The 82,104-nt window shown below is 44.1% G+C and carries 97 protein-coding genes, 1 other RNA gene and 6 pseudogenes; 34 read left to right on the top strand and 70 right to left on the bottom strand.

Features of this window, described 5'->3' with window-relative positions; genetic code table 11:
- Positions 1-429: 429 nt before the first annotated feature.
- The 4 genes from csaA to NQS30_RS20075 form a co-directional block, all read right to left on the bottom strand.
- Positions 430-762 carry a chaperone CsaA gene (gene csaA, locus NQS30_RS20090; protein WP_043021809.1) on the bottom strand — a complete coding sequence of 111 codons (333 nt, stop codon included), beginning with the start codon at positions 760-762 and terminating at the stop codon, positions 430-432.
- 68 nt (positions 763-830) lie between these two features.
- Positions 831-1,541 (bottom strand): AraC family transcriptional regulator, encoded by a 711-nt coding sequence (locus tag NQS30_RS20085; protein WP_007407997.1) that lies wholly within the window; start codon positions 1,539-1,541, stop codon positions 831-833.
- Positions 1,542-1,593: 52 nt separating this feature from the next.
- A complete protein-coding gene (locus NQS30_RS20080; protein WP_015239994.1) occupies positions 1,594-2,160 on the bottom strand; it encodes a TetR/AcrR family transcriptional regulator in 567 nt (188 codons plus the stop codon).
- Complete coding sequence (locus tag NQS30_RS20075) at positions 2,160-2,879, bottom strand: MBL fold metallo-hydrolase (protein ID WP_020955928.1); 720 nt, start codon at positions 2,877-2,879, stop codon at positions 2,160-2,162. Before NQS30_RS20075 ends, NQS30_RS20080 begins: the two co-directional genes overlap by 1 nt.
- Positions 2,880-3,104: 225 nt before the next feature.
- On the opposite strand from NQS30_RS20075, the gene NQS30_RS20070 reads away from it, so the two are divergent.
- On the top strand, positions 3,105-3,626 hold the full coding sequence (locus NQS30_RS20070; RefSeq protein WP_025284845.1) for a CcdC protein domain-containing protein: 522 nt from the start codon (positions 3,105-3,107) through the stop codon (positions 3,624-3,626).
- A gap of 29 nt (positions 3,627-3,655) precedes the next feature.
- Here NQS30_RS20070 and czrA read toward each other — a convergent pair whose 3' ends face one another.
- On the bottom strand, positions 3,656-3,988 hold the full coding sequence (gene czrA, locus NQS30_RS20065) for a Zn(II)-responsive metalloregulatory transcriptional repressor CzrA (RefSeq protein ID WP_012117736.1): 333 nt from the start codon (positions 3,986-3,988) through the stop codon (positions 3,656-3,658).
- A 191-nt stretch (positions 3,989-4,179) separates the two neighbouring features.
- Between czrA and NQS30_RS20060 the strand changes: the two genes are divergently transcribed.
- A complete protein-coding gene (locus NQS30_RS20060; RefSeq protein ID WP_003153802.1) occupies positions 4,180-4,845 on the top strand; it encodes a lysozyme family protein in 666 nt (221 codons plus the stop codon).
- 64 nt (positions 4,846-4,909) lie between these two features.
- Here the strand turns inward: NQS30_RS20060 and NQS30_RS20055 are convergent, their stop codons facing one another.
- Positions 4,910-5,446, bottom strand: a complete 537-nt coding sequence (locus NQS30_RS20055; protein WP_015239997.1) for a DUF420 domain-containing protein — start codon at positions 5,444-5,446, stop codon at positions 4,910-4,912.
- Positions 5,447-5,590: 144 nt separating this feature from the next.
- On the bottom strand, positions 5,591-6,373 hold the full coding sequence (locus NQS30_RS20050; RefSeq protein ID WP_218791225.1) for a VLRF1 family aeRF1-type release factor: 783 nt from the start codon (positions 6,371-6,373) through the stop codon (positions 5,591-5,593).
- 188 nt (positions 6,374-6,561) lie between these two features.
- Between NQS30_RS20050 and NQS30_RS20045 the strand changes: the two genes are divergently transcribed.
- Together NQS30_RS20045 and NQS30_RS20040 are read left to right on the top strand one after the other, a co-directional pair.
- On the top strand, positions 6,562-7,065 hold the full coding sequence (locus NQS30_RS20045; RefSeq protein ID WP_007611949.1) for a GNAT family protein: 504 nt from the start codon (positions 6,562-6,564) through the stop codon (positions 7,063-7,065).
- 64 nt (positions 7,066-7,129) lie between these two features.
- Positions 7,130-8,107: a S66 family peptidase gene (locus NQS30_RS20040; RefSeq protein ID WP_160223473.1), complete on the top strand. Its 978-nt coding sequence runs from the start codon at positions 7,130-7,132 to the stop codon at positions 8,105-8,107.
- Positions 8,108-8,138: 31 nt separating this feature from the next.
- Here NQS30_RS20040 and NQS30_RS20035 read toward each other — a convergent pair whose 3' ends face one another.
- From NQS30_RS20035 to gerPC, 7 genes are all read right to left on the bottom strand, one after another.
- Positions 8,139-8,531, bottom strand: coding sequence for a hypothetical protein (locus NQS30_RS20035; protein WP_032866464.1), 393 nt, complete (start codon positions 8,529-8,531; stop codon positions 8,139-8,141).
- 162 nt (positions 8,532-8,693) lie between these two features.
- A complete protein-coding gene (locus NQS30_RS20030; protein WP_007407985.1) occupies positions 8,694-9,563 on the bottom strand; it encodes a 3D domain-containing protein in 870 nt (289 codons plus the stop codon).
- A gap of 235 nt (positions 9,564-9,798) precedes the next feature.
- Entirely contained in the window at positions 9,799-11,577 is a 1,779-nt protein-coding gene (gene recQ, locus NQS30_RS20025) for a DNA helicase RecQ (RefSeq protein WP_216061662.1), read from the bottom strand.
- Between the two features lie 107 nt (positions 11,578-11,684).
- A non-coding RNA gene (gene ssrS, locus NQS30_RS20020) (6S RNA) lies at positions 11,685-11,870 on the bottom strand.
- Between the two features lie 215 nt (positions 11,871-12,085).
- Positions 12,086-12,712 (bottom strand): FMN-dependent NADH-azoreductase, encoded by a 627-nt coding sequence (locus NQS30_RS20015; RefSeq protein WP_007407983.1) that lies wholly within the window; start codon positions 12,710-12,712, stop codon positions 12,086-12,088.
- 144 nt (positions 12,713-12,856) lie between these two features.
- Entirely contained in the window at positions 12,857-13,348 is a 492-nt protein-coding gene (locus tag NQS30_RS20010; protein WP_025284851.1) for a TraR/DksA family transcriptional regulator, read from the bottom strand.
- Between the two features lie 82 nt (positions 13,349-13,430).
- The gene (gene gerPC / locus NQS30_RS20005; RefSeq protein WP_025284852.1) at positions 13,431-13,811 is read right to left on the bottom strand and encodes a spore germination protein GerPC; all 381 of its coding nucleotides are present in this window, start codon (positions 13,809-13,811) and stop codon (positions 13,431-13,433) included.
- A 92-nt stretch (positions 13,812-13,903) separates the two neighbouring features.
- Between gerPC and NQS30_RS20000 the strand changes: the two genes are divergently transcribed.
- The gene (locus NQS30_RS20000; protein WP_012117743.1) at positions 13,904-14,137 is read left to right on the top strand and encodes a hypothetical protein; all 234 of its coding nucleotides are present in this window, start codon (positions 13,904-13,906) and stop codon (positions 14,135-14,137) included.
- Here NQS30_RS20000 and NQS30_RS19995 read toward each other — a convergent pair.
- Positions 14,124-14,606, bottom strand: a complete 483-nt coding sequence (locus NQS30_RS19995; protein ID WP_025284853.1) for an Hsp20/alpha crystallin family protein — start codon at positions 14,604-14,606, stop codon at positions 14,124-14,126. The two genes, NQS30_RS20000 and NQS30_RS19995, sit on opposite strands and share 14 nt — an antisense overlap.
- 70 nt (positions 14,607-14,676) lie before the next feature.
- Here NQS30_RS19995 and NQS30_RS19990 point away from each other — a divergent pair, with 70 nt between their 5' ends.
- On the top strand, positions 14,677-14,949 hold the full coding sequence (locus NQS30_RS19990) for a hypothetical protein (RefSeq protein WP_003153786.1): 273 nt from the start codon (positions 14,677-14,679) through the stop codon (positions 14,947-14,949).
- On the top strand, positions 14,946-15,179 hold the full coding sequence (locus NQS30_RS19985) for a hypothetical protein (protein WP_003153785.1): 234 nt from the start codon (positions 14,946-14,948) through the stop codon (positions 15,177-15,179). The genes NQS30_RS19990 and NQS30_RS19985 overlap by 4 nt, the downstream gene beginning before the upstream one ends.
- A 44-nt stretch (positions 15,180-15,223) precedes the next feature.
- On the opposite strand, the gene NQS30_RS19980 is transcribed toward NQS30_RS19985, so the two are convergent.
- From NQS30_RS19980 to NQS30_RS19970, 3 genes are all read right to left on the bottom strand, one after another.
- The gene (locus NQS30_RS19980; RefSeq protein WP_003153783.1) at positions 15,224-15,568 is read right to left on the bottom strand and encodes a PH domain-containing protein; all 345 of its coding nucleotides are present in this window, start codon (positions 15,566-15,568) and stop codon (positions 15,224-15,226) included.
- Between the two features lie 293 nt (positions 15,569-15,861).
- A complete protein-coding gene (locus NQS30_RS19975; RefSeq protein WP_003153781.1) occupies positions 15,862-16,002 on the bottom strand; it encodes a DUF4025 domain-containing protein in 141 nt (46 codons plus the stop codon).
- 65 nt (positions 16,003-16,067) lie between these two features.
- Entirely contained in the window at positions 16,068-16,271 is a 204-nt protein-coding gene (locus NQS30_RS19970; RefSeq protein ID WP_007407979.1) for a DUF6501 family protein, read from the bottom strand.
- A gap of 183 nt (positions 16,272-16,454) precedes the next feature.
- Here NQS30_RS19970 and NQS30_RS19965 point away from each other — a divergent pair, with 183 nt between their 5' ends.
- The 3 genes from NQS30_RS19965 to NQS30_RS19955 all read left to right on the top strand — a co-directional run bounded on the left by NQS30_RS19965 (position 16,455) and on the right by NQS30_RS19955 (position 20,764).
- Positions 16,455-17,942, top strand: coding sequence for an aldehyde dehydrogenase family protein (locus NQS30_RS19965; protein WP_007611960.1), 1,488 nt, complete (start codon positions 16,455-16,457; stop codon positions 17,940-17,942).
- 96 nt (positions 17,943-18,038) lie between these two features.
- On the top strand, positions 18,039-19,922 hold the full coding sequence (locus NQS30_RS19960) for a terpene cyclase/mutase family protein (RefSeq protein ID WP_007407977.1): 1,884 nt from the start codon (positions 18,039-18,041) through the stop codon (positions 19,920-19,922).
- Positions 19,919-20,764, top strand: coding sequence for a superoxide dismutase (locus NQS30_RS19955; RefSeq protein ID WP_072589167.1), 846 nt, complete (start codon positions 19,919-19,921; stop codon positions 20,762-20,764). Before NQS30_RS19960 ends, NQS30_RS19955 begins: the two co-directional genes overlap by 4 nt.
- Positions 20,765-20,803: 39 nt before the next feature.
- Here the strand turns inward: NQS30_RS19955 and NQS30_RS19950 are convergent, their stop codons facing one another.
- A complete protein-coding gene (locus tag NQS30_RS19950) occupies positions 20,804-22,141 on the bottom strand; it encodes a sodium-dependent transporter (protein WP_012117747.1) in 1,338 nt (445 codons plus the stop codon).
- A 203-nt stretch (positions 22,142-22,344) separates the two neighbouring features.
- Here NQS30_RS19950 and NQS30_RS19945 point away from each other — a divergent pair, with 203 nt between their 5' ends.
- The gene (locus NQS30_RS19945; RefSeq protein ID WP_218791226.1) at positions 22,345-23,316 is read left to right on the top strand and encodes a bile acid:sodium symporter family transporter; all 972 of its coding nucleotides are present in this window, start codon (positions 22,345-22,347) and stop codon (positions 23,314-23,316) included.
- A gap of 32 nt (positions 23,317-23,348) precedes the next feature.
- Here the strand turns inward: NQS30_RS19945 and NQS30_RS19940 are convergent, their stop codons facing one another.
- From NQS30_RS19940 to cdaS, 9 genes are all read right to left on the bottom strand, one after another.
- The gene (locus NQS30_RS19940; RefSeq protein ID WP_069006941.1) at positions 23,349-24,095 is read right to left on the bottom strand and encodes an MBL fold metallo-hydrolase; all 747 of its coding nucleotides are present in this window, start codon (positions 24,093-24,095) and stop codon (positions 23,349-23,351) included.
- Between the two features lie 73 nt (positions 24,096-24,168).
- Positions 24,169-25,416: a 2-oxoglutarate dehydrogenase complex dihydrolipoyllysine-residue succinyltransferase gene (gene odhB, locus NQS30_RS19935; RefSeq protein WP_003153764.1), complete on the bottom strand. Its 1,248-nt coding sequence runs from the start codon at positions 25,414-25,416 to the stop codon at positions 24,169-24,171.
- A 15-nt stretch (positions 25,417-25,431) separates the two neighbouring features.
- Positions 25,432-28,266: a 2-oxoglutarate dehydrogenase E1 component gene (gene sucA, locus NQS30_RS19930; RefSeq protein WP_015240008.1), complete on the bottom strand. Its 2,835-nt coding sequence runs from the start codon at positions 28,264-28,266 to the stop codon at positions 25,432-25,434.
- A 227-nt stretch (positions 28,267-28,493) separates the two neighbouring features.
- A complete protein-coding gene (locus tag NQS30_RS19925) occupies positions 28,494-30,410 on the bottom strand; it encodes a vWA domain-containing protein (protein ID WP_015240009.1) in 1,917 nt (638 codons plus the stop codon).
- Between the two features lie 10 nt (positions 30,411-30,420).
- The gene (locus NQS30_RS19920) at positions 30,421-31,311 is read right to left on the bottom strand and encodes an AAA family ATPase (protein ID WP_003153758.1); all 891 of its coding nucleotides are present in this window, start codon (positions 31,309-31,311) and stop codon (positions 30,421-30,423) included.
- Positions 31,312-31,388: 77 nt separating this feature from the next.
- Positions 31,389-31,979 (bottom strand): superoxide dismutase family protein, encoded by a 591-nt coding sequence (locus tag NQS30_RS19915; protein WP_012117752.1) that lies wholly within the window; start codon positions 31,977-31,979, stop codon positions 31,389-31,391.
- 82 nt (positions 31,980-32,061) lie between these two features.
- Entirely contained in the window at positions 32,062-33,303 is a 1,242-nt protein-coding gene (locus NQS30_RS19910) for a C40 family peptidase (RefSeq protein WP_218791227.1), read from the bottom strand.
- 320 nt (positions 33,304-33,623) lie between these two features.
- Positions 33,624-34,835 (bottom strand): macrolide family glycosyltransferase, encoded by a 1,212-nt coding sequence (locus tag NQS30_RS19905; protein WP_218791228.1) that lies wholly within the window; start codon positions 34,833-34,835, stop codon positions 33,624-33,626.
- A 118-nt stretch (positions 34,836-34,953) separates the two neighbouring features.
- Entirely contained in the window at positions 34,954-35,580 is a 627-nt protein-coding gene (gene cdaS / locus NQS30_RS19900; RefSeq protein WP_007407964.1) for a sporulation-specific diadenylate cyclase CdaS, read from the bottom strand.
- A 277-nt stretch (positions 35,581-35,857) separates the two neighbouring features.
- Between cdaS and NQS30_RS19895 the strand changes: the two genes are divergently transcribed.
- Positions 35,858-37,216: an MATE family efflux transporter gene (locus NQS30_RS19895; RefSeq protein ID WP_085342083.1), complete on the top strand. Its 1,359-nt coding sequence runs from the start codon at positions 35,858-35,860 to the stop codon at positions 37,214-37,216.
- Positions 37,217-37,229: 13 nt separating this feature from the next.
- Positions 37,230-38,078: an STAS domain-containing protein gene (locus tag NQS30_RS19890; protein WP_124692993.1), complete on the top strand. Its 849-nt coding sequence runs from the start codon at positions 37,230-37,232 to the stop codon at positions 38,076-38,078.
- Positions 38,079-38,105: 27 nt separating this feature from the next.
- Here the strand turns inward: NQS30_RS19890 and bshB2 are convergent, their stop codons facing one another.
- The 4 genes from bshB2 to rarD form a co-directional block, all read right to left on the bottom strand.
- Complete coding sequence (gene bshB2 / locus NQS30_RS19885) at positions 38,106-38,771, bottom strand: bacillithiol biosynthesis deacetylase BshB2 (protein WP_007407961.1); 666 nt, start codon at positions 38,769-38,771, stop codon at positions 38,106-38,108.
- A gap of 17 nt (positions 38,772-38,788) precedes the next feature.
- Entirely contained in the window at positions 38,789-39,139 is a 351-nt protein-coding gene (locus NQS30_RS19880; protein WP_007611980.1) for a YojF family protein, read from the bottom strand.
- Positions 39,136-39,414, bottom strand: a complete 279-nt coding sequence (locus NQS30_RS19875; RefSeq protein ID WP_003153742.1) for a hypothetical protein — start codon at positions 39,412-39,414, stop codon at positions 39,136-39,138. Before NQS30_RS19875 ends, NQS30_RS19880 begins: the two co-directional genes overlap by 4 nt.
- A gap of 67 nt (positions 39,415-39,481) precedes the next feature.
- Positions 39,482-40,378, bottom strand: coding sequence for an EamA family transporter RarD (gene rarD, locus NQS30_RS19870; protein ID WP_012117756.1), 897 nt, complete (start codon positions 40,376-40,378; stop codon positions 39,482-39,484).
- 97 nt (positions 40,379-40,475) lie between these two features.
- Between rarD and NQS30_RS19865 the strand changes: the two genes are divergently transcribed.
- The gene (locus tag NQS30_RS19865; protein ID WP_012117757.1) at positions 40,476-40,940 is read left to right on the top strand and encodes a hypothetical protein; all 465 of its coding nucleotides are present in this window, start codon (positions 40,476-40,478) and stop codon (positions 40,938-40,940) included.
- A gap of 34 nt (positions 40,941-40,974) precedes the next feature.
- Here NQS30_RS19865 and NQS30_RS19860 read toward each other — a convergent pair whose 3' ends face one another.
- Positions 40,975-41,214 (bottom strand): hypothetical protein, encoded by a 240-nt coding sequence (locus NQS30_RS19860; protein WP_003153736.1) that lies wholly within the window; start codon positions 41,212-41,214, stop codon positions 40,975-40,977.
- Positions 41,215-41,416: 202 nt separating this feature from the next.
- Here NQS30_RS19860 and NQS30_RS19855 point away from each other — a divergent pair, with 202 nt between their 5' ends.
- Both NQS30_RS19855 and NQS30_RS19850 read left to right on the top strand, forming a co-directional pair.
- On the top strand, positions 41,417-41,806 hold the full coding sequence (locus NQS30_RS19855; RefSeq protein WP_015240015.1) for a tautomerase family protein: 390 nt from the start codon (positions 41,417-41,419) through the stop codon (positions 41,804-41,806).
- Between the two features lie 62 nt (positions 41,807-41,868).
- Positions 41,869-42,221: pseudogene (locus NQS30_RS19850) on the top strand (hypothetical protein).
- Positions 42,222-42,260: 39 nt separating this feature from the next.
- Here NQS30_RS19850 and yodB read toward each other — a convergent pair.
- Complete coding sequence (yodB, locus tag NQS30_RS19845) at positions 42,261-42,602, bottom strand: transcriptional regulator YodB (protein ID WP_012117759.1); 342 nt, start codon at positions 42,600-42,602, stop codon at positions 42,261-42,263.
- A 129-nt stretch (positions 42,603-42,731) separates the two neighbouring features.
- Here yodB and NQS30_RS19840 point away from each other — a divergent pair, with 129 nt between their 5' ends.
- A complete protein-coding gene (locus NQS30_RS19840) occupies positions 42,732-43,340 on the top strand; it encodes a nitroreductase family protein (RefSeq protein WP_003153727.1) in 609 nt (202 codons plus the stop codon).
- 43 nt (positions 43,341-43,383) lie between these two features.
- Here NQS30_RS19840 and NQS30_RS19835 read toward each other — a convergent pair whose 3' ends face one another.
- The gene (locus NQS30_RS19835) at positions 43,384-43,986 is read right to left on the bottom strand and encodes an alpha/beta hydrolase (protein ID WP_025284864.1); all 603 of its coding nucleotides are present in this window, start codon (positions 43,984-43,986) and stop codon (positions 43,384-43,386) included.
- Between the two features lie 2 nt (positions 43,987-43,988).
- Positions 43,989-44,912, bottom strand: a complete 924-nt coding sequence (locus NQS30_RS19830; protein ID WP_122504068.1) for a ring-cleaving dioxygenase — start codon at positions 44,910-44,912, stop codon at positions 43,989-43,991.
- A gap of 185 nt (positions 44,913-45,097) precedes the next feature.
- On the opposite strand from NQS30_RS19830, the gene NQS30_RS19825 reads away from it, so the two are divergent.
- The gene (locus tag NQS30_RS19825; RefSeq protein WP_003153716.1) at positions 45,098-45,298 is read left to right on the top strand and encodes a DUF3311 domain-containing protein; all 201 of its coding nucleotides are present in this window, start codon (positions 45,098-45,100) and stop codon (positions 45,296-45,298) included.
- Positions 45,298-46,788 carry a sodium:solute symporter family protein gene (locus NQS30_RS19820; RefSeq protein WP_012117763.1) on the top strand — a complete coding sequence of 497 codons (1,491 nt, stop codon included), beginning with the start codon at positions 45,298-45,300 and terminating at the stop codon, positions 46,786-46,788. Before NQS30_RS19825 ends, NQS30_RS19820 begins: the two co-directional genes overlap by 1 nt.
- A gap of 43 nt (positions 46,789-46,831) precedes the next feature.
- Here NQS30_RS19820 and NQS30_RS19815 read toward each other — a convergent pair whose 3' ends face one another.
- Together NQS30_RS19815 and bglA are read right to left on the bottom strand one after the other, a co-directional pair.
- Positions 46,832-48,301, bottom strand: a complete 1,470-nt coding sequence (locus NQS30_RS19815) for a glycoside hydrolase family 30 protein (RefSeq protein WP_069006939.1) — start codon at positions 48,299-48,301, stop codon at positions 46,832-46,834.
- Positions 48,302-48,448: 147 nt separating this feature from the next.
- A complete protein-coding gene (bglA, locus tag NQS30_RS19810) occupies positions 48,449-49,891 on the bottom strand; it encodes a 6-phospho-beta-glucosidase BglA (RefSeq protein ID WP_218791229.1) in 1,443 nt (480 codons plus the stop codon).
- Between the two features lie 249 nt (positions 49,892-50,140).
- On the opposite strand from bglA, the gene NQS30_RS19805 reads away from it, so the two are divergent.
- On the top strand, positions 50,141-50,866 hold the full coding sequence (locus NQS30_RS19805; protein ID WP_007407949.1) for a GntR family transcriptional regulator: 726 nt from the start codon (positions 50,141-50,143) through the stop codon (positions 50,864-50,866).
- Positions 50,867-50,925: 59 nt separating this feature from the next.
- Here the strand turns inward: NQS30_RS19805 and ctpA are convergent, their stop codons facing one another.
- Positions 50,926-52,329: a carboxy-terminal processing protease CtpA gene (ctpA, locus tag NQS30_RS19800; RefSeq protein ID WP_015240025.1), complete on the bottom strand. Its 1,404-nt coding sequence runs from the start codon at positions 52,327-52,329 to the stop codon at positions 50,926-50,928.
- A 145-nt stretch (positions 52,330-52,474) separates the two neighbouring features.
- On the opposite strand from ctpA, the gene NQS30_RS19795 reads away from it, so the two are divergent.
- Positions 52,475-53,176 carry a class I SAM-dependent methyltransferase gene (locus NQS30_RS19795; protein WP_025284870.1) on the top strand — a complete coding sequence of 234 codons (702 nt, stop codon included), beginning with the start codon at positions 52,475-52,477 and terminating at the stop codon, positions 53,174-53,176.
- Between the two features lie 92 nt (positions 53,177-53,268).
- The gene (locus NQS30_RS19790) at positions 53,269-53,520 is read left to right on the top strand and encodes a hypothetical protein (protein ID WP_007612011.1); all 252 of its coding nucleotides are present in this window, start codon (positions 53,269-53,271) and stop codon (positions 53,518-53,520) included.
- 43 nt (positions 53,521-53,563) lie between these two features.
- Here NQS30_RS19790 and NQS30_RS19785 read toward each other — a convergent pair whose 3' ends face one another.
- Both NQS30_RS19785 and deoD read right to left on the bottom strand, forming a co-directional pair.
- Entirely contained in the window at positions 53,564-54,382 is an 819-nt protein-coding gene (locus NQS30_RS19785; protein WP_007407945.1) for a M15 family metallopeptidase, read from the bottom strand.
- 83 nt (positions 54,383-54,465) lie between these two features.
- The gene (gene deoD / locus NQS30_RS19780) at positions 54,466-55,164 is read right to left on the bottom strand and encodes a purine-nucleoside phosphorylase (protein WP_003153702.1); all 699 of its coding nucleotides are present in this window, start codon (positions 55,162-55,164) and stop codon (positions 54,466-54,468) included.
- Positions 55,165-55,300: 136 nt separating this feature from the next.
- On the opposite strand from deoD, the gene NQS30_RS19775 reads away from it, so the two are divergent.
- Positions 55,301-55,426 (top strand): hypothetical protein, encoded by a 126-nt coding sequence (locus NQS30_RS19775; RefSeq protein WP_003153701.1) that lies wholly within the window; start codon positions 55,301-55,303, stop codon positions 55,424-55,426.
- 54 nt (positions 55,427-55,480) lie between these two features.
- On the opposite strand, the gene NQS30_RS19770 is transcribed toward NQS30_RS19775, so the two are convergent.
- The 3 genes from NQS30_RS19770 to NQS30_RS19760 all read right to left on the bottom strand — a co-directional run bounded on the left by NQS30_RS19770 (position 55,481) and on the right by NQS30_RS19760 (position 56,719).
- Entirely contained in the window at positions 55,481-55,801 is a 321-nt protein-coding gene (locus NQS30_RS19770) for a YodL domain-containing protein (RefSeq protein WP_012117769.1), read from the bottom strand.
- 59 nt (positions 55,802-55,860) lie between these two features.
- Positions 55,861-56,472 carry a phosphatase PAP2 family protein gene (locus tag NQS30_RS19765; RefSeq protein ID WP_025284872.1) on the bottom strand — a complete coding sequence of 204 codons (612 nt, stop codon included), beginning with the start codon at positions 56,470-56,472 and terminating at the stop codon, positions 55,861-55,863.
- Between the two features lie 73 nt (positions 56,473-56,545).
- Complete coding sequence (locus tag NQS30_RS19760) at positions 56,546-56,719, bottom strand: YozD family protein (protein ID WP_003153696.1); 174 nt, start codon at positions 56,717-56,719, stop codon at positions 56,546-56,548.
- A 117-nt stretch (positions 56,720-56,836) separates the two neighbouring features.
- Here NQS30_RS19760 and NQS30_RS19755 point away from each other — a divergent pair, with 117 nt between their 5' ends.
- Positions 56,837-56,980, top strand: coding sequence for a hypothetical protein (locus tag NQS30_RS19755; protein ID WP_012117771.1), 144 nt, complete (start codon positions 56,837-56,839; stop codon positions 56,978-56,980).
- Here the strand turns inward: NQS30_RS19755 and NQS30_RS19750 are convergent.
- The 15 genes from NQS30_RS19750 to cgeC form a co-directional block, all read right to left on the bottom strand.
- On the bottom strand, positions 56,977-57,657 hold the full coding sequence (locus NQS30_RS19750; protein WP_003153690.1) for a hypothetical protein: 681 nt from the start codon (positions 57,655-57,657) through the stop codon (positions 56,977-56,979). The genes NQS30_RS19755 and NQS30_RS19750 overlap by 4 nt on opposite strands.
- A gap of 249 nt (positions 57,658-57,906) precedes the next feature.
- A complete protein-coding gene (locus NQS30_RS19745; protein WP_012117772.1) occupies positions 57,907-58,113 on the bottom strand; it encodes a VOC family protein in 207 nt (68 codons plus the stop codon).
- A 312-nt stretch (positions 58,114-58,425) separates the two neighbouring features.
- Positions 58,426-58,650, bottom strand: a complete 225-nt coding sequence (locus tag NQS30_RS19740) for a YozE family protein (RefSeq protein ID WP_007407941.1) — start codon at positions 58,648-58,650, stop codon at positions 58,426-58,428.
- Between the two features lie 74 nt (positions 58,651-58,724).
- Positions 58,725-59,003, bottom strand: coding sequence for a YokU family protein (locus tag NQS30_RS19735; RefSeq protein WP_007407940.1), 279 nt, complete (start codon positions 59,001-59,003; stop codon positions 58,725-58,727).
- Complete coding sequence (kamA, locus tag NQS30_RS19730) at positions 59,000-60,421, bottom strand: lysine 2,3-aminomutase (protein ID WP_007612018.1); 1,422 nt, start codon at positions 60,419-60,421, stop codon at positions 59,000-59,002. The genes NQS30_RS19735 and kamA overlap by 4 nt, the downstream gene beginning before the upstream one ends.
- Positions 60,418-61,290, bottom strand: coding sequence for a putative beta-lysine N-acetyltransferase (gene ablB, locus NQS30_RS19725; protein ID WP_041482017.1), 873 nt, complete (start codon positions 61,288-61,290; stop codon positions 60,418-60,420). Before ablB ends, kamA begins: the two co-directional genes overlap by 4 nt.
- Positions 61,253-62,560 (bottom strand): peptidase, encoded by a 1,308-nt coding sequence (locus NQS30_RS19720; protein WP_095532177.1) that lies wholly within the window; start codon positions 62,558-62,560, stop codon positions 61,253-61,255. Before NQS30_RS19720 ends, ablB begins: the two co-directional genes overlap by 38 nt.
- Complete coding sequence (locus NQS30_RS19715) at positions 62,526-63,221, bottom strand: 3-oxoacid CoA-transferase subunit B (protein WP_015240034.1); 696 nt, start codon at positions 63,219-63,221, stop codon at positions 62,526-62,528. Before NQS30_RS19715 ends, NQS30_RS19720 begins: the two co-directional genes overlap by 35 nt.
- Complete coding sequence (locus NQS30_RS19710; protein WP_015240035.1) at positions 63,206-63,895, bottom strand: CoA transferase subunit A; 690 nt, start codon at positions 63,893-63,895, stop codon at positions 63,206-63,208. Before NQS30_RS19710 ends, NQS30_RS19715 begins: the two co-directional genes overlap by 16 nt.
- 6 nt (positions 63,896-63,901) lie before the next feature.
- Positions 63,902-65,233: an aspartate aminotransferase family protein gene (locus tag NQS30_RS19705; RefSeq protein WP_218791230.1), complete on the bottom strand. Its 1,332-nt coding sequence runs from the start codon at positions 65,231-65,233 to the stop codon at positions 63,902-63,904.
- A 247-nt stretch (positions 65,234-65,480) separates the two neighbouring features.
- Positions 65,481-65,927, bottom strand: coding sequence for an AraC family transcriptional regulator (locus NQS30_RS19700; protein ID WP_041482072.1), 447 nt, complete (start codon positions 65,925-65,927; stop codon positions 65,481-65,483).
- Between the two features lie 137 nt (positions 65,928-66,064).
- Positions 66,065-66,211: a YjcZ family sporulation protein gene (locus tag NQS30_RS19695; protein WP_014418145.1), complete on the bottom strand. Its 147-nt coding sequence runs from the start codon at positions 66,209-66,211 to the stop codon at positions 66,065-66,067.
- 78 nt (positions 66,212-66,289) lie between these two features.
- Positions 66,290-67,069, bottom strand: coding sequence for a GNAT family N-acetyltransferase (locus NQS30_RS19690; RefSeq protein ID WP_015240038.1), 780 nt, complete (start codon positions 67,067-67,069; stop codon positions 66,290-66,292).
- 38 nt (positions 67,070-67,107) lie between these two features.
- Positions 67,108-68,379: a glycosyltransferase family 2 protein gene (locus NQS30_RS19685; RefSeq protein WP_015240039.1), complete on the bottom strand. Its 1,272-nt coding sequence runs from the start codon at positions 68,377-68,379 to the stop codon at positions 67,108-67,110.
- Positions 68,380-68,443: 64 nt separating this feature from the next.
- A complete protein-coding gene (gene cgeC / locus NQS30_RS19680) occupies positions 68,444-68,743 on the bottom strand; it encodes a spore maturation protein CgeC (protein ID WP_007407929.1) in 300 nt (99 codons plus the stop codon).
- 210 nt (positions 68,744-68,953) lie between these two features.
- On the opposite strand from cgeC, the gene NQS30_RS19675 reads away from it, so the two are divergent.
- Together NQS30_RS19675 and NQS30_RS19670 are read left to right on the top strand one after the other, a co-directional pair.
- Complete coding sequence (locus NQS30_RS19675; RefSeq protein ID WP_012117783.1) at positions 68,954-69,385, top strand: hypothetical protein; 432 nt, start codon at positions 68,954-68,956, stop codon at positions 69,383-69,385.
- A 6-nt stretch (positions 69,386-69,391) separates the two neighbouring features.
- Complete coding sequence (locus NQS30_RS19670; protein WP_025284880.1) at positions 69,392-70,348, top strand: CgeB family protein; 957 nt, start codon at positions 69,392-69,394, stop codon at positions 70,346-70,348.
- 49 nt (positions 70,349-70,397) lie between these two features.
- Here the strand turns inward: NQS30_RS19670 and phyC are convergent, their stop codons facing one another.
- Entirely contained in the window at positions 70,398-71,549 is a 1,152-nt protein-coding gene (phyC, locus tag NQS30_RS19665; RefSeq protein ID WP_015240041.1) for a 3-phytase, read from the bottom strand.
- Positions 71,550-71,864: 315 nt separating this feature from the next.
- On the opposite strand from phyC, the gene NQS30_RS19660 reads away from it, so the two are divergent.
- Positions 71,865-72,290: an SDR family NAD(P)-dependent oxidoreductase gene (locus NQS30_RS19660; protein ID WP_003153663.1), complete on the top strand. Its 426-nt coding sequence runs from the start codon at positions 71,865-71,867 to the stop codon at positions 72,288-72,290.
- 33 nt (positions 72,291-72,323) lie between these two features.
- Here NQS30_RS19660 and sprB read toward each other — a convergent pair whose 3' ends face one another.
- Both sprB and NQS30_RS19645 read right to left on the bottom strand, forming a co-directional pair.
- A complete protein-coding gene (gene sprB, locus NQS30_RS19655) occupies positions 72,324-72,500 on the bottom strand; it encodes a recombination directionality factor SprB (protein WP_003153662.1) in 177 nt (58 codons plus the stop codon).
- Between the two features lie 367 nt (positions 72,501-72,867).
- A complete protein-coding gene (locus NQS30_RS19645) occupies positions 72,868-73,212 on the bottom strand; it encodes a DUF3221 domain-containing protein (protein ID WP_232603470.1) in 345 nt (114 codons plus the stop codon).
- A 633-nt stretch (positions 73,213-73,845) separates the two neighbouring features.
- On the opposite strand from NQS30_RS19645, the gene NQS30_RS19640 reads away from it, so the two are divergent.
- From NQS30_RS19640 to NQS30_RS19625, 4 genes and pseudogenes are all read left to right on the top strand, one after another.
- Positions 73,846-74,274 (top strand): hypothetical protein, encoded by a 429-nt coding sequence (locus NQS30_RS19640; protein ID WP_043021830.1) that lies wholly within the window; start codon positions 73,846-73,848, stop codon positions 74,272-74,274.
- 74 nt (positions 74,275-74,348) lie between these two features.
- The gene (locus NQS30_RS19635; RefSeq protein WP_043021831.1) at positions 74,349-74,870 is read left to right on the top strand and encodes a hypothetical protein; all 522 of its coding nucleotides are present in this window, start codon (positions 74,349-74,351) and stop codon (positions 74,868-74,870) included.
- Positions 74,871-75,037: 167 nt separating this feature from the next.
- Positions 75,038-75,318, top strand: a pseudogene (locus tag NQS30_RS21465) (hypothetical protein); the annotation flags it as partial.
- A gap of 197 nt (positions 75,319-75,515) precedes the next feature.
- A complete protein-coding gene (locus NQS30_RS19625) occupies positions 75,516-75,980 on the top strand; it encodes a hypothetical protein (protein ID WP_218791232.1) in 465 nt (154 codons plus the stop codon).
- 190 nt (positions 75,981-76,170) lie between these two features.
- Here the strand turns inward: NQS30_RS19625 and NQS30_RS19620 are convergent, their stop codons facing one another.
- Positions 76,171-76,449, bottom strand: a complete 279-nt coding sequence (locus tag NQS30_RS19620; protein WP_060562826.1) for a hypothetical protein — start codon at positions 76,447-76,449, stop codon at positions 76,171-76,173.
- A gap of 580 nt (positions 76,450-77,029) precedes the next feature.
- Between NQS30_RS19620 and NQS30_RS19615 the strand changes: the two genes are divergently transcribed.
- Positions 77,030-77,404, top strand: coding sequence for a YoqO family protein (locus NQS30_RS19615; protein ID WP_015240044.1), 375 nt, complete (start codon positions 77,030-77,032; stop codon positions 77,402-77,404).
- Positions 77,405-77,420: 16 nt separating this feature from the next.
- Here the strand turns inward: NQS30_RS19615 and NQS30_RS21460 are convergent.
- Together NQS30_RS21460 and NQS30_RS19610 are read right to left on the bottom strand one after the other, a co-directional pair.
- A pseudogene (locus NQS30_RS21460) lies at positions 77,421-77,499 on the bottom strand (hypothetical protein); the annotation flags it as partial.
- Positions 77,500-77,637: 138 nt separating this feature from the next.
- A pseudogene (locus tag NQS30_RS19610) lies at positions 77,638-78,093 on the bottom strand (YoqH family protein).
- A 357-nt stretch (positions 78,094-78,450) separates the two neighbouring features.
- Here NQS30_RS19610 and NQS30_RS19605 point away from each other — a divergent pair.
- Together NQS30_RS19605 and NQS30_RS19600 are read left to right on the top strand one after the other, a co-directional pair.
- Positions 78,451-79,588 (top strand): annotated as a pseudogene (locus NQS30_RS19605) (response regulator aspartate phosphatase).
- Positions 79,578-79,760, top strand: a complete 183-nt coding sequence (locus NQS30_RS19600) for a hypothetical protein (RefSeq protein ID WP_015240046.1) — start codon at positions 79,578-79,580, stop codon at positions 79,758-79,760. The pseudogene NQS30_RS19605 and the gene NQS30_RS19600 overlap by 11 nt, the downstream one beginning before the upstream one ends.
- 392 nt (positions 79,761-80,152) lie before the next feature.
- On the opposite strand, the gene NQS30_RS19595 is transcribed toward NQS30_RS19600, so the two are convergent.
- From NQS30_RS19595 to NQS30_RS19575, 5 genes and pseudogenes are all read right to left on the bottom strand, one after another.
- Positions 80,153-80,374 (bottom strand): aldehyde dehydrogenase family protein, encoded by a 222-nt coding sequence (locus NQS30_RS19595; RefSeq protein WP_157667380.1) that lies wholly within the window; start codon positions 80,372-80,374, stop codon positions 80,153-80,155.
- Positions 80,292-80,501 carry an aldehyde dehydrogenase family protein gene (locus NQS30_RS19590; RefSeq protein ID WP_124693176.1) on the bottom strand — a complete coding sequence of 70 codons (210 nt, stop codon included), beginning with the start codon at positions 80,499-80,501 and terminating at the stop codon, positions 80,292-80,294. The genes NQS30_RS19595 and NQS30_RS19590 overlap by 83 nt, the downstream gene beginning before the upstream one ends.
- A gap of 110 nt (positions 80,502-80,611) precedes the next feature.
- The gene (locus NQS30_RS19585; protein WP_015240048.1) at positions 80,612-81,037 is read right to left on the bottom strand and encodes a hypothetical protein; all 426 of its coding nucleotides are present in this window, start codon (positions 81,035-81,037) and stop codon (positions 80,612-80,614) included.
- Between the two features lie 129 nt (positions 81,038-81,166).
- A complete protein-coding gene (locus tag NQS30_RS19580) occupies positions 81,167-81,625 on the bottom strand; it encodes an SMI1/KNR4 family protein (protein ID WP_015240049.1) in 459 nt (152 codons plus the stop codon).
- 2 nt (positions 81,626-81,627) lie between these two features.
- A pseudogene (locus NQS30_RS19575) lies at positions 81,628-82,104 on the bottom strand (HNH/ENDO VII family nuclease); the annotation flags it as partial.

Raw genomic sequence — 82,104 nt, 5'->3', positions numbered from 1 at the left:
TGCTTTTCTGAGATTGATAAATTGTTCTCTAATCTGATCGTATTGTTTTGCCCGCTTTTCTGCGGCTGAAATGAACGAGGCTGCTTCAAATACTTTCATTTACGGCTCCTTTCTGCTTCTTTCCGTCTAAATTTTACCATAGGATATAAGATTAGATGAATCTCTTGCATTTGTCGAACTGCTTTATTCAAGATCATAAAATTTCAAAGAAAACCTTACACGAAGGAATCTGGGATCGGCAAAACAAAGCCAGATATAACATATATTAAAAAATCTCTTGCATTTCTACACCCGCCATGCTATATTGATATAGCGATGAGCTGAATTGTGTAAGCCGATGCACATGCCCTTGCGGCACACACGAATGTGGCGTGTGGTGTATCGCCTCAATACGCAAAAGACGTTTGCTTCTGCAAACGTCTTTTTTTATTATCCGATTTTCGTTCCATTCGGTACTGTCTGCTCTGGCGTAAGCAGGACAACGTCTCCTTTTTCCGGGATGCCGCCGAGAACGAGAACTTCTGACTTAAATCCGGCGATCCGCCGCGACGGAAAGTTGACAATAGCTGTCACCTGTCTGCCCGTCAGATCACCCGGTTCGTACCGTTTTGTAATCTGGGCGCTTGATTGTTTCATGCCGATCTCTTCGCCGAAATCTATTGTCATCTTAATGGCCGGCACCTTTGCTTCCGGAAATACTTCCGCTTTTACGACCGTTCCTATTCTGAGATCAAGCTTGATAAAATCTTCAATGACTGCCATATCAAAAACTCCTTTTTTACAATCATGTTACCAAAAAAAGAAGCAGTTTATTTAACCGATTTTCAGGATTATTTATCAGATTGAAAGGTGTTTCGGAAGACACGCGGCGTTATTCCCTTATGTCTGACAAACCATCTGGTAAAGGAAGACAAATTTTGAAAGCCGACCTCCTGACTGATGTCTGTCAGCCGGCATTTTGTTTCAATAAGCATTTGTTCCGCTTTCTTCATACGGAGCTCAGCAATATAAGCTTGCGGGCTTTTCCCCGTCTGCTTTTTAAACCAGTCGGAATAATACGCCGGGTGGTAATGTTCCATTGCGGCAAGCTCTTTAATTGTAAAAGTCTTTGAGAGATTTCGGCGGATATACGCAATTGAATCATTTGTACGGTTTTCTTGTATCTTTTCAGCAATATATTCTGCAAGCAGACTCAATGAATGAGCCGATTGCTGCTTTGTCTCTTCTGTCAGCAGAAACCGAATCGATGTCCAAAAAGGATCAAGCTTATTCAGAACGCCGGGGGCAAAGGAACCTTTGAAAAAATATGCCGGTATGTCGAGAACGAGACATTCATTTCGCTCCAAAGAACGGAACCGATGTTCATGCCCGGGCGGAATATACAACATTTGATCAGGTTTTAATCTGATTTTACGTCTTTCTGTCTCCAGGTCCAGCTGTCCTTCGAGCGGAAAGAGCATTTGACAGTATGTGTGTGCATGAGAATCAAAAATATGTGAATAGGTGCGCCGCTCACAAATGATATGTTGTAATGAATCCATTTGTCCCTCCTTTTTACATGATGCGTCTTTTTATTTAGTTTACATAATAATATTATTGTTTCCTCTCCTGCAAACCTCTTAGGAAAGCAACAACTGCAAACTTCCGGCTTTCCTTAATTGATTCGGTTAATTCAAATGCACTCTGTTTTCTCAACACGGCAAATCCGTGAAGAAGGCTCCTCAGTCCTCTCGCAGCATGAATCGCAGTGTCAGACTGTGCATATCCGTTAGCTGTCAGCTGCCTGACAACAAGCCCTACAAGCAGGCTTGACAGATTCTCAATCCGGCCATCTTTTATCTTTTGAAATGTTGCGTCATATAATCCGGGATTGGCTTCGGCGAAATTGATATAGGCATCGGCGAGAGCAAGCAAAGCCGTTTCGCCCGTCAGTCCTTCTGCAGAGGCCGCCATTTTTTCATATAACATAGTTAAACCGGAGACAGCCAGCTCTGTTTTAATTCCTTGAAGGCCATTGACAAAATTGTAAAGGGAAGGCGGTTTTACGTTTAAGGACTTTGCAACAGCCGCAAGCGTCACTTCGTTCAGCCCTTTTTCGTCAGCGATGCCTGCTGCAGCTCTCAATATCATGTCAAGGCTCATTCCGACTCTCGGTGACATTATGATCGGCCTCCCGGCAGGCTTCGTTCGGCTTCCTCAACAGCCTCAGCCATCATTTCAACGGGATTGCAGAGAACATTTCCATGTCCGGCGGCCAGACTGCTTGGTTGATGAGCGATAAGTGTTCTTGCTGTTTTTACAGCTTCTTCTTTATTCCACGTAGCAAAAGCCGGAAACGGAAATTTCCATTTCAGCTTCCCAGAAACAGCAAGGCCGCCCCGTACTTGAAAGGCATCTCCGACGATCAGCATATCATTTCTCATATCTTTAAAAGCGAGGCTTCCCGGCGTATGACCGGGAGCGGGAATGACAAGTAAAGATCCGATCCGCTCGCCGCCTTTCAGCAGGCGATCAGGTTCGGTCTGAACATTTTTCGGCACTCCCCCCTTTATCGGCGTTTGTGCTTCATGCTCAAATAATGAAGTGTCACCTTTCAGCAAGAAAGAATCCCGCTCAGAAATACAGACGGAAGCATCCGGAAATTCCGCAGCTAATGAGTCAAGCGAACCGATGTGATCCCCGTGCGCGTGGGTGAGTAATATGTCATTCAGCGGCTTCCCAAGCTGCCGCAATGCTTGTTTGATTCCTTTATGACTGTTAGGCAGTCCGGCGTCAATCAGGGTTACTCCTTCTTCTTCTTCAACCAAATAACAATTCACCGGGAAGAGCGCGGGAAAAAAAGTCAGCTGCCAAACGGTTCCGTATTGTAAGATTCTCATCAACATCCCCCTAAAAACTAATATCATTAGTTTTATTATAACTAATACCGTTAGTTTATCAAGAGTTTTCTGTTTAAATCCTGAATAAGGCGCGGGCGCTTCTCTTATGCAAAAAAAAGAAACGTGCATACTGTGATAAAAGATGCTTTCAGCCTGCGAATAAATCAGACTACTAAAACCAGCCGGATAAGCATACACTACTCAACGGAGGGGGAGTTCCACACCATGCATATCACACTTCAAAGCATCTGCCCTATCTTAATGATTGCCTTTTTTCTGTATAAAAAGGTGAAACGGTCCGTCGGCTTTCAGCCTTTGAAACCCCGCTGGCTTTATACAAGAATGATTTTGTTTTCATTGCTGGCCGCAGCTCTGGCGTTTTTCAGCATCACACACCCAGCTTTATACGGCTATCTTATATTCGGCACTTTTTGCGGCTGGCTTCTGGTCCTGTTTGCAAAACGGAACATTTCATTTGAAGAACGCCGCGGAAAAATGTATTTTCGCACTCACCTGTGGATTGAACTTATTCTATTAACGTTATTCCTATCGAGATTTTTTTATCGCGTTATTGAAATGTACCGGGTCACAGCGGACTTTACCCATCCGGAGGCATACAGCCAAACGGTCGGGGCCGATCCGCTGACCATCAGTATCTTTTATTTCATCGCAGTTTATTACAGCGGCTTCTCTTTTTATGTTTTAAAAACGAGCAGAGACCAAACCAATAACAGTCAGTACGGCTGACATCCCTGTCTAAAAAGCAGGGATGTTTTTTAATCGTGCCGCGTATGGTGAATCATTTGCTGAAGCACATCTAACACATGTTCATCCTCAGGAGAATAATAGATGGATGTTCCTTCTCTGCGTGATTTGACGAGGCGCAGATTTTTAAGAAAACGCAGCTGATGAGAAACGGTAGACTGCAGCAAATTCAGCTTTTCTGCGATATCATTTACCGCGTGCTCACCCTGTGACAGCAAATGGAGAATTCTGATTCTGGTCGGATCAGACAGCGCCTTAAAAGTCTGGGCAACCAAAAATAAAGTTTCCTCATCTAAATCGACAGCGGGGTCATTTTTGTTTCCGGATTCGTGAAATTCAGTCATATACCTCACCCTTCTTTTCTCAAGTAGCCCAATTATACCAAATGTCAATTGATGCAGATACATCCTGCGCCTGACAAAAGAACCGTTATTTTAAATTTATGTTTCAAATACGGGTTTCCGCTTGGTTTCGCGCATTCATCTGTGTCATAATGAAAAAGTCATAATGCTCCTGAAATTGAGGGTGAAACACAGTGGAGAAAAAGAAAAAAGGCTGTTTCGCTGCCGCGGGTCTTATGATGATATGTGTTTTTGTCATGGTTTCCTTCTTCCTCATTCTGTTATTTTCAAATAATGAATGGCTCAAAAGTCTTCCGTTTGATGTCAAGCCGATCGTCCTTGAACGGCTGACAGATTACAAACCGCTTGTTGAAGACGAGCTGGATGAAAAAGGACTCACCAAATATACATCGCTTGTACTCGGCATGATATATCAGGAGTCAAAAGGAAGAGGAAATGATCCCATGCAGTCTTCAGAATCTCTGGGTTTAAAGCGAAATGAGATTAAAAACCCTCAAACCAGTATCAAACAGGGAATCAAACAATTCACTCTCATGTACCAAACAGGCAAGAAAAAAGGCGTAGACTTGGATACGATTATACAAAGCTACAACATGGGAGCCGGCTATATTGATTTTGTGGCTGAACATGGAGGATCGCATACTGAGGAACTGGCAAAACAATACTCCGAGCAGCAGGTCAAAAAGAATCCGAAACTTTACACTTGCGGAGGGAACAAAGACAATTTCCGTTATCCCTACTGCTATGGTGATTACACGTACGCAGAAAAAGTAAAAGCAAAAACAAAAACCGTTGAACAATCCTTAAATGTAACAACACTTGAAACGCTTGAAGAGTAAAAGGCGCCCTGATGAGGCGCCTTTTTCAATCAATAGAAAAAAGCCGCGCAGAGCACGGCTTTTTTTAATAATACGGTGAGATCATTAAGTATACAATGACACCCGTCAGACTGACATACAGCCAGAGCGGCATCGTCCATCTCGCGATTTTTTTGTGGCGCTCCACTTGCATGCTGAATCCTCTGATCAGCGTAAACAGCGCAAGCGGCACGATAATGAAGGAAAGGCAAATATGCGTAATTAAAATAAAGAAGTAAATCCCGCGCATGATGCCGTGGCCGCCGAATAAAGTATTCTCAGCTATCGAGTGGTACACGACATAGCAGATCAAAAACAGCAAAGTCGTCGTAAACGCCGCTAAAATAAAGCGTTTGTGCGCTTGAATGTTTTTTTGCTTAATCATAAAGAGCGCTGCCAGCAAAAAGATAAACGTGAAGCTGTTAAAAATGGCATTTAACATCGGCAGAATATGAATATTGGCAATGCTGACCTGTCCCGATTTCGGCATAAAAAACAGCACCGCAATTAATCCGTTGATCAGAACGGTCAATGTCAGCACGACACCGGTATAACTTTTAGGTTTGTTTTCTGTCTGATTCATCTTATGACCTCTCTCAATTTTACTGACTATCCAAATGGTATGAGAATTCAGCTTTGATGTCAACGGTTTCGCCCGCTTCGTCAGAAATTAGACAAACTTAAGCCCTAAAAAGACCGGGTGTTTGAGACCCGGCCTTTCGTCATATTATGCTTCCTTCAACAGTTCTTCTATCACCTTATGTTCGTTTTCATTCAACAGATTTTTTGGAATGATCCGATCAATCGGTTTATTCATGTGCTGATCGAGAATATCGGCTGTTTCTTTGTCCCCTGCGATTACGAGACGCTCCCATTGGTGTGAAGCGGCCTTCTGATCAAGGTTCGAAGCCAATCGTTTATACAGCCTGTTTTGGTTTTCTTCGACGTGGGCTTTGGCGGCGTCTTCGTCCATCGATGCGGAGTTTCCGCTTACATCCTGCGGTTTCCACGATTCATTGATGACGTCGTAATGATAATGCTCCACTCCTTCAATTTTTCCGAGTACGGTTTCTATGATCTTCACTTCATTCTGCTGGGTGAGAATAAAAGCCGTGCTCGGAAATTGTTCACGAAGAATTTCTAATTGATCAAGGACAGCCGTCTCTTCCCAATAAAATCGTGTTTCAACAGGCACCTGCAATTCAATCGTCTCCCAAATACCGCCTTCTCCCGACGCAAAAAATACGAGACTTCGCGGCATCTCTTTACCAAGCCCATCGATATATTGATAGACACGTTCCATGATGCGGACGAGAGATTTTTCTTCTTCCGGATCACTGGCAGACAGATACTCTTTTAATCTCCGAAAACCGGTTTTCAAGACGATTTTCCACTCTCCCCCCTGCTGATCCGGATTTCTCATATCCGTATTTACATATAAGGAAAGCATTTTATCAGGAGATTCCGTCATTACGTACTTCAATTTGCCGATGAGTGAGTCAATTGCCATTATAGATTCCTCCTTTTTCCGCTGCTCACTGTTCCTTTCCCTATCCGCACCGCCTTAAAAACGTCAATCCACATATAAACGGCAGACTTTTCTAAAAAAGTTTTTGCAAAACCCATTTACAAACCAAGACATCATTTACTACAATGGATACTTGTGTTTAACTAAGACTTTTACGCTGTGAAAGGAGTATGATTTTGTTTACTGCAGAAGAAAGAGATCAGAAAGAGCTGGAAAAAGAGCTTCATAAACTTGAATTTCAGATTTTCAGAATGCGGGAAAATCTGATAGATGTATCAAAAGACGCGCGAGTGCTTGGTATTGATCAATCGAACAATGACGATTGGATCATTGTTTCCTCGATTGATGATGGCCAAACATGTAAGATTATGCTGACTGACTGTGAGTCAGCCTACCGGGGAAGAGGCTGTTTTTCACTGATCGCCTCTTATTATGACAATGCCATTCATATCGGGGACATTAAAGGCCCGCCGAACCACGGCTACGGCTCGATCTGCATGAAATTTTTAAAACATATCGCCAGAGAGCAGAATATCCCGAAAGTGACGGGCGACATCGCTAAGCGTGATTGGGATCATGTCGACAGACTCATTCATTTTTATGAAAAGCATCACTTTGATGTCTGGATTGACAATGATACGCAATCAGGCGGCATTAAATGGGTCGACCTGTAAAAAATAATAGAGAAACCCTCTTTTATATGGTGTAATAGATTAAACCATATAAGGAGGGTTTTTTTTGTATCCGGAAAAATTGAAAAAAGGTGACGGCATTCGTATTGTGTCTCCGGCCACAAGCATGTCCGTTATGTCAGATGAAAATATAAATGCCGCGAAGACAAAATTGGAGGAGCTGGGCTTTTGTGTCTCTTTTTCAGAGCATGCGAAAGAAATAAATGAATTTGATTCATCATCCATTGAATCGCGTGTACGGGATCTGCACGAGGCTTTCGCTGACCCTGACATCAAAGCGATTTTGACGACACTCGGCGGGTTCCAATCAAATCAGCTGCTCCGCTATCTTGATTATGAAAACATCAAGCGGCATCCGAAAATCCTTTGCGGCTATTCAGATATTACCGCTCTCGGCCATGCCATATATCAAAAAACCGGCCTTATTACATATTCCGGTCCCCATTTTTCTTCATTTGCCATGAAAAAAGGGCTGGACTATACGATTAAGTCTTTCTTGGCCTGCTGTGCTTCTGACAACCCGTATGAGGTAAAGCCTTCATCCGAGTGGAGTGATGATAAATGGTATTTGAACCAGGAGGACAGACGTTTTTATCGGAATCCGGGACCGCTCGTTATTCAACCCGGATATGAGGAAGGAACACTTATCGGAGGAAATCTATGCACGCTGAATCTTCTGCAGGGCACCGAATACTTTCCGGAGATGGAACAAGTGATTCTGTTTATAGAAGATGATCATATGTCGGACATTCATATGTTTGACCGGGATTTGCAGTCACTCATCCATGTTCCCGCTTTTTCAGCCGTGAAGGGAATTGTCATCGGACGTTTCCAGCATGCTTCAAATGTGTCTGAGGAGGCTCTGCGTGCCGTCATCCGTACAAAAGAAGAACTGTCATCCATGCCTGTTATCGCAAATGCTGATTTCGGCCATACCTCCCCTTTGATGACATTCCCGATCGGAGGAACATGCAGGATAGAAGCCGGCTCAGAAGGCGGACGGATATGGATCGATCGGCATTAATACATAAAGACGGGAAAACCGCCCCGTCTTTTTATTTTGACGCCTTATGCCGCGGCGTGCGCGGAGCGATCATAATTCCTCCGCCGGCCGCTGCCGTCACCCATACGGAAGCTCCTTCATAAAAACGGCTGATCTCTTCATTATATACGGCATGTGTCAGTTCACGTTTATCATGCGTTCCGTCTTGGTTTTTTACGTTTAAAATAAGCACAAGCTCGTGCCTGCCATTCTTCATCACGCCAGTACGTCTCACCTTTTCAATAACGGCTGGCCTTCCTCTCCCTCTGTCAAGCGCCTGAAACAGCCTGACAGCAGGCATAGACAGTCCGATAACGAGCACAATGGCGAAAGCGGTGCATATACCTGCTTGAAACACCGGTGATTCTATGAAGGCATTCCATAAACATATAAATTCCGGCTCCATTAAATTCATACATCCCTTCAGATTCCGTTTTCACATCCATTCCTTATTATATTAGAGAAACGCTTTTTCTTTTTCCGCATATAACGATTATATACAGTCAAAAAAGGGAAGAAAAAAAGAACACAAAGCATTTCGTCTTGTGTTCTTCATCTCTATATGAAACTAGTCTAATACTTTAACATTTACTGTTCTGACGCCCCAGTTGTTAGCGTCACTTTTCTTTGCAACAAATACGTCAATTTTATTTCCTTTAATTGCGCCGCCTGTATCTGCTGCTGTTGCCACTCCGTAACCTTCAACATAAACCTTAGAGCCAAGCGGAATGACACTAGGGTCTACCGCGATGACTTTTGCATCAGGGTTTTTGTTTAAGTCAACACCGGTTGCCGTTACACCGGAAATGCCGCCGTCGTTAGCAGAGTAAGCAGTTGCAGTCATTGTCAGCTGCTTTTTAGGCTCTTGTTGGTTTGTATTTGATTGAACAGGCTGCTGTTTTGCTTCGACAGCCTTCGCTTCTTGTTTAGGTTGTTGTTCTTGAACAGGTTCTTGTTTAGGCTGCTCGTTTTTGACAGCTTCTTGTTTCGGCTGTTCTGTCTCGGCAGCTGGTTTTTGTTCAGTTTGCGGCTGGCTGGCTTCTTGAGCCGGCTGTGCAGCCTGAGCCTGACCTTTCACATTTAACGTTGTGCCTGCGTAAATTATATCTGATTGCAAGTTATTCAAGCTTTTCAGATTGCCGACTGATGTTCCGAATTTCTGAGCAATTTTCCAGAGGCTGTCGCCCTGCTTCACTGTGTACTGCCCAGATGTGGTTGTTTCTACTGAAGAAATAGTCAGTTTCTCTCCTTCAATGATTAAATCAGAAGATAACTGATTCCATTCTTTTAAGTCCTTTAGGTTCACTCCGTTTTTTTGCGAGATCCCCCAGAGCGTGTCACCCTTTTGCACCGTGATTTCTTTAGCAGAAGCGTGAGCTCCAAATGCAGTTGTTGAAATTGCTGCAACTGCGACAAAGGACATAATCGTCTTCTTCATAAGTAAATCCTCCCTTGTTAGCTTTTTATTGGCGGCTAACAGGTGATATCGTAACATATGAAAATGTCAGTTCAATAACAAAACGATTTGAATTAGATTACAGTTCCTTTACATGAAACATTTCTCTCGCTTGGTAAGTCTTGCTGAAACCCTGATACAGCAAGGGTTTTCAAGCTTCTGATTTTTCCGGCGCGAATGAAAAACACAATGTGCAAATTTCTAAAAAAACTTTTTTTCACTCTGTTTCTCTTACATAATTTCGGATTTCTTCTAAAAAAACTGCTCCGTATTTCAATCTTTTTTGTTCCCCAACCCCTTTTACGGAAAGAAGATCCTGATCCGTTTTCGGAAGTTTCGCCGACATTTCTTTTAACGTCTGATCTGAGAACACGACAAATGGAGGCACACCCTGTTCAGCTGCAATTTCTTTGCGGAGACGCCGGAGAAGCTCAAATAATTCATCATTCTCGGTAACGGCGGCGGCCTGTAAGGCTTCTTTTCTCGCGACTGCGCTTTTTCCAAGCAGAACGTCCCTGCCTTTTTGGGTGACCATAAGCGTCGGAAATGTGCCGTCCGCCATTCTGATATATTCATCTGAAATAAGGAATTCGATAAAATCACTGATTTCCGCTGCGGATTGATGCTTCATAATGCCGTAAGTGGACAGGCTGCTGAAGCCGTTTTCCAGCACTTTTTTATTTTTTGACCCGCTAAGCACCTGCGCCACCATCGTTTTTCCGAAACGCTCATTCATTCTGATGATGCATGATAATACCATCTGCGCTTCTTTTGTGACGTCATGGGCGGTCCTTGTATCAGTGCAATTGCCGCAAGCTTCGCAAGCTTCTGCCTCATTCTCGCCGAAATACTTCAGAATAAACCGTTGCAGGCAATCTTCCGTATGACAGTAATCCACCATCTGTCTCAGTTTTTTGAGATCCTGCTTTTGTTTTTCTTCTCCGGCGGCCGATTGGTCTATTAAAAAACGCTGCACCATAATATCCTGCGGCGAAAACAAGAGCACACACTCGCTGTTAAGACCATCGCGCCCGGCCCGTCCGGCTTCCTGGTAATAGCTCTCCATATCTTTCGGAATCTGCGCGTGTAAAACGAATCTGATGTTGCTCTTATCGATTCCCATTCCGAAAGCGGACGTAGCTACCATCACTTGTATCTGATCGTTAAGAAACCGCTCCTGCTGGTCTTTTCTGTCATCATCCGCCAATCCGCCGTGATAACGGCCGGCATTGATGCCGCTGCGTTTTAATTTCTCATATAAACGGTCGGTTTCTTTTCTTGTCGCTGTATATATAATGCCGGCTTCGTGTTTATTTTTTTCCAGATACTGCTCGATAAACCGGTCTTTGTTTTCGCCCTTTACTACTTTAAACGTTAAATTCTCTCTGGCAAAACCGGTATATACAGTTTGTTCTTTCTTAATATGAAGCTGCTTGCATATGTCATCATGAACCTCAGGCGTAGCCGTCGCCGTTAATGCGATGATGACGGGCGGTTCTTTTAATTCATTAAAAAGGATTTCGATATTCCGGTAACTCGGCCTGAAATCATGTCCCCATTGCGATATACAGTGAGCTTCGTCAATGGCGACAAGAGGAACCGTAATATTCTGCAGGATGTGAATGAATTCAGAAGAAGTCAAACGCTCCGGTGTGATGTAAAAGAGCCGGTAAGCCCCTTGTTTCAAACCGGTCAGGCGCTCATGAATGTCACGGCTTGTCTGGGTGCTGTTAATATAAGCTGCCGCGATACCCGCTTCTTCAAGCGCGTCGACTTGATCTTTCATTAAGGAAATAAGAGGGGAAATAACGATTGTGGTTCCTTCAAACAGCAGTGCGGGAATCTGATAGCAGATTGATTTTCCGCCCCCCGTCGGCATAATGCAGACCGTGTTTTTTCTCTCCTCTGCAACTGATTGTATCGCCTGCTTTTGGCCCGCGCGAAGACTGTCGTAGCCAAAATAATGCGCCAGAAGGGATTGGGCTTTCTCCAGCATATGTTGTAAAACCTCACTTTGTCTTTGATTCTTTTATTTTATCATACTGATAAAGTACGCTGCTCAAGGGCAATTCAAAATAAAAAGCCATCTCCGCAAGGGAAATGGCTTTCGCTACGTATGCCGTACGCAAGTAAGAAAGTTTTAAACCACCACTCCTCAAAGTGGGTGTTTGCAGAAGCGTTCCTGTCGTCCTCTGCAATGGAGGCATGACATTCCGGCTTCGATATAAAACTCCCTATTACAGCTTAAAGGTTAAAACTTAATTAACAATACGAACAATGTAGCTTCTCTTATATCCTACACCATCAGTCGTATTTTGGCAAGAGGGTTAATTCTTTTACAGAAAACCTTTTTTCTTTGTAAAAAATGCTTTATTCTACATAAAAATTGTTTTTTCGACAAAATATCAATATATCAATATAAGACCAGATCGAAAGCTGCCGCCAGTTTCTTCTATAATAGAAAAAACTCTCACACCCTGTAGGGGCGCAAGAGTTAATGGAAATTAGAATTTTGCAGCCAGATCTTTCGCTTCTTGCAGTCCTTTTTCAATGATCTCTTGAGCGTTATCCGGTGCAGCATTATGGCCTTCAACGACAACAGTGTGAAGATCTTGGACACCCCAGAAACCGAGAACGGTTTTCATGAAGTTTAATGACATTTCAAGAGATGCCATCGGTCCTTCAGAATATACGCCGCCGCGTGCGTTTAAGAGCGCTACTTTTTTATCTCCCATCAGACCTTTAGGGCCTTCAGGCGTGTATGTGAAAGTAACTCCTGCACGAGACAGGTAATCAACATAAGTATGAAGCACAGCAGGCACTGTGAAGTTCCAAAGCGGGAATGCAAACACGACTTTGTCAGCTTTGACAAATTGATTTAAGTAAATGTCAGCAGTTGACGCTTGTTTTTTCTCTTCGTCTGTCATTTCAATTCCTTTTGAAGCTTTGAATGTTCCGTTAATCATATCTCTTCCGAGGTAAGGAAGGTTTTCTTTATGAAGATCAAGTTCGATCACTTCATCATTCGGATTGTTTTCTTTATAAGCAGCCAGAAACGCTTCGTATAATTTTACGGATACGCCTTCTTCAGCCGTACGGTCACTTGATTTTACAAATAATACTTGAGACATTCTAAATTCCTCCCGGTAATCTTTTAATATTTACTTACAAATAGTATGTTACTTTCTTTTTTATATAAAGTCAATGATTTTATTTCGATTTTGAGATTTTTTATGGAATAAAAAAACAGGTACATATGAATGTACCTGCTGCTATTATTGTGAATCCTGCTCGCGATCCAGGATTTCGTATGTTTGTGAGCTTTTTTGATCAACGGTTTCTTTATTTGAGAGGTCTTTCACCTGCTCGTGAAATTCCCTTTCATATGACGGAGCGTCTGTTTTCACATCCCCTTCTGTTTCTCGCTGCGCTTCGACGGTCATTCTGGCGTACGGCACGGCTTCAAGTCTTTCATAAGGAATTTCTTTTCCCGTTTTCTCGCAAATCCCGTATGTTCCTTTATCCATTCGTTCAAGCGCGGCGTTCACCTCATCTAAAAGATTCTGATCGACACCGTCCAGCGTCTGATTCGTGACCCTGTCCAAATAAATGCTTCCGTGATCAGCTAAGTGGTTATCTACTCCGTTCGACAGTTCTCCTGTGTCTTCACTCATTGAATGATTTTCTTTTGATTCTCCCTGAAGACTTTCCTTTAAATCGATTAATTTATGATAAAGGCTGTCCTGCTGTACTTTTGATAATGACATATTCATCATCTCCTTTTTCGTCTGTATTCTTCGCTGTATCTGTTAATACATACCCTCGAAAAAGGAGGCTGAAACAACGGGGTCAATGCTTTCTCCCCCTGATGGTGACATTGGGTGTCTGCTGCTTTGTCTGTCTTTTTTCTTTCGCAGCATCAGTTTGCGGGTTGTCCCGAAATTCTTCAGCGCAGGCTTGTTTGAGCCTGTGCGCCGGTGTATGGTAAGTGGCGCCGATATTCAGCATACCGCTCAGCTCTTCTATACTCAGCTTTTCAAAATCAATATTGTACTCAACCTTGTCCACTTTGACGTGCTCAATATGGACATATGTTTTTTCCCCTTCCACCGTTTGCGGCTCAAAATGACACTTATCCTGAAGCTCATCAAGCTGTTGTTCCACTTTCTTAAGCCGGTCTAATTCTTCTTCACACACTTTTTTGAAAATCTCTTTCATTATTTTTTTCAAAGAAAATCACTTCTTTCCCCGTCACTCTTGGAAAGTTCTATGCGTCCCGCATTGCGAATATATAAACATGATATACAAAAAGGAGGCGAATCATGATGTTTTTTCCATCCGTTATCAATTTTGAGTATATAAAAATGAACGGAATAAGCGGCGGAGCAACTTTTAACACCGGCTCTTCCGTTATGGTGAGAAACACAGCAGCCAATAAAAGAAATGAAGGGTACGGTGAACAAAACGGTGATTGCACCGTTGTCGTCATCCCTATCATGAGTATCGATGATTCAGATCTGATAGATGGCACAGCAAACAAGATCAGCCTTCGATAATGATCTGGCTTGCATCCCCCAGATGTTTAGCAATCGATATATATAAAATCCCGTCTTTGAATACCGCCTGCATTCCCTTCGTTCCCTGAGCGGAATGCGGAAGGTCGAGTTTTTTTTCAAAATCGCCGTATTTTCCGGTCTTCTGTTTAAAATCCTGTTCATTGAAAAAGGATTTTCTCGTGCCTTTTACGACGATATATTCTCCGTAGGACAGCAGCTGAACATCTTGTTTCCGGTAGCCGGGCAGATACAGTAAAAATTGGAGCTCATCATGGGTTTCCACAATATCTATAAGAGGAAAAGCATCCTCATTTCTTTTCATTTGCCCATCTCCCTGTTGAAAGGGAAAATGAGAATGGCCGTTTTGAAATGATTTCAGTTGTTCATCATCAAAAACGTTTTTCCAAAAGTCTCCGCCGGACATGTTTTGCGCCATTTCCATCCATTGCTTCATCTTATCGAAATCCATTTTTATCGCCTCCTGTCTAAGCATACGGTCATAACAGCCGGCATACACCTGTATTAAAGGAGGTTTGCCTGTGGTTCAACCAACTCCATATATCAATATTAATATTTTCATGTTGAAAATTAATTCCTTTGAAAATGCTTCAGCGGTGAATGTCGGACAAAATTTACTGGCGGAATGGCAGAATTCTGATAAAAAGAATCAGGGATACGGACAGAACTTCGGAGATGCAAGCGGCTTCATCGGCACGAACGGCAAAGTGGATGACCGGGATCAAATTGATTCTCCATCTACCTTTGAGTCTGCATGCGATAAAATCCCTGCCGGAAAAGGAGGCCCATTATGATGTTTTCGCCGGTTTTGGTAAATGTAGGAGGCTTTAAAGTAAATGCAGTCGACCGCGGTTCTTCCATTACGATCGGCCCGTATCAGCAAATCGATTATTTTTTATCCAATAAGATCAACTACGGATTCGGTGAAGAAAATGGTGATTTGGCGCCGATTTATATCCCCATCAGTTCTATTGCTGATCCGGATCTCATTGATTCGAACTCCGGAAAAACAAGCATTATATAATAAAAAGGCCATCCGCATGCATTCGGATGGCTTTTATGTGATATTTAACTGCATAAGTATTTTGTTAAGATGGCTTGAACCTCAGTCAAGTCCGTTTCTTTTGCAAATTCCAATTCGAAAGTTTTTCCCCTTGTCATTAATACAAGCCCGGTATCTGGATCAAACATCCCCGCTTCTTGAATGGCGAAGCTTTCAATTGTTTTATATGGAAGAAATACGCGCACTTTCTTTTTGGAGAACATTTTATTATCAAAGAAAATGACTCGTTTATTCGTAAAGCATATTTGGTCAACCCGCAGTTTATAAATCGTTTCGATCCGTTCTCCCTCAACGAGCAAAGCCTCCAGCTTTTTTGTGTCGGTTGATCTGCTGACAGAAAAAATTCCCAATGAAGAACCCCACTTTCTGCTTCTATACTATTGTTTTATTACAATCATAAAAAAATAAGTTCTTTATCCCTATATAAGAATACGACATAGACGGCATTTAAACCATTACGAACAGATTACATTTTTAGAACGTTCATCAAAAAAGCCCTTCGCGAAAGGTGCCGCTGTTATGAAGTAGTACGGTTCAGCGAAAGAAAAGGTTTCAAGAAAACGGTATTTTTTTCGAAAAGTCAGTTTTTTATTTTCGCCATAAAAAACCGCGGCTTCTCCAATGCCGCGGTTTCAACAAAACATCAACGATCCGTATCTTCAATTGTTCCTTCTTTATATGTATCTGAAATTTGTTCCATCGTCGTGTCGGTGCCTTCTTCAGGTTGCACTTGCTGGAGCTGATCTGATGTTTTATTTTGTTTGTCTTGCTCTGTTTTTTTCATTTTGCAGCCACCTTTTATATGTAGTCTTTTTTAGTATGGCTCAGGCAAAATGAATTCATTCAGCTTTAAACTTCTTCAAAATACTCTTTGTAGAAGCCTCCGACTTTGTTTGTATTGTCTACAACAAAAATGAATTCTTCTGTTTCATTTTTGACTTCATACTCTTTACCCGGCGTCAGCACATTTTTGACAATGTATTTTTTCGCATCTGTATGTACGCATTTGACCTTTTTGACGCTTTCTTTTGTCTGCCAATTATTATGAATCATTTATAAAACTCCTTTTCTTAATCGATAAGCTTATTGTAGCCGTTTTTTCTTGTGAATTGCAATAACGGTTATCAATTGATTTTACCGGGGCTGTTATTATAGAATGACTGTATGCGCTTACTTTGCGCGGACATCAAGATGCTCAAAACAGACCATAAAAAAATTTCGGGAGGTTTGTTACGAATGAGTTCTTTAACGATGCAGATCACAAAAAGGCTGGAAACATTTTTACAGGGCACGAAGAAACTTTATATTGACGGAAAATTTGTTCCGAGCGCTTCAGGATCAACATTTGTCACACCGAATCCGGCAACCGGGGAAACGCTGATGACGCTTTACGAGGCACAGTCAGAAGACATTGACAGTGCAGTGAAAGCGGCACGCAAAGCCTTTGATCACGGCGAATGGCGCACTATGCCGGCCGCTTCCAGAAGCAGGCTGATGTATAAGCTTGCCGATTTAATGGAAGAGCACAAAACGGAACTCGCGCAGCTTGAAACACTTGATAACGGAAAACCGATTAATGAAACGACGAATGGGGATATCCCGCTTGCAATTGAGCATATGCGTTATTATGCCGGATGGTCTACAAAGATAACCGGACAAACGATTCCGGTCGCCGGCTCATATTTTAATTACACCCGCCATGAGCCTGTCGGCGTCGTGGGGCAGATCATCCCTTGGAACTTCCCGCTCCTTATGGCGATGTGGAAAATGGGCGCCGCCCTTGCCACAGGCTGCACAATCGTTTTGAAACCGGCGGAACAGACACCGCTGACCGCCCTCTATTTAGCGGAATTAATAGATCAGGCGGGCTTCCCTGACGGCGTCATCAATATTGTCCCAGGGTTCGGCGAGACGGCCGGGGAAGCGCTGACCAACCATGACGATGTCGATAAACTCGCTTTTACCGGTTCTACAGAAATCGGCAAAAAAATCATGGAAAAAGCCGCAAAAAAAATTAAACGCGTGACACTGGAGCTTGGCGGAAAGTCACCTAACATCATTTTGCCTGACGCCAATTTGAAGAAAGCCATTCCCGGCGCTTTAAACGGGGTCATGTTTAATCAGGGGCAGGTATGCTGCGCAGGCTCCCGTGTCTTCATTCACAAAGACAAATATGATGAGGTCGTCAGCGAAATGGTTTCATATGCGAAATCGCTTCAGCAAGGCGCCGGCCTTCACCAAGATACACAAATCGGCCCGCTCGTCAGTCAGGAACAGCATGAGCGCGTGCTTTCATATATTGAAAAAGGAAAAGCGGAAGGAGCCAAAGCTGTCGCGGGCGGCAGCTGCCCGTTTGAAGAAGGGTATTTTGTCTCCCCGACTGTATTTGCGGATGTGGATGACAGCATGACCATCGCAAAAGAAGAAATTTTCGGCCCTGTTTTAGCCGCCATTCCGTATGATACGGTAGATGAAGTCATTGAGAGGGCGAACCGCTCGGAATACGGCCTTGCAGCCGGACTTTGGACTGAGAATGTGAAAAACGCCCATTACATTGCTGACCGTCTCCAAGCCGGCACCATTTGGGTCAACTGCTACAATGTTTTCGATGCGGCATCTCCTTTCGGCGGCTATAAGCAGTCCGGCCTCGGGCGGGAAATGGGCTCTTACGCGCTGAATAATTATACAGAAGTGAAAAGTGTCTGGATCAATCTGGAAGATTAAATCAAACAAGAAACTGCTGCCTGTCAGCAGTTTCTTTCTTTTGTCATGCCGCCTTTGACATATGAATATATATGCTTCTGAAGGAGTTGAGCGAGTGTGAGCACAATTCATGAAAACGTCAGAAGCCGCCAAAAGAAAACCATCTCCCTATTAAGAGAAACGCAAAATGCGGACGGCTCATGGTCATTTTGTTTTGAAGGACCGATTTTGACAAACGCCTTTCTGATCCTCCTCCTCACTTCTCTTGGAGACAATGATAAAGAACTGATCGCTGAGCTTGCAGAAGGCATTCGCGCTAAACAGCGCCCGGACGGAACTTTTGCCAACTATCCTGATGACCGGAAAGGAAATGTGACCGCCACTGTACAGGGCTATGCCGGCTTGCTGGCTTCCGGTTTATATAGCCGTTCTGAGGCGCATATGATTCAGGCCGAACGCTTTATCATCTCAAATGGCGGCTTGCGCAACGTACACTTTATGACAAAGTGGATGCTTGCGGCAAACGGCCTTTATCCATGGCCCGCGCTGCATCTGCCATTATCTTTCTTAGTCATTCCCCCATCCTTCCCGCTGCATTTTTACCAGTTCAGTACATACGCCCGTATTCATTTTGTACCGATGGCCGTGACGCTTAACAAAAGATTTTCGCTGAAAAATCCCAACGTTCCGTCTCTCGCACATTTAGACCGGCATATGACTAAAAATCCGTTTACATGGCTTCGTTCCGATCAGGATGAGAACAGAGACCTCTCTTCTCTTTTCGCGCACTGGAAGCGGCTTTTGCAGATTCCTGCCGCTTTTCACCAGCTCGGTCTGCGTACGGCCAAAACGTATATGCTTGACCGGATTGAAGAAGACGGCACATTATACAGCTATGCGAGCGCCACTATTTTTATGGTGTACGGCCTGCTCGCTCTCGGTGTATCGCGCCACTCCCCCGTTATCAGAAAAGCGCTTGCCGGCACGAAAGCTTTGCTCACGTCTTGCGGCGATATACCGTACCTGGAAAATTCAACGTCGACCGTTTGGGATACGGCGCTTCTCAACTATGCGCTTATGAAAAGCGGCATCTCAGATAACGATCAGATGATAACCAGCGCCGCCCGGTTTCTGCGTGAACGGCAGCAGACGAAAGTCGCTGATTGGGCCGTTCACAACCCGCATGCTGAACCGGGAGGATGGGGTTTTTCAAACATCAATACAAATAATCCCGATTGTGATGACACAGCCGCAGTGCTCAAAGCCATTCCGCGAAAACTTTATCCCGCCTCATGGGAACGCGGACTGAGCTGGCTTTTGTCCATGCAAAACAGTGACGGCGGCTTCTCTGCTTTTGAGAAAAATGTCAATCATCCGCTGGTCCGCCTGCTGCCGCTGGAATCGGCTGAGGAAGCTGCCATCGATCCCTCAACAAGCGACTTAACCGGACGGGTGCTGCACTGTTTAGGAGAAGCGGGGCTTTCTTCTGATCACCCTCAGATTGAAAAGGCCGTCCAATGGCTGATCCGCCATCAAGAAGAGGACGGATCGTGGTACGGCAGATGGGGTGTCTGCTATATTTACGGCACATGGGCAGCGCTGACAGGGATGAAGGCTTGCGGCGTGAGCCAAAACCACCCGGCCGTGAAAAAAGCGATCCGCTGGCTGAAGTCCATTCAAAACGAGGACGGAAGCTGGGGGGAATCCTGTAAAAGCGCAGAAGAGAAAACCTATGTTCCGCTTTCTTACGGGACGCTTGTACAGACGGCTTGGGCGGCCGAAGCTTTGCTGCAATACGAAAAAACTCATCATCAAGCCGTCACAAAAGGCATATCTTTTCTTATTGAAAACCGGCATTACGAAGGAGCCGCTTTCAGCTATCCGACCGGAATCGGCCTGCCGAAGCAGTTTTACATCAGGTATCACAGCTACCCGTATGTGTTTTCTTTGCTTGCGCTCAGCACTTTTATGAAAATGAGTGAAAAGGAGGAAGAAAAATGAAACGGCACGCTTATCAAACCGAGATGCTGAATTGGTGTGAAACCTTGAAGGAACAAGTTATTCAGCAAGGTCGGTTCGATCGCTTCGCGGCACAAATCGACCGGATTTTTCACACCCTTCAGGATGATGGATTAACGGAGGCGGAATGGTACGAACAGGCATCAGCACTTTACCGGGACATTACTGAACCCGAAGAGCCGGATGAGCGCAGAGCTTATGTGCCGATCGGCAAGCATGTCCTCCCTAAACTGCCTTACAGTTATTCCGCACTGGAACCGTATATTTCAAGAGAGATTATGAAACTTCACCATACAAAACACCATCAGAGCTATGTTGACGGTCTGAATAAAGCAGAACTGGAGCTCAAAAAAGCGAGACAGACGAAACAGTACGACTTAGTGGCGCATTGGGAGCGGCAATTGGCGTTTCACGGCGCGGGCCATTATTTGCACAGTATTTTCTGGTTTTCGATGAATCCAAACGGAAAAAGACGGCCGACGGGGGCGCTCTTTCAAATGATTGATGCGTCATTCGGAAGCTATTCCGCTTTTAAAGAGCAATTTTCTCAAGCGGCGAAAAAAGTCGAAGGAGTCGGCTGGGCTATCCTAGTCTGGGCGCCGCGCGCCGGGCGGCTGGAGATTTTGGCCGCTGAGAAGCATCAGCTCTACAGCCAGTGGGACGTCATTCCTTTGCTTCCGCTGGATGTGTGGGAACACGCTTATTACTTACAATATAAAAACGACCGAGCGGCTTACGTGGATCAATGGTGGAATGTCGTTGATTGGCGGGAGGCGGAGAAACGGTTCGAGCAAGCGCACCGCGTAATATGGCCGCTTTATTAAAAAAGCCCCCGTCTTGAACGGGGGCCTGCTTCTTTTGGTTTAAAAAATACCAAGGACGTGCAGAAAAACGATAATAATGGCTACAGGAGCCACATAACGAATTAATAGGAGCCAAACTGCAAACCATTTTCGTTTTATACCGGAACCGCTTTTCAGTTCGTCAAACAGCATCTGTTTCGGGATTTTCAACGGTACGAAAACGGCAATTAAAAGCGCGCCCAGCGGCATTAAGACATTGCTGACCAGAAAATCCGCAGCGTCAAAAATACTGCGGTGAAAAATAGAAACATCACTCAAGATTCCGTACGACAGCGCCGAAGGGACCCCGACAATAAATATAGCAAGTCCCCCGATCCATGCATACCGCTTCCGTTTTGCCGAATCGCCTTTTGACAAAACAGCAACTAAAATTTCAAGCATTGAAAAAGCCGATGTCAGCGTCGCAAATAAAAACAGCAGCAAAAAGGCGAGTAAAAACACGATGCCCAACGGCATTTGATTAAAGACGGTCGGCAGCACGTTAAATAAAAGCTGCGGGCCTTGATCCGGCTTGAGGCCGAATGCAAACACCGCCGGAAAAATCGCCACTCCCGCCATCACAGCAACAAGGACATTTAATACCGTCACCGATACGGCGGATTGAACAATATTTTCTTCTTTTTCTAAATATGCGCTGTATGTAACCATTACGGACACTCCGACGCTTAACGAGAAAAATGATTGTCCCATCGCATATAAAATAGTATTGGCATCCATCGCGCCAAAATCAGGCATAAAAAAGAATTTTAATCCTTTTGCTGCATCATGCAGCGTAACGGAGCGGATCATTAAGAGAATAAACAGAATAAACAGAGCCGGCATCAACACCTGGCTCACTTTTTCAATGCCGCTGCTCACCCCTTTTGCCACAACTAAAATCGTCAGCACGATAAACAGCAGCTGGCCGAAAACGGCTGCATAAGGATTTGAAATGGTATCGATAAATAACGTATCAAATCCCGAAGAAAGCGATAAGCCGCCTGTAAAGCCTTTTATAATGTAGATTAATATCCATCCCCCCACTACGCTGTAGAAGGATAATAGAATAAAACACGTAATGATTCCGAGATATCCGATCCAGTGCCACTTTTTCCCCGGCGCGAGCGCCTTATAGGATTCAACGGCGTTTTTTTGTGTTTTTCTGCCGATAATAAATTCAGCAAGCAAAAGCGGCAGTCCGATTAAAACAGTAAATAAAATAAAAATAAGCAGAAAAGCGCCGCCTCCGCTGGTTCCCGCTACGTAAGGGAACTTCCATATTGCGCCGAGCCCGATTGCAGAGCCGGCCGTAGCTAAAATAAATCCCAGCTTAGATGACCATTGATTAGCTTCTTTCACTTCAGCACTCCCAATTCATTTCAGTATAAAAATCAATTGTAAGAATATATGTCTGAATAGTCAAGAAGATGTTAGTTTACATAATAATTTTATTGAAAACTTATATTTAATATTGAATTATTCAGAACATTATTTATAATGGAATACAGAAAAGTCAGTCATATTTTCTGACTGATTGATTGAATGTAAAAGGAGCTGTGTTTATGGAATGGCTGAAAAAAATAAGCGGGTTTGCGGGCCAAACCTTTGGCTTGTGGGTTATCGTCTTTGGCGGTTTAGGATTCGCCTGCCCTGATTTGTTTTCTTGGATCAGTTCTTATATGACGATTTTCCTTGGTATTATTATGTTTGGGATGGGGCTTACTCTTCAAGCAGACGATTTTAAAGAATTAATCAGAAAGCCTTGGCATGTCGTAATCGGAGTCGCTGCCCAGTTTACGATTATGCCGCTTACGGCTTTCTGTTTATCAATCGGGCTCCGCCTCCCCGCAGAAATCGCCGCGGGCGTCATTCTGGCCGGATGCTGTCCGGGCGGTACGGCATCAAACGTCATGACGTTTTTGGCGAAAGGCAATACGGCGCTTTCTGTTGCGGTCACCACGATCTCAACATTGCTTGCTCCTATTGTAACGCCGGCACTTATTATGCTGTTTGCGAAAGAGTGGCTCCCCGTTTCTTTCGGCTCACTGTTTGTTTCCATTATGCAAGCCGTGCTTTTGCCGATCGTCCTCGGGGTGATTGTGAAGCTGTTCTTCAAAAAACAGGTCGGACAAGCCGTGCACGCGCTTCCTCTCGTGTCGGTAATCGGCATCGTAGCGATTGTATCCTCTGTCGTCAGCGTAAATCGTGAGCATTTGCTTCAATCAGGACTGCAGATTGTGTCTGTCGTCATCTTACATAACGGAATCGGATATTTGTTAGGATTCCTGACTGCAAAGCTTTTCAAAATGGATTATGCTTCACAAAAAGCGATTGCGATCGAAGTCGGAATGCAAAACTCCGGACTGGGCGCAGCGCTTGCGACAGCGCATTTCTCCCCTTTGTCAGCCGTGCCGAGCGCAATTTTCAGCATATGGCACAATCTGTCGGGGTCTGTTCTTGCCACCTACTGGTCTAAGAAAAAAGAGAAAAACAGCGCCGAAGAAGAAGAAACGGCAAAGATTCCGTTTTCATAACTGAACAAGGATAGGATAGGCTGCTGCCGCTCCTATCCTTGTTTATTCTGCAGATCACGAAACAGGCGCAAAAGCGCTTTTTTTACATCCCCCTGAAATAAACCTCCATGATAACAAATCAATTGGCGGATATCGTAATCGAGCAGCCGCTGCACAGAACGGACCGCATCATCCATATGTAACGTATAGCCGGGATTAGCAAGGTTCAGCTTTCCGTCTTCAATGACGACCGCATCACCTGTGACCATAGTTTTTTCGGCAGGCAGATAAAGACTGATATGGCCGGGTGTATGACCCGGCGTGGCTACAACGCGAATGCCTCCGCACCAAGGCAGCAGCTCGCCGTCAGTAACTGTCCGGTGAACTGGAGCCGATTCGACTGATTGAAGCGAGCGGATGAACTGTTTTGCATAAGGCTTTGCATCCTCCGGCAATGAACAAAACGTTGATTCAGCCTGCTCAAGCCGTAAAGATTTTTTAGAGCCGTCAATATACGGCGCTTCACGCTCATGTACTGTCACGCTGACATCCGGATGTAAACGGGATAATGCAGCGAGTGAGCCGATATGGTCTATGTCGTGATGCGTTACAATGATTTTTGTCAATGAATGAAGCGACATTCCATGCCGGGCAGCGGCATGTTGAAGATGGTTTGTAAAACCGGGATATCCGCAGTCTATTAATATCGTGTCATGTTCGTCTTGCAGAAGAACCGGAGTGATAGAATGCAATTCTTCATTATATTCAAATTCGATCTCAAGCGGATAACAGCTTTTCATATAAATTCTCCCCTTCTCTCAATAAAAAAAGTACACTGCTTGTAAGGGCAGTGTACTTTTTGTCTGTCTCAAATTATCCTTCCAGCAACAGCTGTTCCGGATCTTCAAGCAGGTTTTTAATGGTGACAAGGAATCCGACCGCTTCTTTACCATCTACAATTCTGTGATCGTATGATAAAGCGATGTACATCATCGGACGGTTTTCAGAGCGCTCCGCATCAATCGCTACTGGGCGCAGCTGAATTTTGTGCATACCTAAGATCCCAACCTGAGGGCTGTTTAGGATCGGTGTTGACATAAGCGATCCGAATGTACCTCCGTTTGTGATCGTGAAGGAGCCTCCTTGCAGCTCACCTAATGTTAATTTATTGTTTCGCGCTTTTTTCGCAAGTTCGCCGATCTCTCTTTCAATGCCGGCAAACGTCAGGCGGTCAGCGTCACGCACGACTGGGACGACAAGCCCTTCTTCAGCCGCGACAGCGATACCGATGTCATAGAATTTTTTCACGATCAGCTCATCGCCTTGAATTTCAGCGTTAAGGAGCGGGAATTTTTTCAATGCAGCCACGACGGCTTTTGTAAAGAACGACATGAAACCGAGTTTTACATCGTTTTGCTCAAGGAATTGGTCTTTGCGGCGTTTTCTTAGATTCATAACGGCCGTCATGTCAACTTCGTTAAATGTAGTCAGCATCGCAGAAGTCTGCTGCACTTCAACCAATCGTTTCGCGATCGTCTGTCTGCGGCGGGACATTTTTTGCACTTCGACAGGTTTGTCAAAGCTTTGCTGTGTTTTTTGAGCCTGCTGTTTCGGCTGTGCCGCAGGTTTTGAAGCCGGTTTTTCATAAGCTTCCACATCTTGTTTGCGCACGCGGCCGAGCGGGTCTCCCGTCGGAATTTGTGATAGATCAATTCCTTTTTCCCTTGCCAGCTTGCGTGCAGCCGGAGACGCTACCGTTCTGGATTTCGCTTCTGATTGTGCTTCCTGGCTGACTTCTTGTGCAGCAGGTTCAGCTTTTGCTTCCTCTTTCGTTTGTTCATTGGCTGGAGCACTTTCTGAAGGGGCGGGTGCAGAACTTTCGCCAGCGCCTTCTGTAATGGTACCGATAATTTCTCCTACTTGGACGGTATCACCCGAATCTTTCAATACCTCTTTTAGAACACCCGATTCTTCTGCTGTCAATTCAACATTTACTTTGTCCGTCTCCAGTTCAAGCAAGTACTCACCCTGTTCTACATAATCACCGGGCTGCTTTAACCATTGGGCTATCGTTCCTTCTGAGATTGATTCTGCTAATTCAGGTACCTTAATTTCCGCCATTTTTTCATTTCCCCCTTAGTTTTTGCGAGTCAAGCTATCAGATACAATGCGTTCCTGTTCTTTTTTGTGGACTGTCGGATCTCCTTCTGCGGGACTGGATCGTCTTCTTCGGCCGATGTATTGGACATTTACTCCTTTTGGCGCGATTTCCGTAAGATACGGGCTGATATAACTCCATGCCCCCATGTTCTGCGGCTCTTCCTGAACCCAAACGATCTCTTGCAGGTTCGGCAGTTTGGCGAAAAGCTCCTTCGTATCTTTTGCCGGGAACGGATACAGCTGTTCGATTCTGGCAATATGAAGCCAATCCTTATCGCCTTCCATTTTGTTGAAGTGATCGCTGATATCAATTGACACTTTTCCGCTTGATAATACGACGCGAGTCACTTTTTCGTAAGCATGGGAAAGACCGGACTGCTCATAGACAGGCTTGAATCGGCTTTCGCTCAGTTCCTGCACTTCAGATACCGTATTCGGGTTGCGCAGCAGGCTCTTCGGCGTCATGATCACAAGCGGGCGGATTTCCTCACGAAGCAGCATTTTCGCTTGTCTTCTTAAAATGTGGAAATACTGAGCTGCACTTGTCAGGTTGGCCACCGTCCAGTTGTTTTCCGCCGCCAGCTGCAGGAACCGCTCGACGCGGCCGCTGGAGTGTTCAGGGCCCTGCCCTTCGTAACCGTGAGGCAGCAGCATGACCAGTCCTGATTTTTGTCCCCATTTTGCCCGTCCTGCAGATATGAATTGATCAAAATAGACTTGAGCCGCATTAGCAAAGTCCCCGTACTGCGCCTCCCACATCACAAGCGTTTCAGGCGAATACACGTTGTATCCATATTCAAAGCCGAGAACCGATCCTTCAGAGAGCGGGCTGTTATGCACCGTAAATGAAGCAGCGCAGTCGTCTAAGTGATGGAGGGCAACAAATTCTTCTCCTGTTTCGCTGTCATGCAGCACAAGGTTTCTTTGAGCGAACGTTCCGCGCTCTGAATCCTGTCCGGTCAGTCGGATCGGCGTGCCGTCTTTCAAAATGGAAGCAAACGCAAGCGATTCAGCCAATGACCATTCAACTTTACGGTCATCATCAAACGCTTTTGCACGTCTTTCCAGGATTCTTTTCAGCTTGCCGAACACGTTAAAAGATTCCGGCCAGTTGATAAGTTCGCCGTTCAGCTTGCGGAGAACATCAAAGTCAATGGCTGTGTCAACGTCTGGAAAACCGTTGGACACCGGTTCCGGCAATTCAATTTCCCGTACGGCGTCTTCTTTTTTGGCGGGCACCTTTTTATAGGCGTCTTCAATTCGTTTTGTCACTGCCGTTTCGATGTTTTGCGCTTTTTCCTCGCTGATCAGTCCTTCACTTACGAGTTTTTCCGCAAAGATCCGCTTGACAGTCGGGTGTTTTCTGACGGCTTCATACAGCATCGGCTGTGTCGTTGACGGCTCATCCATTTCATTGTGGCCGTACCGTCTGTACCCGATTAAATCGATTAAGAAATCTTTATTGAACCGCTTCCGGTATTCAACCGCAAATTTAACGGCTGACAGGCATGCTTCCGGATCATCCGCGTTGACGTGAACGATCGGAATTTCATAGCCCTTCGCCAAATCACTGGCATATTTCGTGGATCGTGATTCATCGCTTTCAGTTGTAAAGCCGATCATATTATTGGCGATGATATGAATGGCCCCGCCGACCTGATAGCCTTTCAGAGAGCTTAAGTTCAGCGTCTCGGCGACAATGCCTTCTCCCGGAAACGCTGCGTCACCGTGAATTAAAATGGCGAGCGATTTTGTTTCGTCTTGAACCGGGTACCCCTTTTGCGTTCTTGTTTCCTGTGCCGCCCGCGTGCTTCCTTCAACAATCGGATTGATGAATTCCAAATGGCTCGGGTTATTTGCAAGCGTAATCCGCGCGCTTTTGGTTTCAGCATCCTGAAGCTGTCTGTCTGCACCGAGGTGGTATTTTACATCGCCCGTCCAGCCGTAGCTGATGCCGGTCGATCCTTCAGACGGCACAAGGTCTTTATTCGGCGCGTGCTGGAATTCTGAGAAAATAATCTCATACGGTTTGCCGAGCACATGCGCAAGCACATTTAAACGGCCTCTATGCGCCATTCCGATATTGACATTGGTTGTGCCCGCTTTCACAGACTGGGCGATAATGTCGTCAAGAACCGGCACAAGCGCGTCTAATCCCTCAATTGAAAAACGCTTCTGACCGACGAATGTCCGGTGTAAAAATTGTTCAAATCCTTCTACTTCCGTCAGTCTTTCTAAAACGGCTGACAGTTTTTCCGGTGAATTTTTCCGGAACAGTTCTCCGGATTCGACCATTTTTGTAATCCATGCGCGCTCTTCGAAATCATGCACATGGTCAAACTCGAAGGAGATGGTTCTTTTATAGGTATTGCGTAAATGCTGGATGGCTTCTAAGCCGTTTGTTATATTGGCAGGTGCGTCTTTACAGATGACAGACGCGGGTATTGCTTTCATTTCTTCTTCTGTAAGCCCGTACTCGGATAACGGAAAGAGCTCGCTCTTTTTCGGATCCTTTCTGAGCGGATTGACGGAAGCGTTCAGATGGCCATAGGTTCGAATATCTTCTGCAAGTTTAACTGCTGCTGCGATCTTTTGAATCAGATCTGCGGTGACGCGTCCCTGTTCCTTTGTACCCGATGCCTCTTTTATTTGGCTTGGCGGAGCGCCGAGTTCGTCAAACATGTCTTTCAGATCCGGATCAATGCTGTCTGGATCTTCAGCATATTGGTCGTACAGCTCCAGTGCGTAGCCGAGGTTCGGTCCGTAAAAATCTTCCCAATTCATTCTTTGTTTCATATTATTTTGAAACATTTGAATATTACCCCCAACCTAGATAATCAAGTGATCAATTCACTATCTTGAAATAACTTTTGAACGCTGTGCCCAAAATTATGTAATAAAAACGCTTCCAAGGATATTTTACCACTGATTGCGTTTGGATTCTACCTTGATTGTTCACAAAATAGTAAAAAAAACAGATCAATACCGAAAAAATTAAATCATTTTAAAATAAAAAGCGAAAAAGCATAGGAAAAAGCCTATCCTATGCTTTTATGAAGCAGTTTCTTCAAGAGCGGATACAGCACATCGGGCAGCTGATCGACATCCGGAACAAAAATACTGTACTTTCCGTACATATCCTGAATGGTTTTCATCTGTGATTCCTCTATCGCAGTATTGGACAGAAAAACATTTATGACTTCTATCCCTTTTTTTCTCGCTTCGATGACAGCCTCACTCGTATCGACGATGCCGTTTTGTTCGTATCCGAATGCTGCCGGCTCTCCGTCTGAAAACACGATTAAAAATTTTTGCGCCTCACTCCGCCGCATCAGCTGTTTCGTCATTTGTCTGATGGCGTATCCGTCTCTGTTATCTTCTTCAGGCGCAAGCTGCATGATCAGCGGACCCGCCGCCTGCAGCAGCGACTCTTCAAACGGAATGACGGTATTGAAGAAATTCGGCTGGCTCGTTTCAGTCGCTTCGTTCGTATCCTCCCAAAATCCGACGATCTGGTGCGGTACGGACACTGATTTCAAGGCTTCATGAAAAAGAACGATCCCTCTTTTTGTTTCATCCATTTTGTCGAACATGCTGGCCGAACAATCGACAAGCAATGTAAAAACGGCGTCAATGTCTGAAGACGGGTCCTGCTTTTTAAAGAAAAGGCGCGGGTTCCGCTCCGTAAAATAGCGGATCAGTTTGCGATTCAGCCGGCCTGCGTGAAGGTCGGTCCGCGGGAGCGTCTTTTTGTGCTCAAGTGTTTTTTGTATCATCTGCTTCAGGCGTTTTTGATATGATTCTATCGTTTTTGCCTGTTCTTTATAAGACTGCTCCTCTTCAGGAGACGGTTTATGAGGCGTTTGATAAACCGGGAAGGCAAATTTGTTTTCTTTTCCGTCAGCCAGCCCCGCGCCCTCATGTTCATCCTGAATGGATTCAAGCGCTTCCAGTTTGGAGTAATCCTCTCTTTTCGTCTGACGTGCGGAACCTTGAACGGAGCCGAGCGCCTGGTCACCGTCATCGCCTTCTCTGGCCGCGTCTTTCCCAAGATCTGATTTCGCGCCGTGCTCAATATCAAATTGAAGGAAACTTTTTGACGGCGCTTCGGTTTCCCGGTGCCACGTATTCATTTTCTCTTCAAGGATTTCTTCATCTCCGTCGGAAGACTCAGGGAGCGTGAGATCGTCACTTAACGAAGGCGCTTTTTTTACACTTTCGAATAAAGGCTCTTCAGCCGCTTTTTCGTAATCAAGTTCCGGCAGAAAAAAGTACGTGTTCAGCATATCTTTCTCAAGCACTTCATCAAGGCCGTCCATGAGGTCTTCCGTTATTTTTGCGATTTGTTCCGTAGAATCCGCCTCATACACCCGGATGAGCTGACGTTCAATATACGGTATCATCATATCAATATGTTCATGCATGGAAGGAATGCCTTCAAGCGGAGACTCAGCCGTCAGCTTGACAAACATCGCGCAATACAAAGCGTCGGTGAAAATGCTCCGTTCTAAATTCAATGTCAGCTGCGTCGTGAAATATTTCCTGTACATCTCCCTCCGCTTCTGAAAAACACGTTTCGTTCCCGGCCGTTCTTTTTTGATCAGCTCTTCAATTCTGATATCCTCAAGCAGCATAAACAGCTGCTTGGCAAAGCTTTGGCGGGTGAAATGCCGGTGAACGTCATTTAAAAACCCCGCAAATTCCCGAAATGAGCTGCTGCGTGTTCCGACAGCGCGCAAATAGACATCGCTTTTCAGGCCGGCTTCCATATCCCCGGCTGATCGGTCTTTCCAAAAGTGGCTCATGTAAATTTTCTTTTCAAAGGGATTGTAGTAAGACTGCACGCCGTATTCCACTTCAACTTCACTGCTTCTGGTCAGTGTTTTGGCCAGATCAGTCAGCATCATGAACAAAAACGAATCAATCGTGCTGTCATTAAATTTGATAAACTTCATTGTATATCCCTCATTCGAACAGCGTTTCTGCAATATTTCTGACAGCGGCTTTTTCCCTGTCATCGTCAAGTTTTTCTACGATGCCTCTTTCAATCGCCCGTTTCGGCGGGATGTACGCAGCCAAGTCGCACGTATCAATGAGAGCCCTGATGGACGCCGCTTCTTCTGACACTTGTCCGTTATGCGCTTGTGCGATTAAATCAGAAGACAGCGTCATAAAGCGCTCAATTAATTTCTCATCTTTTAAGACAGACTGAGAGGTCAGCACCTGCTTCAGGAGGCTTCCTTTAATATACGGAACATCAATGATGACAAAACGGTTTTTAAGGGCTTCGTTCAGCGGAACGGTGCCGACGTAGCCTTCATTAATCGCGGCGATAACACCGAATCCTTCGCTTGCCTTAATCACTTCTCCTGTAAAGGGATTTGTCATCATTTTTCTGTAATCTAGCACGCCGTTTAGAATCGGAAGGGTTTCAGGCTTTGCCATATTGATTTCGTCAATGTATAAAAAATGTCCCTCGTTCATTGCGGTTGTTACAGGTCCGGGAACGAATTCAATTGTCGCCTGTCCCTGTTCATTTTCAATCGTTTTATAGCCGACAAGCGCTTCTGCATCGAGGTCTACGGAGCAGTTGACGCTGTGCATCGGTTTATGAAAATAGTTCGAAAGCGTTTCCGCCAATTTAGTTTTCCCTGAACCCGTCGGTCCTTTTAATAAGATATTTTTTCCCATAGTCAAAGCAATGACGGCATCGAATACAATCGCTTTATCTTCGGCCTCATAGCCTGATGATCCGATTAAATCCCGGAATTCTTGGGAAACGGGATGATTTTGATAAGCCTGCAGTTTGTTTTGTATATCTTCCGGAAGTGATAGGTGCTGTAATTCTGAAGTCATAGGTGATGTTTCCTTTCCATTTGTATTCCATAACCGAGTATACTAAAAAAGCCCTTGTATACTCAATACAAAAGGGCTCATTCCCTGCGGGCGCTTTTTGTCAGGGGAGCGCAGGCGATTCTGGCTCCGGAATTTCCGCTCGGGTTTGTCAAATAATCGTCCGTATGTTCATGAATGACGAACGCGCTTCCGTCCCGGTCGAGCAGGCTGAGTCTGCTCCCTTCTTTTAATGAAGTTTGCGGCGCGTTCATAATGACATCCACTTTACCATCAGCCCCCACTTCAAGATTGGGGAGATCCCCGGCGTGATGACCCATCGGATTGTTGAAGCCGTGTTCTTTGTTCAAAGGGTTGAACGGACCGCCGGCTGATTCGAAATCAGGTGCCTGACATGTCCCTTTTTCATAAATATGAAACCCGAGAGAAGTGCCGGGCGGCAGATGCCCCGCTGATATATGAATGTCTGACCCTTCATCATCAGATTCCCTCACTTCGATATATCCGATCGTTTTTCCGTTTTGATTGATGAGTCCGGCATGCTCACGGTATGCAGATGCTTCCAATGCGCGGCTTTCCCCATGTTTTTTGGGCGGAACAGGAGCGGGTCTCCCCCCGCAGCCGCAAAGCGTAATTGATACGAGCATGAGAAAAAGCAAGAGACGATTCATGCTTCCTCCCCCTTATTTTTTTACCCATCAGTCTTGTCAAAACGTGAAAATGGTAAACAAAAAAAGCCCCGAAAGGCTTTTTTTAAAAATAACTGCGCGCTCCTAAATAAGCTTTTTTCCAATACGGATTGCTTAAGTTTGAAACTTCAACCCCGGAGGAGCTTGCGTGAATAAAATCTCCTCCGCCTAAATACATCCCCATATGAGAAGGGCCCGCTTTATATGTCGTAAAGAAGACAAAGTCGCCTGCTGACGGCTGGCTGATATGTTTCATCGTATTCCAATATCCGGCCGTGCTCAGACGGGAAACAGAGCTTACCTTATTTAAAAGGTAATAGATGTAACCGCTGCAATCGAAGCCCGCAGGCGTATTGCCTCCCCAGCGGTAAGGCACGCCGACATGTTTTTTCGCCTCGCCTATCATTCTGTCAATCTTTGACCCTGTCACCGGAGGTTCGGGAGTATTCGGCTTGTTTGGTTTTGCCGGTTTGTTATCCGGATGCCGCACAGGATCTTCTGTTTTTCCCGTTCCGTTAATCACCAGAACTTGTCCGATTTGAAGCACATCAGTTGTCAATTTATTTTTTTCTCTGATGAGCTGAGCGGTGATGCCGAACCGATTAGCAATTTTCCAGAGGGAATCGCCTGCTTTTACTTTGTAAGTGGATGGCTTCTCAGAAGGGTTTGAATGAGATGGCGGTGTTGTGCCGCTGTTTCCGTTATGTGAAGAACCTTTGATCTTTAACACTTGATTCGGATACAGCATGTCTGATGTTAATTGATTCAGCTTTTTCAGTTCGGCGATGGTGATCCCGGTTTGATTGGCGATTTTCCACAGCGAGTCACCCGGCTTCACAGTGTAAGTCCCTGATGCGCCTTTATCAGGCTTTGTCTGTCTGCCGCCTCCGTCCGTGCCGCCGGCAGACCCTTTAATTTTCAGTTTCTGGCCCGGATAGATGACATCTGAACTCAAACGGTTCAAGCTTCTCAGCTCAGAAACGCTCATTTTGTATTTTTTTGCGATCACCCATAATGAGTCTCCGTATGTAACTGTGTAGGCACCCGTGCTTCGTTTTCCCTTTTGCCCCGTTTTATGTGTGCCGCTGCCGTCGGGAATGTGCAGCCGCTGTCCTGGGTGGAGTATCGTTGATTTCAGTTTATTTTCCGCCTGCAGGGCTGAAATACTTGTATGATATTGCCGGGAAAGCTTCCAAAGAGAGTCGCCGCTTTTTACTTGAATGGTTTTTGCTTCAGCGGGATGCACGGCGAAGGTTGAAGTCATTACTGCAGATACAGCCAGTCCGGCTGCGATTTTTTTCTTCATATAACGAAAAACCTCCTATTTATCATTGCTGAAAGGGACGTTCCTTTTCTTTGGACGCCGCCTGTTATGCAGGATTCATTCAGAAGTCGACATTAATTCCGATTCATTTGGCCTTAGATCTTCACCAATGCCACACATTTTACATAAATTGAGAACATTTCACAAAAGACTTTGGAATCATTTTCATAACATGGCTTTTTTCCGCGACATTCCACCTTTCTTGTCTGTTTTTCATACAATTCTCTTTACGGCGTGAAAAATCCTCCCGAAAAACAATCAAAAAAAGCCCGCTTCCTTTAAAGGAAGCGGGTGAGGGCTGATTACAGAACCCGGGTCTCGGCAGTTTTCACGTCTTCTGCTATCAATTCCGCTGCACGCTGTGCTCCGCCGGCCGCTTTCAGGGATTCTCCGATTTCAGAAGCTTTTGTCTGATATTCAGGATTTTCGCTCAATTCTTTTATTGCTTCAGTAAGCAGTTCCGCTGTTACATCTTCTTTTTTAAACATTTTGCCCGCGCCCGTGTTTTCCACTTGGCTTCCGACGGCGAACTGATCTGCGCCCATCGGAATGACGATCATCGGGGTTTTGTAGTAAAGCCCTTCGCTCGTACTGTTCATTCCGCCGTGAGTGATAAATAAGTCCGCTCTCTTCAGGATCTCAAGCTGCGGAACATAAGGCTTGACAATGACATTCTCAGGAATTTCATCAAGCTCCGCCGGATCAAGATGTTTGCCGATTGACATGACGGCTTTTCCGTTAAAGTTTCTGACCGCTTTTAAGCATTTATTAAACAATTCCTTCTGATTGTTAAAAATCGTACCCATGGAAATAAACAGGACTTTTTCTCCTTCAAGCTGTTCAAACGGGAAATCTTGAGCCGCCGCCCTTTCGGTTATGGACGGACCGACAAAGAGATAAGAATCGCCAAACTCTTCTTCTTTCGGCTGAAACGCTCTTGAAGTAAATACGATGGTTTTTCTGCCGGCATTTGAGAAAATATCATACGGCGTTTTAATGTCTGCGCTGAATTCTTCATTGAGCCGGCTGACCGCTTCGGTATAAGCCGGATAATGAGATGATTCCTCTGATACAAGGTTTGTATTTGAAAACACTTCTTTAATAAATGCTTCATTCATTGCAAATGTCGTACAAAGTGAATATGCCGGCAGTTTCAGCTGGTTTCTCACGAGCCTTCCTGCCAGAAAATGATGATCATACAGGATGTAGTCGTAGGATTCATCTTTTACTTCCTCAAGAATACGGAGTGCGGCTTTTTTGGAAGTCTCAATCATTAATAGCAAAAACTCGGTAGCGTCCCGCTGTTCATCACCCGTTGCGTTTTTTCCGAATTCATCTTTACGGAAATCTTCATATTCACGGAATTCCGCTCCGCTTGACGCGATTTTGTTCTCATATTCCTTCACGCCGTAATATACGACATGTTCCCCTTTTGCCTTCAGTTCTTTTACGACGCCTAAAGACGGATTGATATGCCCTTCTCCCGGAAAGCCGATCATCAATACATTTGCCATCTTTCCACTCCCTATTCTTTTAAATTTTATGTATATTTAAACGATAACATCAATACAGAAAAAGGTAAAGATGTTCACCTTATTAATATTAAATGGGTACAATATTCCCATTTTCTTATTATTTCGTATGAAGCGCCCGCGGCGAAACAAGCGGATACAGTCCGCCGTCTTTAGCAAAGGACATTTTTCCCGTTTCTTCTGAAACAACGAGCACGAGTGCATCAGTCACGGCCGAAAGTCCCATTGCGGCCCTGTGGCGCGTCCCGTATTTGAGATCGACATGTTTTGTTGTGAGCGGAAGCACATTGGCTGCTGATACAACCCGGTTTTCTCTGACCAATACGGCTCCGTCGTGAAGCGGATTGCCGGGATAAAAAATACTCTCAATTAAAGCTGCACTGATCTCGGCATGCAGGCTGGTCCCTTTTTGTATCATTCCGTCCAGCGGATCTGCACGTTCAATCACAATCAGCGCTCCGTGTTTTTCTTCCGCCAGATGCTGCACGGCCCTCGCCAGCTCTGTATAGGAAGGCGTAAAATGTTCGATATATGACTGCAGGTAAAACGACGAAGCGACAGCCTGCATTTCCTGAAACGTATGTCCCAGTTCATCTAATTCGCAAAGAAGGCATTGGTCTTTTTCATCCAATGTCCGCAGTATCATTCCGGCATCCTCTGTAATTTGTTTCAAATACGTTTGAACCGCAGCGGTAAACGCGCTTTCCGTCATTTGAGTGTGGCGCATGTCACATCAGCTCCTTTCCCTTATTTTCTGCATCACGCGCATGGATATGCGCCGCTGTGTGCACCATAATCATGAAAGGAGGCGCACATCATATGGAATTCGCACGGCTGATGCAATATATCTGCACCTTTTTAGGGGTCATTTCACTTTCATTCATTTATGCCAAGATGTTTAAAAAGCCGAAACCGGACAAAAAAGAGTAGGCCGGCTTTCATTGCTTTTTATACATAAAATGTTATAATTTCTCTCGTTAAAATAAAGAAACGGGGAACCTAACTTGAGAGAAACGAACACGATCGGCCAAAAGGTCAGACAGCTGTTACATATCTTCATTCCGATTTTAATCACACAGGCGGGCCTTTCCCTGATCACCTTTTTGGATACGGTGATGTCAGGGAAAGTGAGCGCTGCCGATTTAGCCGGGGTTGCAATTGGTTCAAGCCTGTGGACGCCGGTTTATACGGGCCTGGCAGGAATATTAATGGCCGTTACGCCCGTTGTTTCGCAGCTGTTTGGAGCCGGCAGACAAAAGGAAGTGCCGTTTTCCGTCATCCAGGCCGTTTATGTAGCGGCCGTTCTCAGTGCGGCGGTTATCCTGATCGGCTTTTTCACCGTTGATATGATCTTGGGACATTTGGGCCTGGAACCTCGTGTCCGGACGATCGCCAAACACTTTTTAGGATTTTTATCCCTCGGTATTTTTCCTTTGTTTGTGTACACCGTTTTGCGCTCGTTTATTGATGCACTCGGCAAAACGCGAGTCACTATGCTTATTACGCTTTGCTCATTGCCTATTAATTTTGTTTTAAATTATGTATTTATTTTCGGGAAATTCAACATGCCGGCATTGGGAGGAGTCGGGGCGGGGCTCGCTTCCGCCCTGACTTACTGGTGTATTTGCGCCATCAGCTTTTTTATCGTCTGCAGATTTGAGCCGTTTGCCGGGTACTCTGTATTTCGGAAACTGTACCGTTTTTCTCCGTCTGAATGCAGAAAGCTTTTGAAAATCGGATTGCCTATCGGTTTTGCGGTATTTTTTGAAACGAGCATTTTTGCGGCTGTCACACTGCTTATGAGCCATTTTCAGACGGTGACGATTGCAGCCCACCAAGCGGCAATGAATTTTGCTTCCCTCTTGTATATGCTGCCGCTCAGCGTATCCATGGCCATGACCATTTTGGTCGGCTTTGAAGCAGGCGCAAATCGCTATAGGGATGCCCGCTCATACAGCTATATCGGGATCGTGATGGCGCTTAGTTTTTCTTTATGCACGGCGGCTTTCATTTTGCTGTTCAGACCGCAAATCGCCGGAATGTATACATCCGATCCGGCTGTGCTCATGTTGACACAGCACTTTTTAATCTATGCGCTGTTTTTCCAGCTTTCTGATGCCGTAGCAGCTCCGATACAAGGCGCTCTGAGAGGATATAAGGATGTCAACTATACACTCGGCGCGGCTTTTGTGTCGTATTGGATTATCGGGCTTCCGGTCGGTTACGCAGTCGGCACTTATACGGGCCTCGGGGCATTCGGCTACTGGATCGGGTTAATTGCAGGACTTGCCGCAGGAGCTGTCGGTTTATTCTTCAGACTGATGAAACTGCAAAAGCATTATGTGAAAAAAATGATTTCATAAAGGAGGAGCAGCAATGCCAAAACATAAACTGCTGTACGATTATTTAACTGAACGGGCGGAGGACATCAGTCAGACATGGTTTGATACCCTTCATGATACGGATCCTGATTCTGTTTATGCTTCTACTGACCCGGCTGTACTCACGAATCTGAAAAAACAAAATCTGGCGTTTAATTATCAGCTCAATCGGATTTTTTCTGAAGAGAAGGAAGTATATACAGCGGCATTGGAAAAGTGGGCGTTCGAAGCCGCACGGGATGAAGAACATTTAAAAACTCCCATCCATTATATTATTCGCGAGTTTATCAGAGTTCGTGATTTGTATGTCGGCCATGTCAAGCAGTTTACCAGACTTCATTCAGACACCGTGACAGAAGAAGATGCCGAAAATATATTCCATACGCTGATTAAATCTTTTGATGTGGTGATTCATATTTTCATAGAGGAAATGTATAAAAACACAAACATTCAGCTTGAAGCGCAAAAAGAATTGATCACCGAGCTGAGCTCGCCGGTAATTGTGCTTTTTGATCATGTCGGACTGCTGCCGCTGATAGGGGATATTGACACGGCAAGAGCCAAAATGATTTTAGAGAATACGCTGCACCAGTGTTCAGAGAAGCGCATCACGCAGCTGTACATTGATTTATCGGGCGTAGCCATGATTGATACGATGGTTGCCCAACAGCTTTTCACCTTAATTGAATCACTCGGAATGCTCGGCGTGAAAGCGACATTATCCGGAATCCGTCCTGAAATCGCCCAAACCGCAGTGCAGCTGGGACTGAGTTTTTCAAATTTATCAATAAGGTCTTCGCTTGCAGAAGCGATCGCTTCCGATCTGACACAAAAAAAGGGATAAGGCATTTCAGCCTTATCCCTTTTTTTATCAGTCTTTCCACGGATATGTCCAATACACTTCTTCTTCAAACCATGTCTGAAGAACCGGCTCGTTATTTTTTATTTTTTCTTCCAGCTCTCTCAGCATGCCTTCCGTTTGGGTGCGGTGCGCTTTTAAGGCATTCATTTTAATATCGGCAACCTCTTTAATATCAAGAATAACATCAGGCTTGCCGACGGCTTCCTCCCTGTTGCGGGTGATTGCCATGCAAAGCGTGCGCGGGCGGTCCTCTTTTTTCTTTCTGTAAAGCGCTCTGATAACCGCTTCGCCGCATGCATCATGATCCGGATGGACGCCGTGCTCCGGATAGAATGTGACAATCAGACTCGGTTTTACATCGTCGATAATCTCTTCCATCATATCAGCGAGCCACTCGTCATCTTCAAATTCAAGTGTTTTATCACGAAGCCCGAGCATTCTCAGGTCAGTAACGTCCATTGCTTTGCATGCGTCGATCAGCTCTTGTTTTCTTAACAGCGGCAGTGTTTCACGGTTCGCGAAAAAAGGATCTCCCATGTTCCGGCCCATTTCGCCAAGCGTTGCGCATGCATACGTAACGGGAATATCTTTTTGTCTGTGTAAAGCAATCAGCCCTGCCACTCCGTATGATTCATCATCAGGGTGAGGCAGGATGACGAGTACATGTTCTTTCATGATTTTCACCCTTTTCTTTAAACTGTAAACGGCTTTTCGCTGATTTGAAGCGAAATCGCCAATTTTCCGCCCGGCAGATGCCCTGCCATTAACAGACGGTCTTCGTCATCTACTGTATACTCAGTCAGACCTTCTGCGTAAATCCAGCCCTCTTCTGTTTTCAAACCGACGCGGTACGGGCCGTTTCCTTTGATTTTCGCCTGATGGTACGTCACTTTTGCATTGCGTATATAGGCTACAACCGTCATGTTTTTCTCATTCAGATGCGCTGAATAAGAACCGGTCGTTGTTTCCAAATGGATATATACAGGACGATCGGCATATCGCTCTAAAGAAGTTTGCACATCTTCTTTTATGATCGCTTTCATAGCTGCTCCCCTCTTTCTTCTTTTAAAAATTGCAAACGCTTCGTATGTAGTTCAACCAATTCATATTTCTCAATCGGCCGCAGCCGGGAATCTACAATTCGCTGCACCGCCAGAGCAAACTTTTCCTCGGGTGACTTCCGGAGCCTCGGATGTGTTCTTTGATCAAGCAATTCAAGATCAATTGCCTTCTCCGCTTCTTCAAGAGTTGAAGCCGGGAGAGTGCGGTTATTCCACAGTGCCTGATAGGCTTTTGCTATGTCTTTATCAGTGCCCATTGTACAGCTCCTTTACATACTCGTAATGATTATACATAATTTAAGCTATCGCTGGAAAGCGAAAGGCTTAGCGGCTTTTTATCGGCCGCTTCCATTTTATCTGTGAAAAGGTAAACAAAAGCAATGCTGCCCATATACAAATGAAGGTAAACGCTTTTTGCCCGGAAAACGGTTCATGATACACAAATACGCCGAGCATAAGGGTAATGGTCGGCGCTATATATTGCAAAATGCCGACTTGATACAGCGGCAGACGCTTTGCCCCCTCTGCAAACAGCAACAGCGGCAGGGCCGTAAATACGCCTGCGAAAAATAGGAGCGCCCATGTTCCTGCCCCCAAGGACCCGGAAGTGCTCCCGTCAGCTGTATATCCTAAATAAATAAGTGCAGCCGGGGTAATCAAAAGCGTCTCCAGCGTCAGTCCGATCGTGCTGGACATGCGGGTTCTTTTTTTACATAAGCCGTACAGGCCGAAGCTGAATGCAAGCAGCAATGCGATATAAGGAACCGCGCCATATTGAAACGCAGATATGATCACGGCCGCCCCGGCAATAGAAACGGCTGCTGTTTGCATCTTGTTAAGCTTTTCTTTTAAGAATAGGATGCCCAAAAGAACGGAAACGAGCGGATTAATGTAGTACCCGAGACTTGCTTCAAGCAAAAAGCCGTGATTGACGGCCCATATGTACACAAACCAATTAACGGAAATTAAAACGGAAGCGAAAAAAAGCGCCAGCAGGCCCCCTTCCGATTTCAAAAGACGCAGTTCACGCCATCCGGTTTTCCACTTCTTAAGCACAGTTAAAAGCACACACATGAAAACAAATGACCATAAAATCCGGTGAGCTAAAATGTCCAATGCGGGTATTTGTTCAAGAAGTTTCCAGTAGACCGGAAACAGCCCCCACATGGCGAAAGAACAAGCGGTATAAATGATTCCTTTTCTTGCGTTATTCCCTTGCACGGCCTTCCCCTTCCTTTCTGTAAACAGATTATATTATATCACGGGAAGCTTCCGGCGGGCATATACTATGTTGTCCGTTAAGAAAGGGTGAGATGCCGTGTTTGATTGGAACAAATATTTTCCCTTCCAAAATCAGTTCTCTAAAGAAACGTTTAAAAATGCTGATCCGAAAGATGTCGAGACATATGTCAACCGAGTGATGGAAAGCGTATTCGGCGCCGGTTATGCCGGACAGTTCCCTTTTCGCGATCCCATGTCCAAAAATGCCGAGCCGGTCGAAGCGGAACCGCCCAAGCCGGAAATTGACCTGTTTGAAACATCCGATCATGTTTTTGCGAAAATTCCCGCCGAACAAGAGGAACTCGACCGTATCAGGATTAAGCATACGTCACACAGCCTCGTTGTAGAGAACAGCAGTCTGGGAGAAGGAAAAAAAGAAATCGTCCTTCCGAGCCTCGTCAAACGGAAAGGAACAAAAGCAGTCTATAAAGACGGGATGATTGAAGTTATGTTTTCAAAACAGGAAGACTACAATCTATCGGAAGTGGAGATTTTAAGATAAAAAAACGGCCCGCGCAATGCAGGCCGTTTTTTCTTTAATAAAATGGCGGATAACCGCCGGCTCCCGGCCCAAAACCGCCGTATGGGACGCCTCCGTATCCGTAACCGGCGAACCCGTACGGATAGCGGGGTCTTGTGAAACCTGTGGCAATCACGCCTCCGAGAAGACCGCCTAAAAATCCGCCGAATAAAGGAGCGCCGAACAAAAAAGGACTTCTCGCCGGAAATCCGGCAGGACCGAAATTCCCGCGATACAATGCATGACGAGGGTACATGTTTTTCCTCCTTTATGTCTGCCTATTCTTAAGCGTATTCATAAAATGAGGAAATTGATTGGGCGATTGTAACAACATGTGCCTTTCTGTGATATTGCATTAATGTATAAATATTTTGGTTATAATTTGATTACATTTTGATTAACTGTTATACTTTTTTACAAGTTGCGACATGATAAAAAACCATCAGGGGGAATAAAATATGCCATTACTTCGTTTTGACGTTATTGAAGGCCGGGATGACGCAGCATTAAAAAAATTACTGGATACCGCCCATTACGCCATGGTTAAAGCTTTTGACGTCCCTGTAACGGACCGTTATCAGATCGTTCACCAGCATCGGCCTCATGAGCTTATCATTGAAGATACCGGGCTCGGTTTCAAAAGAAGCAAAGATCTTGTCATCATCAGCATTGTCAGCAAAGCGCGCACCGAACATCAAAAAGAAACGTTATATCAACTGATGGCTGATCAGCTTAAAACAGAATGCGGCATATCACCCGAGGACATCATGATTTCCATTACAGAAAACGGGAACGCCGATTGGAGCTTCGGGCTTGGTGAGGCTCAGTTTTTAACCGGGAAACTGTAAAAGGCCTCCCCGCTTGTTCTGAATGATTGCAAACTGAATAAAAGAGGGATGTATGTTGGTTAGTGAGTTATATCCTTTTTTGCGGATTTAAAGGATTAGAGACAAATCCCGTTTATAACGGCGAATATTAAAAAACATTGATATTTGCCCCTGCTGCGGGTTTGAATTCGGCTACAGCGAGGACCATGACGTAAGCTTAGGGTTTATTGTAACGCCTGATTATTTAATTGAATCGGCATTTCAGTTATACCGGAAACAGTGGATTGAGGGAGGAATGAAACTATTTTCTCCAAATGATGTCCCGGCGGAATGTAAAAATGATCATTTCCTTACATTCGATGCTCTATTAAAGCAATTAAAAGGCTTGAACCTCAATCTGAACAATTTTGATATTAATGGTTTTTATGACGAGTAAACATTGTCATTAAGAAAAGGCTGCCTTGGGCAGCCTTTGTTATTCATCACATGTGTCGTTGGCAGATCCCCCGGGCTCGCAAAAACTGTCTGCCCATTTTTGCATTTCCTGAAAAACGGCTTGCAGGGCCAAGCCTTTATCAGTCAGTTTATAAATGACTTTGACAGGTGTTTCAGGCAGCACCTGACGCTCGACGATTTCATTTTGTTCCAGCTCTTTGAGCCGCTCCGCGAGCATTTTTTGGCTGATTGTCGGTATCGTTTCGGTCATATCTTTAAATCGTTTCGGCCCGTCCATCAGTACATGGATAATGAGGCCGTTCCAGCGCTTTCCCAAAAGAGAAAAAGCGGATTCCATTTTAGGACACATTGTATATCCCACGTGAGTTCATCCCTTCATCTATGAATTGACAAGTTTTTTGTGATCCATTAAAATTAGTTTTCGAGTTACATTTAGTAAGCTTCTAACTTTTCTATTATGATAACACGTTTATCCGAAGGAGGAAACATGATGACATCCGTATTAGACGTTTTAAAAGAACGCGCATCTGTTAAAGAATACGATAAAGACGCGGTCATTACAAAAGAGGAATTAACAGAACTCCTTGAAATCACAACGCAAGCGCCTTCCGCCTGGAACCTTCAGCATTGGCATTTTCAAGTCTTTCACAGTGATGAAGCAAAAGCTGCCCTGCTTCCGGTTGCTTTTAATCAAAAACAGATTATTGATTCATCAGCAGTTATTGCCGTATTAGGCGATTTAAAAGCAAATGAAAATGGTGAAGACGTTTATGCTGAACTGGCTGAGCAAGGCAATATCACAGAAGAGATTAAACAAACGCTTTTAGGCCAGATTAACGGTGCATACCAAAATGATCAGTTTGCCCGTGATTCAGCATTTTTAAACGCTTCTTTAGCAGCGATGCAGCTGATGCTTGCCGCTAAAGCAAAAGGCTACGACACTTGCGCGATCGGCGGATTCAATAAAGAGCAATTCGTTAAGGAATTCGACGTGAGCGAGCGTTTCGTGCCCGTCATGCTGATTTCAATCGGTAAAGCCGTTAAACCGGCGCATAAAAGCAACCGGCTGCCTGTATCTAAAGTGTCAACTTGGCTGTAAGATGAAAGAAACCCTTAGTCCGCTTAAGCAGACTAAGGGTTTTTTATAGGAATCGCTCACTGTACCAGGTTCGTGCCTGCTCTGCTTCCTGCTGTGTGAGCTGATGACCGCCCTCCTGCCAAACAAGAGAAACGGATGCATGGGCATCTATCAGATACTGATAAAGCTCCTCCGATTCTTCTTTTGTACATAGAGGATCGCGTTTTCCCGCACCGATAAACACAGGCAGCCCTTCCATATCAGGCAGCTTCACTCCGCGTATCGGCACCATCGGATGATGCAGAACCGCTCCTTTCAGTACATCTTTATAATGAAACAAAAGACTTGCTGCAATATTGGCGCCGTTTGAATAGCCGGCAGCAATCACGTTTTCTCTGCTGAATCCGTACATTTGCGCCGCTTCATCAATAAAATTCTTTAATTCTTCCGTCCGTTCAATTAAATCTTTCTCGTCAAATACGCCTTCTTTCAGCCGCTTAAAAAAACGGGGCATGCCGTTTTCCGACACTGATCCTCTGACCCCGAGCAGACTTGCGTTCGGATCGATAAAACGTCCGAGCGACAGAAGATCATGTTCATTTCCTCCCGTTCCGTGCAAAAGCAGCAGAACATTTTCTGACGTCCCCTGTTCAAACACATGTTTCATCATCATTCTCCTTTCTCCATTTTGGGCAGAACAGCTGTAATCTGGCTGCGATGCTCTTCCAGCCATTCCGGAAGCTTCAGCTCTGTTCCGAGATTTTCAAAGGATTCATCCGTCATAAACCCCGGTTCATCGGTTGCCATTTCAAATAAAATGCCGCCGCTTTCTCTGAAATAGATTGAAGTAAAGTAAGACCTGTCAAGAATGTCAGATGAAGCAAGATGAGAATCAGCAAGAATATCCTTCCATTCCGCCTGCTCTTTTTCGCTAGTGCGGAAAGCGACATGATGAACCGTCCCGTAACCGCCGATACCTGCTTCTTTCGGCGCAAGGTCAACATCTATAATATGTCCGATCCGCGCCTCCGATTGCAGCCTGACAATCTGATGTTCTTCTCCTGTCTTTGAATAACCGAAGCGTTCTATGAGAAATTGAATGGTTGCTTCAGGACGGTACGAGTACAGAAGAACACCTCTCATGCCTGTGATCGCTTCTTTTTCAGTAATGCCCGCAGGAGTCCATTCACTCTGTCCGCTTCTTTCATCTTCCATTATGGCAAGCGGCAGGTCTTCTGTATCATTAAAGAGAAGGACTTGTTCAGACAGCATGATCTGTTCTTTTACAGACAAGCCGTTTTCTTCAAGCCGGCGCTTCCAAAACGCGAGTGCTCCTCTCGGCACGGAGAAATAAATTCTTCCGGCCTGCCCTTTTCCCACGGTTCCCGGGCGGCTTCCCTGAAAAGGAAAAAATGTAATGATCGTGCCCGGCTCTCCGTTTTGGTTGCCGAAATAAAAGTGATAAGTGGCCGGGTCGTCAAAATTAACGGTTTTTTTAACGAGCCGCAAACCCAGCACTTCAGTATAAAACCGAAGATTTTCAGCAGGATCTTTTGCAAATGCGGTAACATGGTGCAATCCTTGCGTATTCAATGTATTCACTCCTAAATATCTTGATTTCGAGATATTAACTATTTTAATTTAATATGAATGAAGATGCAACTAAAGTGTTTCAGTTAAAAAAGTAATAGAATTCTTTTTTTTCTGAAAAATATCTTGTGATCTTATCTGACACCTGCTATGATAAGGAGCATTATCAAGTTTCAGGAGGAAAGTAAATGGTCAGAAAAGCACTAATTTTCGTTCTCATCTTAATCCCTTTCAGCCAGCTGGCCCTGCTGTCAGTCGCTAATCGGGTTCATCCGATCATTATCGGGCTGCCTTTTTTTCATTTCTGGCTGCTTTTATGGATCGCAGTCACTCCATTATGTTCGTTTCTTATTTATAGGCTGCAGAAGAAACAAGGAGGACTGGACTGATGCCCGCAAATATAACAGCATTGATCATTACAGCCGTCATCGTTTTAACCGTTGTCTGTATCGGCTTTATAGCCGGGAGAGACAAATCATCACGCACTTCTGTTGAGGAATGGTCTGTCGGCGGCAGACGGTTCGGGGGGCTCCTCGTCTGGTTTTTAGTCGGCGCGGATCTCTATACGGCTTATACGTTTTTAGGCTTAACAAGCACAGCCTACACAGGGGGAAGCGTTGCTTTTTTTGCAATCCCGTATTCTGTTTTGGCGTATTTTATCGCTTATTTCTTTTTGCCGAAGCTGTGGAAGGTGGCAAAAATACACAAATTAACGACGCTTGCCGATTATGCCCGTGAGCGTTTTGACAGTAAACTTTTGGCCAGTCTTGTCGCCATTGTCGGCGTTCTTATGCTCATTCCTTATATTTGTCTCCAGCTGAGCGGAATTCAAGATACGCTTCAGGTGGCCGGAACGGGTGTCATTAATGTCAATATGGTCGTCATCATCTCTTTTATTCTTGTAGCGCTGTATACTTTTTTCAGCGGAATTAAAGGGCCGACGTTTACGGCGATTATTAAAGACATTCTCGTGTGGGTGATTATGCTGTTTATGGTCGTGTCACTCCCGCTGATCCATTTTCACGGCTGGACGCCGATGATTCACACTCTGGCTGAAAAAGCGCCGCAAATGCTGACGATCCCGGACTCGGGGCCGAAAGGAATTCCTTGGTTTATCACAGCTTCCATCGTATCTGCGCTGGCGCTCTTTATGTGGGCGCATGCGGCAACCGGCGTATTTACGGCAAAAAGCGCAGATGCCGTCCGCAAAAACAGCATGTTTCTGCCGCTTTATAATATTGTTTTGATTCTTGTTATTTTTCTCGGCTTTATCGCGTTTCTTGTCCTGCCGGAAGATACCAATCCGCGGCTTGCTTTATTGAAGCTGATTCAAACGTCTTACGGCGGAGTCGCGCAGGGCTTTGCTTACTCCACGATTGCCCTTGCGTCATTGATTCCCTGCTCTATCATGGCCATCGGAGCATCAAACTTATTTGCGAATAACTTATATCGGGATTTGATTCACCCGAATGTGTCACCAAGCAAGCTGACGATGATCACCCGTTCAATGGTATTTGTCGTCATCGGACTCGCGCTTTTATTCGGCATGCTGTTCCCGACTGCGCTCGTTACCCTTCAGCTTCTCGGTGTTTCCGGCATGGTTCAGATCTTTCCGGCTATCGCCGTCAGTCTGTTTTGGAAGAATCAAACGAAAGAAGCGACAATTATCGGTCTTCTCGTCGGTCTTATCGTGACATTCACGGTAAATATCACCCAATCCGCCCACGGTATATATGAAGGCTTTTGGGGTTTGACCGCTAACATGGCAGCCGTTATTATCCTTAACCCGTTTTTTGTAAAAAAAGCGGCTTCAAACGCCGTCAAAGACGGTTTATTCAATAAAGCGCCTTCTGATCAACTGAACCAAAAAGGCGCTTAACAGAAAGAAGCCGGCACGTAAATGTGCCGGTTTTTTACTTTTTTCACTTCCATTTGTAGGTAGCCACGGTTTTAGCCGGGATGACAGCTTCAAACTGCCGATTTTCTGAAACGACATGGAATTTTTGATCGGCGGATGTCTGGTTGATTATGACTGTCACAATGGATTGATCAGGATTAAGGAACGATACATTCGAGACTGTGTTTTTGGAGCCGTAATTACTTTCTATCCGCTTTGCTCCCCGGTCGATAAATTTTGAAAAGTTGCCTGTCATATGAAAGATCGGGATATTCCAATAGCGGTCAGGGTTTTTAGCATCCTGAATAAACAGCGTCGGGTCTGGGGTGCCTATCCAATGATGCGTCTTGATTTGACTGTCGAGCATCGTCACCCACGCATTGTAGCTCGACGCGCCGTTGCGGAAATACTGCGCGATCCGGTCCGCCCCTGCCGTCCCCCAGACAGACCGCTCCGTTAAGTGAATAGATTGATCAGGATATCTCTTTCCGATTTCCGACATGACGGAAAGGTCACCGTCATAATCGTGAAAAGCGATGCCGTCTGCGGCCCGGTTTCCTTTTTTATCATCTAAAATCGGCGGAATATAGTTCCACGCCCCGCTCGCATTGTGATCATAAATCCAAATTTTCGTGTCAATTACGTGTTTTTTCATTTCTTTTTTTAAGGCCAGTGCCAGTTTACGCTGCTGAGACGGCGGCATATACATGCTCGGATAGTCGATTTCCAGCAAAGGTTCATTTTGAAGGGTCATCGCATAAATCGGAATTCCCTGCTTTTCGTACGCCTCAATAAATTTGCGGAAGTAAACGGCCAGTGCGCCGATATATTTATCTTTCAGCTTTCCCCGCTTGAGGTTTTCATTCGTTTTCATCCAAGCCGGCGGACTCCACGGTGAGGCAATGATTTTTAGTTCTGGATTTATCGCCAGCGCTTCCTTGATGGTTGCTGTAATGTGTAAATCAATATCCTTTTGGATCGAGAAATGGCGGAGCTTAGGATCTGTTTGGCCTTCAGGCATATCGTCGTACGTATAAAATTCCTGTGCCGTAAAATCAGATGTCCCGATCGTTATGCGCATAACGTCCATTCCGATACCATCTTTGGGATCAACCAGTTTTTTCAGCACTTCTTTTCTTTTTGCGGGTGTCATTTTTGATAAATTATGGATTGTGGATTCTTCCAGGGACGATCCTACGCCTAACACATTTTGATAGCGGCGCGACGGATCAATATACACAGCGGCGGAGTCAGAAGCCTTCTTTTTTGTCAATGTAAGCGGTGTTTGTTCGTCTAAGGCGTATTTCACTTCTAGCGGCCCGTCATACCACGTACGGGAAGCCGGATCTTTTTCAGAACTGAACCACACCCTTACTTTGTTTTTGTCTGAAGCCTTCCGATCAGCCGCATACACTTCGGTTTCCATGCTGCTTGATATGAAAAAGAAAAACATAAGAAAAACCAGCGTTATGTGCAGACCTTTTTTAAAAAACATGAACCACCATCCCTTTCCTTATTTTTATAAGCGATTCTAATTGAAAAGCCGGACAGTCACCTCCTTCCCGCTTGAATGAATACGCTTTCAAAATTACTGATAAAAAGCCGGCTTCACACAACGGTGAAGCCTTCCCTTTTTACACCTTTAAGATACATATGAGCCGTTTGTTTCAATCACTTTTTTATACCATTCAAATGAGTCTTTCTTAAGCCGCCTCATTGAACCGTTGCCTTCATTATCCCGATCAACATAAATCATGCCGTAGCGTTTTTTCATTTCTCCGGTTGTAAATGACACGATATCAATAATTCCCCATGGTGTATAGCCCATTACATCCACACCATCATATGTGATTGCTTTTTTCAAAGCATTTATATGTGACGATAAATATTCAATTCTTGAAGTGTCATGAATTGAACCGTCCTCTTCTAATGTGTCGATGGCGCCGAATCCGTTTTCCACGATAAATAATGGAATCTGGTAGCGGTCGTATAAGCGGTTTAATGTGTACCGTAAACCGGTCGGGTCAATCGCCCAGCCCCAATCACTCGCTGTAATATAAGGATTTTCCACACCGTTTGGCAATCCTCCGTTTACGACATCCCCGGTATTATCGTTTGATACATCACTTTTTACGGTTGTAGACATATAATAGCTGAATCCGAGGTAGTCCACTCGGCCGTTTTTCAAAATCTCTTCATCACCGTCTTCAAAGTGTATCTGATAGCCTTCTCTTTCAAACTCTTTTAACGCATAGCTTGGATAATATCCGCGAACCTGCACGTCCGGGAAGAAAAAACGCTGTCTCATCGTTTCTTCAGCCAGCATCACATCGTCGGGGTGAGATGAGTACGGGTAAATCGGAACATGTGATACCATCGCGCCGATCCTGAACTCGGGATTGATGTCTCTTCCCTTCGAAACAGCCAATGCGCTTGCCAGCAGTTCGTGATGGCCGGCCTGGTACATGACTTCTTTTGCGTTTTCGTTTTCTTTGACGGCGACGCCCGAGTTCGTCCATAAAAAGATCGAATTATTCACATCCATCTTATTATTGATTTCGTTAAACGTCATCCAATACTTCACCTTATGTTTATAGCGTTCAAAACACACTTCAGCGAATTTTACAAAAAATCCGACTGTTTTTCTGTTTCTGAAACCGCCGTATTCCCTCGCCAAATGCAGCGGCATCTCAAAATGTGACAGCGTGATTACCGGTTCAATCCCATGTTTCAGCAATTCATCAAACACCCGGTCGTAAAAAGCAAATCCTTCCTCATTGGGCTCGGCTTCATCACCTTTAGGAAAAATTCTGCTCCAGCCGATGGACGTTCTTAAACATTTCAGACCCAGCTCGCTGAATAATGCGATGTCCTCTTTATAACGATGATAAAAATCGATCGCTTCATGATTCGGATAAAATTCCCGCTCTTCAATTGTATCTGTTATTTTCCGGGGCACACCATGCGCGCCTGCCGTCATGACGTCCACTACACTCGGCCCCTTGCCGCCTTTATTCCATCCCCCTTCAAATTGGTGGGCGGCCAGAGCGCCTCCCCATAAAAAATCTTTTGGCAATGTCCCCATCGTTTATATCCTCCTTTATTTGACTGCCGCTTGCATGCCGAATAAATGCACTGCAGCCGCTTCAAGCATCCGCTTCGCAAGTGCAGAAGAATTCCTGCCTTTATTTTCATATTATACGTTTACATTATAATTGTACCGGTATAATTTATCAATACATAAACAATTATAGTTAATTTACGAAATGGCTTTTAAAAACGATTATGCTATAATTCTGAAAGAAGCGGGACAATAAATGAATGAGGAATGTATATGTTAAAATACCAGCAAATCGCGATAGATATTGAAAAATACATAGAAGAACATCAGCTGCAGCAAGGGGATAAACTGCCTGTGCTGCAAACCTTAATGAGCCGGTTTAACGTGAGCAAAAGCACGATCACCAAGTCCTTAGATTTATTAGAAAAAAAGGGGATTGTGTTTCAAGTGAGGGGAAGCGGCATTTTTGTCAGACGGAATAAAAGAAAAGGGTATATCAGTCTGCTTTCTAATCAGGGATTTAAAGAATCACTTGAAGATTTTAATGTCACTTCCAAATTATTAGCGCTGGAAGTGAGAAAACCCACGCCTGAGGCTGCCCAAAATCTGAATATGCCGCCTGACGGCGACGTGTATTATGTCAAGCGAATCCGATATATTGACGGGCTGACATTGTGTATCGAAGAGTCATTTTACAACAAATCGATTATTACGTATTTGAATAAAGAGATCGTGGCAGAATCAATATTTGATTATATTAGAGAAGGTCTCGGGTTAAAGCGCGGTTTTTCAGATTTATATCTGTACGCGGGGATGTTAAATGAGGAAGAAGCGGAGTACTTAGGTCTGTTTACAGGAGCGCCTAAGCTTTGCGTTGAAACGATTTTTCATTTAACCAACGGCCAGCCGTTTGACTTCTCAAAAGTCACCTATCACTATGAGCAATCACAGTTTTTCATTCAGGCGAACAGCCACCTTTTTGAACAGGAAACGACATAAGACGGGCTTTTCGCAAACAAAAAACACCCAATGCGCGAGCGGCGCATCGGTGTTTTTTACTATTTCATATTCTTATTTAGTGTTTCAACGGCTTTTTTCATTTGTGTATCGTTGTCCGCAAGCTGTTTTTGCAGATCCGTCATCAATTTTGCCGTTGTGTCACCCGTTATAATGCCTGTTTGTTTCAGTTTCTCTTTTGCTTGGAATTGTTTAACTGCTTGTTCAAATGCTTTATCATACGTGCCGTTTACTTTCACGCTGTACCCCAGCGCTTTCAGCATTTTTTGCGCATTGGTGACGGTGGTTCCGGAATCCCCGTATTTGTATGTTTTTTTCGCATCTAAATACGGCAGGTTCGCATATTCAGGAAGCTTAACCTGATATTGCGGTTTGATGCCTTTTTTATGAATCCACTCTCCGTCCGCTGTCAGCCATTTAGCGATTGTCAGTTTAACGGTAGAACCGTCGCTGTAATCTTTTGCCGTCTGCACGGTTCCTTTTCCGAACGTTTTCTCGCCGATCAGCGGAATGCCCGATGATTCATGCAGCGCAGCCGACATGATTTCCGCGGCGCTCGCGGTGCCGTCATTGACGAGGACGACTGTCGGTTTTGTCACTTTTCGCTCTTTCGTCGCTTTCATGACTTCTTTCGTGCCGTCTTTGTATTCGACCTGCATGATATTTTTCCCTTTATCGATAAACATGTTGCTCATTTTGATGGCTTCATCCATCAGTCCGCCCGGGTTGCCCCTTAAATCGAGAATGTATCCTTTCGCTCCTTGTTTTTCGAGGCTGTCAATGGCTGAATTCAGCTCTTTTGCCGTCGATTCGGAGAAGGATGTGATTTGGATTTCGCCGATGTCTCCTTTTTTCATTTCAGAGTACACCGTTTCAACCGGAATGGTGTCACGTTTGATCGACAGGTTCAGATCGCCGACACCCGCTCTGTGCAGCACAAGCTTGACGTTTGTTCCCTTTTTGCCGCGGATTAATGCGACGGCTTCGTTTACATTAAGGCCTTTAACGCTTTTGCCGTTGACCTTCAAGATCTGGTCATTCGGTTTAACCCCCGCTTTTTCCGCGGGTGACCCTTTAATCGGCGATACGATCAGGATGCTGCCGTCCTTTTCTTCCACTTGTGCGCCGATGCCTTCAAACGAAGCGGAAATGGTTTCTTCAAAAGACTTTCCTTCCTGCGGGTCCATATAAGAAGAATATGGATCATCCAGGGAACTGATCATGCCTTTTATCGCTCCGTCTACTAATTTGCTGTCATCTGTTTTTAGATAGTAATCACTTTTAATCTGCTCGTAGGCTTTATTGAATTTCTCAAATTTGCTGTTCGTCAAAGCAGCCGAGCCTTGTCCGAAAATGGTCGTATTGCCCGTGATAAACAGCGTAAGCGCCGAGGCTGCGACCGCGGTGATCAATATAATAAAAAACAGTTTAAATTGCCGCTTCAAGAAAACACCACCTTTTTATTCTTACATTATTATCATAGACGAACGCTCATTCGTCAACTTCAAACATGAGGCGCCCTTCTTTCCCGTTTACCCAAACCTATGCTTTTCTCTCAACATATGCTGAGGAAAAAGGAGGATTCGGCCATTGAGCAAATATTTAGAAATGCTGTCCTTATTCGGAGTCGGAGGGGCTCACCCCGGCGGGCTCGCTTTTTCCAAAGCCGTTCTCACAAAAGCGGCTCCTCCTCCTGGCGAACCGATTCTTGACGCCGGCTGCGGAACGGGACAGACGGCCGCTTATCTCGGCCACCTGCTGTACCCCGTCACCTGTGTTGATAAGGATCCCCTTATGCTTGAAAAAGCAGCAAAACGATTTGCCGCTGAAGGCTTAACCATTCCGGGCTATTTGGCGGAGCTTGAGCGGCTCCCGTTTGCTGAAAATCAATTTTCCGCCGTTCTTTCCGAATCAGTTCTCACCTTTTCAAATCTTGATTCATCGCTGTCTGAAATCCTGCGGGTCCTTAAACCCGGGGGTATGCTGATCGGCATTGAAGCTGCTTTACAAAAGCCCATGCCGGAAAACGCCATCACGCAGATAAAAGACTTCTACGGTTTTACCGTATTGCAGGATGAAACGGCATGGAAACAGAGATTGCTTCAGCAAGGCTTTCAGAAAGCGGATTTCATTCCCGCTGTCTTTGAAAACAATGCGCAGGAGCCGACTACAGAAATGGATTTATCGCCCGTTATTCAGCCGGTTCACTACGATACGCTGACGGCTCATTACGAGCTTATGCAGACGTACCGTGAATATATGGGACACTGCGCTTTTGTCGCTTACAAGTAAAACGGCGATTGTCCTCCTGTTTTCGTCCAACCTTTTTACCGCACTCTATCATAAGCTGACATAGAAAGATAGGTTGGATAGGAGGAGAAAAGATGCAAAACTATTATCATCTTTGCCGGCAGCACCAGGGAAAAGTAGCAAGAATTACAGAACGAAACGGCAGAGTCCACGTCGGAAGAATCGTACGGGTGACTAACAGCAAAGTGTATATCGCCCCTGTCGGCGGCCGTCACAGAGGATACGGGTTCGGCTATTGGGGAGGCTGGGGAGGCTGGGGAGCAGCCTACGGTATCGGCCTTGGTTTAATTACCGGATTTGCGCTTGGAGGTTTACTCTTCTGGTAATAAAGAAAGCCCGCTTTCTATTTTTCAAGCGGGCTTCTTCTTATTACACTTTCTTTACTTCATTAAAATATTCTTCAAGTGTTAATTGATGGTCATGGATGGCTTTTGCCGCTTTTTTGCCTACATAGCGTAAATGCCATGGTTCATACTCATACTTTGTGACATTTTCTTTGCCTTTAGGATAGCGGATGATAAAGCCGTATTCATACGCATGGTCTTTCACCCATTTGCCGTCCGCCGTGTTTCCGAACGCTTCATTCAGCTCATATCCGTTGCTTTTGCTGGAAATGTCCATGGCAAGCCCCGTCTGGTGTTCGCTTTGCCCTGGATATGCGACGGCTTCTTTCGCCTTTTTTTCACCTTTCAGACTGACTTCATTATCGAAAATAACTTTCTGTCTGTCATAAGAGCGGTATCCTGAAACGGCAACCAGGTCATAACCTTCTTTTTTCCCGGCGCTGAATAGTTCCGCCAAAGCATCGGCGGCAGGTTTGCGGATATATCGTTTCTCGATTTTCTCAGTAAAAGAAAATTCAACTTTCGGGATCACGAGATCATTCGGTTTATAATCTCCCGGCAGCGTGTATGTCTTATTCACGAGCGCAAGTGTATTTGTCGGGTTTTGAATGGTCTCAAGCCCGTTCACTTCTTTAATATCATTAAAATATTTGCTCTCCAATACAAAATCGCTGTTTTCTGCCTTCGTTGTTTTTTTGCTTGATGTGTCATCTGATTGTTTTGTTTCAGCTGCTGTTTTTGTGTCCTTGTGGCTGTCGCCGCCTGAAATGCTGCAGCCGGTTCCCACGATTGCGGTTACGCTGAGAGCGGCAGCGAGCGAGAACCATTTAGTGGATTTCTTCATTTTACACTTACCTTTCTTTTTTTGAATCAGGGCGATGCATAAAGAAGAGGGCTGCTTTAATCAGCATAACCCTCATCTCAAGTTTACGATACAGTATGCAGCGCCAGTTTAATCATATCATGAAAAGTCGTTTGACGCTCTTCTGCCGTTGTTTCTTCTCCCGTTAATACATGATCGCTTACAGTCAGGATAGACAGCGCTTTTTTGCCGTATTTAGCGGCAAGCGTATATAAAGCAGTCGTTTCCATCTCTACGCCGAGAACGCCGTATCTGGCAAGCTTTTCGATTTGGGAGTCTTCATTGTAAAACTGATCGGCGGTGAATACGCTTCCGACCGCTACGGGAAGATTGTTTTTTTGCGCTTCCTGGTACGCTTTATGAAGCAGTTCGAAGTCTGCGCAAGGAGCATAATCTACACTGCCGAAGGCGACACGGTTCATCTGTGAATCAGTTGAAGACGTCATAGCCAAAATCACGTCACGCACCTTCACGTCATTACGGATGGCTCCGCATGAGCCGACTCTGATTAAGTTTTGAACATCATAGCTTTGAATCAGTTCATTCACATAAATAGAGATAGACGGAACACCCATGCCGGTGCCTTGGACTGATACTTTTTTACCGTTATATGTACCCGTAAATCCGTACATTCCTCTGACTTCATTATAGCATTCCACATTTTCAAGATAAGTTTCCGCAATAAATTTCGCTCGGAGCGGATCTCCCGGCAAAAGCACTGTATCCGCAATTTGGCCTTTTTCTGCGTTTATATGTACACTCATTTCCTTTTCCTCCTGCCTATTCAAACTCCCACCCATTGTACACTGAATAACGGTAAGAGACAATCATCAGCATGACTGGGGCGATCTTGGGCAGAATATGCGGGATGACAAGCCTAAAGTAAAAGGAGTGAACATAATGGGCAAAAAACAGCGCAACCGGGTGACCGGCCAGAAAAAGAACAATCACGTGCCCGTTTCAGACGTCATTGCAGCTGATGAAGCGCATGGAAAAGAGCATTCCGCCGCTAAACGGAAGCCTTAACACTGTCTTTCCCAGACAATACGGAAGCCGGCTGAAGATTCAGCCGGCCCCGTCTTACCTCGGCTGGACGAGCAGCCGGTTAATTTTGCTCCATCCCGCAGGGTTAAGCCTGTAATAGGTCTTTCCTTTTCTTCCTTCGTCTATGAGTATGACATCTCCGGTCGCTATGAATCTGGCTTGATAGTCGTTTGGGACCGTATCAGGCACATTAAAAACAGAAAATGCCCTTTCCAGTGCGTCTTGATGATTGTCAGCGGCCAGCTCTGTCCGATAGACGACCCTGTATCCCTTTTTCTCGCCGTAGCGGGGTGTTTGAAAAATCGTCACATCATAGGCGCAAATCTTTTTTTTAAACACGGGCAGCGATAACAGCATCAAGATCCCTCCCTCTTATTTCTTAATAGTATTAGCGTTTTTTCTCATTTTTCCTGTCTCTATTTTTGTCGAAACGGATGATACTTTTCGTCAAAGAGCGCAAAAAGCGAAACGAGGCAAAGTCCGAGACTGAATCCGGCAAGCACATCCGTCGGAAAATGCGCGCCCAAATAAATTCTGCTGAATCCGATCAGAATGACGAGAACCCCGGTAAAGACGGTGACGGCCCGTTTTCTTTTCGTGAAAAACGGAACATGCTTGATCAAAAAGTAAGCGATGACGGGATACATCACTGCCGAATTCATGGAGTGGCCGCTCGGAAAACTGTATGAGGTTTCATGGACGAGCGGTTCAAAAGCGGGTCTCGCTCTTTCAATCAATTCTTTTATTTTTATGTTTACAATCCGTTCAATGAGAAAGAGAAGCGGCAAAAAAACAACATCCGGCGTTTTTTTGTACATATACAGAGCCGCGCCTGTCAAAAGAAGAAGCGGCAAAAGCACCGCGGTCGTGCCGAGCTCCGTTATCCATAACATCAATTCATTCAGCCAGGCAGCCCTGATCCTGACAGCCGCTTCTATGACACGCTCATCAAAAACCCGGACGGCTTCTATCCGGATCGCTGCTGCGAGCAGAATAAACAATGCGAAAAGACTTGCTGGCTTGTACAACGTTTTCCCCCCATGTTTCATTCTCCCGAGCTGATTGAAAAAACCGAAGCTTTTTCACTTCGGTTCCGCAGTTTCAGTCTTCATCAAGCTCTTCGTCTATCATACATTTTTCTAATAAATAATCAAAGGTGATGTCGGCTATTTCGAAGATTTCCTCTTCACTCGGTATGTACCCGCGCATAGCAAGCTGACTGTAAAAATAATCAGCTATTTCTTCTGTGTCAATCACAAGATCTATTTCTTTCATGCAAACACCGCCTCCTTTTTTATGTTTTATGAAAAAACCGTTCAAATTATACCCGAAAGTTCTAAACGTTTTGTCCGCTCATATACTTTTAAAAAACAAGCCCCGGAGGGAGAAAAGATGATGACGAAAATGATGGCTTTATTGGACGGAGATGGATTTGATATCGTATTGGAAAAAGTGCTGAAAGGAATGTCGTTTGTAATCTTTGCCGGCTGTCTGCCCTGGTTTTTATATGTCACCGTCCGTTTTTTTGCCGGCTAGCTGAAATGCTCCCGCAGGCTTTCCAGCACAAAATTCATCATATCTTTATATTCTTCGTCACCGAACAAATGATAAAGAATCTTATAATCGTTATAAATATCAAGCAGCTCATCTACAATCGATACCGCCAGCACATGCAGGGCATCGGGATCATCAGCATCGCCTTCAAACTGAAGAAGAGCAGACGCGACGGTATCCTCGCCGATCTCATGAGATGCTTCCCCAACATAGTGGACAAACAGCAGCTGATGCACAAACTGATCCATTTCATATTTTCTCAGAACCAGCGTGAGATCCTCTTCCTCCGTTTCAAGCCACTCTCCGTCTTTCAGCCGAGTCAGCTCATAAATAATATCCTCCCAGCCATCCTCTAAATATCTCCATATTTCAGTTCTGTGGCCGATGACACGGAATAATTCCTTTCCGTAGTCCTTTACATATACTACGTCGCCGATCAGAAATTCATATTCAATATCCAATTTTTCCATATCGACGATCACGCCCTCATAATCTTTATAAAGCTGGATGGACGATTCAAAATAAAGCACTTCATTATGATTGACTTCGTAAAGATAATGTTTATCAATTTGATGAACCTTCGTAATGGTGCCGACGGTTCCGTACATCACGACGACCACGATGTCTCCCACTTGAAATTTCGGTTTATCTGGCTTCATGCTGTCTCCCCCTTGCCGCGGACTGTCATACGCTATCGTATGCCGGCCGCCATCATTTCGCATGGGCATGAAAACCACAGGAAATATCTATTTCTGTACCTGTTCAAAATGGCAAAAACCGCAACATGCTTGTGCGTTTTTTCACTTACCGTAACAGAAGCGTCCGATGACATTCCGCTCTCGATCGAATGAGCAGTAACAATGCTGAGACAAAAAGCTTCTATTTTTTATGAGTCTTTGTTTTTTTCTCTATGACGCAAAGGTAAATACCCGGCCCGAAGGCATGTTGACAATATCACCGCCGTGATGTTCAAGATTTGCCGTGAAACAAATCATCGAAGGTGTAGGGAGATCCAATTCCGGCTGCATATTTGCAATGGCTTGTTTATCATGAACAACCAAACTCGTTTCGGCTTTCAATGAAGGCACAACTTCAATCCGCTTCAACCTTGTCACATAAAATCCCCTTTTCCGTCCAAACGTCAGTGCCTCATCAGGCTTACCTGATGGATCATTTGATTCCCCTCACTTCATTTAAATGTTTGATTATTTCTCCGTGAAAAGCGGTTCCTTACACGGGACCCCGCCGGCAGCAGGCCTGATCCGGTGAACTCTGCAGCTATACATTCTACTGCCTTATGATACGTGCCGTCAGGAAGATGTGTTTACGTGCTGATCAAAACGGACGGCGTTGCGGGATTTGATCATACGGCACCTCATAAGCGAGTCATTTCAACAGAAAAAAACCGCACAATGTGCGGTTTTTCGTCAGGCGTGATGCACCTCGGTCTCATATTTTTCCCAAGCTTCATCAAATGTCGCCATCGTTTCTAAATAGTCGGCGCTCAGTTCTAAATAAGAACTGAGCTCGTGATAATCGCTTGACGTTTTCGGAAAGCCGTGATCTTCGTATGCCTGATTCGCAAACTGGCTGATTGCGTCCTGCGGCTTGGGATGCCTGTATTTCATCAAATAGTGATAAAAGGATTTCATGGGTTTCCCCTCCTGATGACTGTCTTTTGTTGTACTATTATACAATTCAAGTGTGAAATTACAACAAAAGAAGACTAGGAGAAGTCAAAATAATTCCGTTTCAAGATCCGTTCTGTCTCCATCAGCTCTTGATATGTGAGTGTTTCCGGTAATTTTTTTGCATTGACTAAAAAAAGCTGATTTTCGATTTCCGCTATGACCGCTTCCTCCTGATAAGTCATGCCGCAGGAGGAACAGGCGAATGAGGGTGTTTCTGTAATTTCTATGGCCCTCGTACCGTCAGGAAGCTCCCAGTACACAGCCGCCTGACAAGCTGACGCCTTCTGATTGCCGCACCACTCGCATGGCTTCACGGCGACTCACCTCCGACTTCCGATCCTGCTTTTTGCTCTTTCTTTTGCTGTGCAATAAATTTCTTTTCTTTCAATTCATCTCTCTTTTCCCTGCGGTCTTTCAGCGTTTCATGATCAGGGTTTGATGTAAACGTTTTCCTCCTGTCGATCCTCGATACATTTTCCGGTGTGAACGAAACCTCTTTGTCCGCGAAAATGGCGCTCAGTCCGACCGGCTCGTGTTTGGCCATCGTTCCCGGAAAAACAGATTCAAAATAGTCGTCGGCTTGATTCGGGATATAGTTTTCCGGCTCGGGATAAGATGTAATCACCCCTTCGAAGTTTCTGATCACAACTTTCTCCGGACTTTGGGAGAGCAAGTAGTTCGGCTGCAGGGCGATTTTACCGCCTCCGCCCGGGGCGTCGACGACAAAGGTCGGCACGGCAAAGCCCGTTGTGTGGCCCCTCAGTCCTTCAATGATTTCCAGCCCTTTTGACACAGGCGCTCTGAAATGGCCGATTCCCTCTGACAAATCACATTGATAAATATAATACGGACGCACACGGATTTTCACTAAATCATGCATGAGTTTTTTCATAATCGGCACCGAATCGTTAATGCCTGCTAAAATAACGGCCTGGTTACCGACCGGAACACCTGCGTTAACGAGCTTTTCACACGCCGCAACCGATTCTTCCGTCAGTTCGATGCTCGTATTAAAATGAGTGTTCAGCCAGACCGGATGATATTTTTTCAAAATCTCACAAAGGTTATCCGTTATCCGCTGCGGAAATACGACGGGCGCTCTCGTTCCGATCCGGATAATTTCAAGATGGGGAATGTCACGCAGGTTTTTCAAAATATATTCCAGAATCTGATCGTTGATTAAAAGCCCATCTCCGCCGGAAATCAGGCAGTCACGGATTTCCGGCGTTTCCCGGATGTAAGCGATTGCCGCATCGAGCTGTTTTTTCGGCACCCCCATTCCGATCTGTCCGGAAAAACGCCTTCTTGTGCAATATCGGCAATACATCGAGCATTGATTTGTCACCAGAAAAAGAACGCGGTCGGGATAGCGGTGCGTAAGACCGGGAACCGGTGAATCTTCATCTTCAAACAGCGGATCTTCAAGGTCATATTTCGTTTTGTGCATTTCTTCTGACAGCGGTACGGACTGCATGCGGATCGGACATCTCGGGTTATCGGGATCCATTAAAGAAGCATAATAAGGCGTAATGTTCAGGGGAATGGTTTTTACAGACATCCTGACGCCTTCTTCTTCCTCTTCGGTCAAATGAATGACTTTTTTCAGGTCATCGACGGTTCTTACAGTATGGGTGAGCTGCCACAGCCAATCATTCCACTTGTCTTCCGGCACATCTTTCCACAATTCAATCTCCTTCCAATGACGCTTCGGCTGAAACCATTTGTTTGTCAAACGAATTCCTCCTTATGAATGGCCAAACGTAAAGTCTTGCACCATATATTCATATTTTCGAGCCCTTCTGAAATGCGGCAGTTGTTCACAAGCCTGCCTCTGTAGCCGTATCCGGCATGATACAAAACGGCATTCATCCCGTAAGACGCTGCACGGGCCAAGGAAAAAAGATGAATGATTCCCCGGCCCGCGAGTTCCTGCTCCAACGCTTTAAACAAGTGTGCCGTTACGGAGTTCCCCCTGTAATCTGACAGAACCGCGCAATCGGTCATTTCAGCGTGCCCCAATACTGAATTGATATCTGCGCTTGCCGCCCCAATGAGACGATCCTGATCGAATGCGGCATAATAGATGGTGTTTTCTCTCATTGTTTTTTTAATATAAAGGGGATTAAAGACAGGAGTCGGATAGGTAAGAAAAACATGTTTATATAAGTGCGTTAAACGGTCTGCATCATCTTCGTCCGCTTTTCTGAACATCAGCGCGCTTTCTGTCTGAGTCAGTCCCCGCCGCGGTGTCTCATGTAAACGGTCAACAGTCGAATCTTCTGATACATATGAATCTGACCGTCTCCGTTCCTCTGCTAAATAGCGCACCATCACAACAGCCTCATGCCCGTTGTAATACCCGTCTATGACACCCTCAACAATAAAAAGATGCTTGACAAATTCCGGCTCATCGCCGCGCTTGGCAAAGAAAATTACCTTTTGGGCTCCTTCTTGCTTTGCTTCTGCCAAAACGGCCGGAATAAGCGCCGTGATCTGTCCGTCATAACGAATGACTCTGAGCCGCTCATTGAAACGGTCTGCATCAATCTCGGCCGCTCCCTTTTCAGCCCTCAGTTCCTTTATCAGCTCCGTCACCCCCATCTGCCGCCCCGCACCATTCCATGATAAAAAGAGAAATGATTTTGACGGCATCGATTAACGCCCGGATTTCAATGTATTCATTCGCCTGATGCGCCGCCTTGACTTCTCCCGGCCCGAAGACGATGACCGGCGTCTGTCCCGCGTGCTGCAAAAGCCCTCCGTCCGTTCCCCACGGGGACGCTTCACGAACCGGTTTTGCCCCTTTCATTTTCTCAAAAGAAGATTCCAGAGCGGAAATCAGCGGATGCTCATCCGGGAGATCATTCGGAAGCCACTGAGCCCCAAACCATTCTATTTCCGCGGGGTGGTGTTTAAACCATTCATCCCGGTACTCCAAATCTTTCAGCCAGCTTGCCAACTCTTCTTTTACTGCTTCGGACGTTTCATCCGGAGCTATTCCGCACCTGCCTTCTATCACCACACGGTCAGCTACCGATGATGGCCACGTTCCCCCTTGGACGGTGCCGATATTAATGGGAACCGGGATCGGAACGTCCCGATAAAGCGGGTCTGTGATACGGGCGTTGCGGACGTGTTCAAGCTCTTTAAGGGCTGTGATGACATGCAGGCTTTTTTCAATTGCGCTCACCCCTTCATAGCGGGTGCCGCCGTGTGCGGACAATCCCCTTACCGTAATGCGGAACCACATAGACCCTTGCTGCTTAACAAACAGCTTTAAATTAGTCGGTTCGGGAATAAGCGCCCCGTCAGCCTTGTAGCCCCTCATAACAGCCGCCAGTGTTCCCGCGCCGCCGCACTCTTCATCTACGACACTTTGAAACAGAACATCTCCTTTTAACGTAATCCCGCAGGCTTCAAGCGCTTCTAACGCAAACAAGAGAGCTGTATTACCGCCTTTCATATCCGTTGAACCGCGGCCGTAAACTTTGCCGTCCTTTTCAACAGCGGTAAACGGTTCATACGTCCATGCGGCGGGATTTCCTTCCGGGACAACATCAATATGTCCGTTCAGTATCAGTGATCTTCCGCCCCCGGCCCCTTTCTTTACGGCTGTGATATTCGGGCTTTCATGGAAGTCTTCGCGTTCCGATACAAAATAAGGATGCTCTTTCAAATGTTTGACACTCGGCTCCCATACATCAATATCCATGTCAAACTGTCTCAGTTTTTCTAAAACGACTGCCTGTGCGTTAAATTCATGGCCGAACGTGCTTTTTTCCCCGATCAGCCGTTTCAGCAAGCTTACCGCTTTTGCTGTGTTTTCTTCCGCCCACTCAGTGACTTTCTTTTCTAATTGATCCATGGACAGGCCCCCTTTTAAGAAAACATTCTCCCAATCTGATCTCGGCATCCGTTGTTTGAATGACATCGTCTATGGTCGTGCCATTCAGCAGTTCCTCAAGAACAAAAGCCCCATCATCTATGCTGATGACGGCTTTCTCTGTAATGATGAGATCTGCACAGCCCGCTGCTGTAAGCGGCAATGAACAGCTTTCGACCAGCTTCGGCCGGCCTTTCTGATCGGTGTGGCTCATGACGACAACCACTTTTTTCGCGCCTTGGGCAAGCTCCATCGCCCCGCCCATTCCGGGCACTTTTTTTCCCGGCACGAGCCAATTGGCGAGATCACCTGTCCTGCTGACTTGGAGCGCGCCTAAAATGGTAATATCTATCAGCCCTTTTCTGATCATGGCAAAAGACAGAGCTGAATCAAAATAGGAAGCACCCTTAACTGTACTGACAGGAAACCCGGCCGCATTGCATAAAAGCTCATCCTCCTCTCCGCGCTCCGGACTGCCGCCGATCCCGAGGACGCCGTTTTCCGCCTGCAGCATGACCTCCATGCCGGCCGGCAGAAAGTTCGGCACTAAAGAAGGAATGCCGATCCCCAGGTTGACAATCATACCTGAGGTAACTTCACTGGCGGCCCGCCTCGCGATACTCTCTCTTTCCGCTATTCCCAAGCCCATTTCCACTTCACTCCTTCACTTTGCACGACACCCTCCACGAAAACGCCCGGCGTTACAATATGCTCGCTGTCAAGTTCGCCGGCAGGCACAATCTCTGCCGCCTCAGCAAATGTTCTTTCGGCCGCCGCAGCCATCAGAGGGTTCATGTTGCGCGCCGTTTTGTCAAACGTCAGATTCCCGAATTCATCAGCAGTATGTGCCGACACAAAAGCGAAATCAGCCGTCAGCGCTTTTTCAACTAAATAGGACTTTCCGTCAATCGTTACGGTTTCTTTGTTTTCACAAACGGTTGCGTTATCAATGCCGATATCAGTTAAAATACCGCCTAGCCCCGCTCCGCCTGCGCGAATCCGTTCAGCAAGCGTCCCTTGCGGCGAAAATTCCACCTCAAGCGCTCCGTCAGTCATTTGTCTGCCCGCGACAGGATTTGAGCCGATATGGGAAGCGATCAGCCTTTTTACCCGCTTATGAACGATAAGCGGGCCGATGCCGATTTCCGGAAATCCGGCATCATTGCAGATGACGGTCAGCTCTTTAACGCCGCTTTCCAAAATCGCTTCGATTAATGACGGAGGTGAACCCACTCCCCCAAAACCGCCGAACATAATGACAGATTCGTCCTTGACATCGGCAATTGCTTCATGAATATCGATTTTTTTATGAAAAATAGACATATCAGCTCAATCCTTCTTCATCATTTTTTCAACTTCTTCTGCGGCCTGGGAAAATAGATCTGACAGCTCATCCAGCTCGGCATATGAAATTGTGAACGGCGGGGCGATGATGACGGCGTCTCCTTCTCCGCTGTCAATACCGGGCTTTGCAGGGTAAATAAGCAGGCCCCGTTTTTTTGCCGCTTTAATGATTTTTTCGGTGAAGGCCTGTTTTTTCGAAAAAACGTCCTTCGTCGTTTTATCCTTAACGAATTCAACCCCGATCAGGAGGCCTTTACCGCGGACATCCCCAATCACCCCGCTGCGCTCTTTGATTTCTTCTAATTTCCGCTTCAGCATTACGCCTTTCTCCTCTGACTGCCGAAGCAGCTCGTGTTTCTTAACATAGCGAAGCACTTCAAGCGCCGCTCTAGCACAGTATGGGTTGGCACTGTACGTATGTCCGCTCATAATGACCCCGGAGCCCCGCTTGATCGTTTCAATGATGTCATCAGACGCAACGGCTGCCGCTATCGGAGCGTAACCGGCGCCTAACCCTTTTCCGAGCACCGCGATATCAGGTGCGATCCTCCAATGCTCAGAAGCAAGCATCCGCCCTGTTCTCCCGAGCCCCGTCATGACTTCATCCGCGATAAACAAAATACCGTGCCGGCGGCAGACACCCTCAAGCGCTTCATAATAACCTGCCGGCGGAGTGATGGCCGCCCCGGCTGCTCCGACAATCGGTTCTGCGACAAATCCCGCGATAAATGAGGAACCGATCCGTTGAACAGCCGTTTCCAGTTCAGCCGCCGCAGCTTTCACAAATTCCTCTCCCTGCAGCTCTGAACGATACATATTAGGCGCTGAAACGGCAGGAAACCGTTCGAGCAACTGGGTGAAGCGGTATCTCCGTTCGTAGAACCCCGATAATGAAAGCGCTCCCAAAGTAATGCCGTGGTAACTGCCCCATCTTGATAGAAAGACGGATTTTTGGTATTGCCCTTTTTCCTGCCAATATTGAACGGCCATTTTCATCGCTGTTTCGACTGCCTCTGAGCCGCTGTTTACAAAAAATGACCAATTCAGCCCGCCCGGCAGATGATCGGCCAGAAATAAAGCCAGTTCTTCTGCCGGAGTACTGGTGAATTGCGAGCGATACACAAACGAAACAGAGTCAAGCTGCTCTTTTAAAGCTTGTATAATATTCTCCGTGCCGTGGCCGATATTGCAAGTGACCGCCCCCGATGCTCCGTCAAGATACTTGTTCCCCTCCTGATCATACACATATGATCCCTTTCCATGACTGACTGACGGATAATTCCCGTCAAGCTCCGGTTTGATTAAATAGCTCCCCATATCTTTCCACCTCAAAAACCCATTTGCTTCATTGTATGAACAGATGAATAACCGCATTCTTATCCTTCAGAAAGTTTTTTGCAGAAAATACCTTTCTGTAAAACAGGCTGCAGGAGATGTCCCGACAGCCTGAAAAGCGTTCTGGAAATTCTATTCCTATTGTTGATTTTATTCTTTGCTCAGCTCATCATCACATCATTTTTGATCTGAATCAGTATAAGCAGAAGGCGGAAAATCCCCGTCTTCTTTACTGTATGGGAATCAATATTTCACACAAATGATGATTCACCTTTTGTAAAGTATACCTTTCGATAATGGGCTGCTCTCTGATTGATAAATTATTTTTTTCGATCTCAGAAAAAACAGTGTTCCAAAATCCACTGACTGCCTCTTTTGTATGATCAAGCAAGAAAACAGCGTACTTCCCTCCGGAAAATGTACCAATCCGGGCTGGTTCAGGCACATGGTCTTGATTGATAACAAGACAAACATCATAGCGGCATTTCTCTTTAGGAGTACGATTCGGATGATCTTGCGGAATTGCTAAAATGACAGAATGATCAAGCAGACCATTCAATTGCGCCCAGTTTTTAAATGACTCCATCAGTTCATTGTTTTGCTTTCCGCCATACTCTCCGATGTTTCGGAAGTAAGCAATTCTAGATTCAGGTAATTCTTCAATCGTTATGTTCACATTTTCGCCCCCTTCTCCAGAAAGGTAATATGTATTAAAATGTTTTTCAATCTGATTTTTCAGCATGGATATAACAAAAAGCCTGCAGAAAGTGATGTTCTCTGCAGACTGATTTTCAATATAGGATTTTTTTCAGTCTAACAAATAAAAGCCGCACCGACGATGATTAATAAAATAAACAATACCACGATCAGCACAAAAGTGCTGGTTCCGCCTCCGCAGCCGCCGTGCCCGTAACCATAGCCAAAACTGCCGCAACCGTAGCCATATCCGTATCCGTACATACGCAAATCATCCTTTCTTCTTACGATATACGGCATTGTATGCGGGCCAACTCCCAATTGGTTTATGCGAATGCCCAACTATGTAAGAAAATAATGAAAAATTGTATGCACACGCCGAAATCTTTTGAAGCCGAGTTTTTCATAAAAGCGGTTTACACCGTCCATCCCGGACGTCACAAGGTATACGGTTTCCATGCCGTTCAGCTTTGCCGCCGCCATCAGCTCATTCATCAATATCGATCCGTAGCCTTTTCGTTGGAATTGGTCCAGAATTGCGACTTCTTCTATTTTTGCGGTTTTATCTGCTTTGTTGATGAAAAGCTCTCCGCAGCCGATCGGAATCGTTTGCGAGGCGTCGCTGTAGCACACGACAAGCATAACCGTTCCGTCCTTATACAAAGGATATTTCCGCTCAAGCTTTTGTTCGGCCGCCGCCTCGCCAATGTAAAGGGCATCATAGATGTTCATAATAGACGACCCGTCGGCGAGGCTTTTTTCCGTCCCCCAAGCAGTGAGCGGGTGTCCGGCCTGCAGGTCCCCATTTTCCAGTTTCCTTGCAAAAAACAGCTCATCTTCCACTACGCAGCCCTGCTTTACGAGATTTTGTTTCAGAAGAAGCGGAAACGCGTGCTCCGGAGCCGCTTTCACATGAATATAATTGGCTTGAAGCAAGCCCGGAACGGACGAAAAAAACGGCAGCAGTTTGTCTAACGGAAATGTACGGTGCAGCTGAACAAAGTTATGCGAAAAAATCTGCGGCAAAAAAGGGTCCGTATATACACTGAAATGCTCGAACCTCTGAATGCCGGAAGTAAGCTCTATATACTGCTTCTCGGTTTTATCAAATTGATCGGTCATAAAAGCTCTCCTTTTCCTTACACATCCAACTGCATCCCTCAACCTTTTGTTATATTGAGATTTCTCATAATTTCATCGTACACCGGATAGAACGGCATTCCAATTGGTAATTGTTTAATTTGCTGAAAGGAAATGGGTATCGCCTTCTGATTCGCAAAAAAGCGTTTCGCTACGTCATGACTAATCGGATGGAGAACCCCTCTCAAATAAACATAAAATTCCCGTTCAATGCGAAACAGCATTCTCCCGGGCAGATGTTGAATACAGCCCGATGCCCCCCGGCTGATCGGCGGACCGTCCGGAAGCGATTGTATTTCGGCCCGCTCTAAAGCCGGGATGTCATGCCGTTTAAATCGGTAAAAGCGAAATGCGCTATGATCAACCAGCCTTTTCTCCCCGTCTTCTATAAAATAAACATGAAACTGATCCCTGACGAGCTGAAAATTCGGAATACTGACGGAGTTCTCTTCCTCATATTGAAATAAAAACGGATCCGGAATGACGACGGTTCGGCCTTCATATAACGTATGCCAGCGCTCGTTTACAGGCTTCCTTTTATTTCGGTCAAGCTGATATACTTTCTGATCCGTCCCCTTTACAAAGGATCCGTCGATCAGGACAGACGGAAGCGATTGATACGTGTTTTGAAATGAGTGGGGTGTTTTATAGGTCGTATCCAACACTTCTTTTATCGGCAGAAATGATGTAAATGTGTTGAGCCTGCTCCAAAAAACAGAGTCTCCGTGATTCCAATGCATAACATCTTCGTCCCAAAAGCTGCCGAACTTCTCTTTCACACGCTCAAGCAATGATCTCCGGTGCATCACTGAACAGTGATCAACGAGAAAAGCGGCCTGATCAAGCACCTCTTCAGCAAAACGATAGAAGTGGAATTGTTCTGTTCCGCGCCCGTTTACATGTATCACCTTCTGGCTGGAATAGACGGCATCAAACTCGCTGTATTGATTAAGCGCTTCCGCCATGCGGCTGAGCCTATCCGGATGAAATACGGTGTCGTCTGTCAAATAAGTGATGTATTCGCCTTTAGCCCGTGAAAGCGCATCATTAATCAAAACGGCATACCGGGTGGACTTCAGCCGTTCGGCAGGATTGATAAAACTGTTGTCATAATATATGCGAGGATCTTTTATATACGTACTGATGGCAGCCGAGGTTTCTTCATTTGAATGATCATCCATTACAAACAGCTCCCAATTGCTGTAGGTTTGATGCAAAACACTTTCAATCGCCTGTTTCACAAGATCCGGTTTGTTGTAACTCGTTAAGATAATTGAGATCTTCTTTTCCATCCCATCACCCCTTCTGTAAAACATAAAAAACGGCTCCGAAAGAGACAGAGCCTGATATCCGTTATTAAAAAGCACCCCAGCTGACGATGCTTGAAATCGCGACGTTTGATCTCGTATTATTGAGCGGGTTTTGAAAAACGGCCAAATCTGACAGCACTTCTTTGACAATTACGTTTTGCAGTGTGCTGCCGTTAATCAGATTGACGCGTGATACAGGAACCCCAAGCTCTTTTGCCATTACAAGCTGACGCCGCAAATCTGAATGATCTCCGGACGGCTGACGGGATAACAAAAGAAGAAGAAGCAGTACGAGCTGAAATTCCTCCTCAAAACCCCCGTGTTTTACAGTTTCTTCTGAATCCAAAGTATTCCTCTCCTTCATTTTTTAATCTATACAACGTATGTCATACTCTTACAAACCGCATAGGCAAACAAAGCCTGATTCGAAAATTCAGCTGTTTGATTAAATATTGAAAAAAACACAAGCAAAACGGCATTCGACTTATACCAATCTCTTCAATCAGGAATATGAATAAACGTGAGGTTGAAATTGTTAAAGGAGGTGTATGTCCGCATGAGCGAAGATCGTTTGGAGCTTAAAAAGAACTTATTGAAAACTCTTTTAGCCCCTGTATTTGACAACAGCGCTTTATCTGGCGGTACAGATGGAGGAGATAACGTGAAAAACAGCGTAAAAGAATTATTGGAAGCGGCAATTGATGCAAAAGTAGATGAAGCAGCGGTGAAAGACAGTCTCAGCGCACAATCTGTATTGGGAAGCGGTATTTCATTAGCGGCGAGATGGATTTTTGCAAGAATTCAGCCCGGCACTGTCATCAGCATTGTGATGGATTCAGGAGACATGATCGGCCCGGTTCAATTTGTTGCCTTTGACGAAATTCACGGAATCGTTTTTGTTACGCAGGAAAATTCCGTTACACCGGCAGGCTCTGCTACAACATTGCTTGACGTCGACAAAGTTGAAAGTGTCACGTTCACTTCGTAACAGCATATGAACGTTTTATATATCCGTTCAGGATATAAAGGCATATACACGTATTTTGACCGCTGGATCGAGGAAGGCTTTTTACAGTCTTCCGTCCGCTTTTTTTCTGTTTCTGAGTTTGAGGAAGATACCATCCGCAGTATACGGGCATTCAAACCAGACATCAGTCTGATGATGACGGGAGACCGTATTCCGTCTGAATGGCTTCAATGGCTGAAGACAGAACAGATTCCCGTTTATCTATGGATGACGGAAGATCCTTTTTATTTCGATGTGAGCATGACAATCGCCCCTTTCGCCGATGCCGTTTTAACGATAGAACAAAACGCGCTTGATGCTTACCGGCAAATGGGCTTACAGCACGTATATTATGTCCCGATCCCCGTTAATCAGCGGCTTTTTAAGAAACAACCTGCTGAAGCTTCTCTTCACACAAATCTGCTTCTGATCGGATACCCGTACCCGAACCGCGTTGAACTGGTGAAAGCAGCGGCGAAGCTTCCGTATACGCTTCGTATCATCGGGAAGGGATGGCGCAGACATCTGCCTAAAAAAATCGCCAGGCAGCAAAATGTGCTCGTAATGGATGAATGGATTGCACCCGAACGTGCCGCATTATATTACAACAGCGCAGACGTGGTCTTAAACCCTCACCGTTCTTATCGGTTTGCGCTCAATCAGAACGGACGCGGCATCGAAAATATCAGTTTAAATACGAGAAGCTTAGACATTGCGGCTTGTCAGGCCTTTCAGCTGACAGACCTTTCTCCCGCGCCCCCGTTTTCATCCTTTGTTTCTTACAGCGGGCTTGCGGATTTTGCGGATAAAATCCATTTTTATATGACAAACCCGGGTGAACGTAAACAAATCGCGGCGCTTAATTATCAAGAGACAGTACCGGCGTACACGTATGACCAGCTTCCGGCTGTGCTTGCGGCTATCCGTTCCAAGACTTTCTCATGAAACGCTCTTCACATCAAAAAGCAGCTTGGATAAGCTGCTTTTTTCATGTTTATTTTCCGCTTCTGTCAGTCAGTTTTCTCGGGTCAACCTGTTTATTGACCTGCGGGTGAAGGCCGATTTTATCAGCGATTCTTTCCCAAGGCACCATTTTAAAATTTTGATTGGCCTTTTGGCCGTGATCTATATTTTCTCCGTCCTGTGCGACAAAAAGGCCGAACGGATATTCAGGTCCCAGCCCGAAACCCAGAACGTCAATTCCGTCTGTATCGCTTGTGCCGTCTGTCTCAGACCCGTCTGTTATCTGAAAGTCCGCAACATATTTGTTCTGTCCCTGTCTTTCATAAATCGCGTAGCTGCTGTTACCCTGGCTTGATGCAAGCAGATAACCTTTCCCGTCAGCAGCGTAGTAAATCGTCAGTCCTTCAATATCAGGGGTTAAATGCCTGCCGTCGGCACGATCGATAACCGTTCCGTTACTGCCGCTGTCCGGCTCAGCGCTGAACTTCCAGATGGCCTCATCTTCTTCTGCGATATAAAGACTGCCGTATTCATCGTCTGCTGCCATCCCTTCTGTCTGAGAATTCATTTTAAACGCCCTTACCTTTTTGCCGGATATGTATCCATTTTTATCAGCATTTAATTCGTATTGTTCAAATTCGCCTTCTTTCCCTGTCACCATCGCGTAATATTTTCCTGTTTTTTGACTGTGGTACAAGCTGAAACCGTATACTTCATCAATTGCTGACGCAATCGGGCGGTCTGGGTTCGTAATGCTTTGTAATGTGCCGTTTTTCCCGTCAATGGCGTAAATCTCAATGGTATTCTTTCCTTCAGACCGATTGGATGCCGCCGCAATATCGACTTTTTTTCCGTTCAACGGAAAATCATAGCGGATATCAACATTGTTCAGCTTCCCGGTAGGATAGGAATGAAGCATCTTTCCCTCTAGGCTGTACACGACTAAGCCTGATTTTTTATTGGTTGTGATCAATTTGCTGTTCTGAGGATTCTTGGGGTCCAGCCAAATCGCAGGATCATCAGCTGCATCACCTGCTGTATCAACCGGTTCCGTTTCCGCCGCCGCATTCACGGTAAAATGATAAGGATCAGACAGCTTATGCTTGGCCTGGGAAGAAACCGCACCGCATGTGAGCATCAATCCGGCTGCCGCGGTTAACAAAAGTGTTTTTGAATGATTCATTTTCCTTCCTCCTTTTATGAAAGTGTACTTTAATTGTAAAATACATACAGGAAGTTCAGTGTTAAGTTTTTGTGAAGATTGTCCGCATGTGAGAATTTATGAAGAGAAAAAATTGACGTGAGCAAATATTTAAAATGAACATTTAGTACAATGTTTTATTTGTGATTTCTAGTCTATTAATCGGGTAAAGCGATATGAAAGCGCATCAGATTAATGTTTTTCTCTAATTTTTGATTTATTGGTTTCTTTCATTAACTCGCTGAAATTGTTCAACATATGATGCATGGTAGAGAAACGAGAGTTGGAGGATAAGCCATGCCTAAACAGCAAGCAGTAGAGCTACAACCGTTTTTTCACGATAAAACTGTTCTCGTCACAGGCGGGACAGGATCAATCGGAAGCCAAATAGTAAAACGCCTTTTGCTCTTAACCCCTAAAGAAGTCATTGTGTTCAGCAAAGATGACAGCAAACAATATGTGATGAAACAAAAATACGCGGATGAACAAAGACTGTCGTTTGTGCTCGGCGATGTTCGTGACTACAGAAGAGTCAACCAAGTGATGAAAGGTGTTGATATTGTCTTTCACACAGCTGCGCTGAAGCAGGTTCCGACATGTGAGGATAATCCCTTTGAAGCCATTCAAACCAACCTTATCGGCGGACAAAATGTCGCAGAAGCCGCTTTGCTGCAAGAGGTGACACATGTGATTAATATCAGTACCGATAAAGCCGTTTATTAAGATACTTACTACTAACCAATTAAAAAAAGAAGCTTACTCTGCACTCCTTTCCAAAGCAGCCTCCAATAAATGCTGAGCAAATTGTTTATAAAATTCATCTAAGTCATTACTGGCTTCATCCTGTTCTATATAGCGGATACTGTAATTATCTTTATGGACAACCTTTATTGTTTTCTTCTTCAATTCCTCATAACGTTGGTAAGGTTCCAAAACTACACCCCCGCTTTCACAGGAGTATTATATGTATGTAATGGTTCGTCTCTTGACTGTTCTTTCTTTATCAAAACCTCGCAAGCTTGTTCAAATGTATGGTTAACTTTTTTCTTTATCCAGCGTTCAGTACCGATCTCTTCGCATATGAATACGGGAATGCTGGTTTTATTCAAGGTGCCCAGTAATTCAAAAATGTGTTCTTGGCATGTGCCTTCTCTGCACCTGAGTCAACAATCGTCAAATGAATCTTGGGGCAGGAATAAGCCACCGCGAATGAAGAATGAGATGAGGTTTGAAGACATTATTTCTGTTTAAAATGCCGCTTCAGTTTTGCAGCGGTATTCCTAGGAATTAAAGAGATGTACTAAATACTTTCAAACTTTGAGATGTTTGTTTTTGGCGGTGAAGATTCATTTAATTTTTTATACCAAATACGAATTTTTTGTCCTTTGCTCAAGTCATCTTTATTGTTAAGTTGACTAAGCCCCAGTAAAACTATATCCGATCTATACTTTTCAATAATCTCTTTTTCACTAAGATTTTCATAGTCTTTAACATCAGCTTTTTCATTAGGTATGAGAATTGCTTGATTCTCTCTTTTTAAAATGACATAGCCGACCATAGTTTGCTCAGCCTCCATAAAATGTTTGCTATGTTGGTTTTGACACCCTAATGTTATACATAACAAAACTAACAGCATTATAAACACTCTATACAAGTTCAAACCGCCCTTCTTGCATATTTGTAACAAGAATAAAACACTGTTTTAGGAAATGACAGACTAAAACGCCTCATGTTTATGAATTTAAACAAATTCCCCCCTAGACAAATGGAACACGGCGAGGTCTTCACCATTATAGAACTGCACAATTGCATCATGAAATATTCAATTGACTGATCAACCACATCACCTTCTTTAAGCGATCTAATGTTTATATTATAAGGTCCTATAAGTCTACACAGCCTTTCCGCATAATCATTTTGCTTATCTCTAATCAATTTAAATTAATTAAGGATGTGTACCGTTTTTCAGACATGTTCAGCTTGTCCTTGAAATGCCGGATTGCTTTATCTTGTTCTTTACTTAAAATGTTGGCCATATATTCATCTCTTTAATTGAATCTTCTCCACAGCATGAAATGGGCATCCCCAATGAGACTTTAGGTTCTTTTAAAAAAAAGTTGTGTTTCGTATAATAACAAAATAGTGAACTGCATGTTTTTTGAATTTTTGTTTTCCTTCTTTTATAACTAATTTTTGGGAAATATATTGATTTTCATCCAGATATTTAATATAGTTACCAATATATTAAACTTATGGTTATTTAAGGAGGAGGAAAGAAATGAAGAAAAAACTTATTTCATTTATCATGTTTTTCACGTTAACTGTGCTGGCTGTATCAGTTGTTTCTCCTGGCTATGCAAGTGCAGCAGAAAGTAAAAAAGCACCTGTAGTTCAAAATAGCGTACAGGCTCCTTTAGCTTCAAATTCTGAAGTACATACACAAGGCATTCCTTTCGCTAAACAAATGTTAGTAAAAGCACTTAGGGTTGGCGGTCCCGCTTTAGGAAACCTTATTAAAAAGATCCCATATAAATGGGCTCAAAAAGCTGGTGATGCTTGTTCTAAGTGGGGACACAAAGCGGCGGACGTTATAGATGAACTTACAAATTTCGGAGAAACAGCTGTTACTGTGGCCTTAGTGAAAGCCGGAATTCCATTAGCTGATGCACAGTTAATTGCGAAGGTTGTTGTGTTCTTTTTGGCATAACTATACATTAAAAACAAGAGAGTGAGGCTTACAACCTTCACTCTTTTGTTTTAATTAGGTAAGGAGAGATCACCATGAATCTGCTTGTTATGACGTTATCAATTTATCTTTTATCTCTCATCGTCTTTTTTATTTTTATGTACAGAGGAGAAAAGAAAGAAGCTGCAGAAAAAAACACAAATGAAAAATTTTTATTATCTACAGTAATAGGAGCTTTGGTTTTATCACTCATTCCTACTGCAGTCATAATGGTGATAATCTTATTTGCAACAGGATCAGCAAATGTGCTTGTAAGCTTCTTTGAATTAGAAATAGAATTTAAACAGATTGTTATAACAAGTGTGTGTATGGTTGTTTATTCTTTTACTTTTGATAATATTTTTGTGGCTGTTGGAAGGCATCTCATTGGGGATAACTTCTTCAAGTTTTTATTTGCCTCATTGTTTAGGTTTTTATTCATTTATATAGTGGGTATCTTATGTTCAATTGGGAACAGCGACAATTTTAAATTATCATTAGGATTAACTTTATTTTTTCTTTTGTTAGAATGTATTTTCCCTAAAAAGTCTGATCGTGCCCAGAATTTAAAATCTTAAGGACGGGCATTTGGTGAGAACATAATGCATATAAAAAAGGAATAATGTTCAAAAAGATAAAGCAGGCTTAATGTCTGCTTTATTTAATTAAAATCCCTCTTCATACAGTGCTTTCTCTAAGAAATTCAGCTCCTAAAGCTCACACTGAACCTTCCAGCTTTATACTTCGTCACAACAATAAAGTAACAAGCAAGTTCCCAGAACTCTCGAATCTTGATATGCTCAATGGTACTGTTGTTTTTGCGGCCCAAGGTGGTGTTCCTAGCTTTGAGACTGTAATGGGACGCTAGCTTACTTTAATCTGCCAAAGAAAAGCATCTTGAAGGAATCGTATTAAAAAAGCCCCCATGAGATTAATAAACATTCTTATAGCTGGCTGAAAGTGATTATAGATTTAAGACTACATGGTAAACTCCGCATACATTCCTTTGAATCTTGGAGAGTATAATCTCTCCGTTACATAACTCCTTAATGCTTAGCCCCTTAAAATGAACTGAAAATTTAGTACATAATACAATAAGTTATCCTTGACCAAAATGCTCTTCATATTTTGTGACAGATTCATTCCAGTTTGAATAAACCTATTGACCTCCTAAAATTATGTGTTATTATTTACTTGAATTTACAAATAAAGGAGTGTTTAATTTGAAAAAGTTGTTTAGTTTTATTGTTTGCACCATGGTGGCCATTCTTTCTCTGAGCTTTGCCACTGCCGCATCTGCTGAGACCGACAATTCTAGGTTTTCAACTAAGCATACTAGCTCTGCCGAAGGTGAATTTAAAGCTTTTGGTCTTAACCCTCCTAATTCAAATAGCATTGTAAATCTTACGAAAAACAAATTGACATTCGCTGGACAAGCAACTGGCAATACATTATATTCAAACAGTTATTTTCAAGGAAAATCTTCGATAAGCTATTCAATTACAAACAATATTGGAACTAAACTAACTGTGAAAGTTTGGAATGATTCCGACTGGATTTTTGCTACTGAAACACTAACTGTAAATGCTAACGGTACAGCTACAGGAACAATAAAAAATCTAGATGCCAATGCGCTTTACTATCTATCTTTCTCTGCTCCGAGCGACTTTTCTGGCTATGTTCAATAAAACGTAATTTAAGCTCCATTCGTGGGGCTTTTTGTATTCATTAAAAACTATCGTAAGACAGAAATGGATTATTTGTAAAAATATGATATATTGATAATACAATCGAAGATTCAAGGCTCCTACACAAAAAACAAGCCAGTGATAAAATCCTACTTCTTTTATCTAGACTTGTTCAGCTCTCTCCAACATTTCAAAGAAATTGTGCCGCAATTAGTTTGGCATTGTAGTCTTCAACCTCTTTCTTTGTGCTGCCCAATTTATCAAAAGCTACTCGCCAATCACCATTATGAATTCTGATAAAAGATTTAATCCTCAAGCCATCAAAACAAACATCTAAAATTAGCCTGTTGCCTGAAGTGCCATCAATTTTGCTAAAGGCAGCTTCTTTATTGTCACCAGCATAATGCACCTCTTTAATTGATTCATTGGTAAAGTACTCAGTTTCCCTGGTTGCTACACAGGTTTTCATTTCTTCCTCTTACTCCGTTTAAAATCATGATTTCATCTTCACGTCCTAGTGATCTTAAGTCCTTTCTCTATATATACGCAGAGCTGTATTATGAGTTCGCACAGTATTTAGTGAATTGTATTTGATATCAATCACTTCAATATTAATTGACTCTGCTCTTATGAAACCATTTAATAGCCTATCAATTTCAACCCATTCACCATTGCAATATTCATCTTGGAATAGCGTTATTTTAATCATTGTCTAACCCTTCCTTTAATGAACTGCTTTCGTTTAACTTTCGGAAAACATTTTAATCTGCTAACATTAATAGCTCATCGATTTTATCATTGTATTCACCATATTCACCAGAGTCCCATTCAACACCTACAGAACCTCGATTTGTCGTCCACAATATAATTCCCATTTCCTCCTCCTCAAAGACCTTACTTGCTCCCCTTTTTGACAACCGAGCATATTTCAACCCCTTTCTTAAAATAATCACATTTTAAGTTAACTTTAAATTGCATTATGTTGAGAATATCACCTTTAATTGGTAAACTGACATCTAAGGTCATACTTATACAAAGCAGGTGATATATTGAATAAAATAATCGGAATGACCGGATTAATTATCTCCTTACTTGTGCAAGGGTTCTCAGCAAGTGATTCATTGACTCATAAGATCGCCATGGCTTGTCTATTTTTGTTCTTATTGGTTTATAATTTTAACCATACTAAGGAGTTCTCTAAAAAGTCTCTGGCGATTATAGGCGCTTCCTTTATTGTGCTAATGCTTGGAATTTATCAATTGCTCTTTTTTACTGGTGATTACTTTGAAAGTCGCGGTTTAAATTTTGGATTTATCCTCTTACTTGAAATTGTTTTAGTTATTGGATTAGTGACTGCTGCGCTGAGTTTAATTAAGCATATTGCAGACCGCTTAAGGAAAACACCTGATGGTAAAGAGCGTTGACTCTTTGCCTTTTTTTAGCTAACCATTTCTTTTTATGCCGTCTTTCTATGTACAAAATCAAACGCAATATCGACTTTTGCCGGCTCTCTTCTGTCAAATGATGAATTGACTCCAGACATTGCATCTTAATGGACTCTTTTTCATTTTTCACCAGAATTTCTCGATCAATTACCTTTTTGACACTTTACAAAAGATCCAGTCGCATTGCTCTCTTTGATAAGAACTCTACATTTCTAATAGCAAGATTGAATATTGTTTGTTAATACACTTGGCCCCAACTTTTGCGTCTTAGAATTTGAAAGGCGCACTTGCACTTTAACATTTGTCATTTCAGCTGATATGGAATCAACCCTTCCAGCCCAATTAGGGCTCTCACTTTTCCTCGGGAGTCAGATATAGTTTAAATCGCCAACTGATCTCCCCTGTTTTGGAGGCAAATCCTTCATAACCGTCGTAGCTTCCATAAGAAGATGGCTGAGGAAGGTGGACAGCAAGAATACTCATATTCGTTCTTGCAGCACTTGGCGGGTATAACTGCACTTATAGATTAGTGCCGCACCCTTCGCATTTTTCAGTTTTTGATTTACCGGTTCGAGTACTGCACTACAAGGCATTGGACTTGCTTTCATTTGAGTTGGAGAGGCAATAACAGCAGCCAATAACGGTATAACCAAGATAAATCGTTTCATCTACATTCCCTCACATTTTTTTGTTAATTCCCCTTACTCCCGCCTTGAATATTCATCACTTTTAAATGGTTAGCTTCATTAAAAGGTGAAAAAGGCAGTACTGGAGCTACTGGTGCTGCCGGTAAAGATGGAAAATCAGCATATGAATTAGCGTTCAACAAGGTTTCTCAGGAACATTAGATGAATGGCTTGCCTTACTAAAAGCAACAGCAAACTGATCCCGTACCCTTCTCTAACAAGGAGGATTCTATCGCATTCCATACCGAATTGAGAAATTAAGAAAAACCCCCCTTCCCAACATATTACATTATGATAAAATATTACATAATCAGACGAAATGCTAGGAGGGTGATTTTTTTGGAGCAATTGATCTCTTCTTCAAAAGTTGGCTTAAAAATCAATGAATGGTACAAATACATAAGGTTATTCAGTGTTGCAGATGCAGAAATCTTGAAGGAAGAAGTGAAGCAAGAAATAGAGCTTATGGAAGAAGATCAAGATTTATTGTTGTACTATTCGCTCATGTGTTTTCGACATCAATTAATGCTTGATTATCTTGAACCAAAAACCATGAATGAAGAACGACCTAAAATTTCAGACTTATCAGAAGAGATCGAAAGTAAACAAAGCGATCTAAAAGGAATTCTTGAATATTATTTTAACTTTTTTCATGGGATGTATGAATTTGAACAGTACGAATATCTTAAAGCAATAAGTTTTTACAACCGAGCTGAAAAGAAGATATCTATTGTCCCCGATGAAATAGAGCGAGCTGAATTTCACTATAAAGTTGCTGAAGTGTACTATCACATGAAGCAAACCCACATGTCTATGCATCATATCGTTCAAGCAATAGAAACCTACAAAGCACACGAAACGTACTCAATAAGAGTAATCCAATGTTCATTCGTCATCGGTCTGAATTATTTAGACATGGAGTATCCAGAAAAAGCAATACTGCATTTCATGAATGCATTAAAACAAGCACAAGAAATTGATATGCCACGGTTAATAGGTTCTTCTTTGTACAATCTCGGTTTATACTCATTTACAACAGGACATATGGAGAAGGCATTGGAGTATTTTAAAGAAGGCGTCTCAATTTATCAAACTAATTCTCTTCACAATTCTAGCCGACTGCTTGACATACTTTTTTATGCTGGCAAAAACGCACTTTAAGTTGTCCAACACAGTTGATGGAAAACAAGTTTGTGAACAAGGTCTTATGCTGTCAAAGGATTTGAACGATGACGTATTAGAGAAAATGTTTGATTTTCTTATGGCTCTATTCATTGAGAATGACAAAGACCGACTTTTTAAGGCTTTAAATTACTTAGAGTCAAAAGCAATGCTTTCAGACGTTGAAGACCTAGCGACTGATGCAGCAATGTATTATAATGTAAATGAAGACCATAAAGTAGCTATCGCCTTTTATGAGAAAGTGCTTTATGCCCGAAAACAAATTCAGAGAGGGGATTGTCTTTATGAAATTTAAACTTACATCTGCTTTTATTTTTTTAGTTATTTTACTTGGGTTTGCCGGACATTATCTTCTTGACGGCCACAAAGTTTTTAAAGAAGCCCGAAGAGGCCACACAGCCAGTATCCACATCGCGCTTGATCACCATAATGACTTCTCAGCGGAACGCCGAGGGCAAACCGCATAAATGTTTTGGCACTCCCATATAAGGGGGTGTTTTTTTATGCTCTGTGTTCACCTGTTAAACCTGCTCTATGCAATGTTGTGCTCCAGGTGTATAAAAGATCGCTTTTGATCTGTATTTATTTCTGCTCAAAAAGAGGAATAAACAAATGTTTACTCCTCTAACTCAAGAAATAACAGGGCCTTCCTCATTTCAAATACAATTAAGAGACTAATTCGGAACTCTAAAGGTTTACCCTTTGTTTGAAATATTAAAGCATACTGCTTTGTTCAGTCATCTCCTGATAGAATATTTTATTCCTTCCCATCCTAAGCCCGATCCCTCCCCCCACCAAAAGGCATAGCGTCTATTCGATAATCAGAACCATGGTTTACCATGACTCAACCAACATCCAATTAATTTATAGCTTTAAAAGCCGCATTTATATTCTGAGTAAAGATTCCAGCTTGTAAACCATAGGATACATCATTAGATTTTGAAATAGCGTTTTCAAGATCTTCAATTTTATATAGCGAAACAACAGGGCCAAAAACTTCACTTAGTAGCAAGCCTACAGTCGTGAGGTATGCACTCAAAACCTGTTGGATAATAAAATGATCCCTCTCTTTTTCCACCACAAAGCAAGTCTGCCCCTTTTTCAAAATCCTCATTTACCCAAGACTCAACTCTATTTGCTTCTTCAACAGAAATCGTAGGCCTAATAGATGAACAGGATTTTAGAACAACAGATGTTGGTTGTTGTATAACTAATGCACCCGATAGTTTAAGTAACCCTTCACAATCTTTTTAGACCTAACTCTGATTTAATGTGTGGAGTGGTTTGAAAAAGACGCTCGCCCTTTTCCATAATAGAACTAATGGCCTCTAAATTCATGAAGGAGATCACTTAACTCTTCGTTCTTTTTAATAAAATGATAAAGGTAATCCTCTGTAATAATAAACTGTTTTCCATGCTTATGTTTAGTTGCTAAAGTCTGTTTACCATCACCATCGGTTATTCGAAAGCTATGAATAATTCTATTTCTCATTTCAATGATTTCAGAAAAACACGAAGTAATTTTTGCACCTGAAAACTTAGTTATAGTTTCCTTTATTGGTTGACTAAGTTGACCAGAAGTATAGTCAATTAATTCTTGCCAATTAAACCTGTTTTCCTCATCATTTTTAAGTATATTTTCAATGATAAATGCATTGTTAGAGTTGAAAACACAGATTGCGCTTCCTAACAACTCCCTATACTTTCTTGACGGTAAAGATTGCTTACTATATTCTTCATACATTTTCACTATTCTCCTCGCTGTTCAAGGTAAACTTTATTCCTTTTATTCATTCATAAATTATTTATTAATCTCGTGGCATGGCGCTAAATCATCGAATGTTCTCATCAGCGTTTCAGAGGATTTACCAAGTTAATCGTCCCAATCTTCGTCATCTTCCCAATTTTCTTTTGCTTCTTCAAGCTCTTCCAAGAAAAATTGCAGAAAGTTATCTGCAACCTTGTCACCATAACCGGCTTCATTTGCCCAAACTATTACTGGACATTCGTCGTTTTCCATTTTGTTTGTATCAAGGCAATAAGAGAATTCATCTACATCTTCTATAACGATAATACCGTCACTTAAATTATAATAAGTTCTATATTCCTCAGTAACTGTAACAACCCTTGCAGAAACTTTCCCATGGCCTAGTATATTTACCCCGTAAATTCCACCGGAGCCATATTTATTTAAAAACCACTTATAACTCTCGGGAAGTTTTACATTTAAACGATTTTGTATCTCTTTGATTTTTTCTTCACTTATTCCGCCTGTAAAATCATCATCTTCAGCGTTTTCTTTAATAAATTCTTCAATTTCATGATAAGTCATTGTTACATTTCTCCTTTCTCAAATTGGCTCGCTCTCCATTTCCAATATCTTCGTTGGAAGCTTTTATACTGATTCCGCAACTCCCTGTCATTTCTAAAACTTTCCCCACCTTTTTTCAATCCATGGAGAACTTTTTTATTATTTTGATGAACAGAAGCTGGAATTTCCACCATCGTTCCTGGCTCTTCTTGAATTAAATGATGTAAGTTGATTTTTGTGCCATCATTAGCAAAAGGAGCGTCACCTTTTTTCATAAGTTGTAAATTTGTTTTTCCGCTTTCAGCATCAACTTTGTTTATATCAATATCTTTCAACATGTATACTCTTCGACTTACATCTTTAGTTTTACCCTAAGCTTTTACCTTCCCTTTAACTTCAAAGGCGCCATACTTCTCTTTATTTAGCCAAGGGAGAGTTAATTCCTTACTTGTAAACGGCTTTCTACTCTCATCTAATTTCTTCGCATTAGTTAATAGTTG

Origin of the sequence: Bacillus sp. B1(2022) (assembly GCF_040259625.1) — a bacterium.
In the GTDB taxonomy this organism is placed as follows: Bacteria; Bacillota; Bacilli; order Bacillales; family Bacillaceae; genus Bacillus; species Bacillus velezensis.
This window is presented reverse-complemented; position numbering and strand designations above follow the sequence as displayed.

Excerpts from the sequence above, each read along its gene's own strand:
- czrA (WP_012117736.1), bottom strand. The coding sequence starts at position 3,988 with ATGACTGAATTTCACGAATCCGGAAACAAAAATGACCCCGCTGTCGAT.
- NQS30_RS19915 (WP_012117752.1), bottom strand. The coding sequence starts at position 31,979 with ATGAATCGTCTCTTGCTTTTTCTCATGCTCGTATCAATTACGCTTTGC.
- NQS30_RS19600 (WP_015240046.1), top strand. The coding sequence starts at position 79,578 with ATGAAATTTAAACTTACATCTGCTTTTATTTTTTTAGTTATTTTACTT.
- bglA (WP_218791229.1), bottom strand. The coding sequence starts at position 49,891 with ATGGGGACATTGCCAAAAGATTTTTTATGGGGAGGCGCTCTGGCCGCC.
- NQS30_RS19910 (WP_218791227.1), bottom strand. The coding sequence starts at position 33,303 with ATGAAGAAAAAAATCGCAGCCGGACTGGCTGTATCTGCAGTAATGACT.
- deoD (WP_003153702.1), bottom strand. The coding sequence starts at position 55,164 with ATGAGTGTACATATAAACGCAGAAAAAGGCCAAATTGCGGATACAGTG.
- NQS30_RS19855 (WP_015240015.1), top strand. The coding sequence starts at position 41,417 with ATGCCATTACTTCGTTTTGACGTTATTGAAGGCCGGGATGACGCAGCA.
- NQS30_RS19790 (WP_007612011.1), top strand. The coding sequence starts at position 53,269 with ATGCAAAACTATTATCATCTTTGCCGGCAGCACCAGGGAAAAGTAGCA.
- NQS30_RS19905 (WP_218791228.1), bottom strand. The coding sequence starts at position 34,835 with ATGGCAAATGTATTGATGATCGGCTTTCCGGGAGAAGGGCATATCAAT.
- NQS30_RS19635 (WP_043021831.1), top strand. The coding sequence starts at position 74,349 with ATGAATCTGCTTGTTATGACGTTATCAATTTATCTTTTATCTCTCATC.
- NQS30_RS20070 (WP_025284845.1), top strand. The coding sequence starts at position 3,105 with ATGCATATCACACTTCAAAGCATCTGCCCTATCTTAATGATTGCCTTT.
- cdaS (WP_007407964.1), bottom strand. The coding sequence starts at position 35,580 with ATGCGCCACACTCAAATGACGGAAAGCGCGTTTACCGCTGCGGTTCAA.
- NQS30_RS20055 (WP_015239997.1), bottom strand. The coding sequence starts at position 5,446 with ATGAATCAGACAGAAAACAAACCTAAAAGTTATACCGGTGTCGTGCTG.
- NQS30_RS19760 (WP_003153696.1), bottom strand. The coding sequence starts at position 56,719 with ATGAAAGAAATAGATCTTGTGATTGACACAGAAGAAATAGCTGATTAT.
- NQS30_RS19945 (WP_218791226.1), top strand. The coding sequence starts at position 22,345 with ATGGAATGGCTGAAAAAAATAAGCGGGTTTGCGGGCCAAACCTTTGGC.
- NQS30_RS19880 (WP_007611980.1), bottom strand. The coding sequence starts at position 39,139 with ATGAAAGCGATCATAAAAGAAGATGTGCAAACTTCTTTAGAGCGATAT.
- NQS30_RS19970 (WP_007407979.1), bottom strand. The coding sequence starts at position 16,271 with ATGATTCATAATAATTGGCAGACAAAAGAAAGCGTCAAAAAGGTCAAA.
- NQS30_RS19925 (WP_015240009.1), bottom strand. The coding sequence starts at position 30,410 with ATGAAGTTTATCAAATTTAATGACAGCACGATTGATTCGTTTTTGTTC.
- NQS30_RS19965 (WP_007611960.1), top strand. The coding sequence starts at position 16,455 with ATGAGTTCTTTAACGATGCAGATCACAAAAAGGCTGGAAACATTTTTA.
- phyC (WP_015240041.1), bottom strand. The coding sequence starts at position 71,549 with ATGAATCATTCAAAAACACTTTTGTTAACCGCGGCAGCCGGATTGATG.
- NQS30_RS19815 (WP_069006939.1), bottom strand. The coding sequence starts at position 48,301 with ATGTTTTTTAAAAAAGGTCTGCACATAACGCTGGTTTTTCTTATGTTT.
- NQS30_RS19975 (WP_003153781.1), bottom strand. The coding sequence starts at position 16,002 with ATGAAAAAAACAGAGCAAGACAAACAAAATAAAACATCAGATCAGCTC.
- NQS30_RS19620 (WP_060562826.1), bottom strand. The coding sequence starts at position 76,449 with ATGAAAACCTGTGTAGCAACCAGGGAAACTGAGTACTTTACCAATGAA.
- NQS30_RS19670 (WP_025284880.1), top strand. The coding sequence starts at position 69,392 with ATGAACGTTTTATATATCCGTTCAGGATATAAAGGCATATACACGTAT.
- NQS30_RS19995 (WP_025284853.1), bottom strand. The coding sequence starts at position 14,606 with ATGGATTTCGATAAGATGAAGCAATGGATGGAAATGGCGCAAAACATG.
- NQS30_RS20085 (WP_007407997.1), bottom strand. The coding sequence starts at position 1,541 with ATGGATTCATTACAACATATCATTTGTGAGCGGCGCACCTATTCACAT.
- NQS30_RS19690 (WP_015240038.1), bottom strand. The coding sequence starts at position 67,069 with ATGACCGATCAATTTGATAAAACCGAGAAGCAGTATATAGAGCTTACT.
- NQS30_RS19955 (WP_072589167.1), top strand. The coding sequence starts at position 19,919 with ATGAAACGGCACGCTTATCAAACCGAGATGCTGAATTGGTGTGAAACC.
- NQS30_RS20045 (WP_007611949.1), top strand. The coding sequence starts at position 6,562 with ATGATTTTGTTTACTGCAGAAGAAAGAGATCAGAAAGAGCTGGAAAAA.
- NQS30_RS19580 (WP_015240049.1), bottom strand. The coding sequence starts at position 81,625 with ATGACTTATCATGAAATTGAAGAATTTATTAAAGAAAACGCTGAAGAT.
- NQS30_RS20080 (WP_015239994.1), bottom strand. The coding sequence starts at position 2,160 with ATGTCACCGAGAGTCGGAATGAGCCTTGACATGATATTGAGAGCTGCA.
- NQS30_RS20030 (WP_007407985.1), bottom strand. The coding sequence starts at position 9,563 with ATGAAGAAGACGATTATGTCCTTTGTCGCAGTTGCAGCAATTTCAACA.
- NQS30_RS19715 (WP_015240034.1), bottom strand. The coding sequence starts at position 63,221 with ATGGGCTTGGGAATAGCGGAAAGAGAGAGTATCGCGAGGCGGGCCGCC.
- NQS30_RS19890 (WP_124692993.1), top strand. The coding sequence starts at position 37,230 with ATGCCAAAACATAAACTGCTGTACGATTATTTAACTGAACGGGCGGAG.
- NQS30_RS20010 (WP_025284851.1), bottom strand. The coding sequence starts at position 13,348 with ATGTCATTATCAAAAGTACAGCAGGACAGCCTTTATCATAAATTAATC.
- NQS30_RS19710 (WP_015240035.1), bottom strand. The coding sequence starts at position 63,895 with ATGTCTATTTTTCATAAAAAAATCGATATTCATGAAGCAATTGCCGAT.
- NQS30_RS19785 (WP_007407945.1), bottom strand. The coding sequence starts at position 54,382 with ATGAAGAAATCCACTAAATGGTTCTCGCTCGCTGCCGCTCTCAGCGTA.
- ablB (WP_041482017.1), bottom strand. The coding sequence starts at position 61,290 with ATGGGGGTGACGGAGCTGATAAAGGAACTGAGGGCTGAAAAGGGAGCG.
- NQS30_RS20000 (WP_012117743.1), top strand. The coding sequence starts at position 13,904 with ATGATGTTTTTTCCATCCGTTATCAATTTTGAGTATATAAAAATGAAC.
- csaA (WP_043021809.1), bottom strand. The coding sequence starts at position 762 with ATGGCAGTCATTGAAGATTTTATCAAGCTTGATCTCAGAATAGGAACG.
- NQS30_RS19750 (WP_003153690.1), bottom strand. The coding sequence starts at position 57,657 with ATGAAGCCAGATAAACCGAAATTTCAAGTGGGAGACATCGTGGTCGTC.
- NQS30_RS19985 (WP_003153785.1), top strand. The coding sequence starts at position 14,946 with ATGATGTTTTCGCCGGTTTTGGTAAATGTAGGAGGCTTTAAAGTAAAT.
- NQS30_RS19825 (WP_003153716.1), top strand. The coding sequence starts at position 45,098 with ATGGTCAGAAAAGCACTAATTTTCGTTCTCATCTTAATCCCTTTCAGC.
- NQS30_RS19640 (WP_043021830.1), top strand. The coding sequence starts at position 73,846 with ATGAAGAAAAAACTTATTTCATTTATCATGTTTTTCACGTTAACTGTG.
- NQS30_RS19775 (WP_003153701.1), top strand. The coding sequence starts at position 55,301 with ATGGGCAAAAAACAGCGCAACCGGGTGACCGGCCAGAAAAAGAACAAT.
- NQS30_RS19875 (WP_003153742.1), bottom strand. The coding sequence starts at position 39,414 with ATGGGCACTGATAAAGACATAGCAAAAGCCTATCAGGCACTGTGGAAT.
- NQS30_RS20035 (WP_032866464.1), bottom strand. The coding sequence starts at position 8,531 with ATGGAGCCGGAATTTATATGTTTATGGAATGCCTTCATAGAATCACCG.
- NQS30_RS19705 (WP_218791230.1), bottom strand. The coding sequence starts at position 65,233 with ATGGGGAGCTATTTAATCAAACCGGAGCTTGACGGGAATTATCCGTCA.
- NQS30_RS19860 (WP_003153736.1), bottom strand. The coding sequence starts at position 41,214 with ATGTACCCTCGTCATGCATTGTATCGCGGGAATTTCGGTCCTGCCGGA.
- NQS30_RS19805 (WP_007407949.1), top strand. The coding sequence starts at position 50,141 with ATGTTAAAATACCAGCAAATCGCGATAGATATTGAAAAATACATAGAA.
- NQS30_RS20015 (WP_007407983.1), bottom strand. The coding sequence starts at position 12,712 with ATGTCTCAAGTATTATTTGTAAAATCAAGTGACCGTACGGCTGAAGAA.
- NQS30_RS19740 (WP_007407941.1), bottom strand. The coding sequence starts at position 58,650 with ATGAAATCCTTTTATCACTATTTGATGAAATACAGGCATCCCAAGCCG.
- NQS30_RS20050 (WP_218791225.1), bottom strand. The coding sequence starts at position 6,373 with ATGGCAATTGACTCACTCATCGGCAAATTGAAGTACGTAATGACGGAA.
- NQS30_RS19820 (WP_012117763.1), top strand. The coding sequence starts at position 45,298 with ATGCCCGCAAATATAACAGCATTGATCATTACAGCCGTCATCGTTTTA.
- NQS30_RS20075 (WP_020955928.1), bottom strand. The coding sequence starts at position 2,879 with ATGAGAATCTTACAATACGGAACCGTTTGGCAGCTGACTTTTTTTCCC.
- NQS30_RS19685 (WP_015240039.1), bottom strand. The coding sequence starts at position 68,379 with ATGGAAAAGAAGATCTCAATTATCTTAACGAGTTACAACAAACCGGAT.
- bshB2 (WP_007407961.1), bottom strand. The coding sequence starts at position 38,771 with ATGAAAGAACATGTACTCGTCATCCTGCCTCACCCTGATGATGAATCA.
- NQS30_RS19940 (WP_069006941.1), bottom strand. The coding sequence starts at position 24,095 with ATGAAAAGCTGTTATCCGCTTGAGATCGAATTTGAATATAATGAAGAA.
- NQS30_RS19835 (WP_025284864.1), bottom strand. The coding sequence starts at position 43,986 with ATGAAACATGTGTTTGAACAGGGGACGTCAGAAAATGTTCTGCTGCTT.
- NQS30_RS19920 (WP_003153758.1), bottom strand. The coding sequence starts at position 31,311 with ATGACTTCAGAATTACAGCACCTATCACTTCCGGAAGATATACAAAAC.
- NQS30_RS19695 (WP_014418145.1), bottom strand. The coding sequence starts at position 66,211 with ATGTACGGATACGGATATGGCTACGGTTGCGGCAGTTTTGGCTATGGT.
- sucA (WP_015240008.1), bottom strand. The coding sequence starts at position 28,266 with ATGTTTCAAAATAATATGAAACAAAGAATGAATTGGGAAGATTTTTAC.
- NQS30_RS19840 (WP_003153727.1), top strand. The coding sequence starts at position 42,732 with ATGACATCCGTATTAGACGTTTTAAAAGAACGCGCATCTGTTAAAGAA.
- recQ (WP_216061662.1), bottom strand. The coding sequence starts at position 11,577 with ATGCTGGAGAAAGCCCAATCCCTTCTGGCGCATTATTTTGGCTACGAC.
- NQS30_RS19660 (WP_003153663.1), top strand. The coding sequence starts at position 71,865 with ATGCCTAAACAGCAAGCAGTAGAGCTACAACCGTTTTTTCACGATAAA.
- NQS30_RS19755 (WP_012117771.1), top strand. The coding sequence starts at position 56,837 with ATGATGACGAAAATGATGGCTTTATTGGACGGAGATGGATTTGATATC.
- odhB (WP_003153764.1), bottom strand. The coding sequence starts at position 25,416 with ATGGCGGAAATTAAGGTACCTGAATTAGCAGAATCAATCTCAGAAGGA.
- NQS30_RS19675 (WP_012117783.1), top strand. The coding sequence starts at position 68,954 with ATGAGCGAAGATCGTTTGGAGCTTAAAAAGAACTTATTGAAAACTCTT.
- NQS30_RS19770 (WP_012117769.1), bottom strand. The coding sequence starts at position 55,801 with ATGCTGTTATCGCTGCCCGTGTTTAAAAAAAAGATTTGCGCCTATGAT.
- NQS30_RS19585 (WP_015240048.1), bottom strand. The coding sequence starts at position 81,037 with ATGTATGAAGAATATAGTAAGCAATCTTTACCGTCAAGAAAGTATAGG.